The following is a 115,343-nucleotide window of genomic DNA, read 5'->3' on the forward strand; positions in this document are numbered from 1 at the left end:
CAGCGTCGACTTGCCGCAACCGGAAGGCCCGATGAAGGCGGTGACCTTCTTCTCGGGGATCTCCAGGTTGACGTTCTTCAGGGCGTGGTACTTCCCGTAGTAGAAGTTCAGGTCGCGCACCGCGAGCTTGGTGCGCACCGCGTCCGGCGCGAGGGTACTGGCGTCCATGGTTCCGTTCAGAGTTTGTTGCGCGTCACCAGCCGCGCCAGGATGTTGAGGCCGAGCACCGCGAGGGTGATGACGAACACGCCGGCCCAGGCCAGCTGCTGCCAGTTCTCGTAGGGACTCATCGCGAACTTGAAGATCGTCACCGGCAGGCTGGCCATGGGTTCGGCCAGGTCGGAGGTGAAGAACTGGTTGTTCAGGGCGGTGAACAGCAGCGGCGCGGTCTCGCCGGAGATGCGGGCCACGGCCAGCAGCACGCCGGTGACCACGCCCGCGCGGGCCGCGCGCAGGGTGATGCTGGAGATCACCTTCCACTTGGGCGCGCCGAGCGCGTAGGCCGCTTCGCGCAGGCCCGCGGGCACCAGCAGCAGCATGTTCTCGGTGGTTCGGATCACGATGGGGATCACCAGCAGCGCCAGCGCGATGCCGCCGGCCCAGCCGGAGAAGTGCCTGAAGCGCGCCACGACCACCGCATACACGAACAGGCCGATCACGATGGAAGGCGCCGACAGCAGGATGTCGTTGACGAAGCGGGTGGTCGAGCCGAGCCAGCCCCGGGGATCGTATTCGGCCAGGTAGATGCCGGCCATGATGCCGACCGGGGTGCCGACGAAGGTGGCCAGCAGCACCATCAGGAGCGACCCCCAGATGGCGTTGAGGATGCCGCCGGCCTCGTTGGGCGGCGGGGTCATCTGGCTCACGGTGGCCCAGGTCATGCCCGCGAACCCGAGTCGCACGGTCTCGAAGAGGATCCAGACCAGCCAGAACACGCCGAAGGCCATGGCGCCCAGCGACAGCGCCAGCGCGATCCGGTTGACGCGCTTGCGCCGCAGGTACTTGCGTTCGCCGTCGGTCACGCCGCCGCTCCCTCGTTGCGGCGCAGGCGCGCCAGCAGCAGCTTGGAGAAGGAGAGCACCACGAAGGTGATGAAGAACAGCACCAGCCCCAGGTAGATCAGGGCCGCCTGGTGCATGCCGTCGCCCGCTTCCGCGAATTCGTTGGCGAGGGCCGAGGTGATGCTGTTGGCCGGCGCGAACAGGCTCAGGGTGTCGAGCTGGTTGAAGTTGCCGATCACGAAGGTGACCGCCATGGTCTCGCCCAGCGCGCGTCCCAGGCCCAGCATGATGCCGCCGATCACGCCGCTCTTGGTGTAGGGCAGCACGACCCGGTAGACCACCTCCCAGGTGGTGGAGCCCAGCGCATAGGCGGACTCCTTCAGCATCGCCGGGGTCACCTCGAACACGTCGCGCATGACGGCCGCGATGAAGGGAATGATCATGATCGCCAGGATGATCCCGGCCGACAGGATGCCGATCCCCACCGGCGGCCCGGAGAACAGCGGACCGAGCACCGGGACGCCGGCGAAGGCCGACTGCAGCGGCTGCTGCACCCAGGTGGCGAGGATGGGGCCGAACACCAGCAGGCCCCACATGCCGTAGACGATGGAGGGCACGGCGGCCAGCAGTTCGATGGCGGTGCCGAGCGGACGCTTCAGCCAGGCCGGAGACAGCTCGGTGAGGAACAGCGCGATGCCGAAGCTCACCGGCACCGCGATGACCAGCGCGATCAGGGAGGTGGCCAGCGTGCCGTAGATCATCACGGCCCCGCCGAAGTTCTCGCTGACGGGGTCCCAGACGCTGCTGGTGAAGAAGCCGACGCCGTACTTCGTCACCGCGGGCCAGGCGCCGATCAGCAGCGAGACCAGGATGCCGGCCAGCAGGCCGAGCGTGAGCAGGGCCGCGAGCCGCGCCGTCCAGCCGAACAGCCGGTCGATCACGGCGCCCGTGCGCGCGCGCCCCGCCGGCGGCGGGACGCTGGTATCGGAACCCCTGCCGCCCAGGGTTTCCGGGCGGAGGATGGCCTCATCGGCCGGAAGCGTGGAGGACACGTCGGTCGCTGCTCCCGTGCGCTCACTTGTACGCGACGACGCCGCCCGAGGCGTCCTTGATCTGCGTGGACCAGAGCTTGCGCACCTGGTCCTTCACCGCGCCCGGCATGGGCACGTAGTCGAGATCGTCCGCGACCTTGTCGCCGGTCTGGTAGGCCCAGTCGAAGAACTTCAGCGTCGCCGCGGCCTGCGCCGGCTTCTCCTGCGCCTTGTGCATCAGGATGAAGGTGGCACCCGTGATCGGCCAGGACTCGCCGCCGCGCTGGTTGGTGAGGATCTGGTAGAAGCTCCTGCTCCAGTCCGCGCCGGCGGCGGCGGCCTTGAACGCCTTGTCTTCCGGCGCGACGAACTTGCCTTCGGCGTTCTGCAGCAGGGCGTAATTCATCTTGTTCTGCTTGACGTAGGCGTATTCGACGTAGCCGATGGAATTCGGCAGCCGACCCACGAAGGCGGCCACGCCCTCGTTGCCCTTGCCGCCGGCGCCGGTCGGCCAGTTCACCGCCGTGCCCTCTCCCACCCGGGACTTCCACTCGGGACTGACCTTGGACAGGTAGTTGGTGAAGATGAAGGAGGTGCCGGAGCCGTCGGCGCGGCGCACCGGCGCGATGGCGGCGTCGGGCAGGTTGAGGCCCGGGTTCAGGGCCTTGATCGCGGGATCGCTCCACTTCGTGACCTTGCCCAGGTAGATGTCCGCCAGCACCGGGCCGCTCAGACGCAGCTGGCCGGGGGCGATGCCCTGGACGTTGACCACCGGCACCACGCCGCCGATGACGGTGGGGAACTGGACCAGCCCCTTGGCCTGCAGCTCCTCGTCCTTCAGCGGCATGTCGGAGGCGCCGAAATCGACCGTCCTGGCCTCGATCTGCTTGATGCCCGCGCCGGAGCCGACCGACTGGTAGTTGACCTTCACGCCGGTGGCCTTGTGGTAGTCGGAAGCCCACTTGGCGTACAGCGGCGCGGGGAAGCTCGCGCCGGCGCCCGTCACGTCCTGCGCACCGGCCAGGCCGGCGCATCCCAGGGTGGCGAGGACCAGGGAAGCCGTGCGGATACGGAAATTCATGCAATCACCTATCGGGTTGGGAAATCGTTGTGCTGCCGACTTTAAGAAGCTTCCGTGACAGCCGCGTGACACCCCGCCGTCACGGACTTGTCACGCCACGCACCTATCGTCACGGGCCGACGGGTGCCGGATTTCCCGTCGTTCCACCTCCAACCACCCCAACCAGAATGAACGCACTGAACCAGAGCGAAGCCGCCGCATGGGCGCGCCACGACGACGTCGACCACAACGCCAGCGGCAACCCCTCCCTCCTGGAGGTGTTCGAGGCCCGGCTATCCCGGCGCGGCCTGCTGCGCGTGGGCATGGGCAGCGCCGGCGCCAGCGTCCTCGCCACCTGGCCGCTCGCCGGCTGCGGCGGCGGCGATGCCAGCGCGGCGCCGGCGCCCGCCCCTGCTCCCGCGCCGGCGCCGCGCCCGCTGGCGCTGAGCTTCGACCCGGTGGCAAAGAACCTGGCCGACCGCGTGACCGTGCCACCCGGCTACACCGCCACGGTCGTCTGCGCGCTGGGCGACCCGCTGGCCGCCGGCACGCCCGCCTTCCGCAACGACGGCACCGACACCGGCTTCGACCAGCGCTGCGGCGACCACCACGACGGCATGGAGTGGTTCGGCCTGGACGCGCAGGGCCGGCCCGAGCCCGCCGGCTCGGCGCGCGGCGTGCTGGCGATCAACCACGAGGCGATCACCGACCACTTCCTGCACGCGGCCGGGGCTTCGCCGCGCCCGCGTCCGGCCGCCGAGGCGGACAAGGAAGTCGATGCCCACGGACTCTCCTTCGTGGAGGTGCGCAAGGACGGCGGCCGCTTCGCCTGCCAGCAGGGCTCCGCCTTCAACCGCCGCGTGACCCCGCTCACCCCGATCCGCCTGGCCGGCCCGGCGCGCGGCCACGCGCTCCTGCGCACGAAGTTCTCGCCCGCCGGCACCGACACGCGCGGCACCATCAACAACTGCGGCGGCAGCACCACGCCCTGGGGCACCTACCTGGCCGGCGAGGAGAACTGGGTCAACTACTTCACCCGCGGCGCGGCCGACGACGCCGCGCGCGGCGGCGACAACGCGAACAGCGTCGTGTCGCTGCGCCGCTACGGCAAGGCGCAGGGCGCCGCCAGCCGCCACGGCTGGGAGACCGCCGGCGCCGACGACAAGTACGCGCGCTGGGACATCGGCGTGAAGGGCGCCTCCGCCGACGGCAGCGACGACTACCGCAACGAGATGAACACCTACGGCTACATGGTGGAGGCCGACCCCTACGACCGCGGCCAGGCCGTCCGCAAGCGCACCGCGCTCGGCCGCTTCGCGCACGAGATGGGCGTGTTCGGTCTGCCCGCCGCGGGCCGGCCGCTGGCCGTGTACATGGGCGACGACTCGCGCGGCGAGTACATCTACAAGTTCGTCTCCGATGCGCGCTGGGACCCGGCCGACGCCAACCCGGCCAACCGCATCACCACCGGGGACAAATACCTCGATGCGGGACGGCTGTACGTCGCGAAGTTCGCCGCGGACGGCAGCGGCCGGTGGATCGAGCTGACCCTCGCCGACGCGCTCATCGCCGGCTTCGCCGGCTACCGTTTCGCCGACCAGGCCGACGTGCTGGTGAACGCGCGGCTGGCGGCCGATGCCGTGGGCGCGACGAAGATGGACCGCCCCGAGTGGTCCGCCGTGCACCCGGCGACGGGCGAGGTCTACGTCACGCTCACCAACAACAGCAACCGCAAGGTGGAGCCGGCGGGTTCCTCGCAGATGCCGGTGGACCCCGCCAACCCGCGCTCGTACCCGGACGCACCCACCGCCGCCTCCTCGCCCGGCAACATCAACGGCCACATCGTGCGCCTGCGCGAGAACGGCGACGGCGGCGCGGCCAGCGCCTTCACCTGGGACATCTACCTGTTCGGCGCCGAAGCCGGCAGCGCCGCCAATGTCAACCTCTCGGCCCTGACGGCGGACAACGACTTCTCCAGCCCGGACGGCATCCGCTTCAGCCGCAGGACGGGCGTCGTGTTCATCGAGACCGACGACGGCGCGTACACGGACGTGACCCACTGCATGCTGCTGGCCGGCCTGCCCGGCCAGCTCGGGGACGGCACGGCGCAGGTGCTGAACTACACGAAGGCCGACGGCAGCACGCTCGCCGTGCCGACGCGCGTGGGCGCGAAGCCGACCGCGGCCACGCTGCGCCGCTTCCTCGTGGGGCCGGGGGACTGCGAGATCACCGGCATCACCGAAACGCCGGACGGGCGGACGCTGTTCGTCAACATCCAGCACCCCGGCGAGACCATCGCGCGCGACGACGTGGCCGATCCCGCGCGCTACCTGAGCCACTGGCCCGGCAATGCCGGCTACGGTGCGGGTGGAAGCGGAGCACGGCCGCGCTCCGCGACGATCGCCATCAGCCGCGACGACGGCGGGCTGATCGGCGTGGACGGGGACGCGGTGCTCTAGAAGCGCACGCCGGCGGAGAAGCGCAGGCGCTCCGCCGGACCCGACCGGACCGGTTGCTCATAGGACAGCCGCAGGTACGCCTGGCGCCAGTCGTACCGCACGGCCAGGCCGAGGCCGTCCTGGCCGAACTGGCGCGTCACCAGCATGGAAACCGCGTTGCCATCCATGAAGCGGTAGCCGCCGCCCAGGCTCAGGGCGTCGCCCTCGAGGCTGCGGCCGACGCCGGCGCGGGCGAACCAGTTGGCCCCCGCTTCCAGCGACAGGCCGCTGCCGTGGCCGGAAGGGCCGCCGGCCAGCCGCACGGGCCCCCAGACCGCGAGCGGGGACGCGAGCCCGACCTCCGGCTCCGCGAGCAGCGCGGGCGCGGTCAGCGTGTAGTTGGGGGAAAGCGACTGGGCAGAGACCGCGGCGCAGGCGCACGCGGCCGAAGCCGCCACCGCGACGCGGGACAGCTTGGGCAGGAGACGTTCGGCCGTGCGCATGGGTTCAATGTAGACCCAGCGCCCCAGCTCTGCACAGTGAAATTTACCTATGTGGCTGCGATGCCACGCCGGGCGTCCCGGCGCGGCAACGGCCGCCGCTCAGCCCGCCCGGACGGCCTCGGCCAGGCGCTCGGCGCCGCGCCGGGCCTGCTGCTCGTCGCGCGCTTCCACCATGACGCGCAGCACCGGTTCCGTGCCGCTCGCCCGGATCAGCACGCGCCCGGAACCATCGAGTTCCTGGCGCAGTTGCTCGCACTCGGCGTCCAGCTTCGCGTTCTTCTTCCAGTCCTGCCCCGGGGCGAGCCGCACGTTGATCAGTGTCTGCGGGAACAGCTGCACGTCCTGCAGCAACTGCGCGAGCGACTTGCCGCTGCGCGCCACCGCCTTCAGGACCTGCAGCGCGCTGATCAGGCCGTCGCCGGTGGTGTGCTTGTCCAGCGCCAGCAGGTGGCCGGAGCCCTCCCCGCCCAGCAGCCAGCCGCGCTTCTCGAGTTCCTCCAGCACGTAGCGGTCCCCGACCTTCGCGCGCACGAACTCCACGTCGTGCGCCTTCAGCGCCACCTCCACCGCCATGTTGGTCATGAGCGTGCCGACAGCGCCGGGCACGCGCTGGCCCTGGGCGATGCGGTCCATCACCATCAGGTACAGCAGCTCGTCGCCGTTGAACAGGCGGCCGGCGGCGTCGATGACCTGCACGCGGTCGGCGTCGCCGTCGAGCGCGACGCCGAAGTCGGCGCGGTTGGCAAGCACCGCATCCACCAGCGCCTCGGGGTGCGTCGCGCCTACCTGGTCGTTGATGTTGAGGCCGTCGGGCGAGCAGCCGATGCAGAACACCTCGGCGCCGAGTTCGTGGAACACCTTGGGCGCGATGTGGTACGCCGCGCCGTGGGCGGAGTCGATCGCGATGCGCATGCCCTTCAGGGTCAGGTCGCTGGCGAAGGTGCTCTTGGCGAACTCGATGTAGCGGCCGGCGGCATCGTCCAGGCGGCGTGCCCTTCCCAGGGTGGCGGAGTCGGCCCACTGCGGCTTCTCCTCCAGGGCCGCCTCGACTTCGGCTTCCCATTCGTCCGGCAGCTTGGTGCCCTGGGCGCTGAAGAACTTGATGCCGTTGTCCGGAAACGGGTTGTGGCTGGCGCTGATCACCACGCCCAGGCTGGCACGCTGCGCGCGCGTGAGGTAGGCGACGCCGGGCGTCGGCAGCGGGCCGAGCAGCACCACGTCGACGCCGGCGGAGTTGAAGCCGGATTCCAGCGCGCTTTCCAGCATGTAGCCGGAGATGCGGGTGTCCTTGCCGATCAGGACGGTGGGGCGCTCCTCGGTGCGCTTGAGCACGCGGCCGACGGCGTGCGCGAGGCGCAGCACGAAGTCGGGCGTGATGGGAGGCTCGCCGACCGTGCCACGGATGCCGTCGGTACCGAAATATGTTCTGCTCATGTCCTGTTCTCTACGACTTGTTCAGGGCCCGGAGGCCGGCTGGCACGCGTTCCACACCTGGAGCGCGCCCACGGTTTCGCGGACGTCGTGCACCCGCACGATGCGGGCGCCCCGCTCCACCGCCAGCAGGGCGGCAGCCAGGCTGGGCACCAGCCGCTCGTGCACCGCAGCGCCGGAGGCGGCACCGAGGCTCGACTTGCGCGACCACCCCACCAGCAGCGGGAAGCCGTCGTGCAGCAATTCCCGCTGGCGCGCCAGCAGCGAAAAATTCTGGTCGACGCTCTTGCCGAAGCCGACGCCCGGGTCCCATGCGATGCGCGTGACGGAGACACCGCGCTGGCGCAGCGCATCGCTGCGCTGGCGCAGGAACTCGCGCACCTGCGGCACCGCGTCGCCCTGCATCGGCGAACGCTGCATGGTCTGCGGCTCGCCGTGCATGTGCATGATGCAGACGCCGCATGACGCGTGGCTTGCGACCACGTCGAGCGCGCCGGGCCGCTGCAGCGCCCAGATGTCGTTGACGATGTCAACGCCGAGGTCCAGCGCCTCCCGCATGATCTCGGGCTTGTAGGTATCGACCGAGACCGGCACGCCGAAGCGCACGGCGTCGCGCAGCACGGGCATCACCCGCGCCCGCTCCTCTTCCAGTGATACCGGGGCGGTACCCGGACGGGTCGATTCGCCGCCGATGTCCAGGATGTCGGCGCCTTCGCGGATCAGCTGCTCGCAGTGCTCCAGGGCCGTGCGCGTGCTGACGAAGCGTCCCCCGTCCGAGAACGAGTCGGGCGTCACGTTGACGATCCCCATCACCTTCGGCTTCCCGAGGTCGATCGCGAAGCGGGCGGTCTGCCACTGCATGGCCGGAATTGTGCGCTACGGTGCAAAGACGAAGGGCCCCAAAGGGGGCCCTTCGCAATATTTCACCAGGATTTTACGCGGCGTTCGGCGCCGGTTCGCCGCCCCCCGCCGTCGGGCCGGCGGAACCGCCCTGCGGCGTGCGGGGGACGAAGTCCTTGGGCGGACGCGGCTCGCGGCCGGCCATGATGTCGTCGATCTGCTCGGCGTCGATGGTTTCCCACTCGAGCAGGGCCTTGGCCATGGCGTGCATCTTCTCGCTGTGGTCCTCGATCAGCTTGCGCGCCAGCGCGTACTGTTCGTCGATGATGCGGCGCACCTCCAGGTCGACCTTCTGCATGGTCTGCTCGGAGATGTTGGTGGTCTTGGTGACCGAGCGGCCGAGGAAGACTTCGCCCTCGTTCTCGGCGTAGACCATCGGGCCCAGCGCGTCGGACATGCCGTAGCGCATCACCATGTCGCGGGCCAGGTGCGTCGCGCGCTCGAAGTCGTTCGAGGCGCCCGTCGTCATCTGGTTCATGAACACTTCTTCCGCGATCCGGCCGCCGAACAGCATGGCGATCTGGTTGAGCATGTACTCGCGGTCGTAGCTGTAGCGGTCCTTCTCGGGCAGGCTCATCGTCACGCCCAGCGCGCGGCCGCGCGGGATGATGGTGACCTTGTGCACCGGGTCGCACTTGGGCAGCAGCTTGCCGATGATGGCGTGGCCGGACTCGTGGTAGGCGGTGTTGCGGCGCTCCTCCTCGGGCATCACCATGGACTTGCGCTCCGGGCCCATGATGATCTTGTCCTTGGCCTTCTCGAAGTCCTGCATCTCCACCACGCGCGCGCTGCGGCGGGCGGCCATCAGGGCGGCCTCGTTGCAGAGGTTGGCGAGGTCGGCGCCCGACATGCCGGGCGTGCCGCGGGCGATGATGCCGGCGTTGACGTCCTGGCCGATCGGGATCTTGCGCATGTGCACGTTGAGGATCTGCTCGCGGCCGCGGATGTCCGGCAGGGTCACGTAGACCTGGCGGTCGAAGCGGCCGGGGCGCAGCAGGGCGGCGTCGAGGATGTCGGGACGGTTGGTCGCGGCGATCACGATCACGCCGAGGTTGGTCTCGAAGCCGTCCATCTCCACCAGCATCTGGTTGAGGGTCTGCTCGCGCTCGTCGTTGCCGCCGCCGAGGCCGGCGCCGCGCTGGCGGCCGACCGCGTCGATTTCGTCGATGAAGATGATGCAGGGGGCGTTCTTCTTCGCGTTCTCGAACATGTCGCGCACGCGGGCCGCGCCCACGCCGACGAACATCTCGACGAAGTCGGAGCCGGAGATCGAGAAGAACGGCACCTTGGCCTCGCCGGCGATGGCCTTGGCCAGCAGCGTCTTCCCGGTGCCAGGGGGGCCCACCAGCAGCAGGCCGCGCGGGATGCGGCCACCGAGCTTCTGGAACTTCTGCGGGTCCTTCAGGAAGTCGACGACCTCCTTCACTTCTTCCTTGGCCTCGTCGCAGCCGGCGACGTCGGTGAAGGTGATCTGGTTGCTGCTCTCGTCGAGCATGCGGGCCTTGCTCTTGCCGAAGCTGAAGGCCCCGCCCTTGCCGCCGCCCTGCATCTGCCGCATGAAGTAGATCCAGACGCCGATCAGCAGCAGCATCGGACCCCAGCTCACGAGCAGCGTCATGAGCAGGGAGCCTTCCTCGCGGGGCTTGACGTCGAACTTGACGCCGTTGTTGATCAGGTCGCCGACGAGGCCGCGGTCGAGGTAGGTGGCGGTGGTGCGGACCTTGCGATCGTCGGTGGTGATCGCCACGATCTCGGTGCCGCCCTGGCCCTCCTGGATCACGGCGTTCTTGATCTGCTTGTTACGGACCTGCTCCAGGAAATCCGAGTAGCCCACGACGGACGCGCCGGCGGCGCCACGGGTATCGAACTGCTTGAATACGGTGAAAAGTACCAGTGCGATCACCAGCCATACGGCGATCTTGGAAAACCACTGATTGTTCAAACTGTGTCTCCGGGGCGGTCCTCGCCCAAATAGCCCATCCGAGGGCCTTAGCTGACGCCCATTCTAGGGGTTTCAAGCCGACGGGCGATGCATTTTTGCTACGCGCTCCCTAGGCGCGCACGCCGTCGGCGTGTCCGACGCGACCCCTGTGGGCCGGGTCAGGTCTGACTATCCCCCCGGCAGGGCAGTTCCTTCGGACCGGGCTGTTTTGCGCCAAATGGCGCGGAACCCCTTAGGAATTTCGGGGGGAGTGTCGCCCGACCAGCCGTCGGACAGACAGTTCATCCCCCAGGAGAATGTCAGCAGCCTGACAGCAACACCATGGCAGCCCAGCGCCCGGACCCCTCGCATGCCCCGGGCCCGCCGGCACGTCCTCACGCCGAGGAGCCCTTGACCGTGCGGAACTTCTCCTTGAACAGCTTGACCAGCTGGCTGTAGCCGCTGCCGTGGAACACCTTGCAGACGAGGGTGCCCTCGGGTTTCAGGTGCCCCTCGGCGAAGTCGACGGCGAGTTCGACCAGGTGCGAGATGCGCGCGGAGTCCGAGGATGGAATGCCCGACAGGTTGGGCGCCATGTCGGAGACCACCACGTCGGCCTTGCGGCCGGCCAGCAGCTTGTCCAGCTCGGCGGCCGGCTCGGGCTCGCGGAAGTCGCCCTTCACGAAGGTGACGCCTTCGATCGGGTCCATGGGCAGGATGTCCAGGGCCAGGATCTGGCCGCCCAGCACGCCGGCGGCCGCGCCCTCGGGGGCCAGCTTGCGGCGCACGTACTGGCTCCAGGCCTGAGCAAGACCGACAGGGGCGTCCCGGTGCCATCCCCCGATCGAGCGTGGACGCAAGGACGTCTACGTGGTCGGCGAGCAGATGTCGGTCCGGGTGCTCCTGCGGTTCCGGGACTTGGGCGAAGGCCTGCTGAGCCAACGCAGGACCTCGCGCACTTCGCGCCGCTGCACGGCGTGCAGCCGGGTGGCTGTTCCTCACCGGGAAGCCGCGCGACGTGCATCGCCTGCGCTATGCCCTGGGCTTCTGCGACCCGGACCCGAAGGTGGACCGGCAGGAAGGCCGGCACACCGGCATGGTGCGCATCGGCAACGATGCCTTCCGCCGCTGGGGCATGGCGCCAGCTCTTGCCGACCCGCGCCAGATTGTCTCGGCGATCCTGCACATGGACCGCAAGCCTCCCTCCGGCCAGCGCGGGAATCGACCGGCCGGCGTGAGCGAAGCGTTAAGTATTAAGTATTTTCACTGTGCCGGTTGCGTGAAATGCATCACGACGGAAGTAACACGTACGGCCGACTTCCATGCGCCGGAGCCGCCCCAGGTTGCGGCGCTTTTCCTTGTACCCATGAGCACAAAGCCAGCACCATTGCTGGCTCACTGGCACCAGCAGGCCTGGTTGGGACCGCCTCATGGACCCGCAGCGCAGGCGTCGCCACTCACAGCAGGAAACCAATAAAACTTTATTGTAACTATTTGCATCCAAATTGGTACTAAAGAATGTTGCCATCTATAACACTGGACACCGATGTAGCACATTGAACTACATCGGTGGGGGCTGAAACCGGCAAACCCCAACATCTAGATACTGCCGGTGGAAGACCAAGGCGCAACAGCCTTGGGGAGTCGGTGAGCTGCCCAGCAGCTCACCTGAGGAGATGGTCATGCAAACCGACTCGGTTTTGCAAACGGGCGCCTGCGTCCCGTTACGCCCGCTCCGCCCGGCACGCGAGTCGCGCCGGACGCACTGCACCTGCATCCCGGCTTTCCCGCCCCTGAAACGACCACGGCATCGATGGCGCCGGTCGGCTCGCCCGTAGTCCGCCTCCCTTGAGTTCCTGACTGGATCCGCTCCAGTCGCTCGCTTGCCCCCGGGGCCGGCGCGGACAGGCTTTGCCCGGTCATCGGGCAAGGGCCCCGCCTGCCCCATGAAAGAGGAGATTCGAGATGGTCACGTTCATCCGCTCAGACCTGGATTTCATCCTCCAGCAGATCATCATCGCGGAGCGCCAAGCCAACGGCGAGTCGCTGCTCGACCTCATCCCAAACGTGGACCTGCCCTACGGGCTGCGCACGGTCGATGGCTCGCTGAACAACCTGGTCATTGGCCAGAACGAATTCGGCTCGGCCGACGACGTGTTCCCGCGCCTGGGCACTGCGCAGTTCCTCCCGGCGGAGTTCGGCACTTCGTACGCCCAGACGAGCGGCACGGTGATCGACTCGCAACCGCGGGTGATCTCGAACCTGATCGTCGACCAGACCGCCAACAACCCCGCCGCGATCGCCGTGGCCGCCCAGACGCCGGGCGGGCAACTGGTGACGAGCCCCGGCCTCGACGGCGTGTTCGGCACCGCGGACGACACCCAGGTGAACTTCATTCCGAACCAGTCGCCGGACCTCGGCCTGTCGGCGCCGTTCAACGAGTGGTTCACCTTCTTCGGGCAGTTCTTCGACCACGGGCTCGACCTCGTCACCAAGGGCGGAGTGGGGACGGTGTTCATCCCGCTGAAGCCCGACGACCCGCTGTTCGACCCGACTCCCGGCGCAGCGAATTTCATGATCGAGACGCGGGCGACCGTCACCATGCTGCCGGGCCCCGACGGCATCCTCGGCACCGCGGACGACACCCGCGAGAACCAGAACACCACGACGCCCTTCGTCGACCAGAACCAGACTTACTCTTCGCACCCGTCGCACCAGGTGTTCCTGCGCGCGTACGCGATCGGGCCTGACGGCCATCCCCATGCCACCGGCAAGCTGATCGAGAACCTCGACCTCGGACCCGATGGCCATTTCGGCACGGCCGACGACACGCCCGTCGGCGGCATGGCCACGTGGGCGGTGGTGAAGGCGCAGGCCCGCGACATCCTGGGCATCAACCTGACCGACAAGGACTTCGACGACGTCCCGCTGCTCGCGACCGACGCCTACGGCAACTTCGTCAAGGGCGCGCACGGGATGCCGCAGGTCGTGATGATCACGCCCGGCGCCGACGGCATCTTCGGGACCGCCGATGACGGCTCCCACCTGGTCGAAGCCGACCGCGCCGCGCCGCTCGATCTCACGCACGCCGTGCGCACCGGCCACCAGTTCCTGATCGACGTCAACCACGACGCCGTGCCCGTGTTCGATGCAGCGGGCAACCTCGCGCCAGACGCCGACAACATTGCCGGCAACGCTCAGCCCTTCGACCCAGCCACCGGCCAGAACCTCACCTACGACGACGAGTTGCTCAACGCCCACTACATCGCGGGCGATGGCCGCGTCAACGAGAACATCGGCCTGACCGCGGTGCACTCGATCTTCCATTCGGAACACAACCGGCTGGTCGATGCCACCAAGAACCTGATCCTGTCGGGCAACGATCTCGACTTCCTGAACCAGTGGCTGCTCGCGCCCGTCGCGGCTGTGCCGACCACGCAGACCCAGATCGACGCCCTCCAGTGGAATGGCGAGCGGCTGTTCCAGGCTGCCAAGTTCGGCACCGAGATGCAGTACCAGCACCTCGTGTTCGAGGAATTCGCGCGCACGCTCGTGCCCGCGGTGGACGAATTCCTGGCGCCCAACGGCTACGACACCACGATCGACCCGTCCATCTTCGCGGAGTTCGCGCACGCGGTGTTCCGGCTCGGCCACTCCATGCTGACGGAAACCGTCGACCGCTTCGACCCGAATTTCAACCTGGTGGACCCGGACCCGACGAATCCCTTCGACCAGCAGCTCGGGCTGATCAAGGCCTTCCTGAATCCGCTCGAATTCGCCGCCAGCGGCCCGACGCCGGCCGAGGCGACGGGCGCCCTCGTGCGCGGCCTCACCCGCGAGGTCGGCAACGAGATCGACGAGTTCGTGACGGAGGCCGTGCGCAACAACCTGCTCGGCCTCCCGCTCGACCTCGCCGCGCTCAACATCGCGCGCGGCCGGGACACCGGCCTGCCGTCGCTGAACGGCCTGCGCGCGCAGATCCAGAACTACGCCGGGCAGGACACCGCGGCCGGGGACAGCGTGCTGAAGCCCTACGTCAGCTGGGCCGACTATGCGGCGCACATGCAGCATCCCGAATCGCTGGTCAACTTCATCGCGGCCTACGGGACGCACCCCCTGATCACGGCCGCCACGACGGTGGACGCCAAGCGCGCCGCGGCGATGGACATCGTGTTCGAGACCGCGACTTCGCCGCTCGACCGGCTCGACTTCCTGAACAGCACCGGCGACTGGGCCGACGATGCCGGCACCCATACCAAGGACAGCGACGGTGTCACGACCACCGGCCTGGGCAGCGTCGACCTGTGGGTCGGCGGGCTCGCCGAAGCGACCGAGCCGTTCGGCAGCATGCTGGGCTCGACCTTCCAGTTCGTGTTCGAAACCCAGCTCGAGAACCTGCAGAACGGCGACCGCTTCTACTACCTCTCGCGCACCGCGGGCATGAACTTCGGCAACGAGCTCGAAGCCAACTCGTTCTCCGACCTGGTGATGGCGAACACCGACGCCACGCACCTGCCCGCGAACATCTTCTCGACGCCGGCCTGGATCCTCGAAATCGACCCGACGAAGCAGCACACCGGACTCGGCCTGGACGGCCGCGCCGACCCGACGTTCGCCGACGACCAGCCGCCCGCGGGGACGCAGTCGGAGGTGCTGGCCAGCTTCAACCACCCGACGATGATCAACGGCATCGAGGTCGCGCCGCTCGTGATCCGCGACAACCCGGACACCGTCGGCCCGGACACCAACTACCTGCACTACACCGGCAACAGCCCCGTGGTGCTGGGCGGAACCAGCGGGAACGACATCCTGATCTCGGGCGCGTCCGACCAGGACACGCTGTGGGGCGACGACGGCAACGACCGCCTCGACGGCGGCGCCGGCGACGACCACATGTTCGGCGGCGCGGGCGACGACATCATCACCAGCGGCGGCGGCACCGACGTCATCGAAGGCGGGGACGGCAACGACGTCATCACGGAAGGCCATTCGCACATCCCGATCGACGTCCCGAACATCATCCTGGGCGGCGCCGGCAAGGACTTCGTCTCCATGACCGACGACATCAGCATGATCTTCGGCGGCACGGGCGACGACTTCATCGTCGCCGGGATGTCGACGCACCTGGGGCAAGGCGCGCGCAACAACCTGCCGGAAACCGGCAATGAAGGCGACGACTGGATCGAGGAAGGCACCCAGGACGGCTCGCCCGGCGACAACATGAACCCGTTCCTGCTGGACGACGTCGCGGGCAACGACATCTTCGTGGGCGGCGGCGGCTTCGACGAGATGATCGGCGAAGGCGGCGACGACATCTTCGTCGGCAGCGACGGCCAGGACAAGATGGACGGCATGTCCGGCTTCGACTGGACCACCTACAAGGACGACAAGTTTGGCATCACCGTCGACATGCGGCTGCCGCTGTTCTCGCCGGCGCATGGCGGCAATGTAGTCACCAACATCATCGACGCCGCGCCTGGCGCGGCCGCGGGCGCGGGACAGGGGGTGGGACAGTCGCCCGACTCCATCATGGATCGCTTCGCCGAAACCGAGGGCATGTCCGGCTCCCGCTACGCCGACATCATCTTCGGCGACGACCAGACTGCCGCGGTCATCGCGGGCATCACGGCCAAGGGCAGCGTCCTCACCAACATCTCGCTGATCAACGGCCTGCAGGACTTCCTCGGCGCCGGCGTGACGTCCTTCGGCGCCGGCAACATCATCCTCGGCGGCGACGGCAGCGACCTGATCTGGGGCAACGGCGGCGACGACCTGATCGATGGCGACAAGTGGCTGAACGTGCGCATCAGCGTGCGCGCCAATGCGGACGGGACGGGCCCCGAGATCGCCAGCTTCGACCATGCGCGGGACCTGACGCCCTTCATGGTGAACGGCACCTACAACCCCGGACAGCTGGTCGCCGTCCGCGAAATCCTCCCAGGCCACGGCGGCTACGACACGGTGAACTTCAGCGGCAACTTCGCCGACTATGCGATCACGATCAACGACGGCAACACGCCCAACGACATCAGCGACGACGTCATCACCGTCACGGACACGCGGCCCAACCTCGACGGCAGCGATCGCCTCACGCACATCGAACGCCTGCAGTTCAACGACACCGCCCTCATCCTCGACCCGAGCCTCAACAACGAGCCGGTCGGCCAACTGGCGATCCTCGATGCCGTCTCGGGCACGCCGGACGACACGCCGATCGAAGGCCAGGTGCTCAAGGTTTCGATCGCCGGCGTGACCGACGCGGACAACGCAGACGGCACCCCCCGCGGTGCGACCTACGTCTGGCAAAGCGAGATCAAGCCGGGCGTGTTCAAGGACATCATCCTGGCGCCCGGGCGCGTCGGAGTGGGCTTCCCTGCCGCCGACGGCCTGACCTTCGTGGTCGATCCCGCCCTCGGCCTGGCCGGACAGGCATTGCGCGTCCGCGCCGTGTACATGGATGACCATGGCGTGACCGAGCAGGCCTACTCGGCGCCCACGACGCCGGTGGCCGCGTCGCCGGTGGCACCCGTCACGCCTGTCAGCTTCGTGGACCACACGCAGCAGGCGGCAGGCAGCGTGGGGGTCCATTTCATCCGCAGCGACCTCGACTTCATCCTCACCCAGATCCACTACGCCGAGCGCAACGCCGCCGGCGAAAGCCTGGCCGCCATCCTGCCCAACGTGCGCGTTCCCTTCGGGCTGCGCACCGTCGACGGTTCCGACAACAACCTGATCAATACCGTGAACACCGGGGACCAGACCCAGTTCGGCGGCGCCGACACGGTGTTCCCGCGCCTGACCGATCCCGTGTTCCGTCCGGCGGAAAACGGCACGTCGTACACGCAGACCAGCGGCACGGTGATCGACTCGCAACCGCGCACCATCTCGAACCTGATCGTCGACCAGACCGCCAACAACCCGGCGGCCTACGCAAGCGCGTACAACCCCGGCCCGGACGGCGTTCTCCACACGGCCGACGACGTACTGAAGGACGGCGTCAGCATCGTCACCAGCCCCGGCCTGGACGGCCAGTTCGGCACCGCCGACGACCGGCAGGTCTTCCAGACGGACAACGTCATGCCCGACGCGGGCGTGTCCGAGCCCTTCGACGCCTGGTTCACCTTCTTCGGCCAGTTCTTCGACCACGGCCTCGACCTCGTCACCAAGGGCGGCAACGGCACGATCTTCATGCCGCTGAAGGACGACGACCCACTGGTCGCCGGCGCCGACGGCGTCTTCGGCACGCCGGACGACCTGCCGCCGCAACTGCGCTTCATGGTCGAGACCCGGGCCACCATGCTGCCCGGCCCGGACGGCGTGCTCGGAACGGCCGACGACATCCACGAGAACTCGAACACCACCACGCCCTTCGTCGACCAGAACCAGACCTACACCTCGCATCCGTCGCACCAGGTGTTCCTGCGCGCCTACGCGGTCGACGCGTTGGACGGCAAGGTGCATGCCACCGGCAAGCTGATCGAGAACCGCAACCTCGGCCCGGACGGCCACCTCGGCACCGCCGACGACACGCCGATCGGCGGCATGGCGACCTGGGCGGTGGTCAAGGCGCAGGCCAACGACCTGCTCGGCATCCACCTGACCGACAAGGACTTCGACAACGTCCCGCTGCTCGCCACCGACCCGTACGGCAACTACATCCGCGGTGCGCACGGCCTTCCCCAGGTCGTGATGAAGACCGCCGGCGTGGATGGCACCTTCGGCACCGCCGACGACGGCACGACCCTGGTCGAAGGCAACCGCGCCGCGCCGATCGACCTGACGCACGCGGTGCGCACCGGCCACCAGTTCCTGATCGACGTCAACCACAACGCGGTGCCGGTGATCAATGCGGCCGGGAACCTCGTTCCCGATGCGGACAGCATCGCGGGCAACGCCCAGCCCACCGATGCCTTCGGCAACAACCTCACCTACGACGACGAGCTGCTCAACGCGCACTACATCGCCGGCGACGGCCGGGTGAACGAGAACATCGGGCTCACCACGGTGCACTCGATCTTCCACAGCGAGCACAACCGGCTGGTCGACCAGGTGAAGAACACCATCCTGGTCGCGGAACAGGACACCCCCGGCTACATCAACGACTGGGTGATGCCCGGCTTCGTGTTCCACGCCGGCATGACGGCCGACCAGATCGACTGGAACGGCGAGCGCCTGTTCCAGGTGGCGAAGTTCGGCACCGAGATGCAGTACCAGCACCTGGTGTTCGAGGAATTCGCCCGCACGGTGCAACCGCTGGTCGACCCGTTCTTCGCGCCGACACAGGTGTACGACACCAACATCAATCCCGCCATCGTCGCGGAGTTCGCGCACACGGTGTACCGCTTCGGCCACTCGATGCTGACCGAGACGGTCGACCGCTACGACGCGAACTTCAACGTCGTGGGTGACCCGAACTCGGCCAATCCGGACCAGCAGCTCGGCCTGATCGCCGCGTTCCTGAACCCGCTCGCCTTCGTGGGCAGCGGCGACACCCCCAGGGAGGCCGTCAGCAATATCGTGCGCGGCATCACGCGCACCACCGGCAACGAGATCGACGAGTTCGTCACCGAGGCGCTGCGCAACAACCTGCTCGGCACACCGCTCGACCTCGCCGTTCTGAACATCGCCCGCGGCCGCGACACAGGGATCCCGGGCCTCAACGAGGCACGCCGCGAGTTCTACGCCGACACCAGCGACAGCGAGTTGAAGCCCTACACGAGCTGGGCCGACTTCGTGCAGAACATCAAGCATCCGGAGTCGCTGATCAACTTCATCGCCGCCTACGGCACGCACTCCAGCATCACGAGCGCCACGACCCTCGACGCGAAGCGCGCAGCGGCGGCGGCCATCGTCCTGGGCGGCGCCGACGCACCTGCCGACCGCCTCGACTTCCTCAACAGCCACGGCGCCTGGGCGAACGACGTCCATGGTGTCACGACGACCGGGGTGGACGGCATCGACTTCTGGGTCGGCGGCCTGGCGGAGGAGGTCACGCCCTTCGGCGGCCTGCTGGGATCGACGTTCAACTTCGTGTTCGAGAACCAGCTCGAGAAGCTGCAGGACGGCGACCGCTTCTACTATCTGGAGCGCACCGCCGGCCTGAACTTCAACGCCGAACTCGAGAACAACACCTTCTCGAAGCTGGTGATGGCGAACACCGACGTCACGCACCCCAGCGCGCTCATCTTCCACACGCCGGCCCTCACGCTCGAAGTCGACGCGACAAAGCAGTTCAACGCGGACGTCGTGCTGCCCGGCCCGGACGGCATCATGGGCACGGCGGACGACGTGTCGGCGCCCCGGGCGGACCCGGTCAACACCGGTCCGTTCGCCGCGCTCATTCCGCTGGTCATCCGCGACGACCCGCACACGCCGGAGCACGAGGTCAACTACCTGCACTACACCGGGGACGGCAGCGTCAACACGGCAACGAGGGGAGTCGTCATCGGCGGCACACCAGGCCACGACACCATCATCTCGAGTTCCGGTGACGACTCGATCTGGGGCGACACCGGCAACGACCGCCTCGAAGGCGGCATGGGCAACGACCAGATCGACGGCGGCGCGGGCGACGACATCATCACCGACACCGGCGGCGACGACGTGATCCACGGCGAGGACGGCAACGACGTCATCCAGGGCGGCAACGGCCTGAACCTGCTCCTCGGCGGCTACGGCCAGGACTTCATCATCTCCGGCGAGGACGGCGCAGATGTGCGGGGCGGCCCCGGAAACGACTTCCTCTACGGCAGCAAGCTGAACGAGTTCTCGATGGGCGGCGAAGGCGACGACTGGATCGAGCGCGGCACCAGCGACGGCGCGGCCGGCGACAACTTCGATCCCTTCGGCAACGACCCCATCAACGGCAACGACGTGTTCAAGGGCGACGGCGGGACCGACAACGTCGACGGCGAAGGCGGCGACGACATCTACATCGCCACGCCCAGCGAGGCCGACCGCTTCATCGGCTTCAGCGGCTTCGACTGGGCCACCTTCAAGGACGACCTGGTCGGCGTCACCGTGGGCCTGGACTCCAGCCAGCGCTTCGCCGACCAGCCGGTCGTGCCGGGCTCGTCGTCGTCCATCATTTCACGCCTGGACCTCGTGGAAGGCCTGTCGGGAACGCACTTCAACGATTACCTGAGCGGTGACGACGCCATTGCGACGGTGATCGCGACCGCCGGCATTGGCGGCAGCGTGCTGACGAATCCCGGACTCATCAGCGGCCTGCAGGACTTCCTGAACGCCTTCAAGGGCACGCCGGCGACGCCGGTCGTGACCCGGTTCGGCGATGGCAACATCATCCTGGGCGGCGAGGGTAGCGACACCATCTTCGGACGCGGCGGCGATGACCTGATCGACGGCGACGCCTGGTTGAACGTGCGCATCAGCGTGCGCGCAGGCCATGACGCCAACGGTCCGTTCGGACCGGAGATCACCAGCGCCAACAGCATGACGGAACTGATTCCGTTCATGCTCAACGGAACGTACAACCCCGGGCAACTGCAGGTCGTCCGCGAGATCCTGTACGCGCCGACGCAGGACTTCGACACGGCGCTGTACCAGGGACCGCTCGCGAACTACGGCTTCACGGTCAACGGCGTTGCGGCGACGGCCGCGGACCTGGTCACCGCGTCGTCCAACGACATCATCACGGTGACGGACAACGTGGTCGCCGGCGCCAAGGGCGACGGCACGGACACGCTGCGGCATATCGAGCGGCTGCAGTTCGCCGACCAGGCCATCGTGATCGACGGCCTGAACAACGGCCCGACCGGAGCGCTCACGATCTCCGACACGACCCCGGCGGAAGACCAGCTGCTGACGGTGTCGATCGCCAACGTGCACGACGCCGACAACATCACGGCCGCCAACCCGACCGGTGCGATCACCGGGCCGGTCACGTACATCTGGCAGGTGGAGGACCGGCCAGGCACGGGCATCTTCCACGACCTCATCCACTTTGCCTTCGGGGAGATCTCGCGCGAGGACGCCAACCACTTCACGCCGGCGGAACCCTACGTCGGAGGCATCGGCCTGCCCAGCCTCGTGGGGCTCGAGGTGCGGGTGCGGGCCGAGTACCAGGACGGCCACGGCGTGCTCGAGAGCGTGTTCTCGGCAGCCACGGCGGCGGTCACGAACGTCAACGACCCGGCGACGGGTGGGCCGACCATCAGCGACATGACGCCGACGGAAGGATTGCCACTGACGGCATCGTCGTTCGGCATTTCGGACCCGGACGGGATCACCACCTCGGTGTTCAGCTACCAGTGGCAGCAGGGCGCGCTGGGTGGCGGCGGAACCTTCGCCGACATCGTCGGTGCGGTCGGCGACACCTTCACGCCGACCCAGGACCAGGTCAACCGGCAGCTGCGGGTCGTCGCCACCTTCGTCGATGACCATGGGACGACCGAGACCCTGGCTTCCATCGTGCCGACGACCGTGACGGGCGACCTGATTGAGCCCAATGCGCTGGGCCAGCTTCTCACCGGCACCGAGGGCCAGGACATCATCTTCGGCGGTGGCGGCAACGACACGATCAACGCCCTGGGCGAGAACGACGTCGTCGACGGCGGCGCGGGCAACGACATCATCAACGCCGGCGCGGGCAACGACACGATCAACCACACCGCGGGCGAAGGGACCGACACGGTCGACGGCGGCGCCGGCACGGACCGCCTGAACGTGCTGGGCACGGCGGGCAACGACACGGTGACCGTGCGCCTGGATCCCACCGGCATCTCGAGGGTCGACAACGGTGTGGTCACCGGCGTGGAATCGTTCACCGCCGACCTGGGTGACGGCAGCGACACGCTCGTCTACACCACTGCCCTGTCGGTATCGATCAACCTGGCCAACGGCCCGTCCTTCCCGGGCTTTGTCACGGTCGCGGGGGTCGAGAACGTGACGACGGGCGCCGGCAACGACTCGCTGATCGGCACCGCGGATGCCAACGCTCTCGATGGCGGCGCCGGCAACGACACGCTCGATGGCGGCGCCGGCAACGACACGCTGACCGGCCGGACCGGCAACGACAACATCAGCGGCGGCGACGGTAACGACACGGTGAACTACACCTTCGGCGACGGACTCGACACGATCGACGGTGGCGCCGGCATCGACCGCCTGAACATCACCGGCACCGCGGCGGCCAACGTGCTGGCAGTCACCGTCTCTGGGGGGGTGCTGACGAGCGCGCTCGGCATGCCGCTGACCAACATGGAAACGGCGACGGCCAATCTCGGCGCCGGCGTGGACACCCTGACGTACGTGGGGGCGACGGAAGCCGTGGCGGTGGACCTGACGGCCGGAACGGCCTCGGGCTTCATCACGATCGCCAACATCGAGAACGCGATCGGCGGCGCCGGCAACGACACGCTGCGCGGCAGCACGGCCGCCAACACGATCGACGGCGGCGCCGGCAACGACACGCTGTCCGGCGGAGTCGGCAACGACAACATCAGCGGCGGCGACGGTGACGACACCATCAACTACACGTTCAACGACGGAGTCGACGCGCTCAACGGCGGCGCCGGCAGCGACCGCCTGAACATCACCGGCAACGCTGCGGGCAACGTCCTGGCGGTCACCATCTCCGCCGGAACGTTGACGAGCGCGCTGGGCATGTCCCTGCTGAACATCGAAACGGCCACGGCCGACCTGCTGGGTGGCGTGGATACGCTGTCCTATGCCAGCGCCACCGAAGCGGTGACCGTGGACCTGGGAGCAGGCACCGCTTCGGGCTTCATCTCGATTGCGCACATCGAGAACGTGATCGGCGGCTCCGGCAACGACACACTGACCGACCAAGCCGGCGTGACCAACACGCTGACGGGCGGCGGCGGCAACGACACCTTCTTCGTGCACGAAACCGCCGACGTCGCATCCGAAGGCGCCAACGGCGGCATCGACGAAGTGCGTTCGTTCGCATCCAGCTACGTCCTGTCGAACGTCAACGTCGAGAACCTCACCTACGTCGGCGCCGGCAACTTCACCGGGACCGGCAATGCCAGGGACAACACGGTCAGCGGCGGCGCAGGCAACGACACGCTCTCCGGCCAGGGCGGCAACGACACGCTCAATGGCGGCGGCGGCACCGACTCGCTCGACGGCGGCATCGGCAACGACACGCTCAACGGCGACGATGGCAACGACACCTTGACCGGCGGCAGCGGCAACGACAGCGTCAACGGCGGCCTCGGAGACGACACGGTCAACTACCTCTTCGGGGACGGTGTCGACACGCTCGACGGCGGTGGCGGCACCGACACGCTGAACATCACGGGCACGGCAGCGGCCAACTTGCTGGCGGTCACCATCTCCGGCGGCGTCCTGACCAGCGCGATCGGCATGGCCATGACCAACATGGAGACGGCCAAGGCCGACCTGCAGGGCGGCGTGGACACCCTGACGTACGCGGGTGCGACCGAAGCCGTACACGTGGACCTGGGCGCGGGCACCGCTTCGGGCTTCGCCTCCATCGCGGGCATCGAGAACGTGAGCGGCGGAAGCGGCAATGACGTGCTGGCTGATGCCGCGGGTGTGGCCAACGTGCTCATCGGGGGCGCGGGCAACGACACCTACGTCGTCCACGAGAGCGCTGACGTGATCGTCGAAGCAGGCGCGGCGGGCACGGACGAAGTCCGCACCTTCACCTCGGCATACACGCTAAGTGTCACGTTGGAGAACCTCACCTACGTCGGCACGGGCGACTTCGCCGGCACCGGCAACGCATTCGCGAACGAGATCACGGGCGGAGCAGGCAACGACTCGCTAAGCGGCGGCACCGGCGATGACTCGCTCCACGGCGGTTTGGGCAACGACACGCTGCGCGGCGGCTTTGGCAATGACGTAATCGACGGTGGCGACGGTGACGACATCTTCGCGTACACGATCGGCGACGGCACGGATATCCTCAACGGTGGAGTGGGGCTCGATACTCTGGACATTCTCGGAACTACAGCGGCCAACACGATTGGCGCCGTGTTCTCGGGAACAACCCTCGCCAGCGTCGCAGGACTCACGCCCACGGGCGTCGAGCGCACCAGGCTCGATATGCTCGGCGGCATCGACGGGCTGACCTATGCGGGCACCACGAGCGCCGTGACGGTGGACCTGGGCGCGGGCACCGCGTCGGGCTTTGCCTCCATCGCGGGCATCGAGAACGTGACCGGCGGCAGCGGCAACGACCTGCTGGCGGATGCCGCGGGTGTGGCCAACGTGCTCATCGGGGGCGCGGGCAACGACACCTACGTCGTCCACGAGATCGCTGACGTGATCGTCGAAGCAGGCGCGGCGGGCACGGACGAAGTCCGCACCTTCACCTCGGCATACACGCTAAGTGTCACGTTGGAGAACCTCACCTACGTCGGCACGGGCGACTTCACCGGCACCGGCAACGCAGCGGCCAACGTCATCACCGGCGGCGCCGGGAACGACACACTGAGTGGCGGCGCTGGCAACGACACCATCAAGGGTGGCGATGGCAACGACTTCCTCGACGGCGGCGTGGGGAACGACATGTTCGTGTTCCAGGCCGGCTTCGGGACCGACAGGATCACGGGCTTCGACGCCAACGTCACCGGCGGCCAGGACCTGATGGACCTGAGCGCCCTCGGCGTGACGGCCGCGACGTTCGGAGGGTCGGTGTCGATCTCGGTGCAGGACATCGACGGCGTCGGGGCGCTGGACACCCTGATCTCCGTCGGTGGCGGGGCCATCGAGGTGCTGGGCGTCAACGGCGTCGGCGCCAACGCCATCACGCAGACCGACTTCATTCTCGCTTGAAAGCAGTCGCCGCTTCCCCGGTCTCCGGCCCGGGGAAGCGGTACCGAGCATGACCCCTGAAGGAGCGAATCATGGACGAGCAAGTGAACACCCCTGATGGCACCCCAGCGCAGGCTGCGCAGCAGCCGAGCGCCCCCCTCGAAGTCCGGAGATCCATGCGCACGGCCAGCGAGCCGCGCGAACTCGCCCCCGCGGTCATGGCGCGCATGCAGCACGTCAGGTCCAGGCGCGATCAGATGACGACGGCGGTCGACGACCTCGGCGAGATCGTCCAGGAGCTCACGCGTGCCTACGTCCGGCAGGTCCTGTTGATCGAGAACCTGCGCGGCCGCGTCAAGGCCCTGGAAGAAGCGGCGCGGGACGACACCGACGCGCCTTCCATTCTGTAAGCCCCCGGCGCCCGACCCACGACACGAACAGGAAAGACGGAGAACACCCATGAGCTCCCTGTGGACCCTGCTGCGCCCGTTGATGGTCTCCATCGCGGTGTTCTCCTTCGCCATCAACCTGCTGTTCCTGGCGCCGGCTTTCTTTTCCCTGCAGGTGTTCGATCGCGTCATCTCGACCAGCAGCCGCGAGACGTTGCTGGTCCTGCTGCTCGGCACGGGCATCGCGCTGTTCATCCTGATGCTGCTCGATTACGTGCGCACCCGGCTGCAGAACCTGCTAGGGACCCTGCTGGACGAACAGCTGTCGCCGCCGGTCGTGCACGCGATCGTCGAGCGCGCGGCGCGCGCGCCCGGGAGCACCCGCACCGAAGGCATCCGCGACGTGGCGGCGCTGCGCGCGATGTTCTCGGCCAACGCGCTCATCGCCCTGTTCGACGCGCCCTGGGTGGTCGTCTACGTGGCGGTGATCTGGGTCTTCCACCCCTTCCTCGGCCTCGGCGCCATGCTGGCGAGCACGGTGATGGTCATCCTGGCCTGGCTGAACGACCGCCTGAGCAGCCGCCTGCTGGAACAGCTGCAGAAGGAGGGCCGGCGGGCGTCGCAGTACGTGGAGAACTCGCTGCGCAACGCCGAGATCCTGCAGGCGCTGGGCATGACGCAGCGCCTGCTGGGACGCTGGCGCCGCCTGCAGAACCAGATCGGCATCGCGCAGCACCGCGTCGGCCGCCGCACCGTCGCCTTCCTGGCGCTGACCAAGTTCGCCCGCCAGGCGATCCAGATCCTAATGCTGGCGCTGGGCGCCTGGCTGGTGATCACGCAGCAGGCCTCGCCCGGCATCATGATCGCCACCAGCATCCTGCTGGGGAAGGCGCTGCAGCCGGTCGAACAGCTGGTGGGCAGCTGGCGCGTGCTGGTCGAGGCGCGCGCCGCGTACCGCCGGCTCGCCGAACTGTCGAAGGACTTCGCCAGCGACGAGCCCCGCCTCGCGCTGCCGCGCCCGCAGGGGCACATCGCGGCGGAGAACGTGTCGTTCCGGCCGGCCGGCATGGAGACGCCGGTGCTGTCGAACGTCGGCTTCCAGCTCGCCCCCGGCGAGGCGCTCGCCATCCTCGGCCCCAGTGCGGCCGGCAAGTCCACGCTGGCGCGACTGATCACCGGCGTGTGGATCCCCTCCGCCGGACGCGTCCGCCTGGACGGGGCCGACCTCGCCCACTGGCCGCGCGCGGCGCTCGGTCCCCACATCGGCTACGTGCCGCAGGACGTGGAACTGTTCGACGGCACCGTGGCGGAAAACATCGCGCGGCTGGACGAGGTGGACTCCAAGGCGGTGGTGGACGCCGCCATGCGCGCCCACGCCCACGAGCTGATCCTGACGCTGCCCCAGGGCTACGACACGCCGGTCGGCGAGCACGGCTCGCGCCTGTCGCCGGGCCAGCGCCAGCGCATCGCCTTCGCGCGCGCCGTCTATGGCAACCCGCAGCTCGTGGTGCTGGACGAACCGAACTCCAACCTCGACGCCGCGGGCGAGGCCGCACTGGCCGCCGCGATGGGCGGGTTGCGCAAGGCGGGCGTGACCACGGTGGTGGTCACCCACCGGCCCTCGCTCATCGCGCACGTGGACAAGATCATGGTGCTGGGCGCGGGGCGCATCCAGCAGTTCGGCCCGGCGTCCGAAGTGCTGCGCGAAATGCAGCGGCAGGCCCAGGCCATGGCGGACCGCAAGGCGGCCTGAGCGAAACATACGAGGAGGCATGACATGAACTCTCCGACCCTTGCGCTTGCGACGGCGGCTCCCGCACCCACGACCACGCGCCACACGCAGCGCCTGATGCACGCCGGCTTCTTCATCATCCTCGGGGCCCTGCTGCCCATGGGGCTGTGGATGGGGCTGGCGCCGCTGTCGATGGCGGTGGTCGCGCCCGCCGTCGTGAAGGTGGAACTCAACCGGCGTCCCGTGCAGCACCTTGATGGCGGCACCGTGCGCGAAGTGCTGGTGCGCGACGGCCAGCACGTCAACGCCGGCGACCCGGTGCTGGTGCTGGGCGACGTGCGCGTCGACGCGGAACGCAACCGCCTCGACTACCGCGTCCTGGTCGAGCGCGCGGCGCTGGTCCGGCTCGAGGCCGAATACGGGATGACCGCCCAGTTGCGCTTTCCGAAGGACCTGCTCGACGCGGCTCGCCAGGACCCGCGCATCGACCAGGCGCTGCAGAAGGAAGGAACGCATTTCCGCGCCCAGCGCCATGCCCTCGACAGCGCGACGGCCACGATGCGGGAACAACGGGAACGCATCGACCAGGAGATCCGCGCAGTGCGCGCGCAGATCGCACAGGCGGAGAAGTCGCTCGAGCTGCAGCGCAGCGACCTCGAATCCAACCGCGGGCTGGTGCGCGAAGGCTTCATCTCGACCAGCCGCATCTCGCAGCTCGAGGCGACCATCGCGGACTACGCCTCCAAGCTCGAGGAGCGGCGCGGCGAGCTCGCGCGCGCGGGCCAGCGGATGGTGGAACTGGATCTCAAGATCCAGTCGCTGCACAACGACTACGTCAAGGCCGCCGCCGACCAGCTCAAGGCGACCACCCAGCGCCTCGGCGAGGTCGAACAGGAACTGCGCAAGTCGGACGACGCCGCGCGCCGGCAGGTCGTGGTGGCGCCGGCCTCGGGCGAAGTCATGGACCTGAAGGTCACCTCGCCCGGCACGGTGCTGCGTGCCGGCGACACCATCGCCGACATCGTGCCGAGCGACACGCAACTGATGGTGGAAGCTCGCGTGCGCCCGGAGGACATCGCCAACGTCCACGTGGGGCAACTCGCGCGCGTGAAGTTCTCCGCCCTGCGTTACCGCAACACCACGATGGTCGAAGGCAAGGTCACTTACGTGGCGGCCGACCGGATGGCCGACCGGCAGAACGGCGAGCCGTACTACACCGTGTCGGTCGTGGCGAACACCGACGCCCTCTCCAAGGCGATCAGCGATTTCAAGCTGCAGGCCGGCATGTCGGCCGAGGTCTACATCGAAGGCACGCAGCAGACCGCCCTGCAGTACCTGGCCGAGCCCGTCATGAATACGTTGCGGCGCGCCGGCCGCCAGATGTGAAACCAGCCCGAGGAGAGCTCATCATGGACCATGGAAACGTCACTCGCCGCACCCTGCTGACCGCCTCGGCCGCGGCAGCGCCCCTGCTGCTGCTCCCGCGCAAGAGCGAGGCGCAGGTCGCGGTCCTGCCGCCCAGTCCGCCGACCACGCCCTGGGTGGAGGAACTGCCCCTGCAGGACACGCCGCTCGCGCCCACCACGCTGAACCCGGTGCCCACCCTCTCCTCCAATCTCGCGGCCGGGGAGTGCGGGCGCGTGCCGCACCAGCGCTACGCGGAGCTGACCTCGCCGGCGGGACGCACGCCCGTGCAGTACCAGCTGACCGCGAAGGAGAACCCCTCCTGGTACTTCAACGCCGACAACCCCTACTACCCGGCGCAGCCGATCTGGGGCTTCGAAGGCAACACGCCGGGCGCGACGACGCCGGGGCCGACCATCCACGCGCGCTACGGCAAGCCGATCATGTGCCGCATCCGCAATGCGCTGCCCCAGTTCGCGAGCGGCTTCGGCTCGCCCGAGATCTCCACGCACCTGCACAACCTGCACACGCCTTCGGAAAGCGACGGCTTCGCCGGCGACTACTTCAGCGCGACGAAGGCCGGACCCACGCTCACTTCGCCGGGCTCCTACCGCGACCACTTCTATCCGAACCTCTACGCCGGCATCGACGAATTCGGCGGCATCGGCGACCCGCGCGAGGCGCTCGGCACGCTCTTCTACCACGACCACACGGAGGGAGTGACCGCGCCCAACGTGCTCAGGGGCCTGTCGGGGCGCTACAACATCTTCGACGACCTCGACTCCGGCGACGAGCGCACCGGCCTGCGGCTGCCCAGCGGGCCCTACGACTACCCGCTCACCTTCGGCGACCGGCGCTTCGACGTGGACGGACGCCTCACCTTCGACCAGCTCAACCCCGAAGGGGTGGTGGGCGACAAGGTGCTGGTGAACGGCAAGATCGAGCCGGTGCTGCGGGTGGCGCGGCGCAAGTACCGCTTCCGCCTGCTCAATACCGGCCCGACGCGCTTCTACGAGCTGTACCTGCAGAACCGCGGCGCCAACGCGATCTACACCTACACCGTCATCAGCGCCGACGGCAACCTGCTCCCGGCGCCGCTGCCGAACCAGACCGGCGTGCGCATCGCGCCGGCCGAGCGCTCGGACATCGTGATCGACTTCTCGCGCTTCCCGCTCGGCACCGAGCTGTTCCTGGTGAACATGCTGGTGCAGAGCACCACGCGCCGTCCCGAGAAGGTGCAGGCCCCCGGCACCCGCGTGCTGAAGTTCGTGGTGGACCGCAATCCGGCCGAGCCGGATACGAGCCAGGTGCCGGCCCAGCTGCGCCTGCTGCGGCCCCTCCCCAGTGCCGCGGAACTCGCGACCCTTCCCGTGCGCCGCTTCAACTTCGAGCGCTCCGGCGGCATGTGGGCCATCAACGGCCGCTTCTTCAACGTCTTCGAGCCCACCATCACGCCCGCCCAGGGCAGCATGGAAATCTGGGAGCTGTTCAACCTGGACAACGGCTGGCAGCACCCGATCCACATCCACTTCGAGGAGGGACGCATCCTCAGCAAGACGGTCAACGGCGTTCCGGTGCCCATCCCGCCGCACGAACGCGGACGCAAGGACGTCTACGTGGTCGGCGAGAACATGTCGATGCGAATTCTGCTGCGGTTCCGGGACTTCCGCGGCAAGTACATGATGCATTGCCACAACCTCACGCACGAGGACCACGCGATGATGCTGCGCTGGGACATCGTGTGAGCGCCGAAGGAGACCGAACATGAACTTCCGCTCCCTGGAACTGGTCGGTGCCGGCGCCGTCGCGCTGGCGGGCATGGCCGAAGGCGTGATGAACGAACCCGACTGGCAGGCGGTCAGCGCGCTGCCGCGCCGCGAGGGGCTGCCCAATGTGGAACTGCTGACGCACCAGGGCCGCAAGGTGCGCTTCTACGACGACCTCGTGCGCGACAAGCTGGTCGTCGTCAACATGATGTACGCGGGCTGCAACAACACCTGCCCGCCCGCGACGCACAACCTGGTGAAGGTGCAGGAGATGCTGAAGGACCGGATCGGGCGGGACATCTTCATGTACTCGCTCACGCTCCGGCCGGAGCAGGACAGCCCCGAGGACCTCGCCCACTTCGCGCGCCTGCACGGAGTGCAGCCCGGCTGGCTGTTCCTCACCGGCAAGCCGCGCGATGTCGAACGACTGCGCCTCGCCCTGGGCTTCTACGATCCCGACCCCAAGGTGGACCGGCAGGACGGCCGCCACGTCGGCATGGTGCGCATCGGCAACGACTGCTACCGGCGCTGGGGGATGACGCCGTCGCTGGCGCACCCGCGGCAGATCGTGGCGGCGATCCAGCACCTGGATCGCAAGCCGCCGCCGGCAGCGGCGGCGCGGGATCGCCGCGCTACCTGACCAGCACCGTCATCTGGTAGAGGCCACCGAACCAGGTGGCGCTGCGCACTGCCGCCGGCTTCACCCCCGGCGGCAGGAAGTGCGGCACCTCGTGCTCCCACAGGTCCATCGCGAAGGGCTCGAGGTGCCTGAACACCTGCCGCATCAGCGGCCGCAGGGGGTGCGCCCCATGCGGGCGGTGGTAGTCCACCACGACCACCTTGCCGCCCGGCTTCACGACCCGCAGCGCCTCCGCCAGCGTGCCGCGGCGCACGTGCTCGGGCTGCTCGTGCAGCAGGAAGAACAGCAGCACCTGGTCGTAGCTCGCGTCGGCGGCAGTCAGCGCGGAAGAGTCCCCGTGCAGCAGCGTAACGCGCTCGTCGCGCGGCAGCTTGGCCGCGAGGTTGCGCAACTGGATCGGCAGCACGTCCACCACGTCGAGCCGTGCGTCGGGCGCCAGCCGTTCGCGCAGGCGCGGCGTGAGGTCGCCGTAGACGCAGGCCATCTGCAGCGTGCGGCCCTCGACCGTCGCCCCGAGTTCGGCCAGGGCGGCGTCGCCCAGGCGGCGGTAGTTGCCGAACAGGATCAGGTTGACCAGCCACTCGCGCTCGAAAAAGTGGACGGCCTTGGGATGGACATAGGCCCACCAGTACGTCTTGTCGAGGTAACCGGGCACGTGGGGCGCGGACGGGGGCCCGGCCAGGGACGGCGCGGCGGCTTCGACGCTGGAAGGAGGGACCATTCTTCAGGCTCCGGGTTGGTGGAATGGCACCCGGCTCCATGAGCCGGGGGCGCCCCGATTGTGCGAGAGGGCTCAGCCACGGACGCTGCGCCGCCGGACCGACAGGGGACAATCCGGCCCGGCACGGATCCGTGCATGTTCGGCTGGGGCCGACCGCCCTGTCGGACCGTCGACTACAGCAATCCGCAGCCCTGGCCTGCTGATCAGGCAAGCCCCTGTGGGGCAGGATGATGCCATGTTCAAGCAGAGGAAGAAACACTTGATGGGCGTCGCCCTGGCGCTCGCCTTGGGCGCTGCCGGGGTCGTGGCCGGAACCGAGGCCGCCACGAGCAAGGACGCTTACAAGGCGGCGCAGGACCGCATCGAGGCGCAGGCGAAGGCGCAGCGCCAGGCCTGCGGCCGCTTCCAGGCCAACGCGAAGGACGTCTGCCAGGTGCAGGCGGCGGGCTGGGAGAAGGTGGCGAAGGCGCAGCTGGAGGCCGCTCGCGAGCCGGGCCCCGAGACGGAAAAGAAGGTCAAGTTCGCGCGCGCCGACGCCGACCACGCCGTGGCCAGGCAACGTTGCGCGGTGCTGAAGGACCGCGCGAAGGACAGGTGCATGGACCAGGCGAAGAACGACCGCGAGGCGGCGATCCGGCTGGCGAAGGTGGAGAAGGTGGAGGAGGTCAACGCGCTCAAGGCCAAGACGCAGGAGCAGCGCCACGCGCAACAGAAGGCGGCGCCCCGCTCCTGAGCGCGCGGATCGCTTGCTTGCGCGCCATCAACATGGCCTGGCGGCGGCCGCCCACAATCGCTCCCGCAACTCAGGGAGAGGGAGTTGGGGAGTCGCGGCAAGTGCATGGCGGCTGGTGCCGCAGCCGTGCTGCTGGCGGCGTGCAGCGACGTTCCGCGCGGGCCTTCCGCGCCGGACGCGCTGCGTGCCGGCCGCGCCGAGCGTGAGACCGAGCTGAACCGGCAGTGGCAGAACCACAGCCTGGCCGAACTGCTGCTCGGGTTCGGCAGACCCGAGTTGCTGCTGGACATTCCCGGCGGGGGCAATCCGCCCGGTTTCGTCTTGGTGTACGCGCGCGATGCCGGCACCGGTTGCCTCGACACCTTTGCGGTCGTCTCCGGCCCCGTGATCCGGGTGCGCATGTACCAGTGCCGCTGAAGCGGCGCTACGATCCCGGATCATTCGACCCTGGAGTGCTGCCATGAGCGACCAGTCCATCCTCGCGCGCATCTCTGCCCTCATCGATGAAGAGCACAAGCTGCGCACGGCCGGGCTTTCCGATGACGCCGGCAAGCGGCTGCAACAGCTCGAAGTGGAGCTCGACCAGTGCTGGGACCTGCTGCGCCAGCGCCGTGCCAAACGGGAGTTCGGCGAGAACCCGGATACGGCCACGCCGCGCGACCCAGGCACGGTCGAGGGCTACAGCGGCTGAACCGCATGCACCATTCGCCCGACCAGCTCGACTCCCTGTGGACCGCCCTCAAGAGCGCGGATCCGGCGCTGCGCAGCAAGGTGCTGCAGCGCTACTCGAACCCGAACATGGCCGGGGCGCTTCCGCAGATCGTCTGCGACGACCCGCACGCGCAGGTCCTGAGCATCCCCACGCCCGACCACCCGGGCCGGCACGTCTACGTGCGGCGGCCGGGCGGGGCGTGGTCCGAACAGCGCTAGCCTTCCGCGAATGCCTTCAGCTTGCCCAGGGCGTGCTCCCACTGCCGGGTGATGGTCTCGAGCGAGCGGCGCGCCTCCTCGATCTGGGTCGGATCCAGCTGCCACAGTCGTTCCCGGCCGACCCGCAGGTCCTGCACGAGGCCGGCGGAAGCCAGCACCTGCAGGTGCTTGGTCACGGCCTGGCGGGTGATGTCGCTCGCCGCGGTGAGCTGCGTGATCGAGAAGGCGCCGCCGGCGCAGAGGATCGCGACGAGGCGCAGCCGGGTGGCGTCGCCCAGGGCGAAGAACACGTCCGCGAGTTCGGGCCGCGCAGGCGCGCCGGCCTCACTGCGCCGCGGCATGGCGCTCGATGTTGCGCAGCTGCGCCTCCCAGCCTTCGGTGTTCATGCGGAAGGCCTGGAAGCGGCGCGCCGGCGGCACCTTGTCGAAGCCGGACTCGACCACCTTCAGCAGCGTGCCGCCCGCGGCCTCTTCCAGCGTGAAGGTGACGAGCGTGGTCTCCTCGCCGCTGTAGTCGACCTTCGGGTCCACCGCGTAGGGATGCCAGCGCCAGGAGATCAGGCGTTCGGGCTCGATCCGGTCCACCACCACGTCGAACATGATGTGGCGGTAGCCTTCGATGGTGATCGGCCCGCGGGCACGCTGGCCGGCGGCGAAGCGCTGGCCCTTCAGGTCGACGCCGAACCAGCTGCCGAACGCCTCGGCGTCGGCCAGGGCGCGCCATACGCGCTCGCGCGGGGCCTCGATCTGGATGCTGCGTTCGATGCGGTCGGGGGTATCGGTCTGGCTCATGAGGGACTCCCGGAAATGGCTGCGTTGCGCAACCTTTTGGTTGCACGATGATGCGGCGTGCCGGAATTTCGTGCAACCATCCGGTTGCGTGACCCTGCCTGTTCCGGGGGTTTGCAAGCTTGCGCTATCGTCGGGCGTGCCCTCTGTCCCGCTCACCCTCCAGCCGCCCGCCGGCAGCGTTTCCGCCCTTGCGGACGAGCCTGCCGCGGCCCGCGCGGCCTGCGTGCTCGCGCACGGCGCCGGGGCCGGCATGCAGCACGCCTTCATGGCAGCTGTCGCGGCCGGCCTCGCCGGGCGCGGGGTCGCGGTGCTGCGCTTCCAGTTCCCGTTCATGGAGCAAGGCTCCCGGCGGCCCGATCCGCCCGCGGTGGCGCAGGCGGCCGTGCGCGCCGCCGTCGCCGAGGCGGGACGGCGCTGGCCGGGCTTGCCCCTGTTCGCGGGCGGCAAGTCCTTCGGCGCCCGCATGAGCTCGCAGGCGCAGGCGGCCGCGCCGCTGCCCGGCGTGCGCGGCCTCGTGTTCTTCGGCTTCCCGCTACATCCCGCCGGCAAGCCCGCGGTCGACCGCGCCGATCACCTCGCGCAGGTGCGCCTGCCGATGCTGTTCCTGCAGGGCACGCGCGATGCGCTGGCCGAGCTCGAACTCGTGCGCCGGACGACGGCCACGCTGGGCGAGCTGGCCACCCTGCACGTGGTCGAGGGCGCCGACCACGGCTTCGAGGTGCTCAAGCGCTCGGGCCGCACGAACGAAGAAGTGATGGAGGAGCTGGTGTCCACCGTGGCAGCGTGGATGCTGCCCTAGACATCATGGTCGCGCCCCGTCCGGGCGGAGGGGCGACCCATGATGTCTAGATGTGCAGCGCGTGCCCCAGCGCGCGCAGCGCCGTCTCCTGCACCGCCTCCCCGAGCGTCGGATGCGCGTGGATGATGCCGGCCACGTCCTCCAGCCTCGCGCCCATCTCCAGCGAGTGGCAGAACGCGGCGCTCAGTTCCGACACGCCCTTGCCCACCGCCTGCCAGCCCAGGATCTGGTGGTTGTCCTTGCGCGCGACCACCCGCACGAAGCCTTCGGAGGCTTCCATGCTGAGCGCCCGCCCGTTGGCCATGAAGGGGAAGTGCGCCACGATGGTTTCCTGCCCCGAGGCCGCCGCTTCGGCCGGCGACGCGCCGGCCACCACCAGTTCCGGATCGGTGAAGCAGACCGCGGGGATCGCCACCGGCTCGAAGCGCCGCTTCGCCCCGGCGATGATCTCCGCCACCATCTCGCCCTGCGCCATGCCACGGTGCGCCAGCATCGGCTCGCCGGTGAGGTCGCCGATCGCCCACACGTTGCGCATGGAGGTGCGGCACTGCGTATCCACCTTCACCGCCCGGCCGTTCATGTCCAGCGCCAGCGACTCCAGGTTGAATCCCTCGGTGCGCGGCCGCCGCCCGGCGGCGACCAGGATGTGGTCGGCCGGCAGCACGTACTCGTCCGCCTGGCTGCTGCGGATGCGCAGCCCGTTGCCGTGCTCGGTGAGGCCTTCGGCCGTGCAATCGAGATGCAGCGTGACGCCCAGCCGCTTGAGGCTGGCCAGCACCGGCTTGCCCAGTTCCTCGTCGTAGGCGGGCAGGATGCGGCTCGTGGCTTCCACCACCGCGACCTCGGCCCCCAGCTTGCGGTACGCCATGCCCAGTTCCAGCCCGATGTAGCCGGCGCCGACCACCACCAGGTGCTTCGGGATCGTCGCCAGCGCCAGCGCCTCGGTCGAGCCGATCACCGGCCCGCCCCAGCGGAGGTTGGGCAGTTCCACCGGCTCGGAGCCGGTGGCGAGCACGAGGTGCTCGCACTGGATGCGCAGCGGCTCGTCCTGCACGGCGACGTCCACCGTCTTGCCGTCGACGAGGGTGGCGTGGCCCTTGACGACCTGCACGCCGGCCTTGCGCAGCAGCGCGCCGACCCCGGTGGTCAGCTTGCCGACGATGCCGTCCTTCCAGCGCTGGGTCTGCGCGAAGTCGATGCTCGCCGAGGGCACGCGGATGCCCAGCGGCGATTCGCCCGTGCAGCCGTGCACCGACGCGAATTCATCGGCGGCGTGGATCAGGGCCTTGGACGGGATGCAGCCGACGTTGAGGCAGGTGCCGCCGAGCCGGTCCTCCTCGACCAGCACGGTAGGCACGCCGAGCTGGCCGGCGCGGATCGCGGCGACGTAGCCGGCCGGCCCGCCGCCGATCACCAGCAGCGTGGTATTGCGGTTCTTCATTCTTCTACTCCACGAACAGCAGGGCCGGCGATTCCAGCAGCGCGCGCACCGCCTGGATGAAGCGCGCCGCGTCCATGCCGTCGACCACGCGGTGGTCGAACGAGGACGAGAGGTTCATCAATTGGCGCGCGACCACCGCGCCGTTGCGGATCACGGGGCGCTCCACGATGCGGTTGACGCCCACGATCGCCACCTCGGGATGATTGATCACCGGCGTGGTGACGATGCCGCCCAGCGGGCCGAGGCTCGTGATGGTGATGGTCGAACCCGCGAGTTCCTCGCGCGTGGCCTTGCCGGCGCGCGTGGCGTCGGCCAGCCGCGCGACCTCGCGGGCCAGCCCCCACACGTCCTGCGCCTCGGCGTGCCGCAGCACCGGCACCGCCAGCCCCGCATCGGTCTGCGTCGCGATGCCGAGGTGGACCGGATGCGAGCGCTTGACCACGCCGGCGTCGTCGTCGAAGCGCGCGTTCATCTGCGGGAACTCGTCCAGCGCCAGCACCACGGCGCGCGCGATGAAGGGCAGCACCGTGAGCTTGCCGCGGCTGGCGCCGAACTTCGCATTGAGCTGCGCGCGCAGCGCTTCCAGCTCGGTCACGTCGACTTCCTCGACATAGCTGAAGTGCGGGATGCGGCGCTTGGCCTCCTGCATCTTCTGCGCGATCCGGCGGCGCAGGCCGATGACCGGCACGGCCTCCTCGCCCTGGCGCTGGCGCAGCGCGGTGGCGCGGGCGGTCGGCCCCTGGCCGCGCGAGGCGAGATAGACGTCGAGGTCCTCGTGCGTGATCCGGCCGGCCGGGCCGCTGCCGTGCACGAACTGCAGCTCGATGCCCAGCTCCCAGGCGCGCCGGCGCACGGCCGGCGAGGCGACGGGCTTCTCGCCTGCCGGACGCATCGGCGCCGGCGTCGCCCGCGGCGGCTGCATGGAGGTTTCCTCGCTCCCCCTCTGGCGAAGGCTTGGGGTCGGAGCGCTGGGCGCACGCGCCGGGACATCCTCGTTCTCGTGCGTGACGTCGTCCTTCAAATCGGGCGGAACGGGCGCCGCGCCAGCGCCCGCCCCGACCCCTGCCTTCCCGCGGAGAGGGTGGGAGGCAGCCCTGGAGGTTTCCTGGGCACCTTCGCGCACGTTCCCCGCGCCTTCCACCTCCAGCCGGATCAGCTCCGCCCCCACGGCCATCAGCTGGCCGGGCTTGCCGCCCAGCGTTTCCACCTTGCCGGCCACCGGCGAGGGGATCTCCACCGTCGCCTTGTCGGTCATCACGTCGGCGAGGATCTGGTCCTCCTGGACGACGTCGCCGGGCTGCACGCGCCAGGCGACCAGTTCCACTTCGGCGATGCCTTCGCCGATGTCGGGCATCTTGATGGCGTACAGGCCCATGGTCAGGCCTCCACCGCGCGCTGGAACGCGGCGCCCAGGCGCGCCGGCCCCGGGAAGTACGCCCACTCGGTGGCGTGCGGATAAGGCGTGTCCCAGCCGGCCACGCGCTCGATCGGCGCCTCCAGGTGGTAGAAGCAGTGCTCCTGCACCAGCGAACAGAGTTCGGCGCCGAAGCCGCTGGTCTTCGTCGCTTCGTGCACGACGACGCAGCGGCCCGTCTTCTTCACCGACTCCAGCACGGTGTCCAGGTCCAGTGGCCACAGCGAGCGCAGGTCGATGATCTCGGCATCGATGCCGGTCTCCTCCGCGGCGGCCTGCGCCACCCACACCATGGTGCCGTAGGCGATCACGGTGAGCTGCTTGCCGGGGCGAACCACCGCGGCGGACTCCAGCGGGACCTTGTAGTAGCCCTCGGGCACCTTGCCGAGCGGGTGCTTCGACCACGGCGTCACGGGCCGGTCGTGGTGGCCGTCGAAGGGCCCGTTGTAGAGGCGCTTGGGCTCCAGGAACACCACCGGGTCGTCGCACTCGATCGCGGAGATCAGCAGGCCCTTGGCGTCGTAGGGGTTGCTCGGGATCACGGTGCGCAGGCCGCACACGTGCGTGAACAGCGCCTCCGGGCTCTGGCTGTGTGTCTGGCCGCCGTAGATGCCGCCGCCGCAGGGCATGCGGATGGTCAGCGGGCAGGTGAAGTCGCCGGCCGAGCGATGCCGCAGCCGCGCCGCCTCGGACACGATCTGGTCGTAGGCAGGGTAGAAGTAGTCCGCGAACTGGATCTCCGCCACCGGCCGCAGCCCGTAGGCGCCCATGCCGACGGCGGCGCCGACGATGCCGCCCTCGTTGATCGGCGTGTCGAAGCAGCGCGACTTGCCGTACTTCGTCTGCAGACCCTCGGTGACGCGGAACACGCCGCCGAAATAGCCGACGTCCTCGCCGAACACCACGACGTTGTCGTCGCGCTCCATCATCACGTCCAGCGCGCTGCGCAGCGCCTGGATCATGGTCATCTGCTTCGCCTCGCCCGCCGCCGCGGCGACCTGGGCTTCCTTGGTCTTGGTCAGCATCATCAGACTCCCAGCTCCTGGCGCTGCCGGCGCAGGTGCGCGGGCATCTCGGCGTACACGTCGTCGAACATCGTCGCGGCACTCGGGATGTGGCCGTCGAGCAGCGTGCCGTGGCTCTCGGCTTCCTTCTGCGCCGCCGCCACTTCCGCCTCGAGCTCGAGCTGGACCTGCTGGTGCTCCTGCTCGGACCAGGCGCCCAGCACGATCAGGTGCTGCTTGAGCCGCTGCACCGGATCGCCGAGGGGGAAACGCTCCCAGTCGTCGGCCGGCCGGTACTTGGACGGGTCGTCGGAGGTGGAATGCGGGCCGGCCCGGTAGGTCACCCATTCGATCAACGTCGGGCCGAGGTTGGAGCGGGCGCGCTCGGCGGCCCAGCGGGAGGCCGCCAGCACCGCGAGGAAGTCGTTGCCGTCCACGCGCAGCGAGGCGATGCCGCAGCCGACGCCGCGCGCGGCGAAGCTGGCGGCCTCGCCGCCGGCGACCGCCTGGAAGGTGGAGATCGCCCACTGGTTGTTGACCACGTTCAGGATCACCGGCGCGCGGTACACGTGGGCGAAAGTGAGCGCATTGTGGAAGTCGGATTCGGCGGTGGCGCCGTCGCCGATCCAGCCGGAGGCGATGCGCGTGTCGCCCTTGATCGCCGAGGCCATGGCCCAGCCCACCGCCTGGATGTACTGGGTGCCGAGGTTGCCGGAGATCGAGAAGAAGCCGGCCCGCTTGTACGAATACATCACCGGCAGCTGCCGGCCCTTGAGCGGGTCGCATTCGTTCGACAGCAGCTGGCACATCAGCTCTGCCATCGGGATGTCGTCGCGCGACAGCAGCAGGCCCTGCTGGCGGTACGTGGGAAAGCACATGTCGCCGGGCTCCAGCGCCTGCGCGTGCGCCACCGCGATGGCCTCCTCGCCGAGGCACTGCATGTAGAAGGAGATCTTCTTCTGCCGCTGCGCGATCAGCATGCGGGCGTCGAAGATGCGCGTCTTCATCATCGCGCGCAGGCCCTTGCGCAGTTGCGCGGGGCTGACCTCGGGCGCCCAGGGCCCCACAGCGCGGCCCTCGGGATCGAGCACGCGGATCAGCTCGTACGCGAGGTCCTGGGTGCCGAAGTGCGAGGTGTCCACCGGGGGCCGCCGCACGGCGCCGGCTTCGGACAGGTGGAGATAGGAAAAATCGGTGGGACTGCCGGGACGCCCGGAGGGCTCCGGCACGTGCAAGCGCAATGGCTCGTGCTGGCTCATTCGTTGTCTCCGCGCGATCGTGTCGCGCCTCATTGTGGAGGGCGGAACGCAAGGGCGGGTAGCCGCGCGTTCCGGAAGCCGCGTGGGTAACGCGGCCGTATCCACTATATCGCCAAAGCCGCGCTGGCCCGGAAACCTGCACGTTGGTCCGATTGACGCGCGGGGAGCGGCCGGGAAAGCTCCTGCGCGTCTCGACTCGCCGGAGGGCGAAGCATGCGCTTCCCTGCCATGGCGGCCCTCGCCGCCTGCACCCTGCTCGCCGCCTGCGCGGCGCCGCTGCACGCCCCGGAGGGGCTCGTCGGGAGCGAGCACCGCGTGCGCGTCACCTCGACGGCGCCGGCGCTCGCCGGACGGGAGGCGCAGCTGTACCTGCGCGAGCTCGCGCCGTCCGTCGGGGCGCCGCGCGGCGCGCGGCCGGTGGTGCTGTTCGTGCATGGCGCCGGCACGCCGGCGGAGGTGTCCTTCGATTCCCGCCGCAGCGACTACAGCTGGCTCGCGCACGTCGCGCTGGCCGGCTTCGACGTGTTCGCGCTGGACATGACGGGCTACGGCCGCTCCACCCGTCCCCCCGCGATGAGCGATCCGTGCAACGTCGCGAAGGCGCAGCAGGCGAACTTCGTTCCCGGCCTGATCGCCGCGCCCTGCGAGCCCTCGCATCCGACGCCGATCACCACCATGGATTCGGACTGGCAGGACATCGACGCGGCGGTGGATTTCGTGCGCGCCCTGCGCGGGGTGGAGCGGGTGTCGATGGTGGGGTGGTCGCAGGGCGGGCCGCGCATCGCGGGCTACGCGGCGCTCCACCCGGACAAGGTGCACCGCATCGTGGTGCTCGCGCCGGCGTACACGCGCAATTCGGCGCCCCAGGCGCCCAGCCCCTTGCCGCGCCTGGAAGGCTCGATGACGGTGCAGTCACGCACGGACTTCCTCGCCAACTGGGACCGGCAAGTGGGTTGCCCGGCGCAGTACGACGCGCGGGCCGCCGCCGGGATCTTCGACGAGATGCTGGAGTCCGACCCGGCCGGCGCGAAGTGGGGACCGGGCGTGCGCCGCGCGCCGGCGGTGCCGACCTGGGGCTTCAACCAGGCCGCGGTGGCGCGCCTGCAGATGCCCTTCCTGATGGTGGCGGGCGAGCACGACAAGCAGGTGGACCCGAAGCGGGTGCGCGAGCTGTACGAGGACTGGGGCGGCGCCGACAAGGTCTTCGTCGACCTGGGCTGCTCGTCGCACAACGCGATGTGGGAGAAGAACCGCCGCCTGCTCTTTCAGGCGACCGTGGAGTGGCTGCGCGAAGGCAAGGTGGGTGGGATGCGCCAGGGCACGCTGCGCCTGGGCTACTGAACGCTCCGATGGCGGACCAGCCGCCGCGCCCTCTGCCCTGGGGCGGGGACGCGCGTGCTGGTCATGTCCGCCATGGACTGGCTCACTGCGCGTTGACGGGCTGGCCGGCGAGCACCGGGGCGGCGATGCTGGGCGTGCGGGCCGACAGCCAGGCCGAGCCGCTGTCCTCGCCGGTCAGGGCCGCCGTCTCGTCGCGCGACCGCAGGTAGTCGGCCGTCACTTGCTGGCGGCTCTTCGTGCTCTGGAAGCCGCGCAGCGGGTTGTAGCTCTGGGCCCAGGGGTTCACGCCGGCGGCCTTGTACTGCTGCAGTTCGGCCTGCACGTCGGCGCGGGCACGCGAGGAGACGAAGGGCGTGCTGTCGACGATCGGGCTCTCCGCGAAGGCAGAAGAAGCAGCGGCGAAAGAGAGGGCGGCGATGACGATGGTGCGGTTCATGGTGGGTTTCCTTTCAGAAGTGGGGTGGAACGTCGTGTCCACAGCCCGAATTCTGGAGAGACCCCCCTTGCGCGAATGTGCGTTTGCGCACCGGATTCGGAAGGCGGGGCGCAGCGAGCCGACGAGCTCCTGTCGAGCCCGTCCCGAGCGAACGCTGGGGCCGCGTCGCGCGACGCAGGACGCGGAGCGTTTCACCTCCCAGAAACGTCCTACGTTCCCCGCTTCGTGGCCGTTCCAGAGTCGACCCACGCAACCGAAATGGAGAACGCCATGCGCACACCTGCACAGATCGCAGGACACCCGATCCACCCGATGCTGGTCCCCATTCCGATCGGCCTCTGGATCTTTTCGCTCGTCTGCGACTTCCTCGCGATGGGATCGAGCGCGCCGGCCGCGTGGGCCACGACCTCGTTCTACGCCATGGTCGGCGGCATCATCGGCGCGCTCGCGGCGGCGCTTCCGGGGCTGGTGGACCTGCTGTCGCTGCGCCACACGCCGATCCGCCCGACGGCCCTGAAGCACATGGGCCTGAACCTCACGATCGTCGCTCTGTACGTCGTCAACGTCTGGATCCGGAGGGACCAGGCTGCCGCGGCGCCGGGAGGCACCGCGCTGCTCCTGTCGCTCGTCGCCATCGCGATGCTGCTCGTCTCGGGCTGGCTCGGCGGCAAGATGGTCTACGAGGCGGGTGTCGCCGTGCACACCGAAGGCTTGGGCGCGGCCGCCGTGCGCGAGCGCTCCGCGCCGGACCGCAGCGGTGCCTGGAGTTCGATGCCTGCGGCTTCGGCCCGCCAGCATGCGATGGCGAGCGACCCGAAGCGGCCCGCGCGCGATCCGCTGGACCGGCCGTCCGCCGGCCCGTCGGGCGAGAACCCGCGCGAGTAGGGGCTCAGCTGCGCCTCACTGCGCGCGCTCCCTGTCGATCCACAGGGCGGCCACCCCGGCGCTGGCCGCCGCCAGGACCGCGCTGACGACCATGACCCAGCGGTAGCCGGCGACGAAGGCCGACTGCACGGCGCCGCGCGCCGCCCTCGCATCGGCCGTGCCGGCAGGCAATTCGATGGCGGCGAGCCGGTGGCGCTGTTGCCAGAGGGCTTCGCCGAGGCCGCCCGGAAGGTCGGCCATGGATGAACGCAGGTGCGCCTCGAACACCGTTGCCATGAGCGCCCCGAAGACGGCAATGGCCAGGACGCCGGCCAGACGGGACACCGCGTTGTTGATGCCCGATGCCGTTCCCGCCGCGTCCGAAGAGACCGAATTCATCACCGCCGTTGTCAGCGGCGCGACGGCGATGCCCATGCCCAGCCCCAGCACCGCGATGCCCGGGAGAAAGCCGGACACATAGCGCGCCGAGGTGCCGGGCACGGCGAGCAGCGCGAAGCCGGCGGCCGCCAGCAGCGGCCCCGCGATCAGCGGCAGCCGTGCTCCGCGCCGGTCCGCCACGCCGCCGGCCCATCGGGACAGCAGGAACATGATCGCCACGAAGGGCAACAGCGAGGCGCCCGCAGCAGTCGCGGAGAAGCCCTGGATCTGGATCAGGTCCAGCGGCAGGAAGAACAGGCCGCCGCCCAGCCCGGCGTACAGCAGGAGTGTCAGCAGGTTGGACGCGGCGAAGTTCCGGTTGCGCAGCATGGCCAGGGGCAGCATCGGGGCGGGCTGCCGCCGCTCCAGGAAGACGAAGGCGACGAGTGCGGCGAGGCCGGCCGCCAGCGCGGCGAGCACGAGGGGCGCGCCCCAGCCCCTGGTCGGCGCCTCGATGAAGAAGAACACGCAGCCGCCCAGTCCCAGCGTCGCCGCCACGGCGCCCGCGAGGTCGAGAGGCTTGCGATCGCCCGGCTGGCGGCTCTCGGGGACGTGCTTCCACGCGATCGCGAGCACGGCAGCGGCCACGGGCACGTTGATCGCGAAGGCCCAGGCCCAGGACAGCCGGTCGATCAGGACCCCGCCCAGCAAGGGGCCGAGCGCCGACGTGAGTCCGCTGAAGCCGGCCCAGGTGCCGAATGCGCGGCCCCGTTCTTCCTCGGAGAAGTTCGCACTGATCAGGGCCAGGCTGCCCGGCACCAGCAGCGCCCCGCCGAGGCCCTGCACGGCACGGGCCGCGATCAGTTGCAGCGGATCGCGAGACAGCGCGCAGGCCACCGAAGACGCCGCGAACACGAGCACGCCGAGCCCGAAGATCTTCTTGCGGCCCAGGCGGTCGCCCAGCGCGCCCCCCACCAGCATCAGCGCGGCAAGCAGCAGGGCATAGGATTCGACGACCCACTGCGCCTCGCGCAAGGAGGCGTGCAGGTCGCGCTGGATCGCCGGCAGTGCGACGTTGACGACGGTCCCGTCGATGAAGGCGAGGCTGGACCCCAGGATGGAGGCTGCGAGCACCCAGCGGCCCCGGGAAGCGGATGCCATGCCGCATGCTAGCGGCGGTGGCCGGCGACGGGTGGCGGACGGGCTGGCCGAAGGCGAGCCGGGCCCCCGGGCACCGGGAACCGAAGCAGGCCTCGCAGCGGGCTCACGCCTCCGAGCGCACTTCCTCCACCATCCGCTCCAGCTTCGGCACGTCCAGCAGCACCAGCGCGTTCCCGTCCTTCGCCAGCAGCCCCTGCTTCGTCAGCAGCGACAGCTCGCGCGTCACCTGCTCGCGGTAGGTGCTCACCTGGCTCGCGATGTCCGCATGCTTGGGCGCCGGGTCGATGCGGGCGCGCGCTCCGGTGGCGCCGGCCGCGCGGGCCAGGCGCAGCAGTTCGGCGTGGATGCGGTTCTGCACCCCCAGCGTGCTCAGCTCGATGACGCGCTCCGACAGCAGCCGCACGAGGGCCGCCAGGCGCTGCAGCACGCGCTCGCGCACCAGGTCCTCGGCGGCGATCAGGGCGCGGAAGTGTTCCGGCGAAAGCGAGGCGACCAGCACGCCGTCCAGCGCCAGCACGTCGGCCGAGCGCGGCTCGCCGTCGATGGCGGCGAGGTCGCCGAACATCTCGCCCGCCTCCTCGTCGCGGAAGGTGACCTGCCGGCCGCCGGCGGAAAAGCTGGTGACCCGCACGCGCCCGCTCACCACGAAGTGCACGTCGCGGTCGTGGCTGTTGCGCGCCACAATCACCTTGCCGGGCTCCACCGTGCGCCAGGCGCACTGGGCGGCGAGAATCTCCAGGCGCTCCTGGGAGAGCCCCTGCAGGATCTTCACGTTGCGCAGCCCGAAAGTCGACGCCTGAACCGTTGTTGCCATTGAACCCCCTGCACCCCAGACCGCGCACCCTGCGCCTCGCCTCCGGGCTCATCCTGCTGACCTACGTGGCGACGCACCTGTTGAACCACGCCGTGGGCCTGGTGTCGCTCGCCGCCGCCGAGGCGGGCCGCGAATGGTTCGTGGCCTTCTGGCGCAGCGCGCCGGCGACCGCGGCATTCTATGGTGCGCTGCTGCTGCACTTCAGCCTCGCGGTCGCGGCGCTGTACGAGCGCCACACCCTGCGCATGCCGCCGCTGGAGCTGGCGCGCATCGCCCTGGGCTTCGCGATCCCGCTGCTGCTCGCCTTCCACATGGTGCAGACGCGCCTGGCCTGGGAGCTGACCGGCTGGAACGACAACTACCGGCGCATCACCGCCTCGATGTGGGCCAGCAACTTCAGCCTGCGCCAGCTGGCGATGATCAGCATCGTGTGGCTGCACGCCTGCTTCGGCCTGCAGCTCGCGTTCCGCCACCGCGCCGGCTGGCGACGCTGGCAGCTCCCGCTGGTGGCGCTGGCCACGCTGCTGCCCACGCTGGCGTTCACCGGCTATCTCGCGATGGCGCGGGAGGCCTTCCTGCTGCCGGTGCAGTCACGCCCGCCCACCCCGGCGGACGCGACGCTGCAGCTCGCGGTGGAGACCGTGTTCTACCTGCCGCTGGGCCTGCTCGCGCTGACGCTCGCGGCCCGCTGGGCGCAGGTGGCCTGGGCGCGCAGCGGCGGCCGCGTGCTGCGCATCACCTATCCCGCGCAGGCGGTCGACGTGCCGGCGGGCTTCTCGGTGCTGGAGGCCAGCCGCGCCTTCGGCATCCCGCACATGTCGGTGTGCGGCGGGCGGGCGCGCTGCTCCACCTGCCGCATCGAGGTGCTCTCCAGCGCCGGCCCGCTGCCGCCCGCGAACCCCGACGAAGCCGCGACGCTGGCCCGCATCGGCGCGCCCCCCGGGGTGCGGCTCGCCTGCCAGCTGCGGCCCACGGCGCCCCTGGCGGTACGGCCGCTCGCGGCCGTGCGCGGCAGCACGCCGGCCTCCGAAGCCTGGGGGGCGAACGCGGAACGCGAGATCGTCGTGCTGTTCGCGGACCTGAGGCGCTGGACGACGCTGTCGGAGCACCACCTGCCCTTCGACCTGGTCTACGTCCTGGACCAGTACTTCGAGGCGGTGGGCGATGCGGTGCGCGAGGCCGGCGGCGTCCCCAACCAGTTCATCGGCGACAGCGTGATGGCGCTGTTCGGGCTGGAGACCGACACGGTGACCGCGGCGCGCCAGGCGCTGACGGCCGCCGAGGCGATCGAGCGGCGCATGGCCGCCGTCAACGACAGCCTGGCGGCTGAATTCCGCCGGCCGCTCGATTTCGGGATCGGCATCCACGCGGGCACGGCGGCCGTGGGCACGGTGGGCTATCGCGACACGCGCACGCTGACAGCGGTGGGCGATGCGGTCAACACCGCCAGCCGGCTGCAGGAGCTGACCAAGCTGCTGAAGGTGCGGATCGTGGTGTCGGAGGAGGTGCTGCGGCGCGCCGGCGGCGAGTCGGGGGACTGGCAGCGGCACGAGCTGGAAATCCGCGGCCGCCAGGGGCGCATGGCCGTCTATGCGCGAACCACGTTCTGCGCGGCGCCGGCGGAAGCCGGATCCTAGGCGGGGTGCGCGGAACCCGCGAGCCCGCGCCGATCGCGCGCCGCCGGCCGTTCGCGGAGGACGCGCTTCAGCGCTTCGAGGGCGCTGTCCGACCCTTCGCCGCTGTGCGGGGTGGGCGGTGCCTTGGGGGGCACGGCCGGCGACAGGGGTCCTTCGGTTGGCTGCATCGGGAACTCCGTGAAGGTTCGCGGCCTGGGCGGGGCCGTCTCATGGCGAGTAGGGCCAATGTAGCAATGCCGTCGAGCATCGCAAATAAGGGCTTTCGGTAGCGGCAGCGGCACTTTCGCTCCTTCCCTTAGGGCTCTTTCGCACCGTGCCGGCCCACGCGGCTCCCGTCCGCGGGAATCGCGTTCCCGGACCCGGGAACGCCGACGCGCGGGTCGCGGGATCGGGCCGCCGCGACCCTGAAACAGGCCCGCGAGAGTTCCGCCCGGGCCTCCGGGTTCCCGATCCGGCCGCCAGCGCGTGGACGGACCTTGATCTGGGGCAAAGGAGCGGACCACCCTCGGGCACGTGCGTTGCGTCTCGCCCCCCTTGCAATAAATAACGAGGGGCGGGGATGAAATTCAAGGGGGGATGGCTCGTGGGCGGGCTGGTGGCGGCAGTGCTCTCCACGGCCTGGATCACGGCTGGCGCGGACACCGACGTGCCCACCAAGTTCACCAACCGCGGCAGCATCGGCAACACGCGCCACAACCTGACGCAGCGCCAGGCGGAAGGCGGCGGCCCGGCCGGCGCGACGATGGACCAGTACCGCAACGACTACCAGGAAGTGTGCGTGTACTGTCACACGCCCCACGGCGCCAACAGCAACGTCGTGCTCCCGCTGTGGAACCGCACCATCAAGGCGACCAGCTACGTCACCTACAACCAGCTGGGAACGAGCTCGCTCACCCAGGCGGTCACGCAGCCGGGCCCGAACTCGCTGGCCTGCCTCTCCTGCCACGACGGCCAGGTGGGCGTGGACTCGGTGATCAACATGCCGGGGTCGGGCGGCTACAACGCGGCCCAGGCCGGCACCCAGAGCGACACCTTCCTGAACGCCTGGAACAACTCGCGCGGCCCCGATGCTGCCCGGCACGCCGGACTGAACCCGAATCCCGCCACGAGTTGCCTGGCCTGCCATTCCCCCGGCGAAGAGATCACCAAGGCCGGCGCCACCGACTTCACCCTCTTCGTGATCGGCACCGACCTGCGCAACGACCACCCGGTGGGCGTGCGATTCCCGACGGTGGCGCCGGGCGTGGACTTCAACCCGCCCACCGGCTCGCGGATCGGCATGGCCTGGTTCGAGCGCAATGCCAACCAGCGCCCGGACACCAACGAAGTGCGCCTGTACGACAGCGGCGAAGGCTACGAGGTGGAATGCGCCTCCTGCCACGATCCGCACGGCGTGCCTTCCGGCGGCACGGGCAGCCAGTTCAACCCGACCTTCCTGCGCGTGGCCAACACGGCCAGCGCGCTGTGCCTGACCTGCCACTCCAAGTAGGACGGGGACGCCGCGCGGCACGGGCCGCGCGGTGCTTCAGCCCCTGGCCTGCAGGAGCTTGCGGCCTTCCTGGTCGGACAGGCGCCGCAGCACTTCCACCTTCGAGAACAGCTGGTCGGCCACGTAGATGCGGCCGGTCTCGTCCACCGCCACGCCGCTGATCAGGCCGTAGCACCCCGGCAGGTCGCGGCGGCTGCCGCGGCCGACCGCCAGCAGCAGTTCCCCCGCCGGCGTGAAGATCTGCAGGTTGCCGAAGGCGCCGTCGGTCACGTAGAGGCGGCCGTCGTCGTCGCAGGCCAGGTTGCGCGGGCGCGCGAACTGGCCCAGGCCGGTGCCCACCTGGCCGAAGCTGCGCAGGAACTTGCCTTCGGCATCGAAGGTCTGCACGCGGAAGTTGCCCGCGTCCAGCACGTGCAGCAGGCCGTCGCCGGTGACGGCCGCCTGCACCGGGAGGTTGAACTCGCCTTCGCGCCGGCCGCGCCGGCCCAGCTCGCGCACCAGCTTGCCTTCGGCGTCGTAGATCATCACGCGGTGCTGCTCGCTCTCGTTGTCCGAGCGGTCGATCACGTAGACGAGGCTGCCGTCGGGGCTGGCGGCGACGCCGGTGGGGCGGTGCAGTTCGCCGGGCTGGCCGATGGTCTGCAGGTGCAGCCCGAGGCGGTCGTAGACGAACACCTTGCGCAGGCTGGCATCGGCCACGTAGAGCTTGCCACCGCGGTCCAGGGCGATCGCCGTCGGCTTCGCCAGGGTGCCGGGAGGGCGCAGGCCGAACTGGAACACCTTGCGCCGCGGCACGTCGAAGACCAGGATGCTGCGGCGGATGGAGTCGCCCACGAAGATGCGGCCCTCGCGGGCGGCGATGCTGGAAGGCTTGGCGAGGGCCTTGCCGTCGGCGCGGCCCACGCCCGTCAGGCGGGCGCGCAGTTTCTCTTCCTCGGTGGGCTCGGTGATGTCGCCGAGGTTGCGCAGCGCCGTCTCGTAGGCGAAGCGGGGCTGCTCCGGCGGGGCGGGCCACAGCAGGTCGCCCTGGTCCTGGTCGCGCGAGGCCTCCGGCGGCACGACCGCGCAGGAAGCGAGCAGTCCGGAACCGGCCAGGCCCAGCAGCAGCATGCGCCGCTCGTTCGTCGATCCCAGCGGCATCCTTGCTCCCTTTTCCATCATCGGGAAAGGGGAGCAACGTCCGTGCCGGCAGGCGCTAGGGGCCCATGCCTTCCGTCCGAGGCCGCGCCGGGACACCCGGGGGGGCCAGGAACAGCGCGAGGCAGATCGCACCGACGGCGACGCCGGCCACCACGTCGCTCAGGTAATGCGCACCCAGGTACACGCGGCTGAAGCAGACCAACAGCACCATCAGGCTCGCGATCCCCAGCGCGAGCGCGCGGATCGCGCGGCTGCGCCAGCGCCCGAAGGCCAGCGCGCACAGGGTCCCGTAGAACACGGTGGACGCGGCGGCGTGGCCGCTCGGGAAGCTGAGGGACAGCAGGTGCACCAGCGGGTCCTGCAGGTGCGGGCGCGGGCGCTGGAACAGGTGCTTCAGGCCGGCATTGAGGAGCATTCCGGCCGGGACCACGGCCAGGCGCGCGAGCGGCGTCCAGCCGCGCCGCCACGCCAGCCAGGCCGCGAGCAGCGCCGTGGCCGCCAGCAGCCAGCGGGTCTGGTGCGCGGCACTCACCAACAGCATGAAGGCGGTCAGCCCCGCGCTGCGCTGCGTGGCGAGCCACTGCGTGACCCGCAGGTCGAAGCGGGCCACAGGCCCGTCGGTCCAGACCTGCACCGCGAGCAGCGCCACCAGCAGCACGCACGCGAGCACCAGCGCCAGCCGGATGGCATTCGGCGTGCGGCTGCCGATGCGCGGGTCGGCCATCGGGCTTACGGGCGCGGCAGCGTCGGGTGCGGCCACTGCGGCGGATCGAACGCGGCCTGCTGGCGGCCCGCCTGCAGCGCCGCCTCGAAGGCCGGCACCGTGGCGCGCGGGTCCTCGCCCAGGCCGCGCACGATGCACACGCCGTCGGTGCCGGTGCGCGCGACCTCCTGCACCTGCCGGGGCTCCAGGATGCCGCCGATGGCCGTGACCGGCGCCTGCGCGGCGCGGCACCACCAGGCGAGGTTGTCCATGCCCTGCGGCAGCCAGGGCATATCCTTGGTGACCGTGGGCCACACCGGACCGCAGGCGATGTAGCGCGGCGACAGGGTGCGCGCCCGCGCCAGCTCCCACAGGCTGTGCGAGCTCACGCCCAGCGCCATGCCGCTGGCGAGCAGCCGGGCGCGGCCGGGATCGCCGAGCGCCAGCAGGTCCTCCTGCCCGAGGTGCACGCCCGGGGCGCCGAGCTCCTGCGCGAGCTGCCAGTGGTCGTTGACGAACAGTTCGGCGCCGGCACCGGCGCTGTCGGCAACCGCCTGCCCGATTTCCGTGCGCAGCATGGCGTGCCAGGCGGCGTCGGGGGAGGCGGGCTTCTTGATCCGCAGCTGCACGGTGCGCACGCCGGCGGCGAGCACCTGGCGCAGGCGTGCGGCGGAGTCGACGATGGCGTAGAGGTTCAGCGGCCGCGCGTGCCTCGACCCCGACCCTCCCGCGGAGGGGGAATGAGGAAGGGATTCGCCCCAGGAGAAGGCGGGCAGGACGAAGGGCGCCGGCATCTTCGCCACGATGGCGGCGTCGGCGGTGACGAAGCCCTGCGCCAGTGCCTGCCGCATGGCGGCGGCGAAGGCACCAGCGGATTGCGCCGGGCCCGCGAGCCAGCCGCACGCCTGCGGCGTGGCTATCCAGTCGAAGCCCTCGCGCGCGCCCACGATGCACACCGCCATCGCACCGCGGTCCCGCAGCCGCTGCGCCAGCAGGGGCGCCTCCCCCGCGACGCCGGCGCGTTCGCGCGCCTCGTCCGCCGTGCAGATCACCAGTTCCTGGTCGTTCATTGCATCACCCGTCCGCCGTCGACGAAAAGCACCTGGCCGGTGACGAATCCGCTCCAGGGGGAGGCGAGGAACAGCACCGGGCCCGCCACGTCCTCGGGACGGGCCAGCCGGCGCAACGGCGTCGCCGCCATCAGCGCCTCGCGGAAGGCCGCGCGCGTGCCGCTGCTGCCTTCGGTGGGATGGACCAGCCCCGGCGCGACGCAGTTGACGCGCACGCCGAGCGGTCCGAGTTCGCTCGCCAGGTTGCGGCTGAAGCCGACCAGGGCCGACTTCGCCGTCGTGTAGTCGTGATAGGGGACGACCGGGTTCTCGACCAGGTCGCTCACCAGGTTGACGATGCTGCCCCGCGCGCCGCGGCGGAAGTGCGGCAGCACCGCCTGGCACATGCGGTACGTGGCACCGACCGAGCCGTCGAACTGCGCCTGGTAATCGGCCCAGGCGAGCTCGGGGAAGGCCTTGCGCTGCTCCGGGTCGAAGGCGTAGGCGCGGAACGCGTTGTTCACGAGCACGTCGATGCGCCCCGCCTCGTCCACCACCTGCCCGACCAGCCGCTCCGCTTCCGCGGGCGCGGTCACGTCCGCCTGCAGCGCGAAGGCATCGCCCCCCGCGTCCCGGCACTGCGCCACGACCTCTTCGGCCGCCTTCGCATTGCGCAGGTAGTTGACCGCGACGGTGGCCTGCTCCGCCGCGAAGGCGCGCGCAATCGCCGCGCCGATGCCGCGGCTCGCTCCGGTCACCAGCACCACCTGGCCGGCGAAGTTCATCCCGGCTCCCCGCGGCGCCCCGGCAGCAGGTCCTGGCTCACCACCTTGCCCACGTCCAGCGGCTTCTGCACCAGGCCCAGCCTGCGATAGGTGTCCGCGGCCGCCTGCAGCGAGGCGACGTCCAGCGCGCCCAGGCCGTTGCGCCGGGTCAGCGCCGAGACGCTGGAGGCGTTGCGCAGCTTGATGATCTCGAGATTGAGCGCCGGGTCGGTGCCGTCGATGGCCCGCTTCACCGCGAGCTGGGCCGCCTCTTCCGGCTTGGCCATCATCCAGGCGGCCGCATCGGCGTAGCCGCGCAGGAAGCGCTGCAGGGCCGCGCGCTTCGCCTGGTAGACGTCCTCGCGCACCACGAACAGGTCGCTCGACATGGGCAGGACCTGGCCGACTTCGATCACGTTCACTTCGGGCAGGCCGCGGCGGCGGCCGATCAGCAGGCCGGTGTCGGTGGCCGCGGTGGCGTCCACCTGCCCCTGCATCAGCGGCGCGAAATTCAGCAGCCCGGTGACGACCACCGTCACGTCGGACTCGGACAGGCCGGCCGAGTGCAGCAGCACCTGCAGCCCCTGGCGCGTGCCGCTCGCGAGGCTGTAGACGCCGATCTTCTTCCCCTTCAGGTCGGCAGGCCGGGTGATGTTGCTGCCCTTGAGCGACACCACGTTGAAGACGTTCTGCGGATAGATGTCGTAGATCGCGCGCAGCTTCTCGCCCTTGTCGAGCGCGGCGAAGAAGGTGAGCGGGTCGCTGAAGGCGACGTCGGCCTGCCCGGCCAGGATGTTGCGGATCGCATCGGCGCTGCCGGCGCCCGGCACGTATTCCAGCGCGATGCCCTGGGCGCGGTAGAAGCCCTTGTCCTCGTCCACCAGCAGGGGCGTGACCTCGGTGATCGGCTTGTTCCAGCCGGCCACGACGATCCGGTCCAGGCGCGGCGGGGTGTTCTGCGCGAAGCTCGCAAGGGGTGCCGCGAGCAGGGCGGCCAGCAGGTCGCGGCGGGCGATGGGATGCATGGGATCTCCTCAGGAGTTGCGGGTGAAGGGCAGCAGCAGCCAGCGCTCCAGCAGCAGCGTGGCCTGGTAGACGGACATGCCGAGCGCGGCGATCAGCACCAGCACGGCGAACATCAGGGACGTGTCCATGGTTCCCTGCGAGGCGATGACCAGCGCGCCCAGGCCGCGGCTCGCGCCGATGAATTCGCCGACCACTGCGCCAACCAGCGCCAGCACCACCGCCACGCGCAGCCCGGCGAGGATGCCGGGCAGGCCCGAGGGCAGCTTCAGGCGCCAGAGCGTCTGCGCGCGGGTGGCCCCCAGCATGCGGAACAGCTCCAGCCGCTCGGGCGGGACCTGCTGCAGCGCGGTGAGCGTGTTCTCCAGCAGCGGGAAGAAGCAGATCAGCGCGGTGATGACCACGGTGCTGGTCATGCCGAAGCCGAACCACAGCACGAACAGCGGCGCCAGCGCCAGCTTGGGGACCACCTGGCTGGCCACCACGTAGGGCATCAGCAGCCGGCGCAGCGGCGCCGATTCGGCCAGCGCGATGCCGGCGCCGAAGCCGACGGCGCAGCCGCCCGCCACACCCAGCAGCAGTTCGAGCATCGTCGCCTGCAGGTGCGGCCAGAAGTAGCCGCTGGCGAGTCCCTGCCAGAGCGAGGTCGCCACGGCGGAAGGCGGCGGCAGCACCAGCTTCGGCAGGCCCAGCGTGCGGCAGGCGGCCTCCCACGCAGCGAGCAGGGCCGCCAGCAGCAGCAGCGATGCCAGTCGGGCGCGGGTCATGCTTCCACGGCCTCCAGGTGCAGGGCCGCGCGGACTTCGGCGCAGCGCTGCGCGAAGGCGGGGCTGTAGCGGGTCTGCGCCGTGCGCGCGGGCAGCTCGATCGCGATCTCCTGCACGATGCGGCCCGACTCGACCACGTCGACGCGGTCCGCGAGGTACACCGCCTCCGCGATGTCGTGCGTCACGAACAGCACGCCGGTGCCGCGCGCGCGGCACATCTGCAGCAGGTCGCGCTGCAGTTCCTCGCGCGTGATCGCGTCCAGCGCGGCGAAGGGCTCGTCCAGCAGCAACAGCGAGGGCTGCAGGATCAGCGCCCGCGCCAGGGCGACCCGGCTCTGCTGGCCGCCCGAGAGCTGGCGCGGGTACTTGCGCGCGTGCGCCGCGAGGCCGAGCTGCTCCAGCAGCTGCAGCGCCTGCGCGGCTTCTTCGGGACGGGGGCGGTGGTGCAGCGACACCGGCAGCAGCACGTTGTCGATCACGCGCTGCCACTCCAGCAGGTTGGGCGCCTGGAACACGAAGCCGATGTCGGGGCCGATGGCGTCGCGGCCGCGGCCCCGGAACACCACCTCGCCGCTGTCCGGGCGCAGCAGGCCGGCCGCGAGCTTCAGCAGCGTCGTCTTGCCGCAGCCGCTGCGGCCGACGAGGCAGTGGAAGGCCCCGGCCGCGACGTCGAGGTCCACGCCGGCCACCGTGGCGGGCCAGCCAGGGAAGGCGAAGCGCACGTCGCGCAGGGACAGCAGGCTCACGGCAGCTGCTCCTGCGCATACGGCGCGCAGCGGTCGGCCGCACGCTCGGCCGAGCCCTCGATCTCCACCATGCGAACGAGGTCCGCGAGGTTGAAGCGGCCGTCGTGGTGCCAGCCGGCTTCGGGCGAGCTCATGGCCCCGAGGGCGCAGATGCGCGTGACGCCGACGCGGCCCAGCGCTTCGCCCAGCGCGTAGAGGCGTTCGGGCTCGCAGGCGAGGCCCACCGTCTGCAGGAAGCGCGCGTGCGGCGCGGCGAGCGGCAGCACGTCCTCCAGCGCGTCGACCTCGCTCACGTGGATGCCGCGGCCGCCGCCGGTGGGCGCGAGCGGCTGCGGCGTGTCGCTGTACGCGACGCACCAGGCCGCGTCCGCATCGCCCAGCAACTCGCAGCCCTCGCCGGCCAGCGAGCGCAGTTCGGCCGCCTGGCGCCAGTTGGCGATCGCCGCCGCGTCTTCCAGCGCCAGCGCGCGGCGCGGGAAGCGCTGCTGCAGGTTCGCGAGTTCGGCCGCCAGGTACTGGGCGAAGGCGCGCGGCGCCACCTTGCCTCCGCGTTCGACGTAGAAGTGGTGCGGCGAGTAGCAACCCTGCTGCTCGTAGCGCACGATGTCGTGCGCCGCGAGCCGCGCCGTCGCGGGCGCGCGCTGCGTGTCGAGGGCCGCCCTGCCGACGAGGCCGAAACCCAGCTTGTGGCCGTAGCCGAGGAAGCGCGCGCTCACCGGCACCTGCGCGCGCACCTGCGCGATCGCCTCGTCGCCGCCGTAGGCCAGCACGGTGTCGGCCTCGCCGAACACGGCCGCGGCGCTGCGCGCGTCGCCGCCCTTCCACCACACGATCGCCAGGCACTCGCCCAGCGGCGGGTGCACTTCGGCCAGCAGGCGCGCGAACAGGCTGGCGAATACGGGCTCCGCGCTCGGCAGCTTGCCCAGCGAGCCGGCCTTCACCAGCAGCCCGCAGGCGAGGCTCCACAGCGGCAGCGCCGGCACGTTGCCCGCCCAGCTGTGCACCAGCAGTTCGGGGCCGAAGGCCCGCACCGCGCCGCCCTTGGGCGCGGGCTGGAACTCGTCCAGCACCTTGGGATTGGCGAAATCCTCGGCGACGAAGCGATGCAGCTGCGGCGCCCGGAAGGTCTGCAGGAAGCCGTCGAGGCCCAGCCGGACCATCTCGGCGTCGTAGCCGCTCACGGTGGGCAGCAGCCGCTCGGCCTCCTGCCGCCAGGGGTCGCGCGGATCGAGCAGGCGCATCACGGCCGCATCGAGGATGCGCACGATCCCCGACACCGGCAGGGTCTTCAGGTGCCGGGCGCTGGCGGCCCTGACGCGCCGCGCCAGCGCGCCGAGTTGCGCCGGCGCCAGCACGGGGACGCGGACTTCGAGCTGGCGGCCGCCCGCGGCGAAGGGCAGCGTGTGCCACGCCACCTCCTCCGCACGCAGTCCGGGCAGGTGGCCCGCGGTCCAGATGGCCATGCTCACCCCCGTGCAGCCTGCAGGAACTCCTGCACCGCCAGCGAGCAGCCCTTGGCCTGCGCGTCCCCGGCGCGTCCCAGCAGCAGGAAGCCCTGGCCCGAGGCCACCCCGACGTCCTCGGTGAGGATGGTGGTGACGGCGTTGAAGCTGGCGAGATCGCAGTGCACGAGGATGCCGCGCTCCCCCGCCGGCACGTCGCGCCCGGTGAGCGGATCCACGACGCGGGAGCGGATCCAGTGCGGGCCCGACTTGACCGAGGGCACGACGGCATTGCCCTCGTCGTAGAGCTGGGTGCTCAGCTCGGTCATCCCATACATGTTGATGCAGCGCTCGCGCGGCACGCCGAAGGCCTGCGCCAGCGCGGCGTAGAAGTCCTCCAGCGGCAGTTCGCGCGACTGGCTCTTGTAGCCGCCGGTGTCGAGCAGGCGGCTGCCCGCGGGCAGGCGGAAGCGCTCCCCGGTCGCGGCGAGCGCGTCGAGGAAGTGGACGAAGCTGTAGCTGGCGCCGAGCACGGCGCAGGGTTCGCCGCTGGCTTCGGCGCCGCGCAGGAAGGCACGCAGGCCGTCGAAGTCCATGCCCTGCGGGCCCACGAAGTACGCGCTGTCGCCGGTGCCGAACTCCCTGGCGGCCAGGGCGAGGTAGTGGGCCAGCGAGGAGTTGGGCATCGCCTGTTCGTCCGGGAACAGGATGGCCATGCGCAGGCGCGGGGCGCCCTGCATGAAGCGGCGCGCGAAGTTGCGGCGGAAGGAGGCGTCCCACACCGCCATGGTCGGGTGGTAGTGGCGGCCCTTGACCTCGCCGCGCGTGGTGCCGCTGGTCATGAACACGCGCTCGCAGCTGTCGGCCGGGGCGCAGCTGAGGGTGACTTCCTTGAAGGCGCTGATCGGAACCGCGGGGATGTCGCGCCAGCTCCTGACGCTGCGCGGCGTGGCGCCGCGGCCCTGGCAGAAGCGCCGGAACGCCGCGTTGTCCGCGTGCTGCCCGGCGAACAGGCGCAGGGCCAGCGCGTCGAACTCCGCGTCGGTGCAGCCGTCCTGCGCAAGGAACGACAGCAGCGTGTCGACGAGCGGGGCGTTCATGCCAGCGGCCGCTTCTGCATCGCCTGCGGGGCGTGGGCGTGGTTCAGCGGCCCGCTGCCCGCGCCCGTGCGCACGTCGGCGCCGGCCTGCAGGGCGCCGCGGATGTAGTCGCGCGCGCAGCGCACCGCGGCCTCCAGGTCGAGGCCCAGCGCGAGCTGGCTGGCGATCGCGCTGGAGAGCGTGCAGCCGGTGCCGTGCGTGTTGCCGCTGGCGATGCGGGGCGCGCGCATCCACAGCGGCTGGCCGCCGCGCGCCAGCAGCAGGTCGCTGACGGTCTCCCCTTCGAGGTGGCCGCCCTTGACCAGCACCGCGTTGGCGCCGCGCTCGAGCAACCGGCGCGCCGCGGCCTCCATGTCGGCTTCGGTGCGCAGCGGCTGGCCGACCAGCAGCGCGGCTTCGTCGAGATTGGGCGTGACGACGGTGGCGAGCGGGAACAGCTCGCGCACCAGCACCTCGATGGCCGCATCGTCGATGAGCTTGGCGCCGCTGGTGGCGATCATCACCGGGTCCAGCACCACCTTCGCGATGCCGTGCCGCCGCAGGGCCGCGGCGACCGTGCGCACGGTGTCGGCCGAATGCAGCATGCCGATCTTGACCGCATCGACGCCGATGTCCTCGACCACGGCGTCGATCTGGTCGGTGAGGAACTGGGCGGGCACCCCGTGGATGGCGCGCACGCCGAGGGTGTTCTGCGCGGTCAGCGCCGTGATCGCGGTCATGCCGAAGCAGCCGAGCGCGGTGAAGGTCTTCAGGTCGGCCTGGATGCCGGCGCCGCCACCGCTGTCGGAGCCTGCGATGGACAGGACGCGCGGGTACCGGAAGGCTGGAACGATGTTCAAGGGGGCTCCTTCGCGAGCGAAACAGGTGCTCCGAAGGATTCGCCCCGGACCCGGGATGGGTCAGGCTTGCAGCTCTCCTTCCGCCGGTCTGAACCGGTTCAAGTTCACGGGTCTGGATCTCAGCACGCGATGCGTACACCCCGGAGCTGTGGCGATTGTGACACAGGGGCGGGGGGGCGCATCGTGGGGCCCCAAAACCCAACAGCCGGACGCAGAGGACGCGAAAGATACGCAGAGGGCGCAGAAAAGACAAAGGAAACGTTAAAAGGTCTTCTTTTGCGTCCTTTGCGTACCCTTTGCGTTCTCTGCGTCCGGCTGTTGTGCGTTTCTAGAACTTCGTATAGCCGCCGTCGATCAGGAACTGCTCGCCCGTGGCATACGAGGACGCATCGCTGGCCAGATACACCGCGATCCCGCCGAAGTCGTCCATCGTGCCCCAGCGCCGCGCCGGCACCCGCGGCAGCACGGCTTGCGCGAACTTCTCGTTGTGGAACGAGCGCTCCGTCATGTCGGTCTCGATCCACCCGGGCAGGATGGAGTTGACGCGGATGCGGTGGCGCGCCAGTTCCACTGCGAGCGCCCGCACCATGGCGGTCACCGCGCCCTTGGACGCGCCGTAGTGGCTGTTCCGCGCCGCACCTTCCACGGCCGCCGTGCTGGCCGTGGCCACCAGCGAGCCGCCCTGCCCGTGCTGCGCCATGTGGCGGGCCGCGGCGCGAAAGGTGAGGAACACGCCTTCCACGTTCACCCGCTGCACGCGCCGGAATTCCTCCAGGCCCATCTCGGTGAGCAGCACGCCCTTGCTGGACACGCCGGCATTGGCGAAGCAGCTGTCCACGCGGCCCAGCGCCGCCACCGACGCGGCGAAGGCCCGCTCCACCTGCGACTCGTCGCCGACGTCGCACACGAAGCCGTGCACCCGCGCCGCGTCGCCGCATTCGTCGGCCAGCGCACGCCGCGCCGCCTCGGTCTTGTCGGCGTTGCTGCCCCAGATCGCCACCCCGGCGCCGGCCGCCAGCAGGGCCCGCGCCATGCCGTAGCCGATGCCGCCGTTGCCGCCCGTCACCACGACGCCGCGGCCTTCCAGGTCGAATGGCTGGTACATGGATCAGGCCCGCTGCGCGGCCAGCACCTTCTGCACCTGCGGCTGCTCGTTCATGCGGCGGAAGTGGTCGGCCACCCTGGCGAAGCGCTGCCCGTCCACCTTGTCGCCCTCCAGCCAGCGCGTGAGGGTGTACAGGTACAGGTCGCTGGTGCTGAAGCGCTCGCCCAGCACCCACGGCCCCTGGAACATGCGCGTCTCGACCAGCTCGAAGCAGTCGCCCATGTTCTGCGTCACCTTCTTTTTCATCGATTCGATCGCCTCGGCGTCGTCGCTCCAGCGGTAGCCGCGCGCGCCGTGCGCATGCGCGACGTGCACGGTCGAACAGAGGTAGCTGTTGAATTCGTTCATCTTCGCCAGCAGGAAGGCGTCGTCCAGCGGCGCGAGCTTCGCCTCGGGATGGCTCTGGGCGATGAACTGCAGCAGCGCGGGCGTTTCGGTCAGCACGCCTTGCGGCGTGACCAAGGCCGGCACGCGGCCCTTGGGGTTGACGCGCAGGTACTCGGGGGAGCGCTGCTGCTGCTCCTTGAAGTTCAGGCGCACCGCGTCATAGGGCGCGCCGGCGTATTCCAGCGCGAGGTGCGTGGCGAGGGCGCAGGTGCCGGGGGCGTAGTACAGGGTCAGCATGCGCGGGATTGTGGGAGCCTCCCGCGCATGCGTCCAGCGGGGAAGTCCCCTTCCGCGCGCTTGCTCAGGAGTTGATGGAGAGCAGCTCGATCTCGAAGATCAGCGTCGCGTTGGGCGGCACCGCGCCGCCGGCGCCGCGCTCGCCGTAGGCCGTCTTCGGCGGGCAGGTCACGCGCGCCTTGCCGCCCGGCTTCATCAGCTGCACCGCCTCGGTCCAGCACGGGATCACGCGATTGAGCGGGAAGGCCGCCGGCTGGCCGCGCTTGTAGGAGCTGTCGAATTCCTTGCCGTCGGTGAGCGTGCCGCGGTAATGGACCTTCACCGTGTCGGTGGCCTTGGGCGAGGCGCCGCTGCCGGCCTGCACGGACTCGAAGACGACGCCGCTGGGCAAGGTGGTCTTCGCGGTGCCGGTGAGGCTGGTGGCATTGGGCACGCCGGTGGCATTGGCGGCCGGCGCCGCGGGGGTCTGGGCGCAGGCGGCGACGCTGGCCAGGGCGAGCACGGAAGCGGCGAAGGGAAGCAGACGCATGGTGACCGTTCGGGAAGTGGACGAAAGAGCCATTATTCCCCGGAACGCATCAGGTCGTGCTCGGCTCGCGCAACAGGCCGCGCCGCTCCAGTTCCGCGCGGGTCGCCACCACCGTGGCGCGCAGCTGCACGACCAGGTCGGCGGTCGGCAGGCCCCGCAGCGCCGCCTGCTCCAGGCGCGTCGCCAGCTCGAACAGCGCTTCGAGGCCGAAGGTTCCCGCGGAGCCCCGGATCCTGTGCGCCTGCTGCGCGATCGCTTCCGCCCCGGCACCCTCCTGCTCCATGCCCGCGCAGCCTTCCTCGTAGCCGCGCAGGGCCGTGCGCAGCAGCTCGGCGAGCTCATTGCCATCGGCCATGCGCTGCAGCACCGCCAGGGTCGCTTCGTCCACCAGCACGGGAGGCGCCGCAATCTCCTGCGGTGCATCCGGCGGCGCGACGGTGCGGGTGATCCGGGCCAGCGCGGCCCGCAGCCGGTCCCAGTCGATCGGCTTGGGCAGGCAGTCGTCCATGCCCGCTTCGAGATAGAGCTCGCGCTCGTGGGCCATCACGTTGGCCGTGAGGCCGATGATCGGCACCTGGCCCGTGGGTGCCGGCAGGCGGCGGATCTGGCGGGTGGCCTCCACGCCGTCCATGACGGGCATCTGCACGTCCATCAGCACCAGGTCGAAGGCCTGCTCCTGCACCGCGGCCAGAGCCTCGACCCCGGTGGCAGCGAACCTCAGGACGTGGCCGTCGCGCGCGAGGGCGGTGCGCAGGATTTCGCGGTTGATGTCCACGTCCTCCGCGATCAGGATGCGCTGCGGCGGCGTCGCCTGCGCTTCGCGGCGCGTCTCCGCCGCCACCCGGCGCGGATCGCCGGGACGGAAGGCCAGCTCGAATCGGAACACGCTGCCTTCCCCCGGCTGGCTGGTCACGCCGATCTGCCCACCCATCGCCTGCACCAGCCGCTGGCTGATCGCGAGCCCGAGCCCGCTGCCGCCGTAGCGCCGCGAGGTCGAGCGGTCGGCCTGCGTGAAAGGCGCGAACAGGGTCTGCAGCTTGTCCGGCGCGATGCCCACGCCGGTATCGCGCACCTCGAAGGCGATCTTGCGCTGTCCGTGATCGGCCGGCATCTCGAGGGCCCGCAGCGAGACACTGCCCTTCTCGGTGAACTTGATCGCGTTGCCCACCAGATTCAGCAGGACCTGGCGCAGGCGCAAGGGGTCGCCGCGCAGGATGCCTTCCAGGTGCAGCTGCTCGTCGACCTGCACCGCGAGCCCGCGTTCCACCGCCAGCGGGTGGGCCAGCGAACGCACCTGCTCCAGCACCTCGCCGAGGGAGAAATCGACCTCCTCGAATTCGAGCCGCCCGGTCTCGATGCGGGTGAAGTCGAGGATGTCGTTGATCACGCTGAGCAAGTGCCGCCCGGAGCCGTGCATCGCCTCCACGTAGCGCTTCTGCTGCGGCGTGAGCGGCTCCGCGGCCAGCAGGTCCACCATGCCCAGCACGCCCGTCATGGGGGTCCGGATTTCGTGGCTCATCGCCGCGAGGAATTCGGTCCGGGCGTCGCTCGCCCGCCGCAGGCGCTGCGCCAGCTCGCCCTGCTGCGAACGCAGCAAGGCGAGGGGCAGGCTCGAAAGCAGCAGCGCCGCCAGGAACAACTGCGCCGTCTCCATCTGCACGGCGAGGGTCTCCCCGGCAAGCATGTGGGCGATTCCGCCGCGGCCCTGCAGCGTGGCCCAGAAGAGCGCCACGGTGACCGCGGCGACGCCCAGCGTGGCGCCCGCGAGGCCGTACCACCAGGTCAGCGCGATGAGGATGGGGAAGGCGAGCAGGAACGTGCCCTCGTGGAATTCACTGTGCACCGCCGCGGCGGCGAGCAGCGCGCCCAGCGCCAGCACGAGCGCCGGTCGCACCTGCCGGCGCGCGAAGGCTTCGGCGCGCAGTTGCCGGTCCATCCAGCTCAGGAGGAAGGGGCCGGCCACCAGCATCCCGAGGGCCGAGGCCGCATACCAGGTGCGCCACACGGTGGCGAACGCCGCACCCTCGTACCAGCGCAGCGAGGCCGCGGCGAGCGCGGCGCTCGCCACCGGCACCAGGAGGCAGGCCACGATCACGCGGGTCATCTGCGCGCCTTCGAAGACCGGGAACCGCACCCCGCCGGTCGCGCGCACGAACAGGGCCGCGAGCGCGATCTCCAGCACGTCGGCGAGGGCGAGCGGCAGCGGCGGCCCGTGGCCGATGAAGTGGATGACCGCCGCGTCGAGCGCCGCGATCGGCACGAGGAACCAGGGCCAGCTGCGCAGCGGGTGCACGAGCAGGGCCGCGAACGCGATCGCGTTGGAATACCAGATGGGCGTGAGCGTACCGAAGACCCACGTGGAGGCCACGGCGGTCGCCAGGAAGGCGGCGGTGACGGTGAGCAGGTGGCGCGGAGGGGGCGGGACGAAGGCCGGCACGTTCATTCGGCGGCCCGCACCGGGTTGCCCGAGGTTTCGGCAGGCCAGGCTCGAGCGTAGCACGCAGATGCGCGCGGAGATCCCGGGCGACTGCCGATCGGGACGAAGGACTTCTTTAACGTGCCGTTAAGGTCCCTCTCCGAAATTGCGCCCCTGATGCATCCGATCAGGAGGAGTTGCACATGCCTTTGCTTCACGCCCTGCCGGGCACCCCGGAGGGCAGCCCGCCCCTGCGGGTGCATGGCGCGGACGATCTCGAGCGCCCCCTGGTGGAGGACTTCATCCGGACCGTGTACGCGCAGCATTACGGCGCCACGCTGGACGCCTTCATGCCGGTGCTCGTGAGCCTCGCGGACGAAGAAGGCCAGGTGATCGCGGCCGCCGGCTATCGCTGCGCGGCGGAAGGTCCCCTCTTCCTGGAACAGTACCTGCACCTGCCGGTGGAACGGGCGCTCGCGCCGCACGCGGCCCGCCCGCTCGCACGCCGCGAGGTGGTGGAGATCGGGCAGCTCGCCGCCGGGCGGCCGGGCGCTGGGCGCCGCCTGATGCTGCGACTGGGACCGCATCTCGCGCAGCGGCAGTACCGCTGGGTGGTGGCCACGCTCACCCGCGAGCTGCGGCAGCTGATGGCGCGCATGGGCATCGCGCCGCTGGCGCTGGCCGCCGCGGATCCCGCGGTGCTGGGCGACGCCGCGGCGCAGTGGGGCAGCTACTACGAGCACGAACCGGTGGTGCTGGCGGGCGAGATCCACGCCGCGCTGCGTCGGCTGGCGCGGGCGACGGCGGGAGGCGGCGCGTGAGAGTCTCCTCCTGGCGAGCGGCCCTCGAGGGGCCGGGGCTCTCGTGGAGCCCGTACCAGCTGGAAAGCGCCGCGGCCCGCTTCGCCGGGGTCCTGCGCGCGCGCGGCAGCACGGTCCTGGCGACGCTGATGGACAACGGGCCGGCCTGGATCGTGGCGGACCTGGCCGCCAGCCGCGCCGGCGTGGTTCACGTGCCCCTGCCGGCCTTCTTCACGCCGGAGCAGGTGCGGCACGCCCTGGCGGCCGCGGGCGTGGACACGCTGCTCACGACGCCCCAGGGTGCCGCGGCCTGGCCGCAGGGTGCGAGCGCACAGTGCGCGGTCGCGGAACAGCCGCTCGTGCTGCTGGGCCTGCCCGGCGCCCGGGTCCCCATGCCGCCCGGCACCGCCAAGATCACCTTCACTTCCGGCAGCACCGCGGCTCCGAAGGGCGTCTGCCTGGACGCGAACGCGATGCGCAGGGCCGCCGCGGGCCTCGTCACCGCGCTGGAGCCGCTGGACATCCGGCGCCACCTGTGCGTGCTGCCGCTGGCCGTGCTGCTGGAGAACCTGGCGGGCGTGCTGGCGCCGCTCGCGCGCGGCGCGACGGTGGTCGTGCCGCCGCTGGCCGAAGTGGGACTGAGCGGGTCCTCGGGCTTCGATCCCGCGACCTTCGATGCCGCGGTCCGGCGCCACGAGCCCGACAGCCTGATCCTGCTTCCGCAGATGCTGCGGGCCTGGACGGCGTGGCTGCAGTACGCGGGCCGGCGCGCGAGCGCCTCGCTGAGGATGGTGGCGGTGGGCGGTGCCGCCGTCGGCGAACCGCTGCTGCTCGCCGCACGCGAGCGCGGCATTCCCGCCCACGAGGGCTACGGCCTGTCGGAGGGCGCATCGGTGCAGACCCTCAACCTGCCGGGGCAGGACCGTCCCGGCAGCGCCGGCCGCCCGCTGCCGCACGCCAGGCTGCGCATCGCCGGCGACGGCGAGATCGAGATGGCCGGCACCCTGATGGCCGGCTACCTCGGCGACGGCGCGCCCGTGCCGCAGTGGTGGCCCACCGGCGACCTGGGCCGCATCGACGAAGACGGCTTCCTCCACGTGGAGGGCCGGAAGAAGAACGTGCTGATCACGGGCTTCGGCCGCAACGTCTCGCCCGAGTGGGTGGAGACGGCCCTGCGCGGCGACCCGCGCATCGCGCAGGCCGTGGTGTTCGGCGATGGGCAGCAGGCGCTGAGCGCGGTGCTGTGGCCGCTGGCGGCAGGCGTTCCCGACCAGGCCCTGGCCGGTGCGGTGGAGGCCGCCAACGCCACGCTCCCCGACTACGCGCGCGTGGGCCGGTGGGTGCGCGCCCGCGCCGCCTTCGACGCGCAGGCGCGGCTCGCCACCCCCAACGGCCGGCCGCTGCGCGGCGCCATCCTGGCCCTGCACGCCGATGCGTTGGGCCTGCCTGCTTCCCCCTCCGCTTCCAAGGAGCCCCATGACTTTCTTCCCTGAGCTTCTGAAGCAGACCGAGTCCGCGCGGCTCGGGATGCTCTCGGCGCCCATCATCCAGGGCTGCCTGCGCGGCGAGGTCTCGCTTTCCAGCTATGTCGCCTTCCTCACGGAGGCCTACCACCACGTGCGCCACACGGTGCCGCTGATGCGCGCATGCAGGCAGGCGCTGCCGGCGCGGCACGCCTGGCTGCGCGAGCCGCTGGACGAGTACATGCGCGAGGAGGAAGGCCACGACGAATGGATCCTCGACGACCTGCGCGCCTGCGGCGCCGACGCGGAAGCGGTGCGCCACAGCGCGCCGGGGCACGCCACCGAGGTGATGGTCGCCTACGCCTACGACACGATCGCGCGGCGCAATCCGCTGGGCTTCTTCGGCATGGTGCACGTGCTCGAAGGCACCAGCGTCAGCCTGGCGCTGCTCGCCGCCGACCGCATCCAGGCGGTGCTGGGGCTGCCCGACGCGGCCTTCGGCTACCTGCGTTCGCACGGCCTGCTGGACCGGGAACACACCAGCCACTTCCAGTTGCTGATGAACGCGGTGGAGGATCCGCGCGACCAGGCCGACATCGTGCACGCGGCGCAGGCGTTCTACCGGCTCTATGGCGACGTGTTCCGCGGGCTGCCGCTGCCGCAGGTGCGGCGCGCGGTGGAGGTCCAGGCATGAAGGCGCGCCAGGCAAGGGTCCTCCTGACCGGCGCAACGGGCGGCATCGGCAGGGAGGCCGCGTCGGTCCTCCTGGACGCCGGCGCCAGTGTGATGGTGGCGGCCCGCACGGCGCAAGGCGCGGCGACGCTGGCGGGCGAACTGCGCGCGCGCCATGGCCGGTCCGCGGACCAGGTTCCCTGGGCCGCGGCGGACCTGCGCGAATCCGCCGCGGTGGAGCGGCTCGCGCGCGAGGCCGCGGGCTGGGGCTGCAACGTGCTCGTGCAGGCCGCCGGCGCGCCGGCCTTCGGGCCGCTGCAGGCGCAGGAGCCGGACGCGATGGCGGCCGTGCTGCAGGCCAACCTGCTCGCGCCCATGGTGCTGACGCACGCGCTGCTGCCGCACCTGCGGCGCCAGCAGCGCGCGCAACTGCTCTACGTCGGCTCGGTGCTCGGCGCCATCGGCCTGCCCGGCTACAGCGTCTACGCGGCCAGCAAGTTCGGGCTGCGCGGCTTCGCCGAGGCGATGCGGCGCGAACTGGCGGGCAGCCGCGTGCACGTGCAGTACCTCGGGCCGCGCAGCACGCAGACCGGCTTCAACAGCGCCGCCGTGCAGGCCTACAACGAGGCGACGGGCACCGCCATGGACAGCGCCGCGACCGTCGCCGCGGCCCTGCTGCGCATGCTGGAGGACGAGAGCCCGGAGCGCTTCCTGGGCTTCCCGGAGCGCCTGGCCGTGCGCCTCAACGGGCTCGCGCCCCTCGCCCTGGACGGCAGCTTCCGGCTCCACAGCCGCACCCTCGCCGCCCTGCCGACCCTCCTTCAGGGAAGGACCGAACCATGAACAGCGTGTCTCGTCCCTCCCGGCGTGCGGTGCTCGCCGCCGCCCTCGTCCTGGCCGCCACGGCGCCCCGCGCCGCCACGGTGGGCGACGCGGTCCTCGACCTGCAGCGCGAGTGGGAGGTGACCCGCTACCAGGCGCCGCCGCCCGAGCGCGAGAAGCGCTTCGAGAGCCTGGCGGCGAAGGCGCGGCAGGTGAGCGAATCCCTCCCGGGCCGCGCCGAGCCGCTGGTGTGGGAAGGCATCATCCTCAGCTCCTGGGCCGGCGAGAAGGGCGGCCTGGGTGCGCTGCCGCTGGTGAAGCAGGCCAAGGCGCTGTACGAGCAGGCGATCCGCATCGACGGCAACGCGCTGGAGGGCTCGGCGTACAACAGCCTCGGCGTCCTGTACTACAAGGTCCCGGGCTGGCCGGTCGGCTTCGGCGACGAGGACAAGGCGCGCGAGCTGCTGCAGAAGGCGCTGGCGATCAATCCGCAGGGCATCGATCCCAACTTCTTCTTCGCCGAGTACCTGGTGGAAACGCGCCATCCGGACCAGGCCGTCGCCTATCTCGAACGCGCGCTGCAGGCGCCGGCCCGCCCCGGCCGGCCCCTCGCGGACCAGGGCCGCCGCGAGGAAGCGCGCGCCTTGCTGGAGAAGGCGAAGGCTTCCGCGGCGCGCTAGGAACCCCGTTCAGGATCTTTACCGAAGGTAAGACCTTGGTCCCATTTTTTCCCGTACCGCGCCTTCGGATGATCCATGCATCCTGGGAGCCTGCCATGAAGTTCGCCAGCCACGCCCGCGGCGCGCTCGTCGCCGCCATCGCCACCCTCCTTTCGGGCTGCTACTACCCGCCGCCCGCGGTGATGCAGCAGTCCTATCCGTTCGACCGGCATCCCGGGGTGTTCATGGAAGTCTGGTGGCAGTCCGACTACTACGGCAACAGCTACGCCAGCACGCGCCTCGTCAACCGCAGCAACATGGACAAGTGCGCGTGGACCGACATGCAGCCCAGCCGGCTGCTGCGCGTCGGCGAGTCCTGGCAGATCGGCCAGGGGCCCTCGCCGGGCAACGTGGGCGTGGCGAACGTGCTGCCCTGGGACCCGAACTGCGTCAAGGCGCGTGAAGGCAGCTGAGGCTCACGCAGCGCCGGATCCCCGCAGCAGGCGCCCGATCGCCTCCAGCAGCGCATGCGGCTTGAGGGGCTTGGAAAGGTGCAGGTCGAAGCCCGCATCCAGGGTCTTCTGGCGGTCGGCGGCCCGCGCGAAGGCGGTCAGCGCGATGATGGGCAGGTGCGGCCGCTGCGATTCGCGCTGCAGCTCGCGCACGCGCCGCACCAGTTCGTAGCCGTCGCGGCCCGGCAGCCCGATGTCGCTCACCAGCACGTCGGGCCAGGACTGCCGCATCGCCTGCAGCGCGCTCTCGTAGTCGGCCGCGATGCGCACCGTCGCGGCGCGGTCGGACAGCACCACCGTCATCATCTGGCTGGCTTCCGGGTCGTCCTCCACCAGCAGCACGTCCACGCCCTGCAGCGGCACCGCGTCGCTTTCCGGCGGCTCGGCGGCCTGGGTGTCGCCGAACTCCGCCGGGGCCTCCGTGGCGCCTTCCACCGGCAGCTCGACGCGCATGGTGGTGCCCTGCCCCTCGCCCGCGCTCTCGGCGCTCACCGTGCCGCCATGCAGGTCGACCAGGTGCTTGACGATCGACAGGCCCAGGCCGAGGCCGCCGTGCCGGCGGTTGCCGGGCGAGTCGCTCTGCGTGAAGCGGTCGAACAGGTGCGGCAGGAAGTCGGCCTTGATGCCCTGGCCGAAGTCCTGCACCGACAGGCGCAGGCGGTCCTCCTCGCGCCGCAGGCGCACGAGCACGCGGCCCCCGTCGGGCGAGAACTTGATCGCATTCGTGAGCAGGTTCCAGATGATCTGCTGGAAGCGCGCAGGGTCGAGCCAGGCGTCCTCGTGCGCGCCGGCGACGTCCGCTTCGACCTTCAGGCGGCGCTCGGCGATGCTGCGGGCGAGCGCCTCGATCGAGCTGGTGACCAGCACGGCCGGGTCGATCCATTCGCGCTCCAGCCGCAGCTTGCCGGAGTTGATCCGCGCCACGTCGAGGATGTCGGAGATGATGCGGGCCTGCGTCTTGACGTTGCGCTCGATGGCCGCCAGGCCCTGCTCGCCCTCGGGCGTGGTGCCGCGCCGCTTGAGGATGTGGACCCAGCCGACGATGGCGTTGAGCGGCGTGCGCAGCTCGTGCGACAGCACCGCGATGAAGTCGTCCTTGGTGCGGCTGTGGTGTTCGGCCAGCTGGCGCGCCGCCTGCTCGCGTTCCAGCAGTTCGCGCCGGCGCTGCTCCAGCTCGTGCCGCGCCGACACGTCGATCGCGATCGCGATGCGGCGGCCGGCTTCCACGTGCGAGGACACGCTCCATTCGAGGTGCACCAGGGTGCCGTCGGGGCGCAGCAGCGGGAATTCGCCGCGCCAGGTGGGTCGCTCGCCCGCGGGACTCGCCAGTTGCGCCTCGATGCGTTCGCGCCACTCGGGAGGCGCCAGCTCGCCGACGCGGAGCCCGATCAGCTGGCCGGGCGTGCGATCCAGCAGGCCCAGCATGGCCGGGTTGGCGTCGGTGAAGCGGCCTTCCCCATCCAGCAGCGCGATGCCGCTCTGGGCCTGGTCGTAGATCGCGCGGAAGCGCTGCTCGCTGCGGCGCAGCTCGTCCTCCGCCAGCCGGGCCCGGATCAGCGCCTGCAGCGTGGCCACGAGGATGGCGGGCTCCACCGGGTGCACCAGGTAGCCGTCGGCGCCGGCGTTGAGGCCGGTGACGCGGTCCTCGTCGCGGATGTACGCGGCGGAGAGGTGCACCACGGGCAGCAGGGCCGTCGCCGGCCGGGCGCGGATCCGGCGGCACACCTCGAAACCGTCGATGTCGGGCAGGTGCACGTCGAGCACCACCGCCGACACGCCCCCCGCGACGAGGTCGAGCGCCTCGGCGCCGCTGCCCGCTTCGGCCGTGCGGAAGCCCGCCGCCCGGACCACGCGGCTGGTGGAGTAGCGCGTGGCCGGGTTGTCATCGACCACCAGCACCGTGTGGACGGAGCGGTCGATGGTGGTGTTGATGACTTCCGTGCCGATCATTCGACTGGCGCGTCCTGGAGCCGGACCGGGATCGTGACGTGGAACACGGAGCCCTTGCCGGGTTCGCTCGTCAGGCCGACGCTGCCGCCCAGCAGCTCCGCCAGCTTGCGGCTCAGCGACAGCCCGAGGCCGGTACCGCGCAGCCGCTTCTGCAGCGGCGACTGCACCTGCGAGAAGTCCTCGAAGATGGTGCGGTGGAATTCCGGCGCGATGCCGATGCCGCTGTCGGCGACCGAGAAGGTCACGCGCTCGTCGGATTCGAATTTCGCGCTGACCCGCACCTCGCCGCGCGGCGTGAACTTGAGCGCGTTGGAAATGAAGTTGCGCAGGATCTGCGACAGCTTGCGGTCGTCGGTGTAGAGGCGCGGAACATCCTGCGGCTCCTCGAACACCAGGTTCACCGCGGGATTGGTCAGCACCGGCTTGAACATGCCGCGCAGGGCCGAGAACAGGTCGACCATCTCGAACCAGGCCGGCGAGATCTCGACCCGGCCGGCCTCCACCTTGGCGAGGTCCAGCAGGTCGTCGACCATCTCGGCGAACTCGCTGGCGTTCTGCTGGATGAAGGAAACCTGCTTCTCCTGCTCCTCGGTCAGCGGCCCGTCCACCCGGTCGAGCAGCAGGCGCGTGATGCTCCGGATGGAGTTGATCGGCGTGCGGAACTCGTGGCTCATGTAGGCGAGGAAGCGGCTCTTGAGTTCCGTGGCCTGCCGCAGCTGGTCGGCCTGGGCATCGAGTTCGGCATACAGCGCCAGCACGCCGCGGTTGGTTTCCTCCAGCTCCGTGCGCAGGGCGTGGGCCTCCTGCTGACTGCGCTCCAGCGCGGCCTGCAAGTCCTGGGGGGGTCCGGATGCGCTGTCGCTGGCCATGTCAATCCTTGCGCCGCAGCACGGCCACGGTGGCATCGTCGCGGCCACGGCAATGATCGCGCATCAGCACCGCGGCGGCCAGCGCCGGATCGCGCGACAGCAGTGGCGCCAGGGTCTGCGCCTTCCAGCGGGTCTCGATGCCGTCGCTGCACACCACCAGCAGCGCGTGGTGCGGCCAGGGCGTGCTGATCTCCTCGGGCGTGCGGATGGTGACGCCGGCGGTGCCGTGCTGGCACAGCAGCGTACGGTCGCTCACGCCCGACACCAGCCGACCCACGACGTTGCCGGCGCCGGCGCTGCGCACCACCCCCGCCGCCGCATCGGCCTGCAGCAGCATCACGGCTGCCCCGCGGGTCCTGCGAAGGGAGCGGTGGACGCGCTCCAGCAGCACGCGCGGACTCGCGAGCGGATCCTCGCCGAAGGTCTCGAGGGCCGCGGCCGACGCTTCGGCGGCATCGGGTCCGTGGCCGAGGCCGTCGGCGACGATCATCGCGGCCCGGTCGCCATCCAATGCGAAGGCCCACCCGTCGCCGCAGACCTGCTCGCCGGCGGCGGCCACCGAGATGGCGCCGGCCTGCGCCGCGTCACTCGCGGCGCCACCGCCGACCCGCGCCACGGCCAGGGTGCCTCCGGGCACGCTGGAATGCAGGTCGAAGTGATCCGCGAGCCGGCGTACCGCGCCCAGGCCGGTGCCCGGCGTGCCGCCGGTGGAATAGCCGTCGCCCATGCAACGCTCGACGTCCGCGATGCCGGGTCCCTGGTCGATGGCGATCACCTCGACCACCTGGCGTGCCCGGTGCGGGGCGAGCAGCAGCCGGCCCTCGATCGCATGGCGCACGAGGTTGGTCGCGAGTTCCGTCACCACCAGGGCGAGCCGCCCCGACGCAACGTCGTCGAGTCCGCATTCCTCCGCCAGCAGCGCCGCATGGCGACGCGCCTCGCCCACGCGGCTCTCGTCCCCCATCGGGAAGACCGCGTGGAAAGTGCCGTGCATCATTTCCACCGGGTGATGCTCACGTGGGTGCCCTCGCCGGGCGTGGACTGGATGTCGAACTCGTTCACCAGGCGCTTGCTGCCCGGCAGGCCCAGGCCCATTCCGCTGCCGGAAGTCCACCCGTCGGTCATCGCCAGCTTCACGTCGGGGATGCCGGGGCCCTGGTCCATGAAGTGCAGGCGCAGGCCGCGTCGCACGCCGTCGTGCAGCAGCTCCCAGCGCATCTCGCCGCCGCCGCCGTGGACCAGCGTGTTGCGCGAGAGCTCGCTGGCCGCCGTGATCATCTTGGTCTGGTCCACCAGCGAGAATTTCAGCTGCTGCGTGAGCACCCGGACCTTCTGCCGGCTGGCCACGATGTCTTCCTCGGAGCGCAGCGGCAGGACGCCGGTCCGGTCGTCATCGGGCAAGCGCGTTCTCCTTGCGGGCCTGCGCGAGCAGCTCCATGCCGAATTCCACGCTGAGCGCGGTGCGCACGCCGGCGAGCGAGAGGCCCAGTTCCACCAGCGTGATGGCCACCGCGGGCTGCATGCCCACCACCACCGTGATGGCGTCGAGGACGCGGGAGATGCCGGAGATGCTGGCCAGCATGCGGCCGACGAAGGAGTCGACGATCTCCAGCGCGGAGATGTCGATCAGCACGCCCTTGGCGCCGGTGGCGGCGATCTTGCTGGCCAGGTCGTCCTGCAGCGCCAGCGCCATCTGGTCCTGCATGTCGACCTGGATGGTGACCAGCAGCGTGTCGCCCATCTGCAGGATCGGGATGCGGTACATGTCCGGTCTCAGCGGCTGCGGGTGACGGTGAAGCCCTGCTGCGCCATGGCGAGCTCCAGCGCGTCGGCCAGCGAGGCCTTGGTCGCGATCCCCTGCAGGTCGATGCCCAGGTGCACGATGGTCTGCGCGATCTGCGGGCGGATGCCGCTGATGATGCATTCCGCGCCCATCAGGCGGATCGCGCTCACGGTCTTCAGCAGGTGCTGCGCCACCAGCGTGTCCACCATGGGCACGCCCGTGATGTCGATGATCGCCAGGCGCGAGCCGGTTTCCACGATGCGCTGCAGCAGCGTCTCCATCACCACCTGCGTGCGGCTGGAGTCCAGCGTGCCGATCATGGGAACGGCGAGCACGCCCTGGAACAGCTTGATGACGGGCGTGGACAGCTCCAGCAGGTCCTGCTGCTGCCGCTTGATCAGCTCCTCGCGGGTCTGCTGGTACGTGGATGCGGTCCACTGCGCCATGCGGTCCGCCAGCGCGGAGATGACCCACACCGCTCCCATCTGGAGCTCGGGCCTGGCCTTGAGCTCCTGCTGGACCAGCCCGAACAGCGGGCGCTTGAAGGCCAGCACGAACATGCTCGTCTCGCCGGCCGACTGGCCCTGCGCCGCGCGCGAGCGTGACAGCGCCTCGAGTGTCCCGCGCAGCCCACTCCAGGGCGCGGCCTGGAAGGCCTCGGGGTCACCGCCTGCCTGCAACCCATCGCGCAGGTTGCGCAGCATGTCCTCTGCGTCACTGCGCATCGCGCGCCGGCCCGCCTCCGTGGTTCGGGATGCGTTGGCGCCGGCCTCCTGCAGCCACTCCGTCAGGATTCGTTCTTCATGCGGCCCCAGCAGCTGCAGCACCGCGTCGGTTTCTTGGCTCATTGTTCGACTGGCCTGGAAAGAGGAGGAGGGCCATTATGGGAGTCAAGGTTGAGCTGCGGCTGTAGGAGAAGGTCTACACCTCATCGAGCAGCGAGGAAAGGTCGGCCATGTCGGTGAAGATGAAGGCGGCGCCGGCGGCTTCCAGCGCTGCCGGTGCGTCGTGGCCGGCCTCGGGCGGGCTGTAGCCGAACACGGTGGCGCCCGCGGCGACGCCGGCGGTCACGCCCGTGACCGTGTCTTCCACCACGGCGCACCGCTCAGGCGTCACGCCCAGGGGCGCCATCGCGGCCAGGTACACGTCGGGCGCGGGCTTGGAGCGCGGCATCTCGTGGCCGCTGAAGATGCGGCCGTCGAAGTACGGCAGCAGCCCGCACCTGGCGAGTTGCATCTCCACCTTCCAGCGGTCGGCGCCGGAGCAGCAGGCGACGCGGCCCCGCACCTTGTCGCTGATCGCCGCGACGGCCTGCAGCGCATGCCGGATCGGCTGCACGCCGGCGAGCAGCTGCTCGTTGCGTCGCTCGCGGAAGCGCACCATCCAGTCTTCGGTGAGCGGCCTGCCGGTCTTCGCCTCGATCAGGGCGCGCTCGTCCTTCACCGCCTTGCCGAGGAAGAGCCGCATGCAATCCTCGCGCGTGAGCTTCCAGCCCAGCTCCTCCAGCATGTCGCGCAGCACCCCATTGGTGATGCCTTCGCTGTCGACCAGCACGCCATCGCAGTCGAACAGCACGGCTTCGAATCTCACTCGATCTCTCCATCCAGATAGAACCAGCGCCCATCCTCGCACACGAAGCGGCTGCGCTCGTGCAGGCGCTGCGCGCGGCCGGCGAGCCGCGAACGCGCCACGAATTCGACTTCGGCGTGGGTGGCGTCCAGCACGCGGTGATCGCGCACGTCGAGTCCGAGCCATTTCAGGCCCGGCTCGAAGCCGACCTCCGGCGGGCGGGTCGAGGGATGCCAGGTGGCCAGCAGGTAGCCGGCGTCTTCCAGCACGAAGGCCGAATAGCGCGAACGCATCAGCGCTTCGGCATCGGGGGCGGGCGTCCGTTCGAATTCGGCGAGGTAGCGCCCGCAGCAGCCTGCGAAGGGCAGCGGCCTCCTGCGCGCATCGACGCGACCGCAGGGGCACGGCCCTTGCGCAGCGACCGTCATCCCCGCTTCGTCGCCTTGCGCTGCTCCATCGTCTCGGTGGGCGCTCCCTGCTTCACCCACTCGGTGAAGCCGCCGTCGATGTGGGCGACGTTGGTCATCCCCATGTCCTGCAGTGTCTTGGCCGCCAGTGCGCTGCGCCAGCCGGCACCGCAGAACAGCACAAATTCCTTGCCTTCGTCCGCGAACACCTTCTTGAAATAGGGCGACTGCGGGTCCACCCAGAATTCGAGCATGCAGCGCGGCGCGTGGTAGCTGCCCGGCACGGTGCCCTCGGCCTGCAGTTCGCGCACGTCGCGGATGTCGACCAGCTGGACGTCGGGGCGCCCCAGGCGCTCGCGCACCTGCTGCACGGTGTAGGTGCGGACCTGCGCCATCGCCTCGTCGACGAGCACGCGGAAGCCTCGGGTGATGGGCATGCTTCTCCTCCTTCGTTGTTTGGGGCGAGCCTCAGAGCGCCCGCTGGATCAGGATCTTCTGCACGTCGGACGTGCCTTCGTAGATCTGGCACACCCGCACGTCGCGCCAGATGCGCTCCACCGGGAAGTCCTGCACGTAGCCGTAGCCGCCCAGGGTCTGGATCGCGGCGCTGCAGACCTGTTCGGCGATCTCGCTGGCGAACAGCTTGGCCATGGCCGCTTCCTTCAGGCAGGGCTTGCCGGCATCGCGCAGGCTGGCCGCATGCCATATCAGCTGGCGCGCCGCCTCCAGTTTCGTGGCGCATTCGGCCAGGCGGAAGCCCACCGCCTGGTGGTTGAAGATGGCGGTGCCGAAGCTCTCGCGCTCCTTGGAATACTGCAGGGCGACCTCGAAGGCGCTGCGCGCCATCCCGATGCTCTGGGCGGCAATGCCGATGCGTCCGCCTTCCAGCGCCGACAGCGCGATCCGGTAGCCCTCGCCCTCCTCGCCGATCAGGTTGGCGGCGGGGATGCGGCAGTTCTCGAAGCGGATCTGCGCGGTGTCGCTGGAATGCTGGCCCACCTTCTCCTCGAGCCGGGCGACCGTGTAGCCGGGCGCGTCGGTGGGGACCAGGAAGGCGCTCATGCCGCGCTTGCCCGCCGCCTTGTCGGTCACGGCGATGACGATCGCGAGCTGCCCGTTCTGGCCGCTGGTGATGAACTGCTTGACCCCGTCGATCACGTAGCCGTCGCCGTCGCGGCGCGCGGTCGTGCGCAGAGCGGAAGCGTCGCTGCCGACGTGCGGCTCGGTCAGGCAGAAGGCGCCGAGCAACTCCCCCTGCGCCAGGCGCGTGAGCCACTGCTTCTTCTGCGCCGCGTTGCCGTAGCGCATGAGGATCGCGTTGACCGGGCAGTTGGTGACGCTGATCGCCGTGCTGGTGCCGCCGTCGCCGGCCGCGATTTCCTCCAGCACCAGGGCCAGCGAGAGGTAGTCGAGGCCGGCGCCGCCGAACTCCTCGGGCACGCAGATGCCATAGGCGCCCAGCGCCGCGAGGCCCTGGTGCGCCTCGCGCGGGAAGGTGTGTTCGCGGTCCCAGCGGGCCGCATGCGGCCAGAGTTGCTCGCGCGCGAAATCGCGCACGGCGTCGCGGATCATTTCCTGGTCGGTGGTCAGAAGCATTCGTTATCACCAGCCCTTGAAGGGCGTTCCGTCGTAATCGAGAAAGGAGACATGGCGGTGCTTGTAGGCGAGCTGGATGGTGCGCCGCATCCATTCGACGCTGGCATCCACCGCCAGCGGCGCGCCCGCGCCGCCCATGTCGGTCTGCACCCAGCCGGGGCTGAGCACGAGGAAAGTGGCCCGGGGGTAATCGGGCTGGGCTGCCGCCACGGCCATGTTGAGCGCCGCCTTGCTGGCACGATAGACCCAGCCGAAGCTGGATTCCACGCCGGCGATGTGCCCCATCTGGCTGCCGAGGAAGACGAACTTGCCTTCGGCCGCCTCCACCAGCGGCGCGACCTGCGGGATCGCCTGCATCGCGCCCCAGACGTTGGTGCGCATCACCTGGTCGAATTCGTCGCGCGAGGGCGGGGCGGTTGCGCCCCCGTGCGACATCACCCCGGCGACATGGAGCGCCAGGTCGATCTTCTCGCCATCGAGCTGCCAGCCCAGGCCGCTGATGCTGGCCGGGTCGCGCACGTCGAGCCGGAGCGCCTGCGCCCCGAGCGCGCGCAGGCGCTCGAGGCCGGCGTCGTCGCGCGCCGTGGCGATCACGCTCTCGCCGGCCTCGCGGTACTGGCGCACGAACTCCAGGCCGATGCCGCGCGAGGCGCCGAGGACGAGGACCTTCATCGCGCGCTCAGACCAGCTCGAGCGCCACCGCCGTGCCTTCGCCGCCGCCGATGCACAGGGTCGCGACGCCGCGCCTGCCGCCCCGCGCCTTCAGCGCGTTCAGCAGCGTCACCATGATGCGGGCGCCGGAGGCGCCGATCGGGTGGCCCAGGGCACAGGCGCCGCCGTTGACGTTGACGATGTCGTGCGAGACCTTCAGTTCCTCCATCAGCGCCATCGGCACCACGGCGAAGGCCTCGTTCACTTCCCACAGGTCCACGTCGGACACCTTCCAGCCCGTCTTCGCCAGCAGCTTCTGCGTGGCGCCGACCGGCGCGGTGGCGAACCACTCCGGCTCCTGCGCATGCGTGGTGTGGCCGACGATGCGCGCCAGCGGCTTCACGCCCAGGCGGGCGGCGGTGCTTTCCTTCATCATGACCAGCGCGGCGGCGCCGTCGTTGATCGAGGAGGAGGACGCGGCCGTGATCGTGCCGTCCTTCTTGAAGGCGGGCTTCAGTTGCGGGATCTTGTCCAGCTTGACCTTGCCCGGGCCTTCGTCGATGGAGACGACGCGCTCGCCGGCGCGGTCCTTCACCGTCACCGGCGTGATTTCGGCGGCGAAGGCGCCGGACACCGTGGCCTGCTGCGCGCGCTTGACGGAGGCCGTGGCGAAGGCGTCCTGCGCCTCGCGCGTGAACTTGTACTTCGCGGCGCAGTCCTCGCCGAAGGTGCCCATGGAGCGGCCCGGCTGGTAGGCGTCCTCCAGGCCGTCGAGCATCATGTGGTCGTAGACCTTGTCGTGGCCCATGCGGTAGCCGCCCCGGCCCTTGAGCAGCAGGTAGGGCGCGTTGGTCATGCTCTCCATGCCGCCCGCGACCATGATCTCGTGGGTGCCGGCCAGCAGCATGTCGTGCGCGAACATGGCGGCCTTCATGCCGGAGCCGCACATCTTCGACAGCGTCACGGCGCCGGTGCTCTTGGGCAGGCCCGCCTTGAACAGCGCCTGGCGCGCCGGGGCCTGGCCCTGGCCGGCCATCAGGCAGTTGCCGAACAGCACTTCGCCGACGGCGTCCGCCGGGACGCCGGCGCGTTCGACGGCGGCCTTGATCGCCGCGCCGCCGAGGTCGTGCGCGGCCAGCGCGCTGAAGTCGCCCTGGAAGCCGCCCATGGGGGTGCGGGCGGCGCCGACGATGACGATGGAATCAGCCATGGTGAGTTCTCCTGTGGAACGATGGGAATATCAGGGGACCTGGGGAATCGGACCGCCCTCTTCTTCGGCGATCCGGCGGATGTAGTCGCGGAACTCGGGGTCTTCGCCCCGCAGCAGCTGGGCCAGGCAGGCGTGGAAGTCCTTGCGCCGGCACCACTCGCGCATGAAGTCGTCCCAGCTGTTCCAGCGCCGCGCCTCGTCCTCGCTCATGCGCGGCTTGTGAGCCACGAGGAAGGCGCGCTCGAACAGCGAGATCAGCATGTCGAAGATCACCAGCATGCGCTCGCGCTGCTCCGAGGTCGGCGAGGGCAGCGGCTCGTTGGTGCGCAGCTGCAGGTCGGAGTTGGCCAGCACCACCTTGAGGAAGTCGGTGTAGGCGTTGGAGAGCAGCTGGTAGCCCTCCTCCTCCTCGTTGTCGCGTTCCTTGCGCTGCTCCCAGGCGAAGAACAGGATGGCGAAGGGCAGGCCCAGCGTCGTGACGATGAAGCTGGCGACTTCCCATAGATCCTTCCACTTCTCGCTCATGGGTGGGCGCGGATCCAGGCCGCGATGTCGCCGACGACGCGCGGCTCGATGCCATTGAACCCGTGGAAGGAGAAGGCCTCGCAGGGCTGCCCCTGGCTGCGGCCACCGGTGTACGTCACCAGCTCGCTGCGGGCCGCCGGCAGCCTGGCCATGAGTTCCGGCAGTCGCCCGGGCGGGCAGACCTGGCAGGGATCCTGGGCATGGTGCAGCACCAGGACCGGCAGGGACAGCTGCGCGAGGTCCATCTCCTGCACCGGGCGCGCGGTGGAGGTGCCGAAGCGGGTGCTCTCGAGGATGGTGGAGGTCAGCACCACCCCATCGGGCCGCGCTTCGCCCTGCAGGCGCACGGCGGCATTGACGGCCGACTGCGTCCCCCGGCTGGTCCCCACGACCCAGACCGGCTTGCCGAAGGTACGCCGCGCCCACCCGATCGCGGCGCCCAGGTCGGTGGCGTGCTCCGCGCTTTCACGAAAATCGCCGCGCAGCTCGCGCCGGTCGCTCGGCGTGTCCACCAGCACCACCGCGTACCCGGCTTCGACGAACAGGGAGCGCGAGCGGACGAGAAAGTTGCCCTCGTTGCGCAGGCTGCCGTTGTCGTAGATGCCCAGATGGCCCCCTCCGCCGGTGAGCAGCACCAGCACCGCCGGCGGCTCGGCCGCCGGCCGGATGGCAAGCACGCGCAGTCGCACGTCCGCACGCGTGGGCAAGTCGGTGACCTCCGCGGTCTGCGCGGCCGCGCCCATGGCCAACGCCGCAGCGAGCCAGCCCGTCACGAGCCAGCGGGCCGGCCTCATGCCGCCACCTCGCCAGGGCTGAGTTGTGGCGCCTGATGCTGCTGGCGCCTGGCGAAGCGCTTGTCGCGCTCGTAGGGGAACACATCGTGCACGTGGCCGGCCAGGATGCGCTCCTTCTGCGCGTGCCAGTACGCCGGGTCCAGCAGGTCGGCGTGGTGCCGCAGGAACACCTCCCGCACGGAGGGATTCCCGAGCAGGAAGGGGGCGAAGGTCTCCGGGAAGACGTCCTTCGGGCCCACCGTGTACCAGACCTCGCCGGACATCTCCTCCTCCTCGTTGCGCGGCTGCGGCACCTTGCGGAAATTGCAGTCGGTGAGGTACTCGATCTCGTCGTAGTCGTAGAACACGACCTTGCCGTTGCGCGTGACGCCGAAGTTCTTCCACAGCATGTCGCCCGGGAAGATGTTGGCCGCGACGAGGTCCTTGATGGCGTTGCCGTACTCCACCACCGCGCGCTCCACCTGGCCGTGCTCGCCGCCGTCGAAGGCCTCCTGCAGGTAGATGTTCAGCGGGATCATGCGCCGCTCGATGTAGAGGTGCTTGAGGATCACCTCCTCGTGGCCGTCGCCGTCGCGGTCGCCGATCTCCAGCAGGCTGGGCGCCTCCCTGCGGATCTCCTCGATGAGCTCCTCCTCGAAGCGCTCCCTGGCGAACGCCACCTCGCTGTACTCCAGCGTGTCGGCCATGCGGCCGACGCGGTCGTGCTGCTTGACCAGGAGGTACTTGTGCTGGACCTGCTCGCGCGTCGTCTCCTTGGGCGGCGGGAAGCGGTCCTTGATCAGCTTGAAGACGTAGGGGAAGGAAGGCAGGTCGAACACCAGCATGACCATGCCCTTGATGCCGGGCGCGATGCGGAACTTGTCGCTGGAGTGCTTGAGGTGGTACAGGAACTCCCGGTAGAACAGGGTCTTGCCCTGCTTGGCCAGGCCCAGCGCACTGTAAAGCTCGCCGCGCGGCTTGCGCGGCATGAGCGAGCGCAGGAACTGCACGTAGGCCGCCGGGATCTCCATGTCCACCATGAAGTAGGCGCGGGCGAAGGAGAACAGCATCTGCAGTTCGTCCTCCCCGAACAGGCAGGCGTCGATCGCCAGCCGGCCCTGGGGATCACTTTCCCCCACGCCGCCTTCGACGGCTGCCCCCGGAGGGGGCTCGCCCGCCTTGGGGCGGCCCGGCGGCGGGCGGTGCAGGATCGGCAGCGCGAAGGGGAGTTCCGCGAAGCCGTTGATGATCTTGCCGACGACGTAGGCGCCCTTGTTGCGGAAGAACAGGGACGACAGCACCTGGATCTGGAAGTTCGCCCGCAGCTTCACGTGCGCCAGCCGGGTGGCGATCGCTTCCACCACGAAACCCGCGTCGCGCTCCAGGTCGTCGAAGGGACGCAGCAGCTGGAAGTTGTCGACGATGCGCACGATGTTCTCGCGCAATGTCTCGCGGGTCGGGTAGTAGGCGCGGTAGGTGGGCGCGGCGGCGGGCTCGTCGTTCTCGATGTACTCGGTGCTGACGGCCGGCCGCACGAAGATGAAGTCGTTGTGGAAGTAGGTGCGGTGCAGGATCTTGGTCGTGACCGAGTTGAAGAAGGTCTCGGCGCACTCCGGCTGGTGGTGGTCGACCAGCAGGCCGATGTAGTGCAGCTTCACCTGGTGCCACACGTCCATCGGCTGCTCGCCGGCCTTGAACTCCTTTTCCAGCCGCGCGACGGCTTCCCGCACGCGCAGGTCGTAGAACTCGATGCGCTCGCGCTGGGCGCGCTGCTGTCCGTGCCAGTCGGCCGTCTCGAAGCGATGCTTGGCGCGCTGCGACTCCAGGCGGAACAGGCGGTAGTGCCTGTTGAAGCCGTCGAGCATCGCCTTGGCGATGCCGTAGGCGAGCGGGGAGTCGAGGCGCTGCGGGAACATGGTCCTCGTGGCTAACTGCGCGCCGCGATCACGCCCTCGACCGCCGCGCGGTACACCGGTTCGATGGAGTCCGTGCTGTTGACCGTCATGCCCAGGTCCTGCAGCAGGCCGTCGTGCACGCCGAAGGCCCAGCCGTGGATGGACACCTTCTGGTTCTTGGCCCAGGCGTCGACCATCACCGTGCTCACGCAGAGGTTCACCACCTGCTCGATCACGTTGAGGTCCACCAGCGCATCGGGGCGCTTCTCCGGCGCGATGTTCTCCAGGATGCCGCGATGGCGGTCCCGCACGTCCTGGATGTGGCGGATCCAGTTGTCCGCCAGGCCGATGCGCTCGCCGTGCAGCGCGGCCATCACGCCGCCGCAGCCGTAGTGGCCCACGATCATGATGTGCTCGACCTTCAGCATCTCCACCGCGAACTGCACGGTGGACAGGGCATTGAGGTCCGAATGCACCACGACGTTGGCGACGTTGCGGTGCACGAACACCTCGCCCGGATCGAGGCCGGTGATCTGGTTGGCGGGCACGCGGCTGTCGGAGCAGCCGATCCACATGTACTTGGGCTTCTGCTGCTTGACCAGGCTGCTGAAGAATCCGGGGCGTTCGCGCTCCATCTGCGCGGCCCAGGCGCGGTTGTGGGCGAAGAGGTCGTTGATCGAAGCCATGCGCTTATTGTCCCCTTCCGTGGCGTGCCCGGCGGCTCACATGGTTTCGGCGAACAGCTCGCGCCCGATCAGCATGCGGCGGATCTCGCTGGTGCCGGCGCCGATCTCGTAGAGCTTGGCGTCGCGCCACAGGCGGCCGAGCGGGAACTCGTTGATGTAGCCGTTGCCGCCGTAGACCTGGATGCCCTCGCCGGCCATCCAGGTGGCCTTCTCGGCGCACCAGAGGATCACCGAGGCGCAGTCCTTGCGCACCTGGCGCACGTGGTCGCTGCCGAGCATGTCGAGGTTCTTGCCGACCGTGTAGCAGAAGGCCCGCGCCGCCTGCAGCACGGTGTACATGTCGGCGACCTTGCCCTGGATCAGCTGGAATTCGCCGATGCTCTGCCCGAACTGCTTGCGGTCGTGGATGTAGGGCACCACGTTGTCCATCACCGCCTGCATGATCCCGATCGGGCCTGCCGCCAGCACCGCGCGCTCGTAGTCGAGGCCGCTCATGAGCACCTTGGCGCCGCCGTTGAACGCGCCCAGGATGTTCTCCGCCGGCACTTCGACGTTCTGGAACACCAGCTCGCCGGTGTGGCTGCCGCGCATGCCCAGCTTGTCGAGCTTCTGCGCGATCGAGAAGCCCTTCATGCCCTTCTCGATCAGGAAGGCGGTGACGCCGCGCGCGCCCAGCTCGGGCTCGGTCTTGGCGTAGACCACCAGCGTGTCGGCATCGGGGCCGTTGGTGATCCACATCTTGCTGCCGTTCAGGACGTAGTAGCCGCCCTTGTCCTCGGCGCGCAGCTTCATCGAAATGACGTCGCTGCCGGCGCCCGTCTCGCTCATGGCCAGCGCGCCGACGTGCTCGCCGGAGATCAGCTTGGGCAGGTACTTCCTGCGCTGCGCCTCGCTGCCGTTGCGCTTGATCTGGTTGACGCACAGGTTGCTGTGCGCGCCATAGGACAGCCCCACGGACGCCGAGGCGCGCGAGATCTCCTCCATCGCCAGCATGTGGGCGAGGTAGCCCATGTTGGCGCCGCCGTACTCCTCGGGCACGGTGATGCCGAGCACGCCGAGTTCGCCCATCTTGCGCCACAGGTCCATCGGGAACTGGTCGCTGCGGTCGATCTCGGCGGCGCGCGGGGCGATCTCCGCCTGGGCGAAGGCGTGCACGCTGTCGCGCAGCGCCTCGAGGTCCTCGCCGAGGCCGAAGTTCAGGCCGGGTAGCTGCATGGTGTCTCCTGGGGTCGTTCGTTCAGTGCTTGATGCCGTCGCGTCCGCTGATCGTCATGAGCGTGGCGCCCATGGTGGCGATCAGCTTTTCGCGCCCCTCGTGCAGCGCATAGGCGCGGCCCTCGGTGACGCTGATGGTTCGCCCCGGCTTGACGACGAGGCCTTCCATGCGGAAGCGCTCGCCCTGCGCCGGTGCCAGCAGGTTGATCTTGTATTCGATGGTGAGCACGCCCGCCTCCGCCGGCATCAGCGTGGAGGCGGCATAGCCGCAGGCGGAGTCGAGCGCGGTGGCGACCATGCCCGCGTGCAGGAAGCCGTGCTGCTGGGTGAGGTCCTGCCGCCAGGGCAGCTCGATCACGACGCGGCCGGCGACGATCTCCGCCAGCGTGGCGCCGATGGTGTGCATGGCGCCCTGGCGGGCGAAGCTGCCGCGCACGCGCTCGGCGAAGGCGGGATCCTGCGGTTCGAAGCGCGGTGCGTCCATGGGCGGCCCTGGATTGACGTTGACGTAAACGTCAATTATGCCCGGACCTTGTCCGCCTTGTCCTTTTCCAGCCGCGCCAGCAGGCCACGGGCTTCCTTTTCGTGGGTGCGCACCTCTTCCAGGTTCGCCTGCAGCTCCGCCATCTGCTCCTCCATCTGCTGCCGGTGCGCCGCCAGGATGGCGAGGAACTTGCGCAGCTGCGGGCCCGTGTCGCGGGGGCTGTCGTACATGTCGATGATGTCCTTGGCCTCCGTGAGCGAGAGGCCGAGGCGCTTGGCGCGCAGCGTGAGCTTCAGGCGGGTGCGGTCGCGGGAGCTGTAGACGCGGTTGCGGCCGCCGGGGCCGGAGCGTTCCGGCTGCAGCAGGCCCATGTCCTCGTAGAAGCGGATCGCGCGGGTCGTGAGGTCGAATTCGCGGGCGAGATCGCTGATCGTGTAGGTGGTCTGGGAGTGCGAGGCCATGGCGAGGAAGACGGCGGCAGTGCGGACCCGGGCGGGCCCGCCAGCCGGCATTACATCTGACGTTTACGTCAACGTCAACCGGGCCGGGCTCACCAGGCCGGCAGCGGCTCGTCCTTGAGGTGCGCGCGCAGCTCGGGATAGTTGGGAACCACGGTGCGCACGGTGTCCCAGAAGCGCGGGCTGTGGTCCATCACCCGCAGGTGGCTCAATTCGTGGGCGACGACGTAGTCGATCACGGCCAGCCGGAAGTGCACCAGCCGCCAGTTCAGCCGGATCGAGCCGTCGGCGTGCGCCGTGCCCCACAGGGTGCCCGCGCTGCTGAGGGTGAGCTTGCGCCACTGCACGCCCAGCTGCGGCGCATAGTGGTTCAGGCGTTCGGCGAACAGGCTGCGGGCCTGCCGCATCAGCCAGGCCTGCACCGCATCGCGGATCTGCGCCGACGAGGCGCTCTGCGCCAGCCCGATGTGCAGGGTCCGGCGCGGCACGCCGGGCAGCGTGGTGGTGTCGGTGTGCAGCACGCCACCGGCCTCGGTGAACGCATGGCGCGGATCGAGCACCACGATCGCCGGCTCGCCCAGGAAGGGGAAGGTGGCGCCGTCCCGCCATTCGATGCGCGCCGCCTCCAGCCGCGCCTGGCGCTCGCGCGCGGCTTCCAGCTTGTTCACGATCCAGCGGCTCTTGGCGCGCACGGCCTGGTCGACCTCGCCCAGCGGCACCCAGCGCGGCGCCGAAACGACCAGCCCCTCGGGGCCCACCACGAAGCCGATGTTCTTGCGCCGCGCGCGCTTGAACTCGTAGGCGACCAGCACCTTGCCGAGGAGGACTTCGCGATTGGCGTCCGGATGGCGGAAGGCCTGCGGCGTGAGCACGCGATCGAGCGGCTCGCCCGGGACCGGGCGCAGGTCTTCTTCGGAGACGGGGATGCGCGGTGCCGGCGGCCCGGCGGCAGGCCTGGCCTTCGGCTCGTCGAACAGGTCGAGGAGAAGCTGAAGGGGCGACTGCATGGGCCGCGATTCTAAGGGTGCCGTGCTGCGCCGCGCGCCGGGCGTCAGGCCTGCGCGGCCTGCTTGCTCGAATCCTGCACGTAGGCGTCGGGATCCAGCCTGCGCATCTCGGATTCGATCCAGGCTTCCACCTCGCGCATCAGTTCGTCCGCGTCGCGGCCCGTGCTCGGGATCGGCTGGCCGATGGAGACATCGACCACGCCGGGGTGCTTCAGGATGGACTTGCGCGGCCAGCAGCGCGCCGAAGCGACGGCGATGGGGATCACGGGCGCGCCGGTGGCGACCGCCAGCCGCGTGCCGCCGGACTTGTAGGGCCCGCCCCGGCCGCGCGGGATGCGCGTGCCCTCGGGGAACATGATCACCCACACGCCCTGCGCCAGCAGCCGCTTGCCCTGCTCCACCACCTTGTTGAAGGCCTGCGCGCGCTGGCTGCGGTCGATGTGCACCATGTCGAGCCGGCCGATCGCCCAGCCGAAGAAGGGGATGTACAGCAGCTCGCGCTTGAACACGTAGGCCAGCGGGTGCGGCATCAGCACCGGCATCAGGAAGGTTTCCAGCGTGGACTGGTGCTTCACCAGCAGGATCGCGGGGCTCGTCTGGCCGGAGGGCAGGTTCTCCATGCCGTGCACGCGCCAGCGCACGCCGCAGATCACGGTCAGCCCCCGCATCACCTGCGCCAGCCAGCCGCGGGCGATGCGGTACAGCGTGTACGGCTTCGCGAACGGCGACAGCACCACGATGGCGATCGCGTAGGGAACGACGGTGAGGAACATCCACAGCACGTGGACGAGGGAACGCAGCAGGGCCATGGGCCGGAAGTATGCAGGAGCCTAGGCCGGGCGCGGGGGCGCGGGGACCTTCGCGATCAGCCAGTCCGCAAAGGCCGCCAGGTCGTTGTGGACCCGGGTATGGGAAGGGAAGGTCTCGGGCAGCGGGTGGCCCTTCAGCGAGGCCGCACGCCCGGTCAGCACCAGGTGCGGCAGGCAGCCGACCGCCACGCCGGCCACCAGGTCGCGCGGGGTGTCGCCCACCACCGGGACCGTGCGCAGGTCCACCCCGAAGCGCTCGCCGATCTGCTCGAACAGGCCCGGGTTCGGCTTGCGGCACTGGCAGCCCTCGTCCGGCCCGTGCGGGCAGTAGAAGACGGCGTCGATGCGGCCGCCGAGCGCGGACACCGCCTTGTGCATCTTGGCGTGGATCGCGTTGAGGGAGGCCACGTCGAACAGGCCGCGGCCCAGCCCCGACTGGTTGGTGGCCACCGCCACGTGCCAGCCTGCGTGGTTCAGCCGGGCGATGGCTTCCAGCGCGCCAGGCAGCGGGATCCACTCCTCCGGCGACTTCACGAATTCGTCGCTTTCGTGGTTGATGGTGCCGTCGCGGTCGAGGATGACGAGCTTCATGGCGCTATTGGGCGAGGCGGGACAGGTCGGCGATCCGGTTCATGGCTTCGTGGAGGGTGGCCAGCAGGCCCAGCCGGTTCAGGCGCAGGTCGGGTTCTTCCGCGTTCACCATCACGTCGTCGAAGAAGGCGTCGACCGGCCCGCGCAGCGCCGCCAGCGTCTGCAGCGAGGCGGTGTAGTCGCCGGACTCGAACTGGGTGCGCGCCTGCGGGGCGATGCGCTGCGTGGCGGCGTAGAGCGCCTTCTCGGCGTCCTCCTTCAGCAGCTGTTCGCTCACGTGCGGGTCGGCCTTGTCGGCCTTCTTCAGGATGTTGCCGATGCGCTTGTTCGCCGCGGCCAGCGCCGGCGCCTCGGGCAGCGCCGCGAAGGCGCGCACGGCGGCCAGCCGACGGGACACGTCGCCCAGGCGCTGCGGCCGCAGCGCCAGCACCGCGTCCACTTCGTGCGCGCTGTAGCCCTGCTCGCGCAGCAGGCCGGACAGGCGCTCGTAGATGAAGTCCGCCAGCTGTCGGTGCGTCTCGGGCTGGGCCTGCGGGAAAGTTGCCAGCGCCTGCGTGAGCAGGTCGTCCAGCGCCAGCGGCAGGTCGCGCTCCATCAGCATGCGCACGATGCCCAGGGCGTGGCGGCGCAGCGCGAACGGGTCCTTGTCGCCGGTGGGCAGCTGGCCGATGGCGAACAGGCCGGCCAGGGTCTCGAGCTTGTCGGCCAGCGCGACCACCACGCCCAGGTCGTTGCGCGGCAAGCCGTCGCCGGCGAAGCGCGGGCGGTAATGGTCTTCGATGGCGATGGCGACTTCGTCGCCCAGTCCGTCGTGGCGGGCGTAGTAGCCGCCCATGACGCCCTGCAGCTCGGGGAACTCGCCGACCATGTCGGTCAGCAGGTCGGCCTTGGCGAGCCGCGCGGCCAGGTCGGCCTGGCGCGCCAGCCGGTCGCCGCCGACGGCCGCGCCGACCACGCCGGCGATCGCACGCACGCGATCGATGCGCTCGCCCTGCGTGCCCAGCTTGTTGTGGTACACGACCTTGGCCAGGCCCGGCACGCGCGAATCGAGCGACTTCTTGCGGTCCTGGTCGAAGAAGAACTTGGCGTCGGCCAGGCGGGGGCGCACCACGCGCTCGTTGCCGCCGGTGACCGCGCTGGCGTCCTGCGGGCGGATGTTGCTCACGACCAGGAACCTGTTCGTGAGCCTGCCGTTGGCGTCCAGCAGCGGGAAGTACTTCTGGTTGGCCTTCATCGTGAGGATCAGGCACTCCTGCGGGACTTCGAGGAACTCCTTCTCGAATTCGCAGACCAGCACGTTGGGCCGTTCGACCAGGGCCGTCACTTCGTCCAGCAGGGCCTCGTCGTCGATCGGCTTCGTGCCGCCGCCCACGCGAGCCGCCGCTTCCTGCAGCTGCCGCACGATCTCGGACCGGCGCTCGGCGAAGCTCGCGATCACGGCGCCGTCGCGCGCCAGCGTGGCGGCGTAGCCGTCGGCATCCTTCAGCACGACGTCTTCGACCGCGGCCTCGAAGCGGTGGCCATGGGTGGTGCGGCCAGCCTGCAGGCCCAGCGCCTGCACCGGCACCACGTCGGCGCCATGCAGGGCGACCAGGGCATGCGCGGGGCGCACGAATTTCACGTCGGTCCAGCCGTCGGCCAGCTGGTAGGTCATGACCTTCGGGATCGGCAGCCTGGCGATGGCCTCGCTGAGCGCCTTCTGCAGGCCTTCGGCCAGCGTCACGCCCTGCACCGTGCTGTCGTAGAACAGCGCTTCGGCCTTGCCGTCCAAGGCGCGCTTGAGCCTGGGCACGGCCGATGCATCGGCGCCGAGCGCCTGCAGCTTCTTCAGCAGGGCGGGGGTGGCGTTGCCGGACGCGTCGAGGCCGACGCTGGCCGGCATCAGCTTCTGCGAGACCGCCTTGTGCGGCGCCTGCGAGGCGACGGCCGTGACGTGCGCGGCCAGGCGGCGCGGCGAAGCGAAGGCGGTGAGCCTCGACTCGCCCGTGGCGAGCCCCTGGGCCTTCAGCTGCTCCAGCAGCACGCCGGCGAAGGACTCGCCGAGTTTCTTCAAGGCCTTGGGCGGCAGTTCTTCGACGAACAGTTCGACCAGGAGGTTGGACACGCTCATGCTCAGGCCGCCTTCTTCTGCAGTTCGGCCACCCACTCGCGCGGGGCCATCGGGAAGCCGAGCCGCTCGCGGCTTTCGTAATAGCTCTGGGCGACGCTGCGCGCCAGGTTGCGGATGCGGCCGATGTAGGCCGCGCGTTCCGTCACGCTGATCGCGCCGCGCGCGTCCAGCAGGTTGAAGGTGTGCGCCGCCTTCAGCACCTGTTCGTAGGCGGGCAGCGCCAGCTGCTGCTCCATCAGGTGCCTGGCCTGCTTCTCGTGCGCGCCGAAGGCGGTGAACAGGAACTCGGCGTCGCTGTGCTCGAAGTTGTAGGCCGACTGCTCCACCTCGTTCTGGTGGTACACGTCGCCATACGTCAGGCCCTCGGTCCACTTCAGGTCGAACACGTTGTCCACGCCCTGCAGGTACATGGCCAGGCGCTCCAGGCCGTAGGTGATCTCGCCCGTGAGCGGCTTGCAGTCGATGCCGCCCACCTGCTGGAAATAGGTGAACTGGGTGACTTCCATGCCGTTGAGCCACACTTCCCAGCCGAGGCCCCAGGCGCCCAGCGTGGGATTCTCCCAGTCGTCCTCGACGAAGCGGATGTCGTTCTTCTTCAGGTCGAAGCCGACCGCCTCCAGCGATCCGAGGTACAGCTCCAGGATGTTGTCCGGCGCCGGCTTGAGCACCACCTGGTACTGGTAGTAGTGCTGCATGCGGTTGGGGTTCTGGCCGTAGCGTCCGTCCTTGGGGCGGCGGCTGGGCTGCACGTAGGCGGCCTTCCACGGCTCGGGGCCGATGGCGCGCAGGAAGGTGGCGGTGTGCGAGGTGCCGGCCCCGACTTCCATGTCGTAGGGCTGGAGCAGCGCGCAGCCCTGGGCGTCCCAGTAGGACTGCAGCTTCAGGATCAGTTGCTGGAATGTGAGCATAGGCGGCGGGGCGCGGCACGGCACCCCGGTTCGGCGCGGGCCGGCGGCCCACGGAATCGTCGATTCTAAGGTTGCGGGCGCCGGCGGCCCGCCCAGCCGGCCACCAGGGCGGCCGCGAGGGCGAGACCCCACAGCGGCGCGAGGCCCACCCGGCTGACCCAGCGGCTGTAGGGGGTGAACGCGGTGCCCCCCTCCACCTCGCCGAGCAGCACCCCGCGGGTATGGCGCGGCAGCGCGTGGGTGACCCGCCCGAAGCGGTCGATGATCACGGTGGCGCCCGTGTTGGTGGCCCGGATCATGGGCCGCCCGAACTCCAGCGCCCGCATGCGGCTGATCTGCAGGTGCTGGTCGATCGCCACCGAGTCGCCGAACCAGGCGATGTTGCTCACGTTGACGAAGATCGTCGGCGCGGTGGCGGGATCGGCGAAACGCGCGCCGAGCTCTTCCCCGAACAGGTCCTCGTAGCAGATGTTGGGCGCGAGCCGCTGCCCTGCCCATTCGAAGGAGGGCTGGCCGACATCGCCGCGGTTGAAGTCCCCCAGCGGGATGTTCATCATCCGCGTGAACCACTTGAACAGGGGCGGAATGAATTCGCCGAACGGCACCAGATGGTGCTTGTGGTAACGGTAGACCGCGCCGCCCGCGCCCGGCCGGAAGCCGATCACCGAATTGGTGTAGCCCTCGTCGAAGCTGCCCAGCGGAATGCCCACCAGTGCGGCGCGGGGGCCCTGCGCGAAGGCGTCGCGCAAGCCTTCGAGATAGCCCTCGGGCAGTTGGGCCGGCAGCAGCGGGATGGCCGTTTCGGGGGCGACGACCAGCTGCGTGCCCGTATCGCGCAGGCGCTGGCCGTACCACTCCAGCGCCACCGGGACGCCGGTGCCGCCCTCGAACTTCTCGTCCTGCGGGATGTTGCCCTGGAGCAGGGCCACCTGCAGGCGCGGCCCGGCCGAGGCGGCTGCCGGGGCCTTCGCGGTGTGCACGTTGCAGGCGGCGAGCAGCCCCGCCGTCGCCGCCAGCGCGATCCAGTAGCGCCCCCTGCCCTGCGCGCGACGCCCCGCGAGCGCGGCCAGCAGCCAGGCCAGCCATGCCGCCACGGCGCCTATGCCGTAGACGCCGATCCAGGGCGCCAGGGGCGCCAGCGGACCGTCCACATGGGCGTAGCCTCCGGCGCCCCAGGGGAAGCCGGTGAACAGCGTGTTGCGCAGGAGTTCGGCGCCCAGCCACAGCAGCGCGAACAGCACGCCGTCCCGCCAGGGCCGGCCCGCCGCCGCGCGCCAGAGCCCGGCGGCCAGCGCGTAATAGAGGGCGAGGAAAGCGGCGAGCAGGAGCACCGCGGCGGCGGCCAGCGGCGAAGCCAGCCCGCCGTAGACGTGCATCGAGATGAAGAGCCACCAGAAGGTGGCGCCCAGCCAGGCGGTGGCGAACGTCCAGCCCAGGGCGGCGCCGCGGCGCCAGCCGCCGGCACGCTGCAGCAAGGCGACGAAGCCGGCCAGCGTCAGGAGCTGCAGCCACCATTGGGGCTGCCCGTTGCCCGGCCAGGCGAGCGACAGCGCCTGCAGAAGGCCGGCGAGCGCTGCGAGGACGAAGGGGACGAAGCGGACCAGGCGGGGGCTCAAGCCGTGTCGCCGCCAGGCTCGGCGGGGCTCACCTTGAACCAGCGCACGGCGCCCCCCTTGGTGTGCAGGACGTCGAACTTCAGCCCGCCCAGGAGCATGGATTCGCCGCGCTTGGGCACGTGCCCCATTTCGTGCGCGATCAGGCCGCCGATGGTGTCGAACTCGTGCCCGTCCGCCTCGGTAAGCACCAGCCGGACCCCGAAGGCCTCGTTGACGCGCTCGATGGAGGTGTCGCCGCTCACGCGGTAGGTGCGGTCGGCCAGGCCGAAGATGTCGCCCTCGTCCACCACCACGTCGAATTCGTCCTCGATCTCGCCGACGATCTGCTCCAGCACGTCCTCGATGGTGATCAGGCCGGCCACGCGGCCGAATTCGTCGATCACGATCGCGAGGTGGTTGCGGTTGCCGCGGAACTCGCGCAGCAGGTCGTTGAGGCCCTTGCTTTCGGGCACCAGCGAGGCCGGACGCAGCAGGGCGCGCAGGTTCAGGTCCGGGGCGCGCTGCAGCTTCAGCAGGTCCTTCGCGAGCAGGATGCCGATGATGTTCTCGCGGTCGCCCTCGTACACCGGGAAGCGCGAATGCGCCGTGTCGATCACGAGGTGCAGGATCTCCTCGTAGGGCGCGTCGATGTCGATCAGGTCCATGCGCGGCGCGGCCACCATCACGTCGCCCGCCGTGAGCTCCGCCATCTTGATCACGCCTTCGAGCATCACCCGCGACTCGGGGCCGATGACGTCGTTGTCCTCGGCATCCGCGAGCGTCTCGATCAGCTCCTCTTTCGAGTCGGGGCCGGGATGGATGAACTCGGCAACCTTCTGCAGGAAAGTGCGTTTGTCCTGCTTCTCTTGCGCAGCGCGCGCAGGGTGAGGGTCTGACACAGCCGGGACGGCGGGAGTGGAGGGACCGATAGGATAGCGGATTGGCTGGGCAACTGGCTCAGCCGCATCCTCGGGGCCGTCGGCGAAGCGCCTAGCGGCCGCTCTTGCTGCGCGCGTCGATCGCGCCGGCGCGCGCCTCCTGCAGGCCGGCCAGCAGTTCCAGGAAGGTCTTGGCCTGCTTCTTCAGGCTGTAGTCCACCTGCGCCACCTGTTCGTCCAGCACCTCGGTCATGCGACTGTCGAGGGTGGCGGGCGGCAGCCGCAGGTAGGCTTCCGTCTCCGTGCCATCGCGCTCCAGCGTGGCCCCGGCTTTCCGGGCGATCTTGATCATCGCCGTGTTCTCGGACAGCGCGTGGATGAACATCAGCTCCACGCCTTCGTTGCGGGCGTGGGTCGAGGCGCGGTCGAACAGCCGCGAGCCGTAGCCACGGCCGCGCGCCCTGCTCAGCACGGAAACGCCGAACTCGGCGCCCGGCGCGGTACCGGGGTCGCCGGGGATGAAGGCCAGGTGGGCCATCGCGATCAACTCGAGCTTGCGGTTGAAGATCCCGAAGATGTCGTCGCGATCGAAATCCAGCTGGTCGACATAGCGGCGGATCTGTTCGTCGTTGGCTGCATACCCGAAGCGCAGGTAGCGGTCGTGCGGGTCCAGCTCGAGCAGGTGCGCCAGGATGCGCCGGCTGTGCCCGGCGCCGAGGGAGCGGATCGGGACGATCCGGCTCGGGGGAGGAGAGGGCTGTTCGGCCATGCCCTGCAATGTAAGGGTTTTCACCAGTGAAATCACCAACCCCCTGCTGAAATCCCTACGGAGAAATTCACGCTGCAAGGGCCGGCCCGACTAACGCTGCGAGAACAACGTGATACAAAAAGCAGCACATCCTTTTTCCTCTGCCATGACACCGCCGGGTTCCACGGAACACGCTCCCAGGCTGACACGCAGCACGAAAGTGATTGCCGTGGCGGACGTGGTCGAGTCCGTGCGGCTCATGGAGCAGGATGAGCAGGAATTCATCCGGCGGTGGCAGAGCTTCGTCGGCTTCGTGCAGCAGCGCCTGCCGGCCGACAGCGGCCGCATCCACAAGAGCCTCGGCGACGGCCTGATGCTGGAATTCTCGGATCCGCAGGGCTGCGTCCGGGCCGCGCTGGCGATGCGGGCCTGGTTCGCCGACAGCAACGAGCGGCTCCCGCCGGAAGACCGGGTGCAGTTGCGCATCGGGGCGCACCTGGCCGATTTCGTCGCCGACGAATACGACATCTACGGCACCGACGTGAACCTGGCCGCGCGCATCGCCTCGCTGGCCGGGCCGGGCGAGATCGTCATCTCCGCCGCCCTGCGCCGGCACCTCGGCGCGCAGCCCGCGATGGTCCTGCAGGACCTGGGCAGCTGCCATCTCAAGCACGTGAAGGAGCCGGTGCATGCCTTCCGCATCGGCGAGGCGGGGCAGGCGCCCGTCATGCCGGTGCGGCGCCTGGCCACGCACTCGCTGCGGCCGACCGTGGCGGTGCTTCCATTCGGGATGGAACGGCCGGCGGCCGGCGGGCTCACCGGCGAGGCGCTGGCGGACGACATCGTCGCGGCATTGGCCGACAGCGACCAGTTGCAGGTCGTCTCGCGGCTGTCGACCGCGCCTTTCGTTGCCGGCAAGGCGAGCCTCGACGCGGTGCGGCGCACCCTCGGCGCCCATTACGTGCTCACCGGGCGCGCCCGCGGCGCTGCCACCAGGCTGTCGCTCTATGTGGAACTGGCCGATGCGATCACCGGGCACGTGGCCTGGGCGCAGAGCTTCCGGGGCCCGCTGCGCGAAGCGGATCTCGGCGAAGGCCGGTTGATGCGGGAAGTGGTCACCGCGCTCCATTCGGCCGTGGTGTCCCACGAGCTCGAGCGCTCGCGCGATCTCGCCCTGCCCGCGCTGGAGGGCTTCACGCTGCTGCTGTCCTCGATCGGCGTGATGCACCGGCTGGCGGCTGCCGACCTCGAACGCGCACGGGCCATGCTGGAACACCTGGTCGATCGCGGGCGCGGCCATCCGGGCCCGCATGCCTGGCTGGCGCACCTGCACCTGCTGCGCCTGCGGCAGCACGGGGCCGGCAATGACGGCATGGACGCGGACAAGGCCCGCCAGCATGCGGAATCCGCCATGCAGTGCGATGCCGGGGCGGTCGCGGCCCTTGCAATGCACGGGCAGGCTCTGCTGTATGCCAGCCACGACGCCGAAGCGGCCGACGAGTGCTACGCGCAGGCGCTCAGCACGCGCCCCGACGACCCGCTGACCCTGGTGTTGCAGGCGGAGTTGCGCGCCCTCCAGGGGCGCGGCGAGGTGGCACGGGAACTTGCCGCCCGCGCGCTCGCGGGCGGGGCGCTGGCCCCCATGCGTTACCTGTACGAGGGCGTGGGCGCGCTCGCGGCGCTGGTCGCGGGCGACCTGCGCGAGGCAGCGGCCAGCGCGCGGCGGGCGGTGCAGCGCAATCCGCAGTACTTGCCGGCCCTGCGCACGCTGATCGTGGCGCAGGTGCTCGACGGAGAAGTCGCGGAGGCGCGGCGCAGCACGCAACGGCTCGCCGCGCGACGGCCCGTGCAAGCGAGCCAGGTGGCGTTGCAGCCGCTGCCGGCCTGCAGCCGCGTGGCCGACTGCTTCGCCGAGGCCCTGCAGCGAGCCGCGGCGCCGCCGGGCTGATGCCTCACCAGCGCGCGGGGAGCTTCTTCTTCAAGGTGATCCGCTTGATCCCGAGCTCCACGTAGCCGCCCTTTTCCAGGTCCTTCAGCAGGCGGCTGACCATTTCGCGGGAAGCGCCCACGCGGCTGGCGATCTGCTGGTGCGTGATCTGCGTGAGCTGGATCGGCGCCTGGATGCTGGCCGGCCCTTGCTGGCCTTCCAGCGTGTGGATGACGCGGCCGTAGACGTCGAGCAGGGCCATCTGGCGCGCGGTTTCGGTGGCGGCGCGGGCCCGGCGGATCACCTGCACTACGAGGGCCAGCGCGAACGCCGGTTCCTCCGCGAGATGCTGCTGCACGGCGGCCCGGGAGACCAGGGAGCACAGCGTGGGCTCCAGCGTCATCACGGAAGCGGAGCGTGGCCCGCCGTCCAGGGACATTTCGCCGAAGTACTCTCCGGCCTGGATGATCCCGAAGGTGATCTCGCGGCCGTTTTCGTCGGTGGCGTAGACCTTGACGTGCCCCTGCAGGACGACGAAAAGGGAATCGCCGGTATCGCCCTCGTTGAGGACGATGCTGTTCTTGCGATAGCTGCGCAGGATGCCGCGCGCGGCAAGCCGGCCCAGGGAGGGCTCCAGGCGCGCGATCAGCTTTTCCTGTTCCGTGGCACTGCGGGACACGTTCATGGCGTCCACCCCTCGAGTCGAGAAAACTCTAGCACGGAGCCGCCGCGCTGGGCGGCATTTCTGGATCAGTGCAGCGGGTCCTGCAGGAAGGCTGCACCCAGGGGCGGCAGCACCGCCACTTGGCCGACCAGCGCCCGCACGCCGTTGGTGTGAGTCTTGGTGCACAGGCTGCGAACGTGGCTGCGCACGGTGGACACGGCGACGTCCAGCTGGGCGGCGATCTCCGGTGCCGAGTAGCCCTGGCAAAGGATGGACAGCACCTGCTCCTCGGCTGGCGTGAGGCCGTGGCTGCGCGCGAAGAAGCAGAGCATGAGCGCATCGCAGACCGACGCGCGGGAAAGGAACAGGGCGATCGGCGCGCCGGCGCGCGATTGTTGCCCCCGCAGCGGAACGACGGCAATGCTCAGGCGGGAGCCGGGCGAGCGCAGCGCGATCAGGCTTCGCAGGCCGGTTTCTGCCTTCTCGAGCGCCTGCACCAGCACGCGCGACTGACGCGCATCGGCGGTGTGCAGGTGGCCCTCCTCCAGGACCAGCGCCTGGCGCCGGGCCAGCTCGTGGCGCGCCGCCTGGTTGGCGTGCAGCAGTTGCCCCGAAGCGGAGGCGACCAGCACGCCGTGTGCCAGTTCGTCCATGATCAGCGCGAGGCCGCTCGTGGAAGACTCGAACGCATCTCGCCTCGGCGCCGCAATGGCGCCCTTGTCGACTGCCTTTTCCATTTTCATCCCCCTGTGACGCGGGGATTTGGAACATTGGTATTCCTTCCGCGTCGGAGGCAAAGCATAGAAAGCGTGATTAAGGTCGCGCTAGCTATTTTCCATTGCGACAGCTGTGACAGATTCACCTTGACGCAAAGCGTCGATGCGCTTCAACAAGTCCAGGGTGCCTTCCAGCACCTGCGGGTGGAAAGCCAGGGCGACATGCGGCACGCCGGGCACGTAGCGGTTGTCGGCGCCCTCCAGCATGGCCGTTGCCGCCGGAAACACGATGTTGTCGCAGTTCGAGTACCAGCAGGTCGTTGCCGGCAAGGCCTGCCGCGATTCCGCCTTTGCGAGTTCGCGCAGCCACTCGCTGCGCAGGCGCATCTGGCGGCCGTTCTCGCGCTGGCTGAACTGCCCCATCCAGGTGCCTGCGTGGGGACTGCCGATGGTGACGAGTCCCGCGAGCCTGCGATCTGCTCCGTGCGCGCGCCACCAGGCCCGCGCGGCGAGGCCTCCCATGCTGTGGCAGATCACCAGCGGAGGGCGGCCCGTCAGTTGCTCGATCCGCTGCACCGCCGCTTCGACGATCGCCGCGTAGGCGTCGATGGACCCGAAGGCCGGTTCCAGGTTCGGCGCCGCGTACGCGTGCCCCTGCGCACGCACCTTGCGCATCCACGAGTTCCAGAAGCCGCGGTTGCACATGAAGCCGTGCACGAAGACGACGCCGGTGCGTCCGGCACAGCGGGGATCCAGGTGGTCGTCGAGGGCACGCCAGCGAAAGGGCTGGCGCCACCAGAAGGCGCGGAACAGGTGCGCGCTTTCCGAGGCCCATGCGCGCAGCAGCTGCCAGGGCGTCGGCGCGGGGATGCGCCCGTCGGCGCGGCTGACGACGGCGGAGGCCACGCCCTCGATGGCGAGCACCGTCGGCCCCAGCAGGACGATCAGCGCGACGCCCGCCACGGCCTGCAGTGGGGACACGGGCCAGCGCCACGCCGCCCAGGCGGCGGCAGCCACGATCTGCGTGAGCACGGACAACTGCAGCAGGCGCGCGATGCTGGATTGGCGCGGCATGCGCGAGTATCCCACGCGCATCAGCGACACCGGGGTGGGCGGCACCTCGCTAGACTGGACGGTGCCATGAACACAGCCGAGACGATCCGCCGGGCCGTCGCCGAGGTCGAGGCGATGCGCCGCGAGGGCCGCGACCTGCCGGACATCGGGGCCGCCGTCGGCCGCGTGAAGCGCCTGCAGGCGCGGCGCTTCGAAGGCACCTACGCGGACCTGCTCGCCGACGGCCCCTACCGCGCCGCGGCGCGCTTCTTCCTGCAGGAGCTGTACGGCGAGCGCGATTTCGCGGAGCGCGACGCGCAGTTCGCCCGCATCGCCGGCGCGGTGGAGAAGCTCTTTCCCCGCGACGTGGCGGACACCGCCGCGGCGCTGGCGCAATTGCACGCGTTGACCGAGTCGCTCGATCATGCGATCGCGCGCGCGATGGGGCCGCTGGAAGGCGACGAAGTACCGACGTACGTGCGCGCGTGGAAGGCAGTCGACCGCCGGGGGGACCGCCGGCGGCAATTGGAGACCGTACTGGCCATCGGCACCGAGATGAGCCGCCTCACGCGCTTGCCGGGCCTGCGCCTGATGCTGAAAGTGATGCGCGGGCCCGCGAGTGCGGCCGGCATGGGCTCCCTGCAGCGTTTCCTGGAATCGGGCTTCGACACCTTCTCCTCGGTGGCCAGGCAGCGCGGCGGCGCGGAACGGTTCCTGGAAACGATCCGCGAGCGGGAATTCCGCCTGATGGACGTGATGTTCGACGCCGATCCTGTCGCTTGCGAGACCGAGCTGCGCCGCACCTTGGGGCAAGCCCGCTAGCGCCCGCACGCGGCCCTTGCACAATCGCGCGCCAAGGAGCACCACCATGGATTCCAGGCCCTGGCTGCAGCACTATCCGGCGGGCGTTCCGCACGAGATCGATCCGTCGCAGTACCAGTCGCTCGCGCAGCTGCTGGAGGAGTCGTTCCGCAGGAATGCCCAGCGGCCGTTTTCGGTGTGCATGGACCGGTGGATGACCTACGCCCAGCTGGAGGAGCACTCCCGGGCGCTCGGCGCCTGGCTCCAGGCCAGGGGCCTCAAACCGGGTGCCCGCGTTGCGATCATGCTGCCCAACCTGCCGCAGTTCGCCGTGGCGATGGCGGCGGTGCTGCGGGCCGGCTGCACCTGCGTCAACGTCAACCCGCTGTACACGGCGCGAGAACTGCAGCACCAGCTGAAGGACTCCGGCGCCGAGGCGATCATCATCCTGGAGAACTTCTGCCACACGCTGGAGGAGGCGATCGCGCACGTCCCCTTGAAGCATGTCGTGATCACCGGAATCGGCGACCTGCTTGGCGGCTGGTACGGGCGGTGGATCACCTTCGCGGTGCGGCACGTGGCCCGGCTGGTGCCGGCGTTTCGCTTGCCGCTCACGGAGGGACGGACCGTCACTCCCCTGCCGCAGGTGCTGCGGGAGGGAGCGCGGCTGTCACTCCGCAACGTGCCTCAGTCGCTCGAATCGGTGGCATTCCTGCAGTACACCGGCGGCACGACCGGGATGTCCAAGGGCGCGGTGCTGACCCAGGGCAATGTCGTCGCGGCGATCCTGCAGGCCGAAGCCTGGTTCACGCCGGCGCTCGCGCGCGTGGGGGACGTGAGCCGCGTCAACGGGATCGCGGCGCTGCCGCTGTACCACATCTTCGCGCTGACGCTGTTGCTGCTGGAGATCCGCTGGGGCGCGCGCGTCACGCTCGTGCCGAATCCGCGGGACATCGGCAAGTTCGTGGAGGTGCTGAAGAAGCGTCCGTTCCACATGCTTCCGGCGGTGAACACGCTGTTCAATGCGCTCTTGCAGCATCCGCAGTTCCGTTCCATCGACTTTTCCCAGCTGTGCGTGTCGCAGGCCGGCGGGATGGCGGCCTCGGAAGGCACGGCGCGGCATTGGCGGCAGGTCACGGGCACCGTGATGGTCGAAGGCTGGGGCATGAGCGAGACCTGCGCGATAGGGACGAACAATCCAATGGATTCGACGGAGTTCTCCGGCACGATCGGCCTGCCGCTGCCGAGCGTCGACCTCGCGATCAAGGACGATGCGGGTCGTTCGCTGCCGATCGGAGCGGCTGGCGAGATCTGCATCCGTGGCCCCAACGTCACGCCGGGCTACCATGAACAGCCGGACGAGAATGCCAACGCGTTCACGGCCGACGGCTACCTGCGCACCGGAGACATCGGCGTCATGGACTCCCGGGGCTACACCCGCATCGTGGACCGCAAGAAGGACATGATCCTCGTGAGCGGCTTCAACGTGTATCCCAACGAGCTGGAGAACGTGATTTCGACCTGTCCGGGCGTGGTGGAGTGCGCCGCGGTCGGCGTTCCGGACGAGAAGCAGGGGGAAGCGATCAAGGTGTACGTGGTGAAGAACGACCCGACGCTGACGGAGGAGGAGGTTGCGCACCACTGCCGCGAGAATCTCACGGGCTACAAGCTGCCGAAGTACATCGAGTTCCGCGACGAGTTGCCGAAGTCGAACGTGGGCAAGATCCTGCGTCGCGAGCTGCGGGCGCCGCGCTGAGGTTTCTTCTTCATGAGTTCAGCGAGGGAACTGCTGCCGGCTGGCGTCTTCGTGCTCGAGCGCGGTTGGTTGTCGTCGAACAACATCGTCGTGCGCGGAACGACGCAGGCCGCCCTGGTGGATAGCGGGTACTGGACCCACTCTAAGCAGACGCTGGGACTCGTCGAAAGCATCCTGGGCGGCATGCCCCTGACGACGCTGGCCAACACGCACCTGCATAGCGATCACTGCGGGGGGAATGCGGCCTTGCAGCAACGCTACCCGGCACTACGCACATGCATCCCGCCAGGACTCGCCGCCGTGGTGCGCGATTGGGATCCTGTTGCGCTGTCCTATGAGCCGACGGGGCAGGAGTGCCCACGCTTCGTCCACCATGGCGTCCTCATGCCGGGCGCGGGAATCCGGCTGGGGGATCTGGATTGGGAGGTGCACTGCGCGCCCGGTCACGATCCGCATTCGGTCGTGCTGTTCGAGCCGGCTTCACGCACTCTGATTTCAGCCGATGCCTTGTGGCAGAACGGCTTTGGCGTCGTCTTTCCCGAACTGGAAGGCGATCGCGCCTTCGGTGAGGTCGCGGGCACGTTGGATCTCATCGAGCAGCTTGCGCCTCGCGTGGTCATTCCCGGTCACGGAGCCGTGTTCACCGACGTGGCGGAGGCGCTCGCTCGCGCGCGGAGCCGGCTGGCGGCCTATGTCCAGGATCCGCACCGGCACGCCGCGCATGCGGCAAAGGTGCTGCTGAAGTTCAAGTTGCTCGAGCTGCAGCGTGCGCCGCTGAGGGACTTCGCCCGATGGGCGGAAAGCACGCCGTACTTCCTGCTCGTGCATCGGCGTTGGTTCGCGGATCAGCCACTGCAAGAATGGCTGTTGACTTTGATTTCCGAACTCGTGCGGGCCGGAGCTGCGCACCGCGACACTGAATTCATCGCGAACAGCTGATAGGCGCGAGCCCCGACGTCCATTTCCTTGCCGCAAAACAAAAAGGCCCGGCATTTCTGCCGGGCCTTTTGCCGTTATATCAGCCTGACGATGTCCTACTTTCACACGGGAATCCGCACTATCATCGGCGCAGAGGCGTTTCACTGTCCTGTTCGGGATGGGAAGGAGTGGGACCACCTCGCTATGGTCATCAGGCTTAACTGGTTGCCGTCGTGCCTGGTGTGGGCAGGACGGCCAATTCATAGAGTCTTATCAGCTTGGGCAGCCTGGTGGGCTGCTGGTATTTTGATTGCGTTCAACCCGGCATAAATCTTTGATGCATTGCTGATCAAAGTTATAGGGTCAAGCCGCACGAGCAATTAGTACTGGTTAGCTTAACGCATTGCTGCGCTTCCACACCCAGCCTATCAACGTCCTGGTCTAGAACGACTCTTCAGGGGGGTCGAGCCCCCGGCAGATCTCATCTTGAAACGAGTTTCCCGCTTAGATGCTTTCAGCGGTTATCTCTTCCGCACTTAGCTACCCTGCAATGCCACTGGCGTGACAACAGGTACACCAGAGGTGCGTCCACTCCGGTCCTCTCGTACTAGGAGCAGGCTTCCTCAAATCTGCAGCGCCCACGGAAGATAGGGACCAAACTGTCTCACGACGTTTTAAACCCAGCTCACGTACCTCTTTAAATGGCGAACAGCCATACCCTTGGGACCGGCTACAGCCCCAGGATGAGATGAGCCGACATCGAGGTGCCAAACACCGCCGTCGATATGAACTCTTGGGCGGTATCAGCCTGTTATCCCCAGAGTACCTTTTATCCGTTGAGCGATGGCCCTTCCATACAGAACCACCGGATCACTATGTCCTGCTTTCGCATCTGCTCGACTTGTCAGTCTCGCAGTTAAGCACGCTTATGCCATTGCACTATCGCCACGATGTCCGACCGTAGCTAGCGTACCTTCGAACTCCTCCGTTACGCTTTGGGAGGAGACCGCCCCAGTCAAACTGCCTACCATGCACTGTCCCCGACCCGGATTACGGGCCTAGGTTAGAACCTCAAACGCACCAGGGTGGTATTTCAACGTTGGCTCCACAAGATCTAGCGACCTCGCTTCAAAGCCTCCCACCTATCCTACACAGATCCGTTCAAAGTCCAATACAAAGCTACAGTAAAGGTTCATGGGGTCTTTCCGTCTTTCCGCGGGGAGATTGCATCATCACAAACATTTCAACTTCGCTGAGTCTCGGGAGGAGACAGTGTGGCCATCGTTACGCCATTCGTGCAGGTCGGAACTTACCCGACAAGGAATTTCGCTACCTTAGGACCGTTATAGTTACGGCCGCCGTTTACTGGGACTTCGATCAAGAGCTTGCACCCCATCACTTAATCTTCCAGCACCGGGCAGGCGTCACACCCTATACGTCCACTTTCGTGTTTGCAGAGTGCTGTGTTTTTATTAAACAGTCGCAGCCACCGATTTTTTGCAACCCCATTGGGCTCCATCCGCGAGGGACTTCACCTACTAAGGGCACACCTTCTTCCGAAGTTACGGTGTCAATTTGCCGAGTTCCTTCTCCCGAGTTCTCTCAAGCGCCTGAGAATACTCATCTCGCGCACCAGTGTCGGTTTGCGGTACGGTCGTTGCAAGCTGAAGCTTAGTGGCTTTTCCTGGAAGCAGGGTATCACTCACTTCGGCGGCAAGCCGCCTCGTTATCACCCCTCATCTCAGCCCGGCGGATTTACCTACCAGGCACGACTACAGGCTTGAACCGGGACATCCAACACCCGGCTGAGTTAACCTTCTCCGTCCCCACATCGCACTTGCAATCGGTACAGGAATATTGACCTGTTTCCCATCAGCTACGCATCTCTGCCTCGCCTTAGGGGCCGACTCACTCTACGCCGATGAACGTTGCGTAGAAAACCTTGCGCTTACGGCGAGCGGGCTTTTCACCCGCTTTAACGCTACTCATGTCAGCATTCGCACTTCTGATACCTCCAGCATCCCTCTCGAGACACCTTCACAGGCTTACAGAACGCTCTCCTACCACGTGCACTTGCGTGCACATCCGCAGCTTCGGTAACTGGCTTAGCCCCGTTACATCTTCCGCGCAGGACGACTCGATCAGTGAGCTATTACGCTTTCTTTAAATGATGGCTGCTTCTAAGCCAACATCCTGACTGTTTTAGCCTTCCCACTTCGTTTCCCACTTAGCCAATTTTAGGGACCTTAGCTGGCGGTCTGGGTTGTTTCCCTCTTGAGTCCGGACGTTAGCACCCGGTGCTCTGTCTCCCGCGCTGTACTCTTCGGTATTCGGAGTTTGCCTTGGTTTGGTAAGTCGCCATGACCCCCTAGCCAAAACAGTGCTCTACCCCCGAAGGTAATACGCGAGGCACTACCTAAATAGTTTTCGGAGAGAACCAGCTATTTCCAAGTTTGTTTAGCCTTTCACCCCTATCCACAGCTCATCCGCTAGTTTTGCAACACTAGTCGGTTCGGACCTCCAGTACCTGTTACGGCACCTTCATCCTGGCCATGGATAGATCACTTGGTTTCGGGTCTACACCCAGCGACTGAAGTTCGCCCTGTTCGGACTCGGTTTCCCTGCGGCTACCCTATTCGGTTAACCTTGCCACTGAATGTAAGTCGCTGACCCATTATACAAAAGGTACGCCGTCACCCTTGCGGGCTCCGACTTTTTGTAAGCATGCGGTTTCAGGATCTATTTCACTCCCCTCCCGGGGTTCTTTTCGCCTTTCCCTCACGGTACTAGTTCACTATCGGTCGATTACGAGTATTTAGCCTTGGAGGATGGTCCCCCCATCTTCAGACAGGATTTCACGTGTCCCGCCCTACTTTTCGCTAGCTCAGTACCACACAGATCTTTTCGCGTACGGGGCTATCACCCTCTTTGGCCGACCTTTCCAGGCCGTTTCGCTAAGTTCTGCGCTATCACTAGCAGGCTCTTCCGATTTCGCTCGCCACTACTTTCGGAATCTCGGTTGATGTCTTTTCCTCGAGCTACTGAGATGTTTCAGTTCACCCGGTTCGCCTCGCATGACTATGTATTCATCATGCGATACCGCTTGCGCGGTGGGTTTCCCCATTCGGAAATCTCCGGATCAAAGCTTATTTGCCAGCTCCCCGAAGCTTATCGCAGGCTATCACGTCCTTCGTCGCCTGTAATCGCCAAGGCATCCACCACATGCTCTTAGTCACTTGACCCTATAACTTTGACCCCTCTCACGAGGATTCAAAAGCCTATCAAGGACTCGCGAGGTCTTTCACCTCGCGCGTTATGCCGTCTTCAAAAATTGCTTTACGCAAAATTGAAGTCTGGTTGACGCAATCAAAAAATTGTCGCTAGCGGCACGGTCTGCCATGAAGCAGTTTCCGCTAACGACGCTGATTCGACTCTATGAATTGTTAAAGAACAGCCGATTGACTTCGCAGCAGATGCCGCGGTCAACAACAAAGCAGCCTGGCGTAGCGCCAAGCCGCTTTGGTGTTGATCTTGTCCGATTGTGGTGTTGGTGGAGGATGACGGGATCGAACCGACGACCCCCTGCTTGCAAAGCAGGTGCTCTCCCAGCTGAGCTAATCCCCCGAATATCCGATCAGGAGATGGTGGGTCTGGTTGGTCTCGAACCAACGACCCCCGCCTTATCAAGACGGTGCTCTAACCAACTGAGCTACAGACCCGGGGCCGGTCGCTGCAGGCGGGGCGAGCAATTCGTCGTCGCTGGCGACATCTTCCAACAACCGATAAGTGTGGACGTTTGAAAACGGAAATTGCTGTTTTCCAGAAAGGAGGTGATCCAGCCGCACCTTCCGATACGGCTACCTTGTTACGACTTCACCCCAGTCACGAACCCTGCCGTGGTAATCGCCCTCCTTGCGGTTAGGCTAACTACTTCTGGCAGAACCCGCTCCCATGGTGTGACGGGCGGTGTGTACAAGACCCGGGAACGTATTCACCGCGACATGCTGATCCGCGATTACTAGCGATTCCGACTTCACGCAGTCGAGTTGCAGACTACGATCCGGACTACGACTGGTTTTATGGGATTAGCTCCCCCTCGCGGGTTGGCAACCCTCTGTACCAGCCATTGTATGACGTGTGTAGCCCTACCCATAAGGGCCATGAGGACTTGACGTCATCCCCACCTTCCTCCGGTTTGTCACCGGCAGTCTCATTAGAGTGCCCTTTCGTAGCAACTAATGACAAGGGTTGCGCTCGTTGCGGGACTTAACCCAACATCTCACGACACGAGCTGACGACAGCCATGCAGCACCTGTGTTCTGGCTCCCTTTCGGGCACTTGCACATCTCTGCGCAATTCCAGACATGTCAAGGGTAGGTAAGGTTTTTCGCGTTGCATCGAATTAAACCACATCATCCACCGCTTGTGCGGGTCCCCGTCAATTCCTTTGAGTTTCAACCTTGCGGCCGTACTCCCCAGGCGGTCAACTTCACGCGTTAGCTTCGTTACTGATCCAGTGAAGGACCAACAACCAGTTGACATCGTTTAGGGCGTGGACTACCAGGGTATCTAATCCTGTTTGCTCCCCACGCTTTCGTGCATGAGCGTCAGTGCAGGCCCAGGGGATTGCCTTCGCCATCGGTGTTCCTCCGCATATCTACGCATTTCACTGCTACACGCGGAATTCCATCCCCCTCTGCCGCACTCCAGCGATGCAGTCACAAATGCAGTTCCCAGGTTAAGCCCGGGGATTTCACACCTGTCTTACATCACCGCCTGCGCACGCTTTACGCCCAGTAATTCCGATTAACGCTCGCACCCTACGTATTACCGCGGCTGCTGGCACGTAGTTAGCCGGTGCTTATTCTTACGGTACCGTCATCAGCCCCGGGTATTAACCAGAGCCTTTTCGTTCCGTACAAAAGCAGTTTACAACCCGAGGGCCTTCATCCTGCACGCGGAATGGCTGGATCAGGCTTGCGCCCATTGTCCAAAATTCCCCACTGCTGCCTCCCGTAGGAGTCTGGGCCGTGTCTCAGTCCCAGTGTGGCTGGTCGTCCTCTCAGACCAGCTACAGATCGTCGGCTTGGTAGGCCTTTACCCCACCAACTACCTAATCTGCCATCGGCCGCTCCAATCGCGCGAGGTCTTGCGATCCCCCGCTTTCAACCAGAGTTCGTATGCGGTATTAGCGTAGCTTTCGCTACGTTATCCCCCACGACTGGGCACGTTCCGATGTATTACTCACCCGTTCGCCACTCGCCACCAGGGTTGCCCCCGTGCTGCCGTTCGACTTGCATGTGTAAAGCATTCCGCCAGCGTTCAATCTGAGCCAGGATCAAACTCTACAGTTCGATCTTGAATTACTGCTCAAAAGAATCGAAGTGAACTTCACTTCTTTTCATATGAGCGTTTGATTTGTTCCGAAGAACTTGGCAACCTCGCCATCAAACGCCCACGCTTATCGGCTGTATGTTGTTAACGATCCCCGGCAAGACCCGCCTGCATTGCGCCGCGCCTTCCTTGCCAAACCCCGCTGCGATCAGCGAAGCCCTCGATTATGACAGAGTTTTGAGAGGCCTGTCAACCTCTGTGGCCTTTCACTTTCCTTGCAGGCCCTGCATCCGCAGTCACTTGCTTGGTCAGCGAAGACTCACATTGTAGCACGCTTTGGGCGTTCTCATCAATGCTCGCTTGGCAACCGCAGCTGCTGGCACGCACTGATGAAAACGCCCCGTCGTTGCCGACGGGGCGCCTCAATATGTAGCCTGACGATGTCCTACTTTCACACGGGAATCCGCACTATCATCGGCGCAGAGGCGTTTCACTGTCCTGTTCGGGATGGGAAGGAGTGGGACCACCTCGCTATGGTCATCAGGCTTAACTGGTTGCCGTCGTGCCTGGTGTGGGCAGGACGGCCAATTCATAGAGTCTTATCAGCTTGGGCAGCCTGGTGGGCTGCTGGTATTTTGATTGCGTTCAACCCGGCATAAATCTTTGATGCATTGCTGATCAAAGTTATAGGGTCAAGCCGCACGAGCAATTAGTACTGGTTAGCTTAACGCATTGCTGCGCTTCCACACCCAGCCTATCAACGTCCTGGTCTAGAACGACTCTTCAGGGGGGTCGAGCCCCCGGCAGATCTCATCTTGAAACGAGTTTCCCGCTTAGATGCTTTCAGCGGTTATCTCTTCCGCACTTAGCTACCCTGCAATGCCACTGGCGTGACAACAGGTACACCAGAGGTGCGTCCACTCCGGTCCTCTCGTACTAGGAGCAGGCTTCCTCAAATCTGCAGCGCCCACGGAAGATAGGGACCAAACTGTCTCACGACGTTTTAAACCCAGCTCACGTACCTCTTTAAATGGCGAACAGCCATACCCTTGGGACCGGCTACAGCCCCAGGATGAGATGAGCCGACATCGAGGTGCCAAACACCGCCGTCGATATGAACTCTTGGGCGGTATCAGCCTGTTATCCCCAGAGTACCTTTTATCCGTTGAGCGATGGCCCTTCCATACAGAACCACCGGATCACTATGTCCTGCTTTCGCATCTGCTCGACTTGTCAGTCTCGCAGTTAAGCACGCTTATGCCATTGCACTATCGCCACGATGTCCGACCGTAGCTAGCGTACCTTCGAACTCCTCCGTTACGCTTTGGGAGGAGACCGCCCCAGTCAAACTGCCTACCATGCACTGTCCCCGACCCGGATTACGGGCCTAGGTTAGAACCTCAAACGCACCAGGGTGGTATTTCAACGTTGGCTCCACAAGATCTAGCGACCTCGCTTCAAAGCCTCCCACCTATCCTACACAGATCCGTTCAAAGTCCAATACAAAGCTACAGTAAAGGTTCATGGGGTCTTTCCGTCTTTCCGCGGGGAGATTGCATCATCACAAACATTTCAACTTCGCTGAGTCTCGGGAGGAGACAGTGTGGCCATCGTTACGCCATTCGTGCAGGTCGGAACTTACCCGACAAGGAATTTCGCTACCTTAGGACCGTTATAGTTACGGCCGCCGTTTACTGGGACTTCGATCAAGAGCTTGCACCCCATCACTTAATCTTCCAGCACCGGGCAGGCGTCACACCCTATACGTCCACTTTCGTGTTTGCAGAGTGCTGTGTTTTTATTAAACAGTCGCAGCCACCGATTTTTTGCAACCCCATTGGGCTCCATCCGCGAGGGACTTCACCTACTAAGGGCACACCTTCTTCCGAAGTTACGGTGTCAATTTGCCGAGTTCCTTCTCCCGAGTTCTCTCAAGCGCCTGAGAATACTCATCTCGCGCACCAGTGTCGGTTTGCGGTACGGTCGTTGCAAGCTGAAGCTTAGTGGCTTTTCCTGGAAGCAGGGTATCACTCACTTCGGCGGCAAGCCGCCTCGTTATCACCCCTCATCTCAGCCCGGCGGATTTACCTACCAGGCACGACTACAGGCTTGAACCGGGACATCCAACACCCGGCTGAGTTAACCTTCTCCGTCCCCACATCGCACTTGCAATCGGTACAGGAATATTGACCTGTTTCCCATCAGCTACGCATCTCTGCCTCGCCTTAGGGGCCGACTCACTCTACGCCGATGAACGTTGCGTAGAAAACCTTGCGCTTACGGCGAGCGGGCTTTTCACCCGCTTTAACGCTACTCATGTCAGCATTCGCACTTCTGATACCTCCAGCATCCCTCTCGAGACACCTTCACAGGCTTACAGAACGCTCTCCTACCACGTGCACTTGCGTGCACATCCGCAGCTTCGGTAACTGGCTTAGCCCCGTTACATCTTCCGCGCAGGACGACTCGATCAGTGAGCTATTACGCTTTCTTTAAATGATGGCTGCTTCTAAGCCAACATCCTGACTGTTTTAGCCTTCCCACTTCGTTTCCCACTTAGCCAATTTTAGGGACCTTAGCTGGCGGTCTGGGTTGTTTCCCTCTTGAGTCCGGACGTTAGCACCCGGTGCTCTGTCTCCCGCGCTGTACTCTTCGGTATTCGGAGTTTGCCTTGGTTTGGTAAGTCGCCATGACCCCCTAGCCAAAACAGTGCTCTACCCCCGAAGGTAATACGCGAGGCACTACCTAAATAGTTTTCGGAGAGAACCAGCTATTTCCAAGTTTGTTTAGCCTTTCACCCCTATCCACAGCTCATCCGCTAGTTTTGCAACACTAGTCGGTTCGGACCTCCAGTACCTGTTACGGCACCTTCATCCTGGCCATGGATAGATCACTTGGTTTCGGGTCTACACCCAGCGACTGAAGTTCGCCCTGTTCGGACTCGGTTTCCCTGCGGCTACCCTATTCGGTTAACCTTGCCACTGAATGTAAGTCGCTGACCCATTATACAAAAGGTACGCCGTCACCCTTGCGGGCTCCGACTTTTTGTAAGCATGCGGTTTCAGGATCTATTTCACTCCCCTCCCGGGGTTCTTTTCGCCTTTCCCTCACGGTACTAGTTCACTATCGGTCGATTACGAGTATTTAGCCTTGGAGGATGGTCCCCCCATCTTCAGACAGGATTTCACGTGTCCCGCCCTACTTTTCGCTAGCTCAGTACCACACAGATCTTTTCGCGTACGGGGCTATCACCCTCTTTGGCCGACCTTTCCAGGCCGTTTCGCTAAGTTCTGCGCTATCACTAGCAGGCTCTTCCGATTTCGCTCGCCACTACTTTCGGAATCTCGGTTGATGTCTTTTCCTCGAGCTACTGAGATGTTTCAGTTCACCCGGTTCGCCTCGCATGACTATGTATTCATCATGCGATACCGCTTGCGCGGTGGGTTTCCCCATTCGGAAATCTCCGGATCAAAGCTTATTTGCCAGCTCCCCGAAGCTTATCGCAGGCTATCACGTCCTTCGTCGCCTGTAATCGCCAAGGCATCCACCACATGCTCTTAGTCACTTGACCCTATAACTTTGACCCCTCTCACGAGGATTCAAAAGCCTATCAAGGACTCGCGAGGTCTTTCACCTCGCGCGTTATGCCGTCTTCAAAAATTGCTTTACGCAAAATTGAAGTCTGGTTGACGCAATCAAAAAATTGTCGCTAGCGGCACGGTCTGCCATGAAGCAGTTTCCGCTAACGACGCTGATTCGACTCTATGAATTGTTAAAGAACAGCCGATTGACTTCGCAGCAGATGCCGCGGTCAACAACAAAGCAGCCTGGCGTAGCGCCAAGCCGCTTTGGTGTTGATCTTGTCCGATTGTGGTGTTGGTGGAGGATGACGGGATCGAACCGACGACCCCCTGCTTGCAAAGCAGGTGCTCTCCCAGCTGAGCTAATCCCCCGAATATCCGATCAGGAGATGGTGGGTCTGGTTGGTCTCGAACCAACGACCCCCGCCTTATCAAGACGGTGCTCTAACCAACTGAGCTACAGACCCGGGGCCGGTCGCTGCAGGCGGGGCGAGCAATTCGTCGTCGCTGGCGACATCTTCCAACAACCGATAAGTGTGGACGTTTGAAAACGGAAATTGCTGTTTTCCAGAAAGGAGGTGATCCAGCCGCACCTTCCGATACGGCTACCTTGTTACGACTTCACCCCAGTCACGAACCCTGCCGTGGTAATCGCCCTCCTTGCGGTTAGGCTAACTACTTCTGGCAGAACCCGCTCCCATGGTGTGACGGGCGGTGTGTACAAGACCCGGGAACGTATTCACCGCGACATGCTGATCCGCGATTACTAGCGATTCCGACTTCACGCAGTCGAGTTGCAGACTACGATCCGGACTACGACTGGTTTTATGGGATTAGCTCCCCCTCGCGGGTTGGCAACCCTCTGTACCAGCCATTGTATGACGTGTGTAGCCCTACCCATAAGGGCCATGAGGACTTGACGTCATCCCCACCTTCCTCCGGTTTGTCACCGGCAGTCTCATTAGAGTGCCCTTTCGTAGCAACTAATGACAAGGGTTGCGCTCGTTGCGGGACTTAACCCAACATCTCACGACACGAGCTGACGACAGCCATGCAGCACCTGTGTTCTGGCTCCCTTTCGGGCACTTGCACATCTCTGCGCAATTCCAGACATGTCAAGGGTAGGTAAGGTTTTTCGCGTTGCATCGAATTAAACCACATCATCCACCGCTTGTGCGGGTCCCCGTCAATTCCTTTGAGTTTCAACCTTGCGGCCGTACTCCCCAGGCGGTCAACTTCACGCGTTAGCTTCGTTACTGATCCAGTGAAGGACCAACAACCAGTTGACATCGTTTAGGGCGTGGACTACCAGGGTATCTAATCCTGTTTGCTCCCCACGCTTTCGTGCATGAGCGTCAGTGCAGGCCCAGGGGATTGCCTTCGCCATCGGTGTTCCTCCGCATATCTACGCATTTCACTGCTACACGCGGAATTCCATCCCCCTCTGCCGCACTCCAGCGATGCAGTCACAAATGCAGTTCCCAGGTTAAGCCCGGGGATTTCACACCTGTCTTACATCACCGCCTGCGCACGCTTTACGCCCAGTAATTCCGATTAACGCTCGCACCCTACGTATTACCGCGGCTGCTGGCACGTAGTTAGCCGGTGCTTATTCTTACGGTACCGTCATCAGCCCCGGGTATTAACCAGAGCCTTTTCGTTCCGTACAAAAGCAGTTTACAACCCGAGGGCCTTCATCCTGCACGCGGAATGGCTGGATCAGGCTTGCGCCCATTGTCCAAAATTCCCCACTGCTGCCTCCCGTAGGAGTCTGGGCCGTGTCTCAGTCCCAGTGTGGCTGGTCGTCCTCTCAGACCAGCTACAGATCGTCGGCTTGGTAGGCCTTTACCCCACCAACTACCTAATCTGCCATCGGCCGCTCCAATCGCGCGAGGTCTTGCGATCCCCCGCTTTCAACCAGAGTTCGTATGCGGTATTAGCGTAGCTTTCGCTACGTTATCCCCCACGACTGGGCACGTTCCGATGTATTACTCACCCGTTCGCCACTCGCCACCAGGGTTGCCCCCGTGCTGCCGTTCGACTTGCATGTGTAAAGCATTCCGCCAGCGTTCAATCTGAGCCAGGATCAAACTCTACAGTTCGATCTTGAATTACTGCTCAAAAGAATCGAAGTGAACTTCACTTCTTTTCATATGAGCGTTTGATTTGTTCCGAAGAACTTGGCAACCTCGCCATCAAACGCCCACGCTTATCGGCTGTATGTTGTTAACGATCCCCGGCAAGACCCGCCTGTGCATTGCGCCGCGCTTTCCTTGCCCAACCTCGCTGCGATCAGCGAAGCCCTCGATTATGACAGAGTTTTGAGAGGCCTGTCAACTCTTTTTAGCCGCTTCGTTTGCGATTCGCTTTGGCGTTAGCCGCCTTCGCGTTTCGCTGCCGTCGTCAGCCGAGCCCTCTATTCTATACCGATTTTCATCGACCTAGCCGCCGGGCCCTTCTGCGATTCCGCCGCCGCTTTCGCGACGCCGTCATCAGCAGAGCCAAGGACTATACCACAGGGAAAACCCTAGGCCAAGTCGGCAAGCGGAAGAGTGCGTCGGCGCTGGCCGGTCAGCTTGAAGAGCGCGGCCGCCAGCGCCGGCGCAACCGGTGGCACCCCCGGCTCTCCCACGCCTCCCGGCGCGCGATCGCTGGCGACGATGTATGTCTCCACGACCGGCGCGGCTGCCAGTCTCAGCATCCGGTAATCGGTGAAGTTCCGTTGCTGCACGGCGCCATTGCGAATGTCGACGCGCCCGTGCAGCGCCGCCGTCAATCCGAACACGACCGCCCCTTCCATCTGCTGGGCCACGATCTGCGGATTCACCGCCGTTCCACAGTCGATCGCGCAAACCACGCGATGAACACGCGGCATGCCGCCCGCAAGAGATACCTCCAGCACCTGGGCGACGATGCTCCCGAACGACTCATGCAGCGCGACGCCACGCGCGCGACCGGCAACGGGCGGGATCCTGTCCCATCCGGCGCGTTCCGCCGCCAGGTTCAGCACCGCCAGATGCCGTGGCGACTCGCGCAACAGGTCGCGGCGCAGCGCCAGCGCATCCTGGCGCAGTTCCGCCGCGATCTCGTCGATGAAGGATTCGAGGAAGAAGGCATTGTGCGAATGCCCGACCGAGCGCCAGTAGCCCACCGGCACGCCGGTGTGCGTGAACACGTGCTCGATGCGCTGGTGGCGAAATCCGTAGGGCTGGTCGAACAGGCCCTCGGAGCCGGTCTTGTCCGGCAGATCGACCGGCCCTGCGAACGCGGGCAGCGCCCGCTCCATCCAGCGGGGCGAAATGGCATCGCCGGCCGAGCGGATCTGCAACCCAACCGGCCGCCCCTGGCCGTCCAGCGTGGCGCGCACCCGCGCGACGTGCATCGGCCGGTAGAAGTCGTGCGCCGTGTCTTCCTCCCGGGACCAGATCAACTGCACCGGCACGCCCGGCACGTCCATCGCGACGCGCACCGCCTGCGCCACATAGTCGACCTCCAGCCGGCGCCCGAAGCCGCCCCCGAGCAGGGTCACATGCAGTTCCACCTTGTCGACTGGCACGCCGGCGACACGCGCCGCCGCCTCTCGGCAGGGCTGCGGCACCTGCGTCGGCGCCCAGACCTCGACCCGGCCGCCATCGACTCGCGCCGTCGCGTTCATCGGCTCCAGCGTCGCGTGGGCCAGGAAGGGCGCGCTGTACCAGGCTTCGAGCGTGCGGGCGCCGCCGTCGCGCGCAGACGCTTCTGCGTCGCCCTGGCTGTAGAACGTAAAGCCTTCGCGCGAGCGGACCGCCTCCTCGAGCTCGCGCGCGATCGCCGTCGAATCCAGCGCCGCCCACGGACCGGGCCGCCAGTCGACCTCCACCGCCTGCGCCGCCTGCCTCGCCTGCCAATAGTTCGCCGCCACGACCGCGAAGCCGGCACTCGAGCCCGCATACGCCGGCAACTGCACCAGGCGCTCCACGCCCGGCATGGCGAGCGCCGCCGACGCATCGATGCGCCCCGGCGCACCGCCCAGGGTCGGCGCCAGCCGCAGGGCCGCGTAGCGCATGCCCGGCAGCCGCACGTCCATCCCGAAACAGGCCTGCCCATTGACCTTGGCCGGCAGGTCCAGTCGCGGCGCGGCCCGGCCGATTACCTGCCATGTCTTGCGATCCTTGAGTTCCACCCGCCCCGGCGGAGTGGCCGCCGCCGCCCGGGCCAACGCGCCATAGCTCGCACGCTTGCCGGAGGAATGCGTGACGAAGCCATCGACCACCAGCAGGTCCTCCACCGGCAGCCTCCATCGCAGGGACGCCGCACCGACCAGCGAAGCGCGCGCGGTGGCGGCCGCGAGCCGCACCACGTCCCACGCATCCGCGACGCTGGACGAACCGCCGGTCGCATTGATGCCCAGCTCGCGCCCGATCTTGCCCACCAGCCATCGCCCCGCCTTGACGCGGCCGAAGCCGTCCTCGCGCTCCTCGTCGCGCGGGTGGAAGGGCAGGAAGCCGTACAGCATCGCGACGTTGCCGTAGATCGCATCCCAGCCGGCCTGCTCGATCCGCACGGACGACAGCGGCACGTCGAGCTCCTCGGCGGCGAGCTGCGCCAGCGCGGTATGCACGCCCTGCCCCATCTCGCTGCGCGGCATCGCCAGCACCACGCCGCCTTCGGGCAGGATCCTGATCCAGCCGTTCAGCGCGAAATCGCCCTCGCCGGGCGCCATCAGGTTCGCGATCCCGAGGCGCGAGCGCTGCGGCAGCGCCGCCCAGCCGACCAGCAGGGCTCCGACTCCCGCGGTCGTGCCCAGCAGCCAGGTGCGACGCTTCACGCGCGCATCCCCGCGGCGCGCTTGATCGCGGCGCGCACGCGCTGGTACGTGCCGCAGCGGCAGATGTTCGTCATCGCCTCGTCGATGTCCGCGTCGCTGGGCCTGGGCTTCTTCTCCAGCAGGGCCGCCGCCGCCATCAGCATGCCGCTCTGGCAATAGCCGCACTGCGGCACCTGCTCGGCGATCCACGCGGCCTGCAGCGCATGCGGCTTCGCCGCGGTGCCGAGCCCCTCGATGGTCTGGATCGCGCGGCCAGCCACGCTGCCGACTGGCGTGACACACGAACGCACGGCCTGCCCGTCCACGCGCACCGTGCAGGCGCCGCAGGCGGCCACGCCGCAGCCGAACTTGGTGCCGGTCATCTGCAGGAGGTCGCGCAACACCCACAGCAGGGGCATCGCGGGATCGGCCTGCACCTGCACGCGGGCGCCATTGATGATCAGGTCCAAGGAACCCCTCCCTTCCGCAGCAGGTCCCACTATAGCGACGGGGTGCTCCACCGGTCATCCGGCATCGGCCGCTCGGCGGCGGTGCTACGCTCGAAGGTTTTCCCACGCTGACCATGGCTCTCATCACCCTCGCGAACGCCCAGCTCGCCTTCGGCCACGTGGCGCTGCTGGACCACGCGGATTTTTCGCTGGAAGCCGGCGAGCGCGTCGGCCTGATCGGGCGCAACGGCGCCGGCAAGTCCTCGCTGCTGCGCATCCTCGGGGGCCTGGAGCGGCCCGACGACGGCGAGGTCCAGCGTCAGCAAGGCCTGCACGCCGCTTTCGTCGCCCAGGAGCCGCTGCTGCCGGAAGAAGCCACGGTCTTCGACGCGGTCCGACTCGGCATCGGCGACGTGATCGCGCTCGTCGACCAGTTCACCCACCACGGCAGCGGCGACCTCGATGCCCTGCACGCACTGCAGGCGCGCATCGAGGCGCAGGACGGCTGGAACTGGCGCCAGCGCGTCGACGAGACGCTGCACCGCCTGCACCTCGACCCCGATGCGGAGATCGGCTCGTTGTCCGGCGGCAACCGCAAGCGTGTGGCGCTGGCCCAAGCCCTGGTGCGCCGCCCCGACGTCCTGCTGCTCGACGAACCGACCAACCACCTCGACCTCGATTCGATCGAGTGGCTGGAGAACCTGCTGCTGGAGTTCCGCGGCAGCGTGGTGCTGATCACGCACGATCGCAGCTTCCTGGACCGGGTGTCCACGCGCATCGTCGAACTCGATCGCGGCCGCCTGCAGTCGTATCCCGGCAACTTTACCCGGTACCAGACGCTCAAGCAGGAGCAACTCGCCCAGGAGGCCGTCATCAACGCGAAGGCCGACAAGCTGCTCGCGCAGGAAGAAGTCTGGGTGCGCAAGGGCGTGGAGGCCCGACGCACGCGCGCGCAGGGCCGCATTACGCGGCTCGAGCAGCTGCGCGACCGGCGCGCGGCCCGGCGCGACGCGCTCGGCCGCGTCAGCATGGAAGTCGCCACGGGCCAGGCCAGTGGCAAGATCGTGGCGGAACTCACGCGCGTGTCCAAGGCCTTCGGCGACAAGGTGGTGGTGCGCGACTTCACCAGCACCATCCTGCGCGGCGACAAGGTGGGCCTGGTGGGCCCGAACGGCGCGGGCAAGACGACCCTGCTGAAGCTGATCCTGGGCGAGCTCGCCCCCGACACGGGCCGCGTGCGCCTCGGCACCAACCTGCAGGTGGCCTATTTC

At 68.4% G+C, this 115,343-nt stretch carries 92 protein-coding genes, 4 tRNA genes, 6 rRNA genes, 1 pseudogene and 1 riboswitch (2 of these 104 only partly in view); of the genes and pseudogenes, 28 read left to right on the plus strand and 75 right to left on the minus strand.

Going from position 1 to position 115,343, the window contains the following annotated elements; genetic code table 11:
• The 4 genes in view from pstB to pstS are tightly spaced (at most 22 nt apart) and all read right to left on the minus strand, a layout consistent with a single transcriptional unit that may run on beyond the window.
• Nucleotides 1-168 carry the start of a phosphate ABC transporter ATP-binding protein PstB gene (gene pstB, locus JJ685_RS11150; protein ID WP_201674303.1) on the minus strand. Its footprint begins 618 nt before the window's first position, so the window shows 168 of its 786 coding nt (coding positions 1-168); the start codon lies at nt 166-168; its stop codon lies off the left edge, out of view.
• Nucleotides 169-176: 8 nt separating this feature from the next.
• Nucleotides 177-1,022 carry a phosphate ABC transporter permease PstA gene (gene pstA / locus JJ685_RS11155; RefSeq protein WP_201674304.1) on the minus strand — a complete coding sequence of 282 codons (846 nt, stop codon included), beginning with the start codon at nt 1,020-1,022 and terminating at the stop codon, nt 177-179.
• Nucleotides 1,019-2,053, minus strand: coding sequence for a phosphate ABC transporter permease subunit PstC (gene pstC, locus JJ685_RS11160; protein ID WP_408015467.1), 1,035 nt, complete (start codon nt 2,051-2,053; stop codon nt 1,019-1,021). Before pstC ends, pstA begins: the two co-directional genes overlap by 4 nt.
• Before the next feature lie 22 nt (nt 2,054-2,075).
• Complete coding sequence (gene pstS, locus JJ685_RS11165) at nt 2,076-3,113, minus strand: phosphate ABC transporter substrate-binding protein PstS (RefSeq protein WP_201674305.1); 1,038 nt, start codon at nt 3,111-3,113, stop codon at nt 2,076-2,078.
• Between the two features lie 167 nt (nt 3,114-3,280).
• Here pstS and JJ685_RS11170 point away from each other — a divergent pair, with 167 nt between their 5' ends.
• Nucleotides 3,281-5,551, plus strand: a complete 2,271-nt coding sequence (locus JJ685_RS11170) for a PhoX family protein (protein ID WP_201674306.1) — start codon at nt 3,281-3,283, stop codon at nt 5,549-5,551.
• Here the strand turns inward: JJ685_RS11170 and JJ685_RS11175 are convergent.
• The 5 genes and pseudogenes from JJ685_RS11175 to JJ685_RS11195 form a co-directional block, all read right to left on the minus strand.
• Entirely contained in the window at nt 5,548-6,033 is a 486-nt protein-coding gene (locus JJ685_RS11175; RefSeq protein ID WP_201674307.1) for a hypothetical protein, read from the minus strand. The two genes, JJ685_RS11170 and JJ685_RS11175, sit on opposite strands and share 4 nt — an antisense overlap.
• A 99-nt stretch (nt 6,034-6,132) precedes the next feature.
• Nucleotides 6,133-7,467, minus strand: a complete 1,335-nt coding sequence (gene glmM / locus JJ685_RS11180; protein ID WP_201674308.1) for a phosphoglucosamine mutase — start codon at nt 7,465-7,467, stop codon at nt 6,133-6,135.
• Nucleotides 7,468-7,488: 21 nt separating this feature from the next.
• Nucleotides 7,489-8,325, minus strand: coding sequence for a dihydropteroate synthase (folP, locus tag JJ685_RS11185; RefSeq protein WP_201674309.1), 837 nt, complete (start codon nt 8,323-8,325; stop codon nt 7,489-7,491).
• A 73-nt stretch (nt 8,326-8,398) separates the two neighbouring features.
• Nucleotides 8,399-10,306, minus strand: a complete 1,908-nt coding sequence (gene ftsH, locus JJ685_RS11190; RefSeq protein ID WP_201674310.1) for an ATP-dependent zinc metalloprotease FtsH — start codon at nt 10,304-10,306, stop codon at nt 8,399-8,401.
• A 389-nt stretch (nt 10,307-10,695) separates the two neighbouring features.
• A pseudogene (locus JJ685_RS11195) lies at nt 10,696-11,088 on the minus strand (SAM-dependent methyltransferase); the annotation flags it as partial.
• Nucleotides 11,089-11,303: 215 nt separating this feature from the next.
• Here JJ685_RS11195 and JJ685_RS11200 point away from each other — a divergent pair.
• The 7 genes from JJ685_RS11200 to JJ685_RS11230 all read left to right on the plus strand — a co-directional run bounded on the left by JJ685_RS11200 (nt 11,304) and on the right by JJ685_RS11230 (nt 30,982).
• The gene (locus JJ685_RS11200) at nt 11,304-11,762 is read left to right on the plus strand and encodes a hypothetical protein (protein WP_201674312.1); all 459 of its coding nucleotides are present in this window, start codon (nt 11,304-11,306) and stop codon (nt 11,760-11,762) included.
• A gap of 488 nt (nt 11,763-12,250) precedes the next feature.
• Nucleotides 12,251-25,072, plus strand: a complete 12,822-nt coding sequence (locus tag JJ685_RS11205) for a peroxidase family protein (protein ID WP_201674313.1) — start codon at nt 12,251-12,253, stop codon at nt 25,070-25,072.
• 71 nt (nt 25,073-25,143) lie between these two features.
• A complete protein-coding gene (locus tag JJ685_RS11210) occupies nt 25,144-25,461 on the plus strand; it encodes a hypothetical protein (protein WP_201674314.1) in 318 nt (105 codons plus the stop codon).
• A 49-nt stretch (nt 25,462-25,510) separates the two neighbouring features.
• Nucleotides 25,511-27,193: a type I secretion system permease/ATPase gene (locus tag JJ685_RS11215; protein WP_201674315.1), complete on the plus strand. Its 1,683-nt coding sequence runs from the start codon at nt 25,511-25,513 to the stop codon at nt 27,191-27,193.
• Between the two features lie 24 nt (nt 27,194-27,217).
• Nucleotides 27,218-28,558, plus strand: coding sequence for an HlyD family type I secretion periplasmic adaptor subunit (locus tag JJ685_RS11220; protein WP_201674316.1), 1,341 nt, complete (start codon nt 27,218-27,220; stop codon nt 28,556-28,558).
• 23 nt (nt 28,559-28,581) lie between these two features.
• Complete coding sequence (locus JJ685_RS11225) at nt 28,582-30,321, plus strand: multicopper oxidase family protein (RefSeq protein WP_236598879.1); 1,740 nt, start codon at nt 28,582-28,584, stop codon at nt 30,319-30,321.
• 19 nt (nt 30,322-30,340) lie between these two features.
• A complete protein-coding gene (locus JJ685_RS11230) occupies nt 30,341-30,982 on the plus strand; it encodes an SCO family protein (RefSeq protein WP_201674317.1) in 642 nt (213 codons plus the stop codon).
• Here JJ685_RS11230 and rquA read toward each other — a convergent pair.
• Nucleotides 30,975-31,703: a rhodoquinone biosynthesis methyltransferase RquA gene (rquA, locus tag JJ685_RS11235; protein ID WP_201674318.1), complete on the minus strand. Its 729-nt coding sequence runs from the start codon at nt 31,701-31,703 to the stop codon at nt 30,975-30,977. The two genes, JJ685_RS11230 and rquA, sit on opposite strands and share 8 nt — an antisense overlap.
• A gap of 235 nt (nt 31,704-31,938) precedes the next feature.
• Here rquA and JJ685_RS11240 point away from each other — a divergent pair, with 235 nt between their 5' ends.
• The 4 genes from JJ685_RS11240 to JJ685_RS11255 all read left to right on the plus strand — a co-directional run bounded on the left by JJ685_RS11240 (nt 31,939) and on the right by JJ685_RS11255 (nt 33,366).
• Nucleotides 31,939-32,436, plus strand: coding sequence for a hypothetical protein (locus JJ685_RS11240; protein WP_201674319.1), 498 nt, complete (start codon nt 31,939-31,941; stop codon nt 32,434-32,436).
• Between the two features lie 105 nt (nt 32,437-32,541).
• Nucleotides 32,542-32,853, plus strand: a complete 312-nt coding sequence (locus JJ685_RS11245; protein WP_201674320.1) for a hypothetical protein — start codon at nt 32,542-32,544, stop codon at nt 32,851-32,853.
• Between the two features lie 43 nt (nt 32,854-32,896).
• Nucleotides 32,897-33,127 carry a DUF2630 family protein gene (locus JJ685_RS11250; RefSeq protein WP_201674321.1) on the plus strand — a complete coding sequence of 77 codons (231 nt, stop codon included), beginning with the start codon at nt 32,897-32,899 and terminating at the stop codon, nt 33,125-33,127.
• A 5-nt stretch (nt 33,128-33,132) separates the two neighbouring features.
• Nucleotides 33,133-33,366 carry a hypothetical protein gene (locus JJ685_RS11255; protein ID WP_201674322.1) on the plus strand — a complete coding sequence of 78 codons (234 nt, stop codon included), beginning with the start codon at nt 33,133-33,135 and terminating at the stop codon, nt 33,364-33,366.
• Here the strand turns inward: JJ685_RS11255 and JJ685_RS11260 are convergent.
• Nucleotides 33,363-33,707: an ArsR/SmtB family transcription factor gene (locus JJ685_RS11260; protein ID WP_201674323.1), complete on the minus strand. Its 345-nt coding sequence runs from the start codon at nt 33,705-33,707 to the stop codon at nt 33,363-33,365. The genes JJ685_RS11255 and JJ685_RS11260 overlap by 4 nt on opposite strands.
• Nucleotides 33,691-34,158: an SRPBCC family protein gene (locus JJ685_RS11265; protein WP_201674324.1), complete on the minus strand. Its 468-nt coding sequence runs from the start codon at nt 34,156-34,158 to the stop codon at nt 33,691-33,693. The genes JJ685_RS11260 and JJ685_RS11265 overlap by 17 nt, the downstream gene beginning before the upstream one ends.
• 136 nt (nt 34,159-34,294) lie before the next feature.
• Here JJ685_RS11265 and JJ685_RS11270 point away from each other — a divergent pair, with 136 nt between their 5' ends.
• Complete coding sequence (locus tag JJ685_RS11270; protein ID WP_201674325.1) at nt 34,295-34,957, plus strand: alpha/beta hydrolase family protein; 663 nt, start codon at nt 34,295-34,297, stop codon at nt 34,955-34,957.
• 46 nt (nt 34,958-35,003) lie between these two features.
• On the opposite strand, the gene lpdA is transcribed toward JJ685_RS11270, so the two are convergent.
• The 4 genes from lpdA to JJ685_RS11290 are packed head-to-tail and all read right to left on the minus strand — an operon-like array spanning nt 35,004 to nt 40,075.
• Nucleotides 35,004-36,398, minus strand: a complete 1,395-nt coding sequence (gene lpdA / locus JJ685_RS11275) for a dihydrolipoyl dehydrogenase (RefSeq protein WP_201674326.1) — start codon at nt 36,396-36,398, stop codon at nt 35,004-35,006.
• Between the two features lie 4 nt (nt 36,399-36,402).
• The gene (locus tag JJ685_RS11280; protein WP_201674327.1) at nt 36,403-37,773 is read right to left on the minus strand and encodes a dihydrolipoamide acetyltransferase family protein; all 1,371 of its coding nucleotides are present in this window, start codon (nt 37,771-37,773) and stop codon (nt 36,403-36,405) included.
• A gap of 2 nt (nt 37,774-37,775) precedes the next feature.
• Complete coding sequence (locus tag JJ685_RS11285) at nt 37,776-38,837, minus strand: alpha-ketoacid dehydrogenase subunit beta (protein ID WP_408015469.1); 1,062 nt, start codon at nt 38,835-38,837, stop codon at nt 37,776-37,778.
• Nucleotides 38,838-38,839: 2 nt separating this feature from the next.
• Nucleotides 38,840-40,075 carry a 3-methyl-2-oxobutanoate dehydrogenase (2-methylpropanoyl-transferring) subunit alpha gene (locus JJ685_RS11290; protein ID WP_201674328.1) on the minus strand — a complete coding sequence of 412 codons (1,236 nt, stop codon included), beginning with the start codon at nt 40,073-40,075 and terminating at the stop codon, nt 38,840-38,842.
• 213 nt (nt 40,076-40,288) lie between these two features.
• Between JJ685_RS11290 and JJ685_RS11295 the strand changes: the two genes are divergently transcribed.
• Entirely contained in the window at nt 40,289-41,416 is a 1,128-nt protein-coding gene (locus JJ685_RS11295; RefSeq protein ID WP_201674329.1) for an alpha/beta hydrolase, read from the plus strand.
• Between the two features lie 82 nt (nt 41,417-41,498).
• Here the strand turns inward: JJ685_RS11295 and JJ685_RS11300 are convergent, their stop codons facing one another.
• Nucleotides 41,499-41,852, minus strand: a complete 354-nt coding sequence (locus JJ685_RS11300) for a DUF4148 domain-containing protein (RefSeq protein ID WP_201674330.1) — start codon at nt 41,850-41,852, stop codon at nt 41,499-41,501.
• Nucleotides 41,853-42,122: 270 nt separating this feature from the next.
• Here JJ685_RS11300 and JJ685_RS11305 point away from each other — a divergent pair, with 270 nt between their 5' ends.
• The gene (locus JJ685_RS11305; RefSeq protein ID WP_201674331.1) at nt 42,123-42,737 is read left to right on the plus strand and encodes a DUF2231 domain-containing protein; all 615 of its coding nucleotides are present in this window, start codon (nt 42,123-42,125) and stop codon (nt 42,735-42,737) included.
• 15 nt (nt 42,738-42,752) lie between these two features.
• On the opposite strand, the gene JJ685_RS11310 is transcribed toward JJ685_RS11305, so the two are convergent.
• On the minus strand, nt 42,753-44,255 hold the full coding sequence (locus JJ685_RS11310; RefSeq protein WP_201674332.1) for an MFS transporter: 1,503 nt from the start codon (nt 44,253-44,255) through the stop codon (nt 42,753-42,755).
• A 103-nt stretch (nt 44,256-44,358) separates the two neighbouring features.
• The gene (locus JJ685_RS11315) at nt 44,359-45,069 is read right to left on the minus strand and encodes a Crp/Fnr family transcriptional regulator (protein ID WP_201674333.1); all 711 of its coding nucleotides are present in this window, start codon (nt 45,067-45,069) and stop codon (nt 44,359-44,361) included.
• Between JJ685_RS11315 and JJ685_RS11320 the strand changes: the two genes are divergently transcribed.
• Together JJ685_RS11320 and JJ685_RS11325 are read left to right on the plus strand one after the other, a co-directional pair.
• Complete coding sequence (locus JJ685_RS11320) at nt 45,063-46,706, plus strand: adenylate/guanylate cyclase domain-containing protein (RefSeq protein WP_236598880.1); 1,644 nt, start codon at nt 45,063-45,065, stop codon at nt 46,704-46,706. The genes JJ685_RS11315 and JJ685_RS11320 overlap by 7 nt on opposite strands.
• A 559-nt stretch (nt 46,707-47,265) precedes the next feature.
• A complete protein-coding gene (locus JJ685_RS11325; RefSeq protein WP_201674335.1) occupies nt 47,266-48,195 on the plus strand; it encodes a cytochrome c3 family protein in 930 nt (309 codons plus the stop codon).
• Between the two features lie 36 nt (nt 48,196-48,231).
• Here JJ685_RS11325 and JJ685_RS11330 read toward each other — a convergent pair whose 3' ends face one another.
• From JJ685_RS11330 to JJ685_RS11395, 14 genes are all read right to left on the minus strand, one after another.
• Complete coding sequence (locus JJ685_RS11330; protein WP_201674336.1) at nt 48,232-49,335, minus strand: 6-bladed beta-propeller; 1,104 nt, start codon at nt 49,333-49,335, stop codon at nt 48,232-48,234.
• Nucleotides 49,336-49,390: 55 nt separating this feature from the next.
• A complete protein-coding gene (locus JJ685_RS30270) occupies nt 49,391-50,095 on the minus strand; it encodes a phosphatase PAP2 family protein (protein ID WP_201674337.1) in 705 nt (234 codons plus the stop codon).
• Nucleotides 50,065-51,108: a thiamine phosphate synthase gene (locus JJ685_RS11340; protein WP_201674338.1), complete on the minus strand. Its 1,044-nt coding sequence runs from the start codon at nt 51,106-51,108 to the stop codon at nt 50,065-50,067. The genes JJ685_RS30270 and JJ685_RS11340 overlap by 31 nt, the downstream gene beginning before the upstream one ends.
• The gene (locus tag JJ685_RS11345; RefSeq protein ID WP_201674339.1) at nt 51,105-51,872 is read right to left on the minus strand and encodes an SDR family oxidoreductase; all 768 of its coding nucleotides are present in this window, start codon (nt 51,870-51,872) and stop codon (nt 51,105-51,107) included. The genes JJ685_RS11340 and JJ685_RS11345 overlap by 4 nt, the downstream gene beginning before the upstream one ends.
• Nucleotides 51,869-52,876, minus strand: coding sequence for an ABC transporter substrate-binding protein (locus JJ685_RS11350; RefSeq protein ID WP_201674340.1), 1,008 nt, complete (start codon nt 52,874-52,876; stop codon nt 51,869-51,871). The genes JJ685_RS11345 and JJ685_RS11350 overlap by 4 nt, the downstream gene beginning before the upstream one ends.
• Nucleotides 52,877-52,885: 9 nt before the next feature.
• Nucleotides 52,886-53,641 carry an ABC transporter permease gene (locus JJ685_RS11355; RefSeq protein ID WP_201674341.1) on the minus strand — a complete coding sequence of 252 codons (756 nt, stop codon included), beginning with the start codon at nt 53,639-53,641 and terminating at the stop codon, nt 52,886-52,888.
• Nucleotides 53,638-54,387 carry an ABC transporter ATP-binding protein gene (locus JJ685_RS11360; protein WP_330901748.1) on the minus strand — a complete coding sequence of 250 codons (750 nt, stop codon included), beginning with the start codon at nt 54,385-54,387 and terminating at the stop codon, nt 53,638-53,640. The genes JJ685_RS11355 and JJ685_RS11360 overlap by 4 nt, the downstream gene beginning before the upstream one ends.
• Nucleotides 54,384-55,850 (minus strand): acyl-CoA reductase, encoded by a 1,467-nt coding sequence (locus JJ685_RS11365; RefSeq protein ID WP_201674342.1) that lies wholly within the window; start codon nt 55,848-55,850, stop codon nt 54,384-54,386. Before JJ685_RS11365 ends, JJ685_RS11360 begins: the two co-directional genes overlap by 4 nt.
• Before the next feature lie 2 nt (nt 55,851-55,852).
• Nucleotides 55,853-56,929 carry a LuxE/PaaK family acyltransferase gene (locus tag JJ685_RS11370; protein ID WP_201674343.1) on the minus strand — a complete coding sequence of 359 codons (1,077 nt, stop codon included), beginning with the start codon at nt 56,927-56,929 and terminating at the stop codon, nt 55,853-55,855.
• On the minus strand, nt 56,926-57,768 hold the full coding sequence (gene thiD / locus JJ685_RS11375; RefSeq protein WP_201674344.1) for a bifunctional hydroxymethylpyrimidine kinase/phosphomethylpyrimidine kinase: 843 nt from the start codon (nt 57,766-57,768) through the stop codon (nt 56,926-56,928). The genes JJ685_RS11370 and thiD overlap by 4 nt, the downstream gene beginning before the upstream one ends.
• A 58-nt stretch (nt 57,769-57,826) precedes the next feature.
• A riboswitch (TPP riboswitch) is annotated at nt 57,827-57,921 on the minus strand.
• Between the two features lie 175 nt (nt 57,922-58,096).
• A complete protein-coding gene (locus tag JJ685_RS11380; RefSeq protein ID WP_201674345.1) occupies nt 58,097-58,873 on the minus strand; it encodes an SDR family NAD(P)-dependent oxidoreductase in 777 nt (258 codons plus the stop codon).
• A 3-nt stretch (nt 58,874-58,876) separates the two neighbouring features.
• Nucleotides 58,877-59,497, minus strand: a complete 621-nt coding sequence (locus JJ685_RS11385; RefSeq protein ID WP_201674346.1) for a glutathione S-transferase family protein — start codon at nt 59,495-59,497, stop codon at nt 58,877-58,879.
• Between the two features lie 64 nt (nt 59,498-59,561).
• On the minus strand, nt 59,562-60,026 hold the full coding sequence (locus tag JJ685_RS11390) for an FKBP-type peptidyl-prolyl cis-trans isomerase (RefSeq protein WP_201674347.1): 465 nt from the start codon (nt 60,024-60,026) through the stop codon (nt 59,562-59,564).
• A 49-nt stretch (nt 60,027-60,075) separates the two neighbouring features.
• On the minus strand, nt 60,076-62,463 hold the full coding sequence (locus JJ685_RS11395; RefSeq protein WP_201674348.1) for a hybrid sensor histidine kinase/response regulator: 2,388 nt from the start codon (nt 62,461-62,463) through the stop codon (nt 60,076-60,078).
• Between the two features lie 182 nt (nt 62,464-62,645).
• On the opposite strand from JJ685_RS11395, the gene JJ685_RS11400 reads away from it, so the two are divergent.
• The 6 genes from JJ685_RS11400 (at nt 62,646) to JJ685_RS11425 (ending at nt 67,331) form a co-directional block, all read left to right on the plus strand.
• On the plus strand, nt 62,646-63,263 hold the full coding sequence (locus JJ685_RS11400; protein ID WP_201674349.1) for a thermostable hemolysin: 618 nt from the start codon (nt 62,646-62,648) through the stop codon (nt 63,261-63,263).
• Nucleotides 63,260-64,735: an AMP-binding protein gene (locus tag JJ685_RS11405; protein WP_201674350.1), complete on the plus strand. Its 1,476-nt coding sequence runs from the start codon at nt 63,260-63,262 to the stop codon at nt 64,733-64,735. The genes JJ685_RS11400 and JJ685_RS11405 overlap by 4 nt, the downstream gene beginning before the upstream one ends.
• Nucleotides 64,719-65,399, plus strand: a complete 681-nt coding sequence (locus JJ685_RS11410) for a TenA family transcriptional regulator (RefSeq protein WP_201674351.1) — start codon at nt 64,719-64,721, stop codon at nt 65,397-65,399. The genes JJ685_RS11405 and JJ685_RS11410 overlap by 17 nt, the downstream gene beginning before the upstream one ends.
• Entirely contained in the window at nt 65,396-66,220 is an 825-nt protein-coding gene (locus tag JJ685_RS11415) for an SDR family oxidoreductase (protein ID WP_201674352.1), read from the plus strand. The genes JJ685_RS11410 and JJ685_RS11415 overlap by 4 nt, the downstream gene beginning before the upstream one ends.
• A complete protein-coding gene (locus JJ685_RS11420) occupies nt 66,217-66,879 on the plus strand; it encodes a tetratricopeptide repeat protein (RefSeq protein WP_201674353.1) in 663 nt (220 codons plus the stop codon). Before JJ685_RS11415 ends, JJ685_RS11420 begins: the two co-directional genes overlap by 4 nt.
• A 95-nt stretch (nt 66,880-66,974) precedes the next feature.
• Nucleotides 66,975-67,331: a hypothetical protein gene (locus tag JJ685_RS11425; protein WP_201674354.1), complete on the plus strand. Its 357-nt coding sequence runs from the start codon at nt 66,975-66,977 to the stop codon at nt 67,329-67,331.
• 3 nt (nt 67,332-67,334) lie between these two features.
• On the opposite strand, the gene JJ685_RS11430 is transcribed toward JJ685_RS11425, so the two are convergent.
• The 27 genes from JJ685_RS11430 to JJ685_RS11560 all read right to left on the minus strand — a co-directional run bounded on the left by JJ685_RS11430 (nt 67,335) and on the right by JJ685_RS11560 (nt 92,108).
• On the minus strand, nt 67,335-69,320 hold the full coding sequence (locus JJ685_RS11430) for a hybrid sensor histidine kinase/response regulator (RefSeq protein ID WP_201674355.1): 1,986 nt from the start codon (nt 69,318-69,320) through the stop codon (nt 67,335-67,337).
• Nucleotides 69,317-70,189 carry a sensor histidine kinase gene (locus JJ685_RS11435; protein ID WP_201674356.1) on the minus strand — a complete coding sequence of 291 codons (873 nt, stop codon included), beginning with the start codon at nt 70,187-70,189 and terminating at the stop codon, nt 69,317-69,319. The genes JJ685_RS11430 and JJ685_RS11435 overlap by 4 nt, the downstream gene beginning before the upstream one ends.
• A gap of 1 nt (nt 70,190) precedes the next feature.
• Nucleotides 70,191-71,186 (minus strand): ATP-binding protein, encoded by a 996-nt coding sequence (locus tag JJ685_RS11440; RefSeq protein ID WP_236598882.1) that lies wholly within the window; start codon nt 71,184-71,186, stop codon nt 70,191-70,193.
• Nucleotides 71,183-71,590 carry an anti-sigma regulatory factor gene (locus JJ685_RS11445; RefSeq protein WP_201674357.1) on the minus strand — a complete coding sequence of 136 codons (408 nt, stop codon included), beginning with the start codon at nt 71,588-71,590 and terminating at the stop codon, nt 71,183-71,185. Before JJ685_RS11445 ends, JJ685_RS11440 begins: the two co-directional genes overlap by 4 nt.
• Entirely contained in the window at nt 71,580-71,954 is a 375-nt protein-coding gene (locus tag JJ685_RS11450) for an STAS domain-containing protein (RefSeq protein WP_201674358.1), read from the minus strand. The genes JJ685_RS11445 and JJ685_RS11450 overlap by 11 nt, the downstream gene beginning before the upstream one ends.
• 8 nt (nt 71,955-71,962) lie before the next feature.
• The gene (locus JJ685_RS11455) at nt 71,963-72,820 is read right to left on the minus strand and encodes an STAS domain-containing protein (RefSeq protein WP_201674359.1); all 858 of its coding nucleotides are present in this window, start codon (nt 72,818-72,820) and stop codon (nt 71,963-71,965) included.
• Between the two features lie 73 nt (nt 72,821-72,893).
• Entirely contained in the window at nt 72,894-73,562 is a 669-nt protein-coding gene (locus JJ685_RS11460; RefSeq protein ID WP_201674360.1) for an HAD family hydrolase, read from the minus strand.
• The gene (locus JJ685_RS11465; protein WP_201674361.1) at nt 73,559-73,969 is read right to left on the minus strand and encodes a YchJ family protein; all 411 of its coding nucleotides are present in this window, start codon (nt 73,967-73,969) and stop codon (nt 73,559-73,561) included. The genes JJ685_RS11460 and JJ685_RS11465 overlap by 4 nt, the downstream gene beginning before the upstream one ends.
• Nucleotides 73,966-74,385: a rhodanese-like domain-containing protein gene (locus JJ685_RS11470; RefSeq protein ID WP_201674362.1), complete on the minus strand. Its 420-nt coding sequence runs from the start codon at nt 74,383-74,385 to the stop codon at nt 73,966-73,968. Before JJ685_RS11470 ends, JJ685_RS11465 begins: the two co-directional genes overlap by 4 nt.
• Before the next feature lie 31 nt (nt 74,386-74,416).
• The gene (locus JJ685_RS11475; RefSeq protein WP_201674363.1) at nt 74,417-75,544 is read right to left on the minus strand and encodes an acyl-CoA dehydrogenase family protein; all 1,128 of its coding nucleotides are present in this window, start codon (nt 75,542-75,544) and stop codon (nt 74,417-74,419) included.
• 6 nt (nt 75,545-75,550) lie between these two features.
• A complete protein-coding gene (locus tag JJ685_RS11480) occupies nt 75,551-76,216 on the minus strand; it encodes an SDR family oxidoreductase (protein ID WP_201674364.1) in 666 nt (221 codons plus the stop codon).
• 7 nt (nt 76,217-76,223) lie between these two features.
• Nucleotides 76,224-77,405, minus strand: coding sequence for an acetyl-CoA C-acyltransferase (locus JJ685_RS11485; RefSeq protein ID WP_201674365.1), 1,182 nt, complete (start codon nt 77,403-77,405; stop codon nt 76,224-76,226).
• Nucleotides 77,406-77,435: 30 nt separating this feature from the next.
• On the minus strand, nt 77,436-77,930 hold the full coding sequence (locus JJ685_RS11490; RefSeq protein ID WP_201674366.1) for a hypothetical protein: 495 nt from the start codon (nt 77,928-77,930) through the stop codon (nt 77,436-77,438).
• A complete protein-coding gene (locus JJ685_RS11495) occupies nt 77,927-78,724 on the minus strand; it encodes an alpha/beta hydrolase (protein WP_201674367.1) in 798 nt (265 codons plus the stop codon). Before JJ685_RS11495 ends, JJ685_RS11490 begins: the two co-directional genes overlap by 4 nt.
• Nucleotides 78,721-80,619: a bifunctional isocitrate dehydrogenase kinase/phosphatase gene (gene aceK, locus JJ685_RS11500; protein WP_201674368.1), complete on the minus strand. Its 1,899-nt coding sequence runs from the start codon at nt 80,617-80,619 to the stop codon at nt 78,721-78,723. The genes JJ685_RS11495 and aceK overlap by 4 nt, the downstream gene beginning before the upstream one ends.
• An 11-nt stretch (nt 80,620-80,630) precedes the next feature.
• On the minus strand, nt 80,631-81,284 hold the full coding sequence (can, locus tag JJ685_RS11505; protein ID WP_201674369.1) for a carbonate dehydratase: 654 nt from the start codon (nt 81,282-81,284) through the stop codon (nt 80,631-80,633).
• A gap of 36 nt (nt 81,285-81,320) precedes the next feature.
• Nucleotides 81,321-82,499 (minus strand): isovaleryl-CoA dehydrogenase, encoded by a 1,179-nt coding sequence (locus JJ685_RS11510; protein WP_201674370.1) that lies wholly within the window; start codon nt 82,497-82,499, stop codon nt 81,321-81,323.
• A 22-nt stretch (nt 82,500-82,521) separates the two neighbouring features.
• Complete coding sequence (locus JJ685_RS11515) at nt 82,522-82,983, minus strand: PaaI family thioesterase (protein WP_201674371.1); 462 nt, start codon at nt 82,981-82,983, stop codon at nt 82,522-82,524.
• Nucleotides 82,984-83,018: 35 nt separating this feature from the next.
• Nucleotides 83,019-83,444 (minus strand): MerR family transcriptional regulator, encoded by a 426-nt coding sequence (locus tag JJ685_RS11520; protein WP_201674372.1) that lies wholly within the window; start codon nt 83,442-83,444, stop codon nt 83,019-83,021.
• Nucleotides 83,445-83,533: 89 nt separating this feature from the next.
• Nucleotides 83,534-84,448 carry a M48 family metallopeptidase gene (locus JJ685_RS11525; RefSeq protein WP_201674373.1) on the minus strand — a complete coding sequence of 305 codons (915 nt, stop codon included), beginning with the start codon at nt 84,446-84,448 and terminating at the stop codon, nt 83,534-83,536.
• Nucleotides 84,449-84,492: 44 nt separating this feature from the next.
• Entirely contained in the window at nt 84,493-85,257 is a 765-nt protein-coding gene (locus tag JJ685_RS11530; protein WP_201674374.1) for a lysophospholipid acyltransferase family protein, read from the minus strand.
• Nucleotides 85,258-85,278: 21 nt separating this feature from the next.
• Nucleotides 85,279-85,848 carry a D-glycero-beta-D-manno-heptose 1,7-bisphosphate 7-phosphatase gene (gmhB, locus tag JJ685_RS11535; protein ID WP_201674375.1) on the minus strand — a complete coding sequence of 190 codons (570 nt, stop codon included), beginning with the start codon at nt 85,846-85,848 and terminating at the stop codon, nt 85,279-85,281.
• 4 nt (nt 85,849-85,852) lie between these two features.
• The gene (gene glyS / locus JJ685_RS11540) at nt 85,853-87,958 is read right to left on the minus strand and encodes a glycine--tRNA ligase subunit beta (protein WP_201674376.1); all 2,106 of its coding nucleotides are present in this window, start codon (nt 87,956-87,958) and stop codon (nt 85,853-85,855) included.
• A 2-nt stretch (nt 87,959-87,960) separates the two neighbouring features.
• Nucleotides 87,961-88,866: a glycine--tRNA ligase subunit alpha gene (glyQ, locus tag JJ685_RS11545; RefSeq protein ID WP_201674377.1), complete on the minus strand. Its 906-nt coding sequence runs from the start codon at nt 88,864-88,866 to the stop codon at nt 87,961-87,963.
• A gap of 65 nt (nt 88,867-88,931) precedes the next feature.
• On the minus strand, nt 88,932-90,482 hold the full coding sequence (gene lnt / locus JJ685_RS11550; protein WP_236598883.1) for an apolipoprotein N-acyltransferase: 1,551 nt from the start codon (nt 90,480-90,482) through the stop codon (nt 88,932-88,934).
• On the minus strand, nt 90,479-91,360 hold the full coding sequence (locus tag JJ685_RS11555) for an HlyC/CorC family transporter (protein ID WP_201674378.1): 882 nt from the start codon (nt 91,358-91,360) through the stop codon (nt 90,479-90,481). Before JJ685_RS11555 ends, lnt begins: the two co-directional genes overlap by 4 nt.
• A 91-nt stretch (nt 91,361-91,451) precedes the next feature.
• Nucleotides 91,452-92,108, minus strand: a complete 657-nt coding sequence (locus JJ685_RS11560; protein WP_201674379.1) for a GNAT family N-acetyltransferase — start codon at nt 92,106-92,108, stop codon at nt 91,452-91,454.
• 199 nt (nt 92,109-92,307) lie between these two features.
• Between JJ685_RS11560 and JJ685_RS11565 the strand changes: the two genes are divergently transcribed.
• Nucleotides 92,308-94,035, plus strand: a complete 1,728-nt coding sequence (locus JJ685_RS11565) for an adenylate/guanylate cyclase domain-containing protein (protein ID WP_201674380.1) — start codon at nt 92,308-92,310, stop codon at nt 94,033-94,035.
• Between the two features lie 4 nt (nt 94,036-94,039).
• Here JJ685_RS11565 and JJ685_RS11570 read toward each other — a convergent pair whose 3' ends face one another.
• The 3 genes from JJ685_RS11570 to JJ685_RS11580 form a co-directional block, all read right to left on the minus strand.
• Nucleotides 94,040-94,699, minus strand: coding sequence for a Crp/Fnr family transcriptional regulator (locus tag JJ685_RS11570; protein WP_201674381.1), 660 nt, complete (start codon nt 94,697-94,699; stop codon nt 94,040-94,042).
• A gap of 65 nt (nt 94,700-94,764) precedes the next feature.
• Nucleotides 94,765-95,415, minus strand: a complete 651-nt coding sequence (locus JJ685_RS11575; RefSeq protein WP_201674382.1) for a helix-turn-helix transcriptional regulator — start codon at nt 95,413-95,415, stop codon at nt 94,765-94,767.
• An 87-nt stretch (nt 95,416-95,502) separates the two neighbouring features.
• A complete protein-coding gene (locus tag JJ685_RS11580) occupies nt 95,503-96,468 on the minus strand; it encodes an alpha/beta fold hydrolase (protein ID WP_201674383.1) in 966 nt (321 codons plus the stop codon).
• A gap of 66 nt (nt 96,469-96,534) precedes the next feature.
• Here JJ685_RS11580 and JJ685_RS11585 point away from each other — a divergent pair, with 66 nt between their 5' ends.
• Genes JJ685_RS11585 through JJ685_RS11595 form a run of 3 tightly spaced genes read left to right on the plus strand, consistent with a single transcriptional unit; the run spans nt 96,535 to nt 99,943 of the window.
• Nucleotides 96,535-97,269, plus strand: coding sequence for an FFLEELY motif protein (locus tag JJ685_RS11585; protein ID WP_201674384.1), 735 nt, complete (start codon nt 96,535-96,537; stop codon nt 97,267-97,269).
• Nucleotides 97,270-97,315: 46 nt separating this feature from the next.
• Nucleotides 97,316-99,004: an AMP-binding protein gene (locus JJ685_RS11590; RefSeq protein ID WP_201674385.1), complete on the plus strand. Its 1,689-nt coding sequence runs from the start codon at nt 97,316-97,318 to the stop codon at nt 99,002-99,004.
• A 12-nt stretch (nt 99,005-99,016) separates the two neighbouring features.
• The gene (locus JJ685_RS11595; RefSeq protein ID WP_201674386.1) at nt 99,017-99,943 is read left to right on the plus strand and encodes an MBL fold metallo-hydrolase; all 927 of its coding nucleotides are present in this window, start codon (nt 99,017-99,019) and stop codon (nt 99,941-99,943) included.
• 82 nt (nt 99,944-100,025) lie between these two features.
• Here JJ685_RS11595 and rrf (JJ685_RS11600) read toward each other — a convergent pair.
• The 12 genes from rrf (JJ685_RS11600) to JJ685_RS11655 form a co-directional block, all read right to left on the minus strand.
• Nucleotides 100,026-100,138, minus strand: a 5S ribosomal RNA gene (gene rrf / locus JJ685_RS11600).
• Nucleotides 100,139-100,281: 143 nt separating this feature from the next.
• Nucleotides 100,282-103,164 (minus strand): 23S ribosomal RNA (locus tag JJ685_RS11605).
• Nucleotides 103,165-103,470: 306 nt separating this feature from the next.
• Nucleotides 103,471-103,546, minus strand: a tRNA-Ala gene (locus tag JJ685_RS11610).
• 18 nt (nt 103,547-103,564) lie between these two features.
• Nucleotides 103,565-103,641, minus strand: a tRNA-Ile gene (locus JJ685_RS11615).
• A 104-nt stretch (nt 103,642-103,745) separates the two neighbouring features.
• Nucleotides 103,746-105,276, minus strand: a 16S ribosomal RNA gene (locus JJ685_RS11620).
• 412 nt (nt 105,277-105,688) lie between these two features.
• Nucleotides 105,689-105,801 (minus strand): 5S ribosomal RNA (gene rrf, locus JJ685_RS11625).
• A 143-nt stretch (nt 105,802-105,944) separates the two neighbouring features.
• Nucleotides 105,945-108,827, minus strand: a 23S ribosomal RNA gene (locus JJ685_RS11630).
• Nucleotides 108,828-109,133: 306 nt separating this feature from the next.
• Nucleotides 109,134-109,209 (minus strand) — tRNA-Ala (locus JJ685_RS11635).
• 18 nt (nt 109,210-109,227) lie between these two features.
• Nucleotides 109,228-109,304, minus strand: a tRNA-Ile gene (locus JJ685_RS11640).
• Between the two features lie 104 nt (nt 109,305-109,408).
• Nucleotides 109,409-110,939, minus strand: a 16S ribosomal RNA gene (locus tag JJ685_RS11645).
• Together the 16S, 23S and 5S rRNA genes with 4 tRNA genes alongside form the textbook arrangement of a ribosomal RNA operon.
• Nucleotides 110,940-111,364: 425 nt before the next feature.
• On the minus strand, nt 111,365-113,644 hold the full coding sequence (locus JJ685_RS11650; protein WP_201674387.1) for a xanthine dehydrogenase family protein molybdopterin-binding subunit: 2,280 nt from the start codon (nt 113,642-113,644) through the stop codon (nt 111,365-111,367).
• Nucleotides 113,641-114,093, minus strand: coding sequence for a (2Fe-2S)-binding protein (locus JJ685_RS11655; protein ID WP_201674388.1), 453 nt, complete (start codon nt 114,091-114,093; stop codon nt 113,641-113,643). Before JJ685_RS11655 ends, JJ685_RS11650 begins: the two co-directional genes overlap by 4 nt.
• 113 nt (nt 114,094-114,206) lie before the next feature.
• Between JJ685_RS11655 and JJ685_RS11660 the strand changes: the two genes are divergently transcribed.
• Nucleotides 114,207-115,343 carry the 5' portion of an ATP-binding cassette domain-containing protein gene (locus tag JJ685_RS11660; RefSeq protein WP_201674389.1) on the plus strand. It continues 750 nt past the right edge of the window, so the window shows 1,137 of its 1,887 coding nt (coding positions 1-1,137); it begins with the start codon at nt 114,207-114,209; the stop codon falls past the right edge of the window.

The sequence above is a fragment of the Ramlibacter monticola genome (genome assembly GCF_016722785.1).
Lineage (GTDB): Bacteria > Pseudomonadota > Gammaproteobacteria > Burkholderiales > Burkholderiaceae_C > Ramlibacter > Ramlibacter monticola.

Coding starts and splice junctions, on each gene's coding strand:
- JJ685_RS11205 (WP_201674313.1), top strand. CDS start 12,251: ATGGTCACGTTCATCCGCTCAGACCTGGATTTCATCCTCCAGCAGATC.
- JJ685_RS11485 (WP_201674365.1), bottom strand. CDS start 77,405: ATGGCTGATTCCATCGTCATCGTCGGCGCCGCCCGCACCCCCATGGGC.
- JJ685_RS11390 (WP_201674347.1), bottom strand. CDS start 60,026: ATGCGTCTGCTTCCCTTCGCCGCTTCCGTGCTCGCCCTGGCCAGCGTC.
- JJ685_RS11475 (WP_201674363.1), bottom strand. CDS start 75,544: ATGCTTCTGACCACCGACCAGGAAATGATCCGCGACGCCGTGCGCGAT.
- JJ685_RS11355 (WP_201674341.1), bottom strand. CDS start 53,641: ATGACCCGCGCCCGACTGGCATCGCTGCTGCTGCTGGCGGCCCTGCTC.
- JJ685_RS11420 (WP_201674353.1), top strand. CDS start 66,217: ATGAACAGCGTGTCTCGTCCCTCCCGGCGTGCGGTGCTCGCCGCCGCC.
- JJ685_RS11365 (WP_201674342.1), bottom strand. CDS start 55,850: ATGGCCATCTGGACCGCGGGCCACCTGCCCGGACTGCGTGCGGAGGAG.
- JJ685_RS11330 (WP_201674336.1), bottom strand. CDS start 49,335: ATGCCGCTGGGATCGACGAACGAGCGGCGCATGCTGCTGCTGGGCCTG.
- JJ685_RS11285 (WP_408015469.1), bottom strand. CDS start 38,837: ATGCTGACCAAGACCAAGGAAGCCCAGGTCGCCGCGGCGGCGGGCGAG.
- JJ685_RS11210 (WP_201674314.1), top strand. CDS start 25,144: ATGGACGAGCAAGTGAACACCCCTGATGGCACCCCAGCGCAGGCTGCG.
- JJ685_RS11560 (WP_201674379.1), bottom strand. CDS start 92,108: ATGGCCGAACAGCCCTCTCCTCCCCCGAGCCGGATCGTCCCGATCCGC.
- JJ685_RS11370 (WP_201674343.1), bottom strand. CDS start 56,929: ATGAACGCCCCGCTCGTCGACACGCTGCTGTCGTTCCTTGCGCAGGAC.
- JJ685_RS11525 (WP_201674373.1), bottom strand. CDS start 84,448: ATGCAGTCGCCCCTTCAGCTTCTCCTCGACCTGTTCGACGAGCCGAAG.
- JJ685_RS11455 (WP_201674359.1), bottom strand. CDS start 72,820: ATGAGCCAAGAAACCGACGCGGTGCTGCAGCTGCTGGGGCCGCATGAA.
- JJ685_RS11425 (WP_201674354.1), top strand. CDS start 66,975: ATGAAGTTCGCCAGCCACGCCCGCGGCGCGCTCGTCGCCGCCATCGCC.
- JJ685_RS11590 (WP_201674385.1), top strand. CDS start 97,316: ATGGATTCCAGGCCCTGGCTGCAGCACTATCCGGCGGGCGTTCCGCAC.
- JJ685_RS11240 (WP_201674319.1), top strand. CDS start 31,939: ATGTTCAAGCAGAGGAAGAAACACTTGATGGGCGTCGCCCTGGCGCTC.
- JJ685_RS11315 (WP_201674333.1), bottom strand. CDS start 45,069: ATGGCAACAACGGTTCAGGCGTCGACTTTCGGGCTGCGCAACGTGAAG.
- JJ685_RS11345 (WP_201674339.1), bottom strand. CDS start 51,872: ATGAACTTCGCCGGCCAGGTGGTGCTGGTGACCGGAGCGAGCCGCGGC.
- JJ685_RS11430 (WP_201674355.1), bottom strand. CDS start 69,320: ATGATCGGCACGGAAGTCATCAACACCACCATCGACCGCTCCGTCCAC.
- glyQ (WP_201674377.1), bottom strand. CDS start 88,866: ATGCTCACATTCCAGCAACTGATCCTGAAGCTGCAGTCCTACTGGGAC.
- lpdA (WP_201674326.1), bottom strand. CDS start 36,398: ATGAAGAACCGCAATACCACGCTGCTGGTGATCGGCGGCGGGCCGGCC.
- JJ685_RS11450 (WP_201674358.1), bottom strand. CDS start 71,954: ATGTACCGCATCCCGATCCTGCAGATGGGCGACACGCTGCTGGTCACC.
- JJ685_RS11530 (WP_201674374.1), bottom strand. CDS start 85,257: ATGGCCCTGCTGCGTTCCCTCGTCCACGTGCTGTGGATGTTCCTCACC.
- JJ685_RS11515 (WP_201674371.1), bottom strand. CDS start 82,983: ATGGACGCACCGCGCTTCGAACCGCAGGATCCCGCCTTCGCCGAGCGC.
- folP (WP_201674309.1), bottom strand. CDS start 8,325: ATGCAGTGGCAGACCGCCCGCTTCGCGATCGACCTCGGGAAGCCGAAG.
- JJ685_RS11305 (WP_201674331.1), top strand. CDS start 42,123: ATGCGCACACCTGCACAGATCGCAGGACACCCGATCCACCCGATGCTG.
- JJ685_RS11255 (WP_201674322.1), top strand. CDS start 33,133: ATGCACCATTCGCCCGACCAGCTCGACTCCCTGTGGACCGCCCTCAAG.
- JJ685_RS11400 (WP_201674349.1), top strand. CDS start 62,646: ATGCCTTTGCTTCACGCCCTGCCGGGCACCCCGGAGGGCAGCCCGCCC.
- JJ685_RS11380 (WP_201674345.1), bottom strand. CDS start 58,873: ATGTACCAGCCATTCGACCTGGAAGGCCGCGGCGTCGTGGTGACGGGC.
- JJ685_RS11310 (WP_201674332.1), bottom strand. CDS start 44,255: ATGGCATCCGCTTCCCGGGGCCGCTGGGTGCTCGCAGCCTCCATCCTG.
- JJ685_RS11170 (WP_201674306.1), top strand. CDS start 3,281: ATGAACGCACTGAACCAGAGCGAAGCCGCCGCATGGGCGCGCCACGAC.
- JJ685_RS11175 (WP_201674307.1), bottom strand. CDS start 6,033: ATGCGCACGGCCGAACGTCTCCTGCCCAAGCTGTCCCGCGTCGCGGTG.
- JJ685_RS11215 (WP_201674315.1), top strand. CDS start 25,511: ATGAGCTCCCTGTGGACCCTGCTGCGCCCGTTGATGGTCTCCATCGCG.
- JJ685_RS11225 (WP_236598879.1), top strand. CDS start 28,582: ATGGACCATGGAAACGTCACTCGCCGCACCCTGCTGACCGCCTCGGCC.
- JJ685_RS11520 (WP_201674372.1), bottom strand. CDS start 83,444: ATGGCCTCGCACTCCCAGACCACCTACACGATCAGCGATCTCGCCCGC.
- JJ685_RS11280 (WP_201674327.1), bottom strand. CDS start 37,773: ATGGGCCTGTACGCCATCAAGATGCCCGACATCGGCGAAGGCATCGCC.
- glyS (WP_201674376.1), bottom strand. CDS start 87,958: ATGAGCGTGTCCAACCTCCTGGTCGAACTGTTCGTCGAAGAACTGCCG.
- JJ685_RS11340 (WP_201674338.1), bottom strand. CDS start 51,108: ATGAACGACCAGGAACTGGTGATCTGCACGGCGGACGAGGCGCGCGAA.
- JJ685_RS11265 (WP_201674324.1), bottom strand. CDS start 34,158: ATGAGCCAGACCGATACCCCCGACCGCATCGAACGCAGCATCCAGATC.
- JJ685_RS11480 (WP_201674364.1), bottom strand. CDS start 76,216: ATGAAGGTCCTCGTCCTCGGCGCCTCGCGCGGCATCGGCCTGGAGTTC.
- JJ685_RS11435 (WP_201674356.1), bottom strand. CDS start 70,189: ATGGCCAGCGACAGCGCATCCGGACCCCCCCAGGACTTGCAGGCCGCG.
- JJ685_RS11510 (WP_201674370.1), bottom strand. CDS start 82,499: ATGCAGCTACCCGGCCTGAACTTCGGCCTCGGCGAGGACCTCGAGGCG.
- rquA (WP_201674318.1), bottom strand. CDS start 31,703: ATGGTCCCTCCTTCCAGCGTCGAAGCCGCCGCGCCGTCCCTGGCCGGG.
- JJ685_RS11575 (WP_201674382.1), bottom strand. CDS start 95,415: ATGGAAAAGGCAGTCGACAAGGGCGCCATTGCGGCGCCGAGGCGAGAT.
- gmhB (WP_201674375.1), bottom strand. CDS start 85,848: ATGAAGCTCGTCATCCTCGACCGCGACGGCACCATCAACCACGAAAGC.
- JJ685_RS11580 (WP_201674383.1), bottom strand. CDS start 96,468: ATGCCGCGCCAATCCAGCATCGCGCGCCTGCTGCAGTTGTCCGTGCTC.
- JJ685_RS11495 (WP_201674367.1), bottom strand. CDS start 78,724: ATGAGGCCGGCCCGCTGGCTCGTGACGGGCTGGCTCGCTGCGGCGTTG.
- JJ685_RS11230 (WP_201674317.1), top strand. CDS start 30,341: ATGAACTTCCGCTCCCTGGAACTGGTCGGTGCCGGCGCCGTCGCGCTG.
- JJ685_RS11260 (WP_201674323.1), bottom strand. CDS start 33,707: ATGCCGCGGCGCAGTGAGGCCGGCGCGCCTGCGCGGCCCGAACTCGCG.
- JJ685_RS11490 (WP_201674366.1), bottom strand. CDS start 77,930: ATGAGCGAGAAGTGGAAGGATCTATGGGAAGTCGCCAGCTTCATCGTC.
- JJ685_RS11385 (WP_201674346.1), bottom strand. CDS start 59,497: ATGCTGACCCTGTACTACGCCCCCGGCACCTGCGCCCTCGCCACGCAC.
- JJ685_RS11295 (WP_201674329.1), top strand. CDS start 40,289: ATGCGCTTCCCTGCCATGGCGGCCCTCGCCGCCTGCACCCTGCTCGCC.
- JJ685_RS11465 (WP_201674361.1), bottom strand. CDS start 73,969: ATGACGGTCGCTGCGCAAGGGCCGTGCCCCTGCGGTCGCGTCGATGCG.
- JJ685_RS11290 (WP_201674328.1), bottom strand. CDS start 40,075: ATGAGCCAGCACGAGCCATTGCGCTTGCACGTGCCGGAGCCCTCCGGG.
- JJ685_RS11245 (WP_201674320.1), top strand. CDS start 32,542: ATGGCGGCTGGTGCCGCAGCCGTGCTGCTGGCGGCGTGCAGCGACGTT.
- JJ685_RS11410 (WP_201674351.1), top strand. CDS start 64,719: ATGACTTTCTTCCCTGAGCTTCTGAAGCAGACCGAGTCCGCGCGGCTC.
- pstS (WP_201674305.1), bottom strand. CDS start 3,113: ATGAATTTCCGTATCCGCACGGCTTCCCTGGTCCTCGCCACCCTGGGA.
- glmM (WP_201674308.1), bottom strand. CDS start 7,467: ATGAGCAGAACATATTTCGGTACCGACGGCATCCGTGGCACGGTCGGC.
- JJ685_RS11250 (WP_201674321.1), top strand. CDS start 32,897: ATGAGCGACCAGTCCATCCTCGCGCGCATCTCTGCCCTCATCGATGAA.
- JJ685_RS11325 (WP_201674335.1), top strand. CDS start 47,266: ATGAAATTCAAGGGGGGATGGCTCGTGGGCGGGCTGGTGGCGGCAGTG.
- JJ685_RS11570 (WP_201674381.1), bottom strand. CDS start 94,699: ATGAACGTGTCCCGCAGTGCCACGGAACAGGAAAAGCTGATCGCGCGC.
- aceK (WP_201674368.1), bottom strand. CDS start 80,619: ATGTTCCCGCAGCGCCTCGACTCCCCGCTCGCCTACGGCATCGCCAAG.
- JJ685_RS11415 (WP_201674352.1), top strand. CDS start 65,396: ATGAAGGCGCGCCAGGCAAGGGTCCTCCTGACCGGCGCAACGGGCGGC.
- JJ685_RS11595 (WP_201674386.1), top strand. CDS start 99,017: ATGAGTTCAGCGAGGGAACTGCTGCCGGCTGGCGTCTTCGTGCTCGAG.
- JJ685_RS11585 (WP_201674384.1), top strand. CDS start 96,535: ATGAACACAGCCGAGACGATCCGCCGGGCCGTCGCCGAGGTCGAGGCG.
- JJ685_RS11440 (WP_236598882.1), bottom strand. CDS start 71,186: ATGATGCACGGCACTTTCCACGCGGTCTTCCCGATGGGGGACGAGAGC.
- JJ685_RS11220 (WP_201674316.1), top strand. CDS start 27,218: ATGAACTCTCCGACCCTTGCGCTTGCGACGGCGGCTCCCGCACCCACG.
- JJ685_RS11350 (WP_201674340.1), bottom strand. CDS start 52,876: ATGCATCCCATCGCCCGCCGCGACCTGCTGGCCGCCCTGCTCGCGGCA.
- can (WP_201674369.1), bottom strand. CDS start 81,284: ATGGCTTCGATCAACGACCTCTTCGCCCACAACCGCGCCTGGGCCGCG.
- JJ685_RS11300 (WP_201674330.1), bottom strand. CDS start 41,852: ATGAACCGCACCATCGTCATCGCCGCCCTCTCTTTCGCCGCTGCTTCT.
- JJ685_RS11470 (WP_201674362.1), bottom strand. CDS start 74,385: ATGCCCATCACCCGAGGCTTCCGCGTGCTCGTCGACGAGGCGATGGCG.